The sequence below is a fragment of the Duganella rhizosphaerae genome (assembly GCF_040364205.1).
GTDB lineage: Bacteria > Pseudomonadota > Gammaproteobacteria > Burkholderiales > Burkholderiaceae_D > Rugamonas > Rugamonas rhizosphaerae.
This window is the reverse complement of record NZ_BPWK01000005.1, coordinates 282218-397560: the sequence shown is the minus strand read 5'-3', so window position 1 is coordinate 397560 and position 115343 is coordinate 282218. Positions and strand designations below refer to the sequence as shown.

Sequence of the window (115343 nt, the reverse complement as noted above, 5' to 3'; positions counted from 1 at the left end):
TCGGTGCATGTGCTGTCCAGCCCGCGCATCGCGACCATGAACAACCAGAAGGCCGTGCTCAAGATCGGCACCGACGAGTTCTATGTGACCGGGGTCAGCACCACCACCAACTCCAACGTCAGCGGCAACACCACCAGCCCGAACGTGACCTTGCAGCCGTTCTTTTCCGGCGTGGTGCTGGACGTGACGCCGCAGATCGACGACGAAGGCAACATCATGCTGCACGTGCATCCGTCGGTCAGCCAGGTGTCGACCGTGAACAAGATCGTCAACCTGGGCAGCGCCGGTTCGCTGCAACTGCCGCTCGCGGCGTCGAGCACGTCGGAGATGGACAGCATGGTGCGCGGCCAGGACGGGCGCATCGTCGCCATCGGCGGCCTGATGCGCCAGTCCAGCGTCGACGACAACAGCCAGGCGCCCGGCATCGGCAGCCTGCCGGTGCTCGGCGCCCTGTTCCGCAACACCGAACGCAGCACGCAGAAGCGCGAGCTGGTGGTGTTGATCAAGCCCACCATCGTCGATGGCGCGGCCAGTTACGCGCAGGATCTGGACGACGCCAGCCGCCGGGTCCAGCAACTGGCGCCGCCTGCGGGAGGAGGCAAATAAATGTACCAGGCCCATTTCGGCTTGGGCGAGATGCCGTTCGGGATCACGCCTGACACCAGCTTCTTCTTCACCAGCCCGCATTCGCAGCAGGCGCTCAACACGCTGCTGGTGGCGGCGCGCAGCGGCGAGGGCTTCATCAAGATCACCGGCGAGGTCGGCACCGGCAAGACGCTGCTGTGCCGCAAATTCATGGCGACCCTGGGGCCGGGTTTCGTCACGGCCTACATCCCCAATCCCTACCTGGAGCCGCGCACGCTGATGCTGGCGCTGGCCGATGAACTGGAACTGCCCTTGCAGCGCGACGTCGACCAGCACCAGTTGCTGAAGTCGCTGACCTTGCGCCTGATGGACCTGGCGCGCGAAGACAAGCAGGTGGTGATGTGCCTGGACGAGGCGCAGGCGATCCCGCTGCAGAGCCTGGAAGCCTTGCGCCTGCTGACCAACCTGGAAACCGAGAAGCGCAAGCTGCTGCAGATCGTGCTGTTCGGGCAGCCGGAGCTGAACCAGCATTTGCAGACCAACTCGATCCGCCAGCTGGCGCAGCGCATCACTTTTCACTACCACCTGGGGCCGCTCAGCCGCGACGATCTGGAATATTATCTGGCCCATCGGCTGCGCGTGGCGGGCTATACCGGCAGCCGTTTGTTCAGCCGCAGCGCCATCGGCCGCCTGTTCAAGGCCAGCGGCGGCATACCGCGCCTGGTGAACATTATGGCAAACAAGTCGTTAATGCTATGCTTCGGCGAAGGCAAGCAGCAGGTGACGCGGCGTCATGTGGACATGGCGGCGCTCGATACCGTGCCGTCGAGGGCGGGCTTGCGGTGGCAATGGCTGATGGCCGGCGTCAGTTTGCTGATCGCCGCATGCGGTCTGACTTGGGCGTTGACGAAATGAGTTTGATTAATAAAATGTTGCAGGACCTGGATGCGCGCGGCGGGGCGGGCGATGGCGCTTTGCGCCAGCAGCAATTGCAGGCGGTGAGCGGACAGGTGCGCGACAAGCGGCCGCTGCTGATCGGCGGCGCGCTGGTGCTGGTGCTGGTGGCGGTGGTGGTGGGCGGCGGCTGGTATGGCTGGGAATATTGGCGGGCCCATCGCGCGGCCGCGCAGCCGGTTGTCGTTGCTGCCGCGCCCGCCAAGGTGGCAGAACGCGCGCCGACTCCTGCGACCTCGGCGGTCCAGGCAAGCGCGCCAGCGCCGGCTGATGTGCCGAATCCAGCGCCAGTGCAAGCGTCGGCGCAGGCTGCGACGGCGCCTGCCGTCGAGCGCGCGTCGTCAACTGCAGCTGCGGCGGCCAAGGCCAAAGTCGCGGCGATGCCGGAAGCGGCGCCGGCCGAACCCGCGCCGCGCAAGCCCGCCGCCGCGCCCGCCGAACGCAAGCCGGCCCGCCAGGCAGCCACGCACAGCGCTGACGACACGGCCGGGGTGGGCACGATCACGCACGACATCAGCCCGCAGCAGATGGCGGAAAACACCTATCGCCGCGCGCTGGTGGCCTTGCAGGAAGGCCGCATCAGCGCCGCGCTGGCCGATCTCGACCGCGCGCTGGAAATCGACCCGCGCAACGAAGCCGCGCGCCAGACCAACATCAGCCTGCTGCTGGAACAAAAGCGCAACGACGACGCCGTGCGCCAGTTGCGCCTGGCGTTGGGCATCGATCCGCGCCAGCCGGGGCTGGCGATGGTGCTGGCGCGCTTGCAGTTGGAGAAGGGCGGTCCGGCGCTGGAAACCTTGATGACGAGCTTGCCGTACGCCGGCAGCAGCGCCGAGTACCAGGCCTTCCTGGCCGGCGTGCTGCAACGCGAGCAGCGCCACACCGAAGCGGCGCAGTATTATCGCGAGGCGCTGAAGCTGGCGCCGCGCAACGGCGTCTGGTGGATGGGGCTGGGCATCTCGCTGCAAGCCGACATGCATTTGCCGGAAGCGCGCGAAGCCTATCGCCGCGCGCGCGCATCGAACGGCCTGACGCCGGAGCTGCAAGCCTTCATCGACCGCAAGATCGATTCCCTGTCGCGCTAGTGAGCTAGAGGCTGGCCTGCTGGCCCCAGATCTGCTTCATGCTGAAGCGGATCGAGGCCTCGTCCTCGCTCAAGGCCTCGGCAATAGTGCCGGCCTCGTCGGTTCCGTTGCGCAGCGGAGCCGGCGTCAGCACCGCCCCCGACGGATCGCGCAGGCAATGGATCAGCACGCCCCCGGCGCCGCCCGGACGGCGGCAGATCACGCCGATCTCCCCGCTCTGCAAACGCACCAGCGAACCCGGCGGGAAGTCGCCCAGCTCGCGCCGGAACACCTGCGCCAGCATCGGGTCGACCGGCGCCACCTTGTCTTCGATCAGGTTGCGCAGGGCCAGGTTGGGCAGGATGGAGCGGCGGTAATTGCGCGCCGACACCTGCGCGCAATAGCGGTCGGCCAGGCTCAGCAGCTTGGCGTTCTGCGTCACCTCGGGACTGGCGACGCCGGCCGGATAACCGCTGCCTTCGTCATTCTCGTGGTGCAGCAGCACGCAGGAAATCCACTCGTCGTCCTCGATGCCGGCGCACTTGAGCATGTCCACGCTTTCCTCCGGATGGCGGCGGACGATGGAGATTTCCTCGCTGGTCAGCGGCGTGTTCTTGTTCTGGAAGGTGTCGTTGTGGCGCAGCATGCCGACGTTCATCGTCAGCGCGGCCGCCGTCACGGTCAGCGTGTCGGCCGCGTTCTTGTCGAGGCTGCGGGCGATCACCACCACCACCACGGCCGTCTCGATGCAATGGCGCACCGCGTAGCTGCCGGCGATCTGGCACAGGAAGATGCAGGCCAGCGCGATATCGGGATTGAGGTCGACCGCGTGGATCACATCGCGCGCGATGTCGCGCAATTCGCTTTCGGCATTGTGTTCGTTGCGCAGGTTTTGCAGCAGCCGCTCCAGCCGGCGGTTGGACTGGTTGAGCAGATGCAGCACCGATGGCGGCGGTTCTTGTTCAGCGAACTCGCCCGCCATGAGCGGCGCGTCCGCCTGGTTGGTATCGGCCATGATTCTTGTCCCTGAATTAAACTTTGCCCAGTCGCTCCAACGCGAGTGCCAGGGTCTCATCTTTCTTGGCAAAGCAGAAGCGGACGATGCCCGATTCCTTGCCTTGCTGGTAAAACGCCGATACCGGTATCGCCGCCACCTTGATCTCGGTGGTCAGCCATTCCGCAAACTCCGCTTCCGTTTGCGTTGAAATTTTGTCGTAGCGCACGCACTGGAAATAGGTGCCGTCGGCCGGCAACAGTTCGAAGCGCGAGCCCTTCAGGCCGGCGCGGAACAGGTCGCGCTTGCGCTGGTAGAAGGCCGGCAGTTCCAGGTAGGGCGCGGGATCGTCCATGTAGCTGGCGATGCCGTGCTGCATCGGCGTGTTGACGCTGAAGACGTTGTACTGATGCACCTTGCGGAACTCTGCCGACAGCGCCGGCGGCGCGGCCACGTAGCCGATCTTCCAGCCCGTGACGTGATAGGTCTTGCCGAAGCTGGAGACGACGAAGGCGCGCGCCGCCAGTTCCGGATGGCGGCACACCGATTCGTGGCGCTGGCCGTCGTAGACCATGTGTTCGTAGACTTCGTCCGACAGGATCAGCACGTCCGTGCCGCGCACGATGTCGGCCAGCGCCTCCAGGTCGGCGGCGCGCAGCACGCTGCCGGTGGGGTTGTGCGGGGTGTTGATGACGATCAGGCGCGTCTTGCCGTTGACGGCGGCCGCCACGGCGGACCATGGCACGCTGTAGCCGTCGGCGCCGGCCTGCATCTGCACCAGCACCGGCACGCCGCCGGCCAGCGTAATCGCCGGCACGTAGCTGTCGTAGCTCGGTTCGATGACGACGACCTCGTCGCCCGGATGCACGCAGCACAGGATGGCGGTGGTCAGCGCCTGGGTGGCGCCGGCGGTGACGGTGATGTCGGTGTTGACGTCATACTGGTGGCCGTAGATGGCCTCGATCTTGGCGACGATGGCGTGGCGCAGCGCCGGCGCGCCGATCATCATCGGGTACTGGTTGAAATCGGCCTGCATGGCGTCGTTGACGGCTTGCAGCAGGCTGCGCTCGCAGGAGAAATCGGGGAAGCCCTGGCCCAGGTTGACGGCGTTCGCCTGCGCGGCCAGCGTCGACATGCGGGTGAACACGGTGGTGCCGACGGCCGGCAGGCGGCTGCTCAGGATGGGCGTGATCGGCGTGCTGCTCGGCAGATTATTGCGGCTATTCATGGCGGCTGTGTAGTGGACAGATAGCCTATTCTAGCTCAGCGCGCCGGGTTTGGTGTGGTGAAAAAACCTTAAGCTTCCGGGCTCCACGCCTCTGGCACCATGACCTTGAACATGCCGGCCTTGGCCAGCCGGCGCGCCAGTTTCAGCAGCGCCTTGTCCTTGGTGATGAGGATGGCGGCGTTGGCGTCGCGCGCCACTTCGAGGAACTTCTGGTCGTCCTTGTCGGTGCAGACCGGCAGGCGGATGCCGGACTCGGGCGGGGCGACCACGGTGATCAGCTCGTCAAAGCGGGCGGCGGCCAGCGGACGGGACTCGTCGTCCAGCGGCAGGTGCTTGTAGTGCAGCACGATGTTGTACTCGTCGCGGCAGTCGGAGCGGGTGATGGCTTCGACCGTGCCGTCTTCCAGCGCGGCCAGCAGCGCGGCCCAGCGCGGGTCCTTGAACACGAACAGGTCGAGGCAGACGTTGGTATCGATAACGATGCGCGTCGGTGTGAGTTTCTCTGGAACAGGTATCATGTGCTTAGTTCGTAAAAATATTTATCTGGAATCTTATGCTGATAGTGCTTTCGCCTGCAAAAAGTCTCGACCTGGAGACCCCTCCGACCACCAAGTTGCACTCCCAACCTGATTTTCTCGACCACTCGGCCCAGCTGATTACCCGCCTGCGCGAGTTTTCGCCGGTGCAGATCGGCGAGCTGATGGACCTGTCCGACAATCTGTCGGCGCTCAACGTTGCGCGCTACGCATCGTGGACCCCGGACACCACCGAAGGCCGCCAGGCCGTGATGGCCTTCAACGGCGACGTCTACGGCGGCCTGGACGCGCGCAGCCTCAAGCCGGGCCAACTCGATTATGCGCAATCGCGCATCCGCATCCTGTCCGGCCTGTACGGCATGTTGCGGCCGCTGGACCTGATCCATCCGCACCGGCTGGAAATGGGCACCCGCCTGGCCAACCCGCGCGGCAAGGACCTGTACGCCTTCTGGGGCGAGACCATCACCCAGGCGTTGAATAAAACCGCGGCCGAGCAGGGCGCCGAGACGCTGGTCAACCTGGCGTCCGAGGAATACTTCAAGTCGGTCAAGCCCAAGCTGCTGGACGTGCCGGTGATCACGCCGCAGTTCGAAGACTGGAAAAACGGCAAATATAAGGTCATTTCGTTCTACGCCAAGCGCGCGCGCGGCCTGATGGCCCGTTTCGCCGCCGTCAAGGGCATCACCGATCCGCAGAAACTGAAGAAATTCAACGTCGACGGTTATGCGTTCGACAAGAAAGACTCCGACGACAAGACCTGGATTTTCCGCCGCCGGGTCGAATAAACCGCCGGGGTCAGATCTGACATTCGGACACGAGCTCTGCCGTAAGCACTCTTACAGCAGAGCTCGTGTCCGAATGTCAGATCTGACCCCACTGTAAAACGGGGTAAATAATAAAAAACCGGGACCTGGGTCCCGGTTTTTGTCAGCTTTTAACTTAATTCCAGAGTTTCCACCAGTGACGTTCGGCTTTTTTGCCTTCGTCCAGGAACTTGCTGGCAGGGTAGTTCAGCTTGAACACGCGCATGGTGTCGTCGCGCAGTTCGGTCATGCCCAGCTTGTCGTAGCTGCGGATCATGATGAACAGCGCTTCTTCGATCGCCGGCGAGTCGCGGTAGTCGTTCATGATGCCCATGGCGCGGTTGGCCGCTGCCAGGTAGGCGCCGCGACGGTAGTAGTAGCGCGCCACGTGCACTTCATACGAAGCCATCGCATTGATCAGATAACGCATACGATCCAGCGAATCCGGCGTATACTTGCTGTTTGGGAACTTGTCCACCAGCTGTTTGAAGGCCGCGTAAGCTTCGCGCGTGGCTTTCGGGTCGCGTTCGGTGGCGTCCTGCTCGTAGATGAAGTTCAGGAAACCGATCTGGTCGTTGAAGTTGATCAGGCCGCGCAGGTAGTACATGTAGTCGACGTTGGCGTGGTTCGGGTGCAGCTTGATGAAGCGCTCCACGGCTGCCAGCGCCTGGGCCTGGTCCTGCGATTTGTAGTAGGCGTAAGCGATCTGCATCTGCGCCTGTTGGGCGTAAGTGCCGAACGGATAGCTCGATTCCAGCTTCTCGTACAACTGAATTGCGCGTTCGTAGTGCTGGCCATCCAGCTCTTCGCTCGCCTCCGAGTATAATTTCGTAGCGCTCCAACCTTTAGTCTCGTCGATTTTCTCCGAGAACAAACCGCAAGCGGACAAACTAAGCAGAACCAACGTTGCTGCGACTACTTTCAATTTTTTTTGCATATGTTTTGCAAGAAGCTGTTTAACCAAAGTTTTACAATAGGCTGATTATAGCCGATGGGAATGCTGTGATATTAACTCCAAAGCCGAATTTGGCCGAATCTTCCTCCGATCATGAATCCGACGCCGACCTGCTGCACATCGAGGACGCGCAAGACGGCGATTTTGGCGAAGACGACGGCCTGGCTCCGATCCAACTGGAACTGACCCCCGAAGTCTGCGGCCAACGCCTGGACAAGGTGATTTCCCACATGGTCCCGCAATTCTCGCGCGGCCGCCTGCAAATGTGGATCACCGACGGCTTCGTCACTGTCGATGGCAAACCGGCCAAAAGCACCAAGGACACCGTCTACGGCGACGAGAAGATCGTCATTCTGCCCCAACCGGCGCCGGAAGACGAGGCTTTTAAACCGGAAGCGATGGAACTTAACATCGTTTACGAAGATGAGCACCTGATGGTCATCAACAAGCCGGCCGGCCTGGTGGTCCATCCGGGCGCCGGCAACTGGTCCGGCACGCTGCTGAACGGTCTGCTGCACCACTGCCCGCAGCTGTCGGGCGTGCCGCGCGCCGGCATCGTCCACCGCCTGGACAAGGATACCAGCGGCCTGATGGTGGTCGGCAAGACGCTGCCGGCCCAGACCGACCTGGTGCGCCAGCTGGCCGCGCGCACCGTCAAGCGCGAGTATTTCGCAATCGTGTGGGGCATGCCGCGCATTAGCGGTACGATCGACTCGTCGATGGGGCGTCACCCGAAAGACCGCATCAAGATGGCGGTGTCGACCGGCATGGGCTCCAAGCCGGCCATCACCCACTACCAGGTGCTGGGCGGCGGCAAGCTGGGCGAAGGCCGTCCCGTGACCTTGGTGCAGTGCCGCCTGGAAACTGGCCGCACCCACCAGATTCGGGTGCACATGATGTCGATCGGCTTCCCGCTGGTGGGCGACACCACCTACGGCAAGCAGCACCTGGCCGATTACTTCCCGCGCCAGGCACTGCAGGCGCGCCGCCTGGGGCTGGTTCACCCGGCCACCGGCGAGCAATGCGAATGGACCGTGCCGCTGGCCGACGATTTTGCCGAGTTGCTGGCCCGCGCCGGCATCGAGGTACCGGAAGGTATTTGATGTCCACCCCGTCACATTGGCTGATCCCGCATTGGCCCGGCTTGCCGGACAATGTGGGCGCGCTGTCGACCACGCGGCGCGGCGGCGTCAGCCCGGCGCCGTATGACGACGGCATGGGCGGCGGCGGCCTGAACCTGGGTACCCATGTCGGCGACCAGCCGCACCATGTGGCCCGTAACCGCGACATCCTGCGCGCCTTGCTGCCGGGAACGCCGGCCTGGCTGTCGCAGGTGCACGGCACCACGGTGGTCGATGTGGCCCGGATCGGGCCGCAGGACGTGCCGGAGGCGGACGCCAGCTTCTCGGCCACGCCGGGCAAAGTGTGCGTGGTCATGACCGCCGACTGCCTGCCGGTGCTGTTTTGCGACGTCGAAGGCAAGATCGTGGCGGCGGCGCATGCCGGCTGGCGCGGACTGGCCGGAGGCGTGCTGGAAAACACCGTGGAATCGATGCGCGCGGCCGGCGCCGGCGAGCTGATGGCCTGGATGGGGCCGGCGATCGGCGCCTACCAGTTCGAGGTGGGGCCGGAGGTCAAGCAGGCTTTCCTGAGTGGTGTGGTCGATGCCTCGGGCGCGCGCCACGTGGAAGCGGCGTTTACGCCCATCGAGGGCAAGCCCGGCAAGCATCTGGCCGATATTTACGCGCTGGCGCGCTACGTGCTGCATCGGGCCGGCGTGAAGCAGGTGCACGGCGGCGAGTTCTGCACCGTGTCCAATTCCGGCCGCTTTTACTCTTATCGGCGCGACGGCGTCACCGGACGGCAGGCGGCCTTGATCTGGCTCAAATGAATCACACCGGCGCTGGCTTAGTCTTCCGCTTCGGTTTGGGCTGCGGCCTGGCGGGCCTCGTGTGCCGCCAGTTCGGCTGCGCGGCGCCGGGCTTTACGCTTGCCGGTGCCCGCGATATAGATCAAAGTGCCTAATGGCAGCACGCAGTAGAACAAAAACGTTACAATTCCCGCAACGACGGTGGGCTCGGTCAGAGCCATCAGTCCGACCACGTAGATCCAAGCAATAGCAACAATCAGCATCAGCAGCCCAAGTAAAGATATTTAAACTATTTTTAGGGAATCAAACATGAATTTGCCAGATCCTCAAGCCATTGCCAACGCCTGGATGTCGCAGATGAGCGACCCCGGACAGTGGCAATCCTGGTTCAATATGGCGCCCACCACGGACGCCAATCCGCTGGCCGCCATGATGCAGGATGTGGGTGCCTCGGTAAAGCCGGAGGCCATGGAGCAGCTGAAAAACCAGTACATGCAAGATTTTGGCGATTTGTGGCAGGAGTTTTTGTCCGGCAAGTCGCCCGATGTGGCCGACCGCCGCTTCACTTCGTCCGCCTGGCAGGGCAATCCCATGTCGTCGTTCAACGCGGCATCATACCTGCTCAACGCCAAATTCCTGAACGCCATGGTCGACACGGTGGAAACCTCCGGCCAGCAAAAGCAGAAAATCCGCTTTGCGGTGCAGCAGATCATCGACGCCATGTCGCCGGCCAACTTCCTGGCCACCAATCCCGAGGCGCAGCAAAAGCTGATCGAAACCAAGGGCGAGAGCCTGACCAAGGGCCTGGCCAATATGCTGGCCGACATGAACAAGGGCCATATCTCGCTGTCCGACGAATCGGCGTTCGAGGTGGGCCGCAACCTGGCCACGACCGAAGGCACGGTGGTGTATGAAAACCCGCTGTTCCAGCTGATCCAGTACAAGCCGGTCACGGCCACGGTGCACCAGCGCCCGCTGCTGATGGTGCCGCCGTGCATCAACAAGTTCTACATCCTTGATTTGCAGCCCGAAAATTCGCTGGTGCGCTATGCGGTGGAGCAGGGCAACAGCGTGTTCCTGATCTCGTGGAGCAATCCCGACCAGTCGCTGGCCGGCACCACCTGGGACGATTATGTCGACCAGGGCGTGATCGAAGCGATCCACGTGGTGCAGGACATCAGCGGCCAGGACCAGATGAACATGCTGGGCTTCTGCGTCGGCGGCACGCTGGTGTCGACCGCGCTGGCGGTGCTGGCGGCGCGCGGCGAAAAGCCGGCCTCCAGCCTGACCCTGCTGACCACCTTCCTCGACTTCAGCGATACCGGCGTGCTGGACGTGTTCGTCGACGAAGCCCAGGTATCGATGCGCGAGCAGCAACTGAAGGGCGGCGGCCTGATGCCCGGCCGCGACCTGGCCAGCACCTTCTCCAGCCTGCGTCCGAACGACCTGGTGTGGAACTACGTGCAGTCCAACTACCTGAAGGGCAACGAACCGCCGCCGTTCGATCTGCTGTACTGGAATTCGGACAGCACCAATCTGCCGGGCCCGATGTTCTGCTGGTACCTGCGCAATACCTACCTGGAAAACAAGCTCAAGACCGGCAAGCTGAAGGTGGCGGGCCAGAAGGTCGACCTGAGCAGCATCGACGCGCCGGCCTTCATCTACGGCTCGCGGGAAGACCACATCGTGCCGTGGATGTCGGCGTTCAGCTCGATGAACATCCTCAATCCGGGCAAGGTCAAGGCCAACCGCTTCGTGCTGGGCGCCTCCGGCCACATCGCGGGCGTGATCAACTCGCCGGCGAAGAACAAGCGCAGCTACTGGACCAACGACAAGCCGCTGGGCCGCGCCGTCGCCAAGCCGCAGGATGGCGAAGCATGGATGGCCGGCGCCACCGAGAATCCCGGCAGCTGGTGGCCGGAGTGGGCCGCCTTCCTGGCCGAGCACGGCGGCAAGGACGTCAAGCCCAAAGCCAAGCCCGGCAATGCCCGCTACCATGCCATCGAACCCGCCCCTGGCCGCTACGTGAAGGTACGTGCAGATTAATTTCAGCAGGGAAAAAGCATACTATTGTCGATCTGTAAATTTGGTTGCGTTGCAATAAAACCTAAAAGTTATATCAGATTGTGCAAGACATGCTTTTTCCCCTCTATAATAGAAAAAGTAGGCTAGTGGGAAAGCGGACCGAAGTTCGCTTTTTTTTCGAATTGTTAAAGTACGCGCTGCGGCGCAATAAGTGGACTTGTGATGAGTAGTGCGAAAAAAAATGCTGAACGTCTGATTAAGAAATACCCGAATCGCCGTCTGTACGATACGCAGACCAGTTCCTACATCACGCTGACGGACGTCAAGCAGCTGGTGCTGGACAACGAAGAATTCACCGTGGTCGACGCCAAGAGCAATGAAGATCTGAGCCGCAGCATCTTGCTGCAGATCATCCTGGAAGAAGAGGCCAGCGGCGCGCCGATGTTCTCCAGCGACGTGCTGGCGCAGATCATCCGCTTCTACGGCCATGCCATGCAGGGCATGATGGGCTCGTACCTGGAAAAGAACGTCCAGGCCTTTACCGACATCCAGCGCAAGTTCACCGGCACCACGGCCGGCGGCCTGGAAGGCAAGCCCTTCAGCCCGGAAATGTGGACCCAGTTCATGAACGTCCAGGGCCCGATGATGCAGGGCATGATGAACAACTACATCGACCAGAGCAAGAGCCTGTTCGTGCAGATGCAAGAACAGATGCAAAGCCAGAGCAAGAACATCTTCGGCACCTTCCCCTTCGTTCCGGGCGTGCCGCCGACCGATAAGAAGTAATCCTTCACGGTCCGCAGCATTCAAGACGGCACAGCCACTTCGGTCGCTGTGCCGTTTTTGTAGCCAAGTTACAAAAACTCCCAGAATTTCGTTGACACCAGAATTTCTTCAGTAGTACTATCGACAACATCAGTGGAAGCGCTTCCACTTCACGATCAGACGAAGGAGTTGCTGTGGTTGTTGATGCATCAGTTGCACTGGAACAGACGTTCTCGCCGCCGGCCGATTCGGTCCTGTGGAACAAGGATTTCCTGCTGGGCGCCGCCACCGCGGCCTATCAAATTGAAGGCGCCGTCGCCGAAGACGGCCGCATCCCCTCGATCTGGGACACCTTCTCGGCCACGCCGGGCAATACGCTGGCCGGTGACACCGGCGCCGTCGCCTGCGACCATTACCACCGCTGGCCGGAGGATATCGAACTGCTGGCCAGCCTGAACGTCGGCGCCTACCGCCTGTCGATCTCCTGGCCGCGCGTGATGACCGAAGGCGGCCAGCCGAATCAAAAGGGCATCGCCTTCTACCGCAAGCTGCTGACGGCGCTGCGCGCCCAAGGGTTGAAGACCTACGTCACGCTGTACCACTGGGACCTGCCACAACACCTGGAAGACAAGGGCGGCTGGGTCAACCGCGACACCGCCTACCGCTTCGCCGAATACGCGGACATGATCAGCAAGGAGCTGGCCGGCCTGGTGGACGCCTGGGCCACGCTGAACGAGCCGTGGTGCTCGGCGATGCACGGCTACGGCACCGGCCACCACGCGCCGGGCAAGCAGGACGTGGTCTTCGCCACGCAGGCCATGCACCATCTGCTGCTGGGCCATGGCTTGGCGGTGGCGCACCTGCGCGCCAACGATCCGGCGGCGCAAGTGGGCATCGTCGCCAACGTCGGCCGCGGTACCAGCACCGGCAGCAGCGACGCCGACCAGCGCGCGGCCTGGCTGTTCGAGCTTCAGCACAATAACTGGGTCCTCGATCCGCTGCTGAAGAAGTCCTATCCGTCCGCGCTGTGGGAACTGTGGCCGGGCGCCGAGCCGCTGGTGCTGGCCGGCGACATGGATATCATCGGCAGCAAGCTCGATTTCCTCGGCATCAATTACTACTTCCGCACCAACGTCGTCAGCGACGGCAAGCACGGTTATCACGAGGTGGACCTGGAAGGCGTGGAACGCACCCAGATGGGATGGGAAGTTTACCCGGACGGCCTGCGCCACTTGCTGGTCGGCTTCCACCGCGACTATCCGAACCTGCCGCCGATCTACATTACCGAGAACGGCATGGCCACCGACGACGAGGTGATCGACGGCGAAGTCGACGACCGCCAGCGCATCTCGTTCCTGAACCGCCACTTGGAGGCGGTCAATCAGGCGGTGAAGGCGGGCGTCGATATACGCGGCTACTTTATCTGGTCGCTGATGGACAACTTTGAATGGGCCTTCGGATACGAGCGCCGTTTCGGTATCATCCATGTGGATTATGCGACCCAGAAGCGCACCTTGAAGCGCAGCGCCAGGCTGGTGGCGGATTTCCTCGCTAAACGGGACTTCAAATAATTGAACTTCCGTCAGCCATCCGAATAAAATGGGCGCTCGACGCCCACAGGAGACAGAATGATTAAGGCTACAAAACTGGGAAGCGCCATGGCGCTAGCCCTGGCCGCATGCGCAGGCTTGTCCACCGCTGCGCAGGCGCAGGCGCCGGCATCGGCGCCGCTGAAGGCGACCGTGATCCACTGGTGGACGTCGGGCGGCGAATCCCAGGCGGTCAAGCAGTTCGCGGATGCGTACAACAAGGCCGGCGGCCTGTGGATCGACAACGCCATCGCCGGCGCCGATCAGTCGCGCGCCACCACCATCAACCGCATCGTCGGCGGCAATGCGCCGACGGCCGCGCAGTTCAACACCTCCAAGCAGTTCCGCGATTTCGTCGAGCAGGGCTTGCTGAACAACGTCGACGACGTGGCTATCGCCGGCAAGTGGGACCAGATCATGCCGCCGTCGATCCTGGCCGCGATCAAGATCAACGGCCACTTCTATGCCGCGCCGGTGGACATCCATATGCCGGCCTGGTTCTTCTATTCGAAGGCCGCGTATAAAAAAGCCGGCATCACCAACGAGCCGCAGACCTGGGACGAATTCCTGGCGCAGCTGGCCAAGCTGAAGGCCGCAGGCCTGGTGCCGCTGGCCTTCGGCGGCCAGGTATGGCAGGAGAAGATCACCTTCGACGCCATCTTCGCCATGGTGGGCGGCGCCGACCTGTACCTGAAGGTGTACCGCGACCGCGACCAGAAAGCCGTGATGTCGCCGGCCTTCAAGCAGGTGCTGGTCGACTTCAAGAAACTCAAAGCCTTTGTGGATGCTGGCTCGCCGGGCCGCAACTGGAACGACGCGACGGCGATGGTCGTCAGCGGCAAGGCCGGCGTGCAGATCATGGGCGACTGGGCCAAGGGCGAGTTCTCGTCGGCCAAGCAGGTGGCGGGCAAGGACTTCGGCTGCTTCCCCGGTTTCGGTCCGAAAGCGCCGTACATCGTCGCCGGTGACGCCTTCGTGTTCCCCAAAACCACGGACGCCAACGCCATCAAGGCGCAGAAGCTGCTGGCGACGGTGGTCACTTCGCCGGCCGCGCAGGTAGCCTTCAACTCGCGCAAGGGGGCGATCCCGATCCGCGGCGATGTCGATGAATCGACGCTGGACATCTGCGCGAAGCAGGGCCTGGCCATCATCAAGGACAAGAGCCGCCAGTTGCCGAACGCCGAAATGCTGGCGACCCCGGACACCACCGGCGCCTTGCAGGACGTGCTGACCAGCTACTGGAACAAGAACCAGTCGCCGGACGACGCGCAAAAAGCCTTTGCCCGCGCGCTGAAGGACCAATAAGCCATGGCCAAGAAGCGTCAGAGCGTTTCCATCGCCGCCTACGTCGCCATGATCCCGATGGCATTGACGGTGCTGCTGGCCTACCTGGGCACGATGCTGTGGACGGCCCGCGTGTCGGTCAGCAGCTCACGCACCTTCCCGGCCAGCGACTTTGTCGGCGCCGCGCAGTACATCCGCCTGTTTAACAACGAGCGCTGGCTGCTGTCGCTGCAAAACGTCGCCGTCTACGGCGTGCTGTTCATCGCCGCCTGCCTGGTCATCGGCTTCCTGCTGGCGGTGTTCATCGACCAGAAGGTGATGGCCGAAGGCGCGCTGCGCACCATCTTCCTGTATCCGTATGCGATGTCGTTCGTGGCCACGGGCCTGATCTGGCAGTGGATCTTGAATCCGGAGCTGGGCATCCAGGAAGTGCTGCACAAGCTGGGCTTTGCCGACGCCAAGTTCGACTGGATCGTCGACCAGGACATGGCGATCTACACCATCGTCATCGCCACCGTGTGGCAGGCTTCTGGCCTGGTGATGGCGCTGATGCTGTCCGGCCTGCGCGGCGTGGACGAGGAATTGTGGAAGGCCGCCCGCATCGACGGCATCCCGCGCTGGCGCGTCTACGTCAGCATCGTGCTGCCGATGCTGGGAGCGTCCGTGTCCACCGCCTTCGTGCTGCTGTTCGTCATGGTCGTCAAAGTATTCGACTCGGTGGTGGCGATGACGCAGGGCGGCCCTGGCACTGCCAGCGAAGTGCCGGCCAAGTTCATCATGGATTACCTGTTCGGCCGCGCCAACATCGGCCTCGCGTCGGCCGCGTCGATCGTGCTGCTGTCCACGGTGCTGGCTATTGTCGCGCCGCTGTACTATGTGCGTAACCGCCGCGCGGCCAAGGGGGCATGATGGGACAGGTCGTCAAACTCGATAAGGCAGGAATGGAAAAAGCAGCAGGGCTGGCGCCAGGCGCCGCCGCCAACGACAGCACCGTCGCCAGCGTGGCTCCGCCGGCCATCAAGCCGCGCCGCAAGCTGGCGTGGACTCCGGCCCGCATCGGCGTCTATGGCTTCCTGATCGTGGCGGCGCTGTTCTTCCTGCTGCCGCTGTACGTGATGCTGGTGACGTCGGTCAAGCCGATGGAAGAGATCCGTCTCGGCACGCTGTTCGCGCTGCCGATGCATGCGACCTTGGAGCCGTGGCTGCAGGCGTGGCAGTCCGCCTGCACGGGACTGGAATGCAACGGCATACGCGGCGGTTTCTGGAACTCGGTGTCCATCGTGGTGCCGAGCACCATCCTGTCGATCGCCATCGGCGCGGTGAACGGCTATGCGCTGTCGTTCTGGCGGCCGCGCGGCGCGGGGCTGCTGTTCGCGATCCTGATGATGGGCGCCTTCATACCGGTGCAGGTGATGGTGTATCCGCTGGTGCGCGTGCTGGCTGCGGTGAATTTGTTCAGCTCCTTGCCCGGCATTGTGCTGATCCATACCATCTTCGGCATGCCGGTGATGACGCTGCTGTTCCGTAACTACTACGCGGCGTTGCCGATGGAGCTGTTCAAGGCCGCCCGTATCGACGGCGGCGGTTTCTGGCGCATCTTCCTGCAGCTGATGTTGCCGATGTCGACGCCGGTGATCGTGGTCGCTGTCATCATGCAGGTCACGGGCATCTGGAACGACTTCCTGCTTGGCCTGGTGTTCGCTGGTTCCGAGCATCTGCCGATGACGGTCCAGCTGAACAACATCATCAACACCACCACCGGCGAGCGCCTGTACAACGTCAACATGGCTGCGACCATCCTGACGTCGGTCGTGCCGCTGGCTCTCTATTTCATCTCCGGCCGCTGGTTTGTGCGCGGCATCGCCTCCGGCGCGGTTAAAGGTTAACTTAGGGTTAAACATGTCTAACGTAGCTATTCGTAATCTGCAAATCCAGTTGGGCGGCAACAAGGTCATCGAGTCCCTGAACCTTGACGTGAAGGCAGGGGAGTTCGTGGTGCTGCTGGGCCCATCGGGTTGCGGCAAATCGACGCTGCTGCATTCCATCGCGGGCCTGATCGACACCACCTCCGGCCAGATCGAAATCGGCGGCAAGGACATGACCTGGGCCGACCCGAAGGATCGCGGCATCGCGCTGGTGTTCCAGTCGTATGCGCTGTATCCGACCATGAACGTGGAGGCCAATATGTCCTTCGGCCTGCGCATCAACGGCACGCCGAAAGCGGAAATCGCCCGCCGCGTCGCGCGCGCTTCGGACATGCTGCAACTGGGGCCGCTGTTGAAGCGCAAGCCGGCCAACCTGTCCGGCGGCCAGCGTCAGCGCGTGGCGATCGGCCGCGCCATCGTGCGCGAGGCGGACGTGATGCTGTTCGACGAGCCGCTCTCCAACCTGGACGCCAAGCTGCGCACCGAACTGCGGCGCGAACTGAAGCAGCTACACAAGCAGCTCGGCGCCACCATGATCTACGTGACCCACGACCAGGTCGAGGCGATGACGCTGGCGCAGCGCATGGCGGTGATGAAGGGCGGCGTGGTGCAGCAGTTCGACACCCCGGCCAACATCTACAACGAGCCGGCCAATCTGTTCGTGGCGACCTTCCTCGGTTCGCCGGGCATGAACCTGTTCAAGGGCTGGCTGGAACAGCAGGGCGGGCGCACCTTGTTCCGCAACGACCACGTGTCCGTCGACGTGACGGATTATCCATTCAAGCAGCAGCCGGCCACACAGCACGCCCGGCACGAATGTGTACTGGGCGTGCGGCCTGAAGACATCGACGTCGGCAATTGCGACGGCGCTGAAAACGTGGTGTGCGCATCGGTCTCGCTGATCGAGGCGATGGGCGCGCACCGCGTGTTATGGCTGGACTTCCACGGCACCCAGGTCGCGGGCATCGTGCAGGACCAGCAGCATCTCGAAACCGAGAAGGACATCAGCTTCTCGATCCGCACCAAGCGCATTTCTCTTTTCGACGGGGCCAGCGAACAGCGGCTCTGACACCGTAGTAGCAGCTGTGTTGTAAGACCGGGCCGCCACGGCATGGCCCGCCGCATCGGTGCGCCTTGCGGTGGCACCGGTTCCACACGTGCATAAGCCGTCACACAGAACGGGGCACGCAAACTAAACTGATGGAAGAAGCGAGGACAGACAAAATGAAGAAAACGATTTTAGCCTTGAGTATTGCGCAGATCGCGCAGTTCGCATTCGCCGGCGGCGCCCTGGCGCAGCAGGCCGCGCCGGTGGCGCAAGCGGGCGGCGAAGTGGAAAAGATCATCGTCACCGCCACCCGGCGCGACACGCTGGTGCAGGACACGCCGCTGGCGATCACCGCCTATACGCAGGACACACTGGCCAACAACCAGGTCAAGGACCTGGCGACGATGACCGCCATGGTGCCTAGCCTGGTGGTGGAACCGCACAGCGACTCGGGCGGCGTGCATGTCTACATGCGCGGCGTCGGCTCGGCCAACCACACCGAATTGGGCGACCCGGCCGTGGCGTTCTATGTCGACGGCATCTACGTGCCGCGTCCCCAGGGCGCAACGGCGCTGATGTATGACCTGAACCACGTCGAAGTCGCGCGCGGCCCGCAAGGTACGCTGAACGGCCGTAACTCCACCGCCGGCGCGGTCAACCTGGTCTCCGGCGCGCCCAGCACCGCCAAGACTTTCGGCTCCGCCAGCATCACGCTGGGCGACTACCATCATATCCAGGCCCAGGCCATGATGAACATCCCGCTCAGCGATGACATCGCGCTGCGCATCGCCGCCATCAAGGACCAGCACGACGGTTACGTCGACTTCCTCAAAGGCTCGAACGTCCAGCCGGGCACCAAGAAATACGGCGCCGGCGACCAGCAGGGCGCGCGCGCCTCACTGCTGTGGAAGTTTACGCCCGACCTGAAGGCGACTTTCATCGGCGATTACTACAGCGACACCGGCGCCGGCAACATCTACCTGTCGGCCGAACCGAAGCCGGGCCAGGACCTGCGCTCGGCGCTGATCGACACGCCGGGCACGCTGGACCAGTCCATCATCACCGCAAAGGCCAAGGTTGAATGGCGTCCGATGGACGGCCTGGCGACGCAGTACCTGGGCGCGTGGAGCCGCTTGAAACGCACCAACGGCAGCGATGCCGACGCCGGTTTCTACCCCGGCTTCAAGGCCGAGAACCGCACCGAGTGGAGCCAGTTCGACAGCGTCTCCAACGAAATCCAGCTGCGTTCGGACTCGGAAGCGCCGCTGCAATGGGTGGGCGGCCTGTTCTTCTTCCGCGAGAAGAACAAGATCCGCTTCGATATCGACCGCAGCCAGATTTCGCAGGCCATGCTGGACCAGGATATCGCCAGCGGCAGCGTGATCTTCGTCCAGCCTACCGTGGGCCAGTATGCGTCGGCGATGTCCTTCATCCAGGGCGACCGCGAGCTGCATTCGAAAGCCGTGTTCGCGCAGGCCAGCTACGACATCGATCCGCTGTGGAAGGTCACCGGCGGCGCGCGCTACACCAAGGACCACAAGTTCGATATCGGCGGCCAGAACTGGGCCTGTCCGAACTGGCCGGACAACGCGCCGCGCGGCACCGTCAACCTGACCCCGAACCAGATCGCGCAACTGGTGACGCCGGGCGTCGGCACCATCAACACCCACAACATCGGCCCCGGCGGTGTGGTGAACCAGCAAACCTGCGGCAACACCTACGGCGACAACACCGCCGACCTGAAATACGGCCAGTCCACCTGGCTGGGCCGCGTCGAGTACAAGCCCACCAAGGACATCCTGACCTTTGCCTCGGTGACCACAGGCTTCCACTCGCCGGCCATCGGCGACGGCGGCGCCACCACCAAGCCGGAAAAGCTGACCAGCTACGAAGTCGGCTTCAAGTCGGACCTGTTCGACCGCAAGCTGTCGCTGAACCTGGACGCGTTCTGGATGAAGTACAAGGACAAGCTGGAATCGCAGGTGGTGAACAACACGCTGCAAAACTTCAACGCGGCCGGCGCCTCGGTCAAGGGCGTCGAAGCGGAATGGAGTTATCGTCCGACCAGCGCCGACCGCTTCAGCGGCAACGCCACCTGGCTGAAGGCGCGCTATGACGACTTCCTGTCCTGCGACGTGGATGCGGCGCGCGCCAACAACCAGGCCTGCGGCACCACCGCGCCGACCGTCAATGTCGGCGGCGCCGTGTTGAAGCACGCGCCGACGTTCGCGGCGACGCTGATGTACGAGCATGACTTCGACACCGGCAAGGGCCGCATCACGCCGCGCGCTTCGGCGCACTACGAGTCGGAATCGTTTGTCGGTTCGGGAGCGTTCAACACCGATGTGCCGGGCCATCCGGGCGTGAAGCAGCAGAAGGCCTACACCACGCTGGACCTGAGCGTGCGCTACGAACCGCTGAACAAGGCTTACACGGCGGAGCTGTTCGTCAACAACGCCACCGACAAGGCGGTGAAGTATGACGCCATCGAAGTCTGCACGCAGGTCGGCGCGCCATGCCAGCCGACGCAGCAGATCTGGGCGGCGTACTACAACAATCCGCGCACTTTCGGCGGCCGCGTGTCGATGAAGTTCTAAGAAGCAGGCCGGCAGCGATGCCGGCTTTTTTTAACCCGGAAACCTGGGGTCTGACCCCGTACGGGGTCAGACCCCTTTGCGGTGGGGGTTAAGCGCGCTGGGCGACCGAGCCGCGCATCGTCACTGTGACGGGGAAGTCGCGGACGATTTCGTGCTGGGTGCCGTAGCACAGGTTGAGCAGCCAGCGTACGGCGTTCTGCGTCAACTGCTGCATCGGGATATGCACCGACGTCAAACCCGGCGACGAATACTCGGCCGAGTAGTCATCGTCATAGCCGATCACGGACACCTCGTTCGGCACGCTGATGCCGGCGCGGTGGAAACAGGACAGGGCGCCGACCGCCATTTCATCGTTGGCGCAGAACAGGCCCGTGAACTTGCGGCCCTCGTTGATTAACTGCTGCGTGGCGCTGAAGCCACCCTCGCGCGAAAAGTCCGACTCGATCAGCCGCACCGCCGAACGCTCGATGCCATTGCGTTGCAGCTCGGCGAAGAAGCCATCCAGGCGCTCCTTGTTGTCCGACGTGGTGGCCGGGCCGGAGATCACCGCCAGTTCGCGATGGCCCGCTTGCAGCAAGGTCTGCGCCGCCAGTTCGCCGCCGTGATAATGATCGGGGCAGAACGACGCATCGGGCAGCTGCGGGCTGCGGCGGTTGAGGAAGGCCATCTTCGGATGCATTTTTTGCAGCGAGATCAGGTCCTCGTCGTACAGGTCATGACCCAGCACCACGATGCCGTCGCAATCGCGGCCGATCAGGAACTTGACCGCTTCCACCGCCTCGTCGCGCGGCGAGCTGTCGCCGCAGCCGGTGGCCACGACCACGTGCCGGCGCATGGCGCGCAGCTCGACGTCGGTCTGTTTGAGGATGGTGCCATAGTAGGCGCCGAAGAAGGAGGGCGTGAATATCCCGATCATGCCCAGCGACTGCGCCGACAGCGAGCGGCCGATGGACGAGGGGCGGAAATTGAGTTGTTCGATCGCGGCCTGGACCTTTTTCATCGCCTCGGCCGATACCGGACCGGCGCCGGAAATGGCGCGCGATGCTGTCGACATGCCTACACCGGCGAGCACTGCGACGTCTTTCAGCGTTGCCACGAATTCTCCTGAACTGGGTGATGGAAGCCGCGCCGATGCGGGCCACTGGGTTAGCCTCTATCCTATCATGATCTCCCTATGGCGAATGGGGTATAATGTTCGATTGCTCGTAATTTTCATGGCGTATAAAGCAACCTATCATGCAATCGCAACCACTCAATCGTCTCCCCAAGCCCGCAACCGGCGCACCTGCGCCTAAAGTCGGCTTCGTCTCGCTCGGCTGCCCTAAAGCGCTGGTCGACTCCGAACAGATCCTGACCCAGCTGCGTGCCGAAGGCTACGAGACGGCCAAGTCCTACGACGGCGCCGATCTGGTCATCGTCAACACCTGCGGCTTCATCGACGCCGCGGTGCAGGAATCGCTGGACGCCATCGGCGAAGCGCTGGCCGAAAACGGCCGCGTGATCGTGACCGGTTGCCTGGGCGCGAAAAAAGACGCCGCCGGCGACGACATCATCATGAAGGTGCACCCGAAGGTGCTGGCCGTGACCGGCCCGCACGCGCTGGCCGAAGTGATGGACTCGGTCCACCTGCACCTGCCCAAGCCGCACGAGCCTTTCCTCGACCTGATCCCGGCGCAGGGCATCAAGCTGACGCCTAAGCACTACGCCTACCTGAAGATCTCCGAAGGCTGCAACCACCGCTGCTCGTTCTGCATCATTCCTTCGATGCGCGGCGACCTGGTCTCGCGTCCGATCGGTGAGCTGATGCTGGAAGCGGAGAACCTGTTCAAGTCCGGCGTCAAGGAACTGCTGGTGATTTCGCAGGACACCTCGGCCTACGGCGTCGACGTCAAGTTCCGCACCGGCTTCTGGAACGGCCGTCCGATCAAGACCCACATGACGCAGCTGATGGAAGCGCTGGGCGAGCTGGCCAAGTCGTATGGCGCCTGGGTGCGCATGCACTACGTGTACCCATACCCGCACGTCGACCAGGTCATCCCGATGATGGGCGAGCATATCCTCCCGTACCTGGACATCCCGATGCAGCACGCGCATCCCGATGTGCTGAAGCGCATGAAGCGTCCGGCCAGCGGCGAGAAAAACCTGGACCGCATCCTGGCCTGGCGCGCGATGAATCCGAACCTGACCATCCGTTCGACCTTCATCGCCGGCTTCCCCGGCGAGACCGAGGCCGAATTCGAATACCTGCTGGACTTCCTGAGGGAAGCGCAGATCGACCGCCTGGGTTGCTTCGCTTACTCGCCGGTCGAAGGCGCCACCGCCAACGAACTGGCGAACCCGGTGCCGGAAGAGCTGCGCGAAGAGCGCCGCGGCCGCGTGATGCTGCTGCAGGAAGAAATCTCGAAAGCGCGCCTGAAGGCCAAGGTCGGCACCACCGTGCGCGTGCTGATCGATGAAGTCAACCGCAGCGGCGGCGTGGGCCGCTCCAGCGCCGACGCGCCGGAAATCGACGGCGTGGTGTACGTCAAGCCGCCGTATGAGCCGCACAAGAAGCTGGCCGTCGGCCAGTTCTTCGACGTCAAGATCACCACCTCCGACGCCCACGATCTGTGGGGCGAAGCGCAATAAGCGAATCGAACCTATAATGAAGGCGGACCAGCAATGGACCGCCTTTTTTTTTCGTCCGTCTATTTTCATCATGACCATCAAAAAATCCCCGCAGACCGCACTCGTACATACCGACTATCAGGCGCCGGAAGGCTTTGCCGCTTTCCCCGGCGCCATCCACCATGCCTCGACAGTACTGTTCAAGAACGTGGCGGCCATGCGCTCGGGCGACTGGAAAGAGAAGAACGCCTATACCTACGGCCTGCACGGCACGCCGACCACCTTCACGCTGGAGGCGCGCCTGGCCGAGATCGAGGACGGCAAGTACTGCCTGCTGGCGCCCAGCGGCCTGGCGGCCATCGCCATGGTCGATTTCGCGCTGCTCAAATCCGGCGACGACGTGCTGTTGCCCGACAACGTCTACAACCCCAATCGCGAGCTGGGACGCTGGCTGTCGGCCGACTACGGCATCACCGCGCGCTACTACGATCCGCTGATCGGCGAGGGCATCGCCGCGCTGATCCGGCCGAACACAAAGCTGATCTGGACCGAGGCGCCGGGTTCGGTGTCGATGGAAGTGCCCGACCTGCCGGCCATCTGCAAGGCGGCGCATGAGCGCGGCGTGGTGGTCGCGCTGGACAACACCTGGTCCGCCGGCCTGGCGCTGCGCGGCTTCGAGCTTGGCGTCGACATCATCATGCAGGCGCTGACCAAGTACCAGTCCGGCGGATCGGATGTGCTGATGGGCGCCGTCATCACGCGCGACGCGGCGCTGCACGAAAAGCTCAGCCTTTCGCACATGCGGCTCGGCATGGGCGTCGGCGCGGACGACGCCTACCTGGTCTCGCGCGGCCTGCCGACCATGCGTTTGCGCTTCGACGCGCACGACGCGGCGGCGCGCAAGCTGGCCGCGTGGTTGCAGGCGCGCCCGGAAATCACCAAGGTGCTGCATCCGGCCTTTACCGATTGCCCCGGCCACGAAATCTGGAAGCGCGACTTTAGCGGCGCCGGCGGCTTGTTCTCCGTGCTGTTCGACGAGCGCTATACCGAGGAGCAGACCGACCGCTTCGTCGACGCGCTCAAGTTCTTCAAGATCGGCTACAGCTGGGGTGGCGCCAACAGCCTGGTGATGCCTTACCGGATACAGCACATGCGCAAGGATTGGCGGGACAAGGGCATACTGGTGCGCTTCAACGTGGGCCTGGAGGACGTCAACGATTTGATCGCGGATATCGAGCGCGCGCTGGGAGAACTGGCATGAGCCGCTTCTGGAGCGATGTAGTCCACGGCCTGACGCCGTACACGCCGGGCGAGCAGGTGCAGATGCCCGGCCTCGTCAAACTCAACACCAACGAGAATCCCTACGGGCCTTCGCCCAAGGCGGTGGCGGCGATGCAGGCCGCCGTCGGCGACCAGTTGCGCAAGTACTCCGATCCGGGCAACGCCGTCGTGAAGGACGCGGTGGCGCGCCGCTTCGGCCTGGTGCGCGAGCAGGTCTTCATCGGCAACAGCTCGGATGAGGTGCTGGCACATACCTTCCACGCCTTGCTCAAGCACGAGCTGCCGCTGCTTTGCCCGGACATCAGCTACAGTTTTTATCCGACCTATTGCAGCTTGTATGGCATCACGGCGGTGCAGCTGCCGTTGAACCAGCGCTTCGAGATCGACGTTGAGGATTATCGCCAGCCGTGCGGCGCCATCATCATCGCCAATCCGAACGCGCCGACCGGCATCGCGCTGCCGCTGGAGCGGATCGAAGCGCTGGTGGCCGACCATCCCGAGCAGGTGGTGGTGGTCGACGAAGCCTATGTCGATTTCGGCGGACAAAGCGCGATCGCGCTGCTGGGCCGCTACGACAATCTGCTGGTGATCCAGACGTTGTCCAAATCGCGTTCGCTGGCCGGACTGCGGGTCGGTTATGCCGTCGGCCATCCCGACCTGATCGCGGGCCTGGAGCGCGTGAAGAACAGCTTCAACTGCTATCCCCTGGGGCAGGTGGCGCAGGCCGGCGCGGTGGCTGCGTTGGACGATCTGGCCCACATGGAGCAGACCTCGCAAGCGATCATCGCCACGCGCGCGTGGCTGACCGCGCAGATGCGGGCGCTGGGCTTCGAGGTGCTGCCGTCGGCGGCCAACTTCATCTTCGCCCGCCATCCCGGCTACGACGCGGTGCAGTTGGCGGCGGGCTTGCGCGAGCGGTCGATCCTGGTGCGCCACTTCAAGCAGGCGCGTATCGACCAGTTCCTGCGCATCTCCATCGGCACGGATGAAGAATGTGCGAAGCTGGTCGAGGCGCTGAAAGCGATACTTTAGCAAGTCCTTCTGATATACTGTATAAAAACACAGTATATCAGGGGCTGCGATGGAATTGACGGACAAGCTGGAAATCCTGGCGGATGCGGCCAAATATGACGCCTCCTGCGCCAGCAGCGGCGCGCCCAAGCGCAGTTCCATCGGCAAGGACGGATTCGGCGCCACCACCGGCATGGGCATCTGCCACAGCTATACGCCGGATGGGCGCTGCGTCTCGCTGCTGAAGGTCCTGCTGACCAACTACTGCCTGTACGACTGCCAGTACTGCGTCAATCGGCGCAGCTCCAACGTGCCGCGCGCCCGCTTTTCGGTGGCGGAGGTGGTCAAGCTGACCACCGATTTCTACCTCCGCAATTACATCGATGGCCTGTTCCTCAGCTCAGGCATCATCCGCTCGGCCGACTACACGATGGAGCAGCTGGTGCAGGTGGCGCGCGAACTGCGAGAGGTGCACCAGTTCCGCGGCTACATCCACCTGAAGACCATCCCGGACGCCGATCCGGCGCTGATCGCGGCGGCCGGCCGGTATGCCGACCGCCTCAGCGTCAACATCGAACTGCCGACCCAGGACAGCGTGCAGAAGCTGGCGCCGGAAAAGAGCGTCCAGACCATCAAGCTGGCGATGGGCGCGATACGCCGCAAGCTCGATGAAAAGGCCGGGGAGCCGAAGGCGCCGCGCTTCGCGCCGGCCGGGCAGAGCACGCAGATGATAGTCGGCGCCGACGCCAGCGACGACCAGCAGATCCTGTCCACAGCCGAAACGCTGTACGGCAGCTACAAGCTCAAACGCGTGTACTACTCGGCCTTCAGCCCGATTCCGCAAAGTCCGAAAAGCGTGCCGCTGGCGCCGCCGCCGATGCTGCGCGAGCACCGCCTGTACCAGGCCGACTTCCTGCTGCGCAGCTACGGCTTCCAGGTCGGCGAACTGCTGCCGGCCAGCGGCAACCTGGCGCTCGATATCGATCCCAAGCTGGCCTGGGCGCTGGCGCACCGCGAGCATTTTCCGATGGACCTGAACCGCGCCGAGCCGCACATGATCGCGCGCGTGCCCGGCATCGGCCTGCGCAACGCGCAGCGGCTGGCGGACCTGCGGCGGCTGCGGCAAATCCGCTATGCCGACCTGTCGCGGCTGCGTTGCAGCATGAAGAAGATCGCGCCGTTCATCATCACGGCCGACTACATGCCGGCGCGCGACACCACGCCGTCCGAGCATCTGCGGCGGGCGATGGCCGATGCGCCGCAACAGATGAACCTGTGGCCGGAACTGCAGGCCGCATGACCGCGCTTGCCGCGCCGGTGGTCCGGTCATTCGACGAGTGGCGGCAGGCGGCGCGCGGCCTAATCGCGCGCCGCGTCGCGCCGGAATACATAGAATGGTTGGCGGGCGACGGCGCGGGCGACTTGCTGTCGGACGCGTCGGCGGCCCCCGCATTGGCCCAGCCGGCGGGCTGCGCCGGCGACGGCGCGGAGCAGCCGGCAATTCGCCTGCCGCGCCAGCTGATGGCGTTGCTGGAGGCCGCGTCCTGCCACAATGCCGGCGACCGCTGGGCCTTTCTGTACAAGGTGGTGTGGCGCTGGCAGCGCGGCGAGCATGACGTCATGTCGCCAGCCGATGCCGACGGCGCCCGGCTGCATGGCATGGTCAAGGCGGTCCATCGGGAGGAGCACGATATGCACGCCTATCTGCGTTTCAGGGAGCGCAAGGAGGAGGACGGCGCGCCGCGCTTTGTCGCCTGGTTCGAGCCGACGCACCATGTGTTGCCGCAGGTCGCCGGCCATTTCGCGCGGCGCATGGGCAACGTCACGTGGATGATCGCCACGCCGCAGGCGGCCGTGCTGTGGGACGGCGCAGCGCTGCACGAAGCGCCGTCCCTGCTGCGCAGCGCTGCCGACATCGAGGACGCCGGCGAAGCCTTATGGCTGACCTACTACCGCAGCATCTTCAATCCGGCGCGCCTGAACGCGGATCTGCTGCGCAGCCATATTCCGTCGCGCTTCTGGAAGAACCTGCCGGAGGGCGCCGTCGTGCCGGCGATGATCAGCGCCGCCGCCAACGGCGAGCGGCGCACCGGCCAGGCGGTGGCCGTCGGCCGGCGCGGCGGCAGCGCCATCGCCGTCGACGCGGCGCATGCCCAGCCGCAGCGCGCGCATCCGTCCACGCTGGACCAGTGCCGCCGCTGCGAATTGTGGAAGAACGCGACCCAGGCCGTGCCGGGCGTCGGTCCGCTGCGCGCCCGCATCATGCTGGTGGGCGAACAGCCCGGCGACCAGGAAGATCTGGAGGGCTTGCCGTTCGTCGGCCCGGCCGGCGCGGTGCTGGAGCGGGCCATGGAGGAAGCGGGCATGAACCGCAGCAGCATTTACCTGACCAACGCCGTCAAGCATTTCAAGTGGGAGCTGCGCGGCAAGCGCCGCTTGCACAAGACGCCGGCGCAAAAGGAAATCAGCGCCTGCCATCTGTGGCTGGAGGAAGAGCTGGCGCGGGTGCGGCCGGAGGTGGTGGTGGCACTGGGCAGCACCGCGCTGAAGTCGGTGATGCAAGACGGCAGCGCCACGATGAAGTCGTTCATGGATGCGCCGTTCCGGCACGACGAGCGATGGGTGGTGACGGTGTACCACCCATCCTATGTGCTGCGGGCGCCGGACGAGACCAGCCGGCGCGAGGCATACCAGGTCATCGTCGATGGCTTGCGCCGGGCGCTGGCTTTGCTGGACAATTAAATCGCGGCGGCCTCGTTGCGGTTCAGGCGCATCAAGCCGCTGATCAGGCGATACGCCTTCCACAGCCATGCGCCCAGCCAGACCAGGTAGGCCAATGGAATGCCGATGATGGTGACGAACAACAGCGCGCCCACAGCCACGAACACCACGTACCACCAGAACGAACGGATCATCCAGCTGTGATGACTGTGGACGAAAGTGCCTTCGGTACTGGGACGCTGCAGATAGTTGATGGCCAGCGGGATCACCGAAAACAGTCCGAGCGAAAAGACGAAGCTGACCGCGTGGACGATATACAGCCACCAGGCGGTGCTCTTGGCGGAATCGAGGCGGCCGTCCAGTACCAGTTCTTGCGACATGATCGTTCCTTTCATTATGGGTTGATGCATTCAGTATAACGACGGCGTATTTTATACGGCGCACGGTGCCGTCGGACGCAGCGTCCGCCGTAAAAATTCCGTAACGTCGGCGAACAGCTCCGGCTGGACGGTGTCGCGGTCGAAGCCCGGCGGGTCCTGCGAAGGCTTGAAGTTCGGCCGCGTCATCTCCGGCGGGAACTTGCTCATGAAGGCGAAGTGGCCGGCGCCCGCTATCTCGCGCTGCTCGACCAGCGATGCATCGGCCACGCCGTCGATGATTTTCTGCGCATGTTCGGCTGGCGTAATGTCGTCCTTCTCGCCGGTGCGCATCAGTATCGGCGCGCGCACCGCTTGCAGCGAGCCGTCGACGAACCAGAAGGTGGCGGGATTGAGCAGCACCAGCGCCCGCACGCGCGCGTCGGCCTGCACTGGTACCGGCTGCGGCAGGCCATCCTTGCTTTCGCGCGGGCCGGACCAGGGCTGGCCGCCGGCCGCCGCCAGCGCCGTATAGCCGCCGATCGAATGGCCGATGACGGCGATGCCGTCGCCGGCGACATGGTGTCTGAGCACAGGGTCGGCCAGCGCCGCGTCGATGGCCAGCGTGATATGGCGCGGCCGGTTGGCCAGGTTGGCGGCGGTGCCGGCCAGGCTGTTGTCGTGGCGCGTGTTGCCGGTATGCGCGGGCAGCGCCACCACAAAGCCGGCCTGCACCAGATGCCTGGCCATCTGCCGGTAGGCCCACGGCGTGCCGGCATTGCCGTGCGAGATCAGCACCAGCGGATACGCGCCGGCGGCCGGCGGCGCATCCCTGGCGAGGTTCACGGTGTAGGGACCGAAGTGTTCGGCCGCTTCGACGCCGTCGGCGGGATAGAGCAGCGCCAGCGGCACCACCGCACCCTGTACCGCGTCATCGATGTCGACCAGGCGACAACCGCATACCTGAACCATAGTTTGCTCCTTACAGCGGTCGAACGGGAATGCAGATGTCCAGCGTCATCGCACAGCTCTTCGGGTCCATCGCCAGATCGGGCCTGAACATTTCGAAGCAAGGGCGGTCGTCGCACTGCAAGCCGCTGGAGGGCAGCCAGTTGCGCGTCAACCAGGTCCAGGCGTCGCTGATCTCCGCGGGCTGGCCTTCGAAGTGGGCGACGGCGTAACGGCCGCCGGGCAGGGTGGCGATGTCGGCCGAGCCGGTGGCGGTGAAGCTTTCCGGCACGGTGATGCAGGCATCGTAGCGGCACTTGTCGGGCGGCGTGATGCTCGGGTCGTCGTAGCTGACGCCGTAGCACAGTTGCTGGTCCAGGCCGTGCGACTGTATCCACGGCGACACCGTGGCGCGCCAGAAGGCGCCGATGCCGGGGCCGTAGGGGCCGAAGTGGCGATGATAGGCGACACGTGCGGCGGGCAAATCGATCACTTTAACGTCCATGTTGAAATCTCCTGATTCGTGGTTGGAGATGTCATCGTCGCCGATGCCGGTTTGCGGCGTCTGATCGTAGTTGCTCAACACCTGATCCAGATTGCTCTCGGCGCGGCGGTTGCCGCCCAGCGCTTGCGAGGCCAGCCGCTCCAGGGTGTCGCGCCGCCACTCGGTCGGCGTGCAGCCGAACCTGAGTTTAAAGGCGCGCGCAAATGCTTCGCCAGAACCGAAGCCGGTGGCCAGCGCCGTTGCCAGCACCGATTCGGGCGGCGTGCAGCTCAGGCGGAACGCGGCTTTTTCCAGCCGGCGGCGGCGCGCGTAGTCGCCCAGGGTTTCGCCCATCCACGACTGGAAGATGCGATGAAAGTGGAAGCGCGAGAAGTTGGCGATGTCGGCCAGCTGTGCCAGTTCCAACGGCTGGTCCAGATGGGCGTCGATGTAGTTCAGCACACGGTTCATGCGCCGCGCATACTCGGCGCGCGGGGACTGGTCGTTGGGAAGGCTCATTTGTATTAAAATCTATAAAATACAACAGTGTTGATTATATAAGGAGCGGGTGTGGCTGTGAAAACTTCAGTGCTGTTTGTCTGCATGGGGAATATCTGCCGTTCGCCGACGGCGGAGGGCGTGTTCCGTCGCCGCGTCGAGGCGGCCGGCCTGGCGGACCGCTTCCTCATCGATTCCGCCGGCACCCACGGCTACCATGTCGGCGAACCGCCCGATGCGCGGTCGATGGAGCATGCCGCCAACCGCGGCTACGATTTGTCGGCGCAGCGCGCGCGCAAGGTGGCGGCCAACGACTTCGAAACCTTCGATCATGTGCTGGCGATGGACCACGACAATCTGCGCCTGCTGGAGGCGGCGTGTCCACCGCAGCACCGGCATAAACTGGGCTTGTTCATGGCGCACGCGCGCCACACCGCATCGGATGTGGTGCCCGACCCCTACTATGGCGGCGGCCGCGGCTTCGACATGGTGCTGGACTATATCGAAGACGCATCCGATGGCCTGATCGCCGCACTGACGGTGAAATAAAGCGATTGCGAAAAAGATAAGTTGGTGGCAGCATACGGCGGTTGATCGCCAATCGAGAGCGATCCGCATCGGGAGAAAAATATGTCGCAACATCGCAAGTGGATGCTGTCCATGGGCTTGGCCACGGCCATGCTGGTGGGTGGCGCTGTGCAGGCGCAGGATCAGAAACGTCTTGAAACGCTGGTCGACAAGGCCGTCGCCCGCGATCATTTTTCCGGCGCGGTGCTGGTGGCCAAAGGCGACCAGGTCTTGCTGGACAAGGGCTACGGCTCCGCCAACCTGGAATGGAATATCCCCAATTCGCCGAGCACCAAGTTCCGCCTCGGCTCCGTGACCAAGCAATTCACGGCCGCCAGCGTGCTGCTGTTGCAGGAGCGCGGCAAGCTCGCCGTTTCCGATCCGGTCAGCAAATACCTCGGCGGCCTGCCTGCCGCGTGGAGCAAGGTCACGATCTTCCAGTTGCTGAACCATACCTCCGGCATCGCCAACTTCACCTCGACTAAGGAATACCAGGCGATCGAGCCGTTCACCAAGAAGCCGGAGGAATCGGTGGCGCTGGTGCGCGACAAGCCGCTGGAGTTTGAATCGGGCTCCCGCTTCAGCTACAGCAATACCGGCTATGTGCTGCTGGGCGCATTGATCGAGAAGGTCAGCGGCCAGACCTACGACGCCTTCGTGCGCCAGAATATCTTCGAACCGCTGGGGATGAAGGACAGCGGCTACGACTGGAACGCCAACGTGCTGCCGAACCGCGCCGCCGGTTATGCGCGCGGCAAGAACGGCATGACCAACGCCGGTTTTATCAACATGAGCATCCCGCACGCCGCCGGCGCGTTGTACTCCACCACCGGCGACCTGCTGCGCTGGCAGCGCGGCCTGTACGAGGGCAAGCTGCTGTCGCCGGCGTCGCTGGAGGCGATGACCACCCCTTACCACTCGGGCTACGGTTTCGGCCTGGGCATACAGCAGAAGGACGGCGGCAAGGAAGTGGGCCACGGCGGCGGCATCGAAGGCTTCGCCACCGAGGTGCATTACCGCATGGCCGACAAGATCAGCGTGATCGTGCTCAGTAACGTCGAGGGCAGCGAGCTGGAATCGCTGACCGCCGGCCTGACCGCCACCGCGCGCGGCGTCACCTATGTGATGCCGACGGAGCGCAAGGATATCGCCTTGTCGGCCGAGCAGATGGCCGCCATCGCCGGCACTTACACGATGCCGGACGGCCGCCGCCTGTGGCTGCGCACCAGCAACGGCGGCATGACGACCCAGCTGCAAGGCCAGGCGTCGCTGCCGATTTATGCCGAGTCGGCCGACAAGCTATTCCTGCGCAAGGTCGACGCGCAGCTCGAGCTGCATCGCGACGCGGCCGGCAAGGTGGAGGCGGTAACGCTGCTGCAAGGCGGCCGCAATATGCGCATGCCGCGCGTGGACGAAGCGCCGCCGGCCGATGACAGCCCGGCTGCGGGTCAATAAGGGGGACACATGAACATCAAATCTGTTTTGCTGGCGACGATCGTGCTGGCGGCGGCGCAGCTGCACGCGCAGGAAACCGCGCCGCAGCAGCTGCTCAAACTGGTGCAAAGCTATACCGAGGCGCAGCGCGATTTCGAACCGTCGAAGATCGACGCCATCGTCACCCGCGACTTCTACGAGGTGTCGCCGCTCGGCGAGGTGGACCCGCGCGAGAAGGTGCTGGGCTTCTACCTGCCTGCCAACAAGCGCGAGGCGCCGACGATGGAGGTGTCCGAGCCGGCGATCCAAATGTTCGGCAACACTGGCACGGTGGTCGTCAAGCTGTCCGGCACCGTGACCGTGAATGCGGAGAAGCGAAACTTCGCGCTGCGCGCCGGCTATGTCGCGGTGAACGAGGGCGGCAAGTGGAAGCTGGCGTCGGCGCAGTACACCGGCATCCGTCCCACCAAACCTTAGTGTTGAGGCCATGAGCGCACATATCGTCAAACTGGAAGAGGCGCCCGATGGCGGCGACATGCAGGAGCTGGTCAAAGGCCTGACCGCCTACAACGCCGCGCAGGCCAACGGCGAAACGCCGAACTACCTGGTCGCCACCGTCAAGGACGACGGCGGCAAGCTGGTTGGCGGCCTGCTGGGCGCCACCTACCTTGGATGGCTGCAGATCCAGGTGGTGTGGCTGGACGACAGTGTGCGCGGCCTGGGCTACGGCAGCGAGTTGATGGCGATCGCGGAGCGCGAGGGCTTGCGGCGCGGCGTACAGAAGGCCTTCGTCGAGACGCTCAGCTTCCAGGCCTTGCCGTTCTACGAAAAGCTGGGCTACACCGTGTTCAGCCGCCTGGCCGATTTTCCTCCTGGCGGGGCGCGCTATGCGCTGACCAAGAAACTGGCAGCCTGACCAACGCGGCAGGCCTTCATGGCTGCCTCGTTCCGTGTGAGGCGGCAAACACCGGGCCGCCCAGGTAGGTGTAATAGAAGCGCCGCTGGGCGGTAGACAACAGCACGCGGTGGGCGCGCAGGAAGTCGCGCCCCAATATCATCTGATAGGCCCTGGTGTTGAGATCGCCGTCGACCGTCTCCACGACGGTGATGCGCGGCTGGTCGATTTTTTCCTCGCCGATGGCGAAGCTGTCGAACGTGGCGATCGACGATTGCCGGCTGTTGCCGTTGAGGCCTTGCAGCCTGCTGCCTTTGCGGACGTCGGCGGACGCGGGATTGTAGCCCAGGCGCTCGGCGGTACGCTGGTCGACTATCGAAATGGAGGCGCCGGTGTCGATCAGGGCCATCAGCTTGCTGCCATTGAGCATCACCGACACCATGGCGCGGCTGTCGCCGCGGGGGATTTCCAGCGGCACGTCCAGCGCGTTGACGTCCCAGTAGGCCAGCGCCTTGTCGTCGCAGCCTGCGCCGCGGAAGAACTTGAGTTTCTTGTCCGCCAGCGCAATTTCCAGGTCCGCTTGCAACAGGTAGTCGGCGCCGATGATGCCGCCATAGCCGGGCAAGTCGTAGCCCTCGACCACCGGGAACCAGGTCTGGCGCACCCGCGCCGGCCCGATGATCACTTCTTTCGGACGAGCTGTAAATATCGCCGCACGGCCACCCAAGCCTTGCACAATCTCGCGAGAGCGGGTGAGGGTGATTTGCTGGCGGTCGAGTTCGGCGCGCGTCAACAGGGTTTTGAAGGCGCCGGTGTCGACCAGCATCTGCACGGTCTTGCCGTTGATTTGCGCATCGAGGTAAGGCGTATTGGAAAAACGCTCGTCCACACTGAGGTCCAGCGCGGCCAATTCGGTGTAGCGGCACTCGGGGGCGGCGACGCTGGAGACGGCGGCCAGCAGCAGTGGCACGCAAAGCAGGAAACGGGTCATGGATATGTGGAGCTATAGGTAGACGCCGATGTTATCATTTTATTTAACTTTCGTCTTTGACATCGCGCGAAAAACGCCGCCGGTACATTCACACCTTCATAACAACCGTTCGTCCGGCGGCAATCGCCGTCTGTCGGATGTCCCGTGCAAACGGTGGTTTTTTTGTCTAGAGTGTAGCCATTGCCATCCACATTGAGAGCGATGGCGATATCTACCTGGATGGGAAATATCATGCGTACTTTTGTGTGGGCATTGCTGCTGGGCTGCTGCATTCCCGGCGCGGCGGGCGCGGCCGAGAAGCCGTTGCAGGAGGCTGACTTGCAGGAGTTTAAGGGACAGTACGATCTGGCCGACGGCCGGACGTTGACGGTCAGCCAGCATCGCAAGAAACTGTTTGTGCAGATGAACAACGGCCCGGCGGTCGAGCTTGAGCCTGCGGGCAAGGGCGCGTTCATCACGCGCTGGGGCGGGTTGCGCGTGGAGTTCGACCAGCGCGACAACGGCAACGTGGCCGGCGTCCGCCTGCTGGGACCGGAACAGGTGGCGCGCCGGCAGGACTGAGCCGGCGCCTGCGTTCTAGGTCAGCAGCGGAAGGATGCCGTCCAGGCCGACGAAGTTCAGCGCCACGTTGGCCTGCTCGCGCACCACCGGCTTGGCGCGGAACGCCACCGACATGCCGGAGATGCTCATCATCTTCAGGTCGTTGGCGCCGTCGCCCATGACGATGGCCTGCGATGGCTCGATGCCGAGCTCCGCGCAGACGCGCTCCACGGTGCGCTTCTTTTCCTCGGCATCGACGATGCCGCCCACCACGCGGCCGGTCAGGCGTCCGTCGACGATTTCCAGCTCGTTGGCGTGGGCGTAGTCCAGGCCCAGGCGCTCTTTCAAACGCGAGGTGAAGAAGGTGAAGCCGCCCGACACCAGCAGCGTTTTCAGGCCGGCCTGCTGCACCGCCTTGAGCATGGTTTCCGCGCCAGGCGACAGTTGCAGGCGCTCGTTATACACGCGCTCCAGCGCCGACGCCTCCAGGCCTTCGAGCAGCGCCACGCGGCGCTTCAGGCTCTCGGCGAAATCGAGCTCGCCGCGCATCGCCGCCTCGGTGATCTCGGACACTTGCGGCTTGAGCCCCTGCATGTCGGCGATTTCGTCGATGCATTCGATGGTGATCAGCGTCGAATCCATGTCCATGGCGACGAGCTTGAATTCGCTCATCTTGTGCATGCCGATGGAGTAGGTGGCGTCCAGCTGGGCCGCCTGGGCCGCCACTTCGATGGTCTGGCGCAGCGCCGGCGAGAACGTGATGCCTTCGCAGCGCAGCGCGCGTTCGTTCAACCAGGTGATGTTCTTTGGCGCCGTCAGCGCCGCGATGCGTTCCAGTCTGGCCTTGCAGTCGTCCAACCCTTGCAGCACGAGATTCATAGTATTTTTTGCAGTCTTCATAAATGCGTATAGCGTTTTTTGGGCTAAGCGCCCAAGTTACTGGTTAAGGCTCATGCGGTCAACTGTTTGATCGCACCTTTGATCTGGGCGACACGCGCCGCCAGGTCGGGCATGGCGGCGGTGATCTTCAGTTTGTCCTGGCCATTGAGCTTGATCTGGCGGTTCTTCTGGATCAGCTCGATGATGCGCATCGGGTCGATCGGCGGCTTGGCCATGAACTGCAAGGTGGCGGCTTCGCCATGGGCGTCGATCTTGACGATGCCCACGGTCTTGGCGGCGATGCGCAGGCGGTGGGTCTCGATCAGGGCCTTGACGGGGTCGGGCAGTTTGCCGAAACGGTCGATCATCTCTTCCTGCATGTCGTCGATCTTGTCCTGGACGTTGCAGTTGGCCATGCGCTTGTAAATAGATAGCCGTTCGTGCACATCGCCGCAGAAATCGGCCGGCAGCAGCGCCGGCACGTGCAGGTTGATCTCGGTGGTGGTGGCCAGCGGCGCCGCCAGGTCCGGCTCCTTGCCGGCCTTGAGCGAGCGCACCGCCTCGTTGAGCATGTCCGAGTACAGCTGGAAGCCGATCTCCGTCATCTCGCCGGACTGGTTGTCGCCCAGGACTTCGCCGGCGCCGCGGATCTCCAGGTCGTGCATCGCCAGGTAGAAGCCGCTGCCCAGTTCTTCCATCTGCTGGATCGCGTCCAGGCGGCGCTGCGCCTGCTTGGTCAGCGACTGCACGTCGGTCACCAGCAGATAGGCGTAGGCCTGGTGGTGCGAACGGCCGACGCGCCCGCGCAGCTGGTGCAGCTGCGCCAGGCCGAACTTGTCGGCGCGGTGCATGATGATGGTGTTCGCGGTCGGCACGTCGATGCCGGTTTCGATGATCGTGGTGCACAGCAGGATGTTGTAGCGCTGCGCCACGAAGTCGCGCATCACTTTTTCCAGGTCGCGCTCGTGCATCTGGCCGTGGGCGACGGCGATGCGCGCCTCCGGCAGCAGCTCGGTCAGCATCGCCATGCGGTTCTGGATGGTCTCGACCTCGTTGTGCAGGAAGTAGACCTGGCCGCCGCGCTTCAATTCGCGCAGACAGGCTTCGCGGATGATCGATTCGCCCTCGCTGCGCACGAAGGTCTTGATCGCCAGGCGCTTTTGCGGCGCGGTGGCGATCACCGAGAAGTCGCGCAGGCCTTCCAGCGCCATGCCCAGCGTGCGCGGGATGGGCGTGGCGGTCAGCGTCAGCACGTCGACTTCGGCGCGCAGCGATTTCAGGGTTTCCTTCTGGCGCACGCCGAAACGGTGTTCCTCGTCGATGATGACCAGGCCGAGGCGGGTGAACTTGACGTCGTCCGATAGCAGCTTGTGGGTGCCGATGACGATGTCCAGCGTGCCGTCGGCCATGCCCTTGATCGCCTGCGTGATCTCCTTGCCGGTGCGGAAGCGCGACATTTCGGCGATGCGCACCGGCCAGTCGGCGAAGCGGTCGGCGAAGGTCTGCGCGTGCTGCTCGGCCAGCAGCGTGGTCGGCGCCAGGATCGCCACCTGCTTGCCGCCCATGACGGCGATGAAGGCCGCGCGCAGCGCCACTTCGGTCTTGCCGAAGCCGACGTCGCCGCACACCAGCCGGTCCATCGGCTTGCCCGAGGTCATGTCCTTGATGACGTTGTTGATCGCTTCCTGCTGGTCCGGCGTTTCGTCGAAGCCGAAGCTGTCGGCGAAGCGTTCGTAGTCGTGCGCCGAGTATTCGAACGCGTGGCCCTGGCGCAGCGCGCGGCGGGCGTACAGGTTCAATAGTTCGGCGGCGGTGTCGCGCACCTGTTCGGCGGCGCGGCGCTTGGCTTTCTCCCAGGCGCCGGAACCCAGCGCATGCAGCGGCGCGTCTTCCGGCGAGGCGCCGGAGTAGCGCGAGATCACGTGCAGCTGCGATACCGGCACATACAGCTTGGTGTCCTTGGCGTATTCCAGGTGCAGGAATTCGGTTTCGCCTTCGCCCAGGTCCATGCTGGTCAGGCCCATGTAGCGCCCGATGCCGTGGTTGATGTGCACTACCGGATCGCCGATCTTCAGCTCCGACAGGTCGCGCACCATCGATTCGACCTGGGTGACGGCTTCCTGTTTCTTCTTGCCGACGCGGCGGCCGGAGCCCGCATACAGCTCGGTCTCGGTGATGAAGATGAGATTTTCATCGGGCGTCGACAGCTCGAAGCCGGCGTGCAGCGGCGCCACGCCCAGCATCAGCTTGGCGTCGGAGGTGGCGAAGCCTTCGTAGCCTTCGACCGGCGTCAGCGCCAGGTCGTATTCGGTGAAGTACTGCTGCAGTGTTTCGCGGCGGCCGTTGGTCTCGGCGCAGATCATCACGCGGCGGCCGGCCGGCAGCAGGTAGGCGCGCAGATTGGTCAGCGGGTCGTCGCTGTGGCGGTTGACGGCGATGTTGGGCACCGGCGCCGACAGCTCGGAGGCGCCGTTGCCATCATCCTTCGCGTCTTTCGAGATGACCAGCCTGCCGTAGGGCTTGGCCAGCGTGAAGAACTGTTCGTCCGACAGGAACAGGGCTTCCGGCGCCATGATCGGGCGGTCGCGGTCGGACTTCAGGAAGCGGTAGCGCGAGCCGGTGTCGGTCCAGAAGCGCTTGATGGCGGCGTCGATGTCGCCCACCAGGGCCAGCGCGGCCCCTTGCGGCAGGTAGTCGAACAGCGTGGCCGTCTCTTCGAAGAACAGCGGCAGGTAGTACTCGATGCCGGCCGAGGCGATGCCGCTCTTGATGTCCTTGTACACCACCGAGCGCGAAGGATCGCCTTCGAACTGCTCGCGCCAGCGGTTGCGGAAGGTGGTGCGCGCCGCTTCGTCCATCGGGAACTCGCGGCCGGGCAGCAGCCGCACCTCGTTGACCGGGTACAGCGAGCGCTGGGTGTCGGCGTCGAAGGTGCGGATGGTTTCGATGGTGTCGCCGAACAGGTCGAGCCGGTAGGGCAGGGCGGAACCCATCGGGAACAGGTCGATCAGGCCGCCGCGCACCGAGTATTCGCCGGGCGACATCACCTGCGCCACGTGGGTGTAGCCGGCCAGCGTCAGCTGCGCTTTCAGGCGCGCTTCATCGAGCGACTCGCCCTTTTTGAAGAAGAAGGTGTAGGCCGCCAGGAAGGACGGCGGCGCCATGCGCACCAGCGCCGTGGTGGCCGGCACCAGCATCACGTCGCACTGGCCGCTGGAGATTTCGTGCAGCGTGGCCAGGCGCTCGGACACCAGGTCCTGGTGCGGCGAGAAGGCGTCGTAGGGCAGGGTCTCCCAGTCCGGCAGCAAATGGCAGCGCAGCTGGTCGCCGCCGAACCATGGGATCTCGTCCAGCAGGCGTTGGCCGTCGCTGGCGTTGGCGACGATCACGGCCAGCATCTGGCCCTGGGATTTGAGTTCGAGCGCGGTGAGCGCCAATGCATAGGCGTCCGACGAGCCGTGCAGCGCAGGCAGGGCGAAGCGGGTGCCGGGTTTTGGTAGGGAGTTTTTTAAGACCAGGGACACAACACACATTCACTGTTAAAGGCGCGTCGCCAGAGTGGCAATGCCGCTGCCGACATTATAGACGAAGCCTAGTGTTCGAGTGAGCGCGGTGCCACCCCGGTGAGGCTGGGGTCTGACCCCGGACGGGGTCAGACCCCTTCGGCCCGCCGTGCGGGGTCAGCGCACCCGGTTGGCGATGCCGAAGGGTACATGGACCATTGGTATGTTGCCGCCGGCCGACTTCAGGTGGCTGAGCTGGTCGTCGAAGAAGATATGCGGCTTGAAGATGCCCAGCACCCGCGCCTTTTCCATGCCGCCGAGGAAAAACGTCTCGTTGGCGGACACGCCCCAGCTCTTCAGCGTGGTGACCACGCGCTCGTGCGACGGCGCGCTGCGGGCGGTGATGATGGCGATCCGCAGGATGCGCTTGTACGACGGGTCGCGGCGCTGGGCGCGCTCCTCGAGCCGCTGCATCAGCGACAGCTTCTGGAACAGGTCGGCCAGCGGGCCGGGCTGGTGGGGGATGGCGACCCGTTCGCGCTCGTGCGCATGGAACTCGTCGACATCGTTGTTGCGCTTGAAGACGGTTTCCGATTCGTCGTCGGCGATCACACCGTCGAAGTCGAAGGCGACCCGCAATTCCTCGTCGTCATCGTCCTCGGTGCGCGAGGGCAGCACCAGGCCGGCCGGATAATTGGCCTCCAGCGCGTTGCGGACATCCTCTTCGTTGGCGCTCAGGAACAAGGAGGTATTGAAGGCCGGCAGGTAGCTGTACGGCGATTTGCCCGTGACGAAGCAGGCGCGCGAGATGTCCAGCCCGTAGTGGGCGATGGAATTCATCACCCGCAGCCCGGTTTCCGGCGAATTGCGCGACATCAGCACCACTTCCACCGGCGCCGACTGCGCGTAGTGCTTGTTGATGTTGAGGAAGCGGCGGATGAAGGGGAAGGCCACGCCCTTGCCGAGGATGACGTCGATATGCTGCTCCTGGTACTTGCGGTATTCCTCGGCGCCGCCCTCCAGGTAGATCTTGTGCGATTCGGTCAGGTCAAACAGCGCGCTGGAGGCGATGCCGATCACCAGTTTGTGCTCGATAGGATAGGCCATGGTTTAGTCGGTGGATTGCTATAAGCATCACTTTACCCGATACGCCGGCATAGCGTGCGGCATATTATTGGTATGCAATTGGTCATATAGCACGGATATTTTTCTTATCAATAATGTTATTCTTGTTGTTAATGAGATATAATCCAGCCCTTGCTTGAGGGTTTTTCCTGTTTCCTAACGAACATACCAATTACATACCATGACCATTTCCACTCTGATGCACCGTATTTTGCCGCTGGTGCTGGGCGCGGCCGCCCTGTGCAGCGCCCAGGCCGCGGCGCCTAGTTTCAACCTGGGTCCGGCGTCGGACTACAGCGCCTATTTCTACGGCAACGCCAGCAATTTCACCGATATCGAAGGCCGCCTGGCCGTCGGCGGCAACGTCAACACTTCGGGCGCATCGATCGGCTACCGCACCCCGTTCGGCGTCACCGCGCCGAGCGTGGTGGTTGGTGGCAACGTCAAACTGAGCGGCGGCGACATCTACGCCGCGCCGCTGGCCAATGTGAACACCAATGCCTCGATCGGCCCGATCACCGAATACACCAAGAATTACAACGGGTATGGCGTGTATGGCGGCTCGAACAGCTCGTCGTCCTACCTGACGCTGAACAAAGCCAATATCTCGGCCTACGCCGACTTCGGCGCGGCCAAGACCCAGCTGACCGGCCTGTCGAACACGCTGAACAGCCAGGCGGGCAACGGCACGGTCAACTTCGCCAACGGCGGCATCGAGCTGGTGGGCAACAACACCGCCGGTCTGCAAGTGTTCAACGTCAACACCCGTAACCTGAGCAATTTGACGCTGAGCAACGTGAAAGACGGCGCCACCGTGGTCATCAACGTCACCGGGACCGGCGACGTGGTGTTCGGCGGCGGCCAGGACGGCCTGCTGGAGCACCTGCGCGCCAATGTGCTGTTCAACCTGAACGACGCCAGCGCGGTCAAGGTCAGTACCTTCGTCTGGGGCTCGGTGCTGGCCAACGACGCCGTGCTGTCCGGCACCGGCCACCTGGAAGGCAGCATCGTCGCCAAATCCATCATCAGCGCCGTCGAGATCGGCTACGAGCCGTTCAAAGGCTACGTCGCCACCCCGGTGCCCGAGCCGGAAACCTATGCCATGCTGCTGGGCGGCCTGGCGCTGATGGGCGTGCTGGCGCGCCGCCGCAAGGCCTGATACCGGCCGGCGTCGCGAAAAAAGCTGCCTCGGCAGCTTTTTTTGTTTCTTTCTTGCATGGACGATTGCCACTGGCCGTGCGCTGGGATACATTGAGGCATCCACAAGGCGGAATCCGGCGTGCTCAATCTCGACACTCTATTGTTGGTACAGGTCTGCGTCACACTGTTGACGACGGCGCTGCTGGTCGCTTCCGCCTGCTACTCCGGCAGCCCGCCCGAATTGCGCTGGTGGGCGCTGGGCAACCTGGTAGTGTCGGTCGGCCTGGCGATGGTCAACCTCGACGCCCTGCCGGTCATCCTGAATATGGTCGCCGGCTACGGCGTGATGGCTTTCGGCCTGGCGCTGGTGCTGCGCGGCCTGCGCGTGCATTGCTCCGATACGCTGAGCTGGCGCCACGTGGCCGTCATCACCGTGCTGGCGCTGCTGGTCTCCGGTTACTTCAGCCTGATCATGCCCAGCCTGCGGGCGCGGCTGTGCTTCAGCGGTTTCTATTTTGCGCTGCTGAACTGGCTGTGCGCCGCCACCATCGCGCGCCACGGCGGCTGGCGCGGCATCATCATCAGCGTGGTCGGCTTCTCGGTGCTGGGCCTGGCCCTGTTCGTGCGCGGCATGCACATGCTGTTCCATGGCGATCCGGCCGATGTACCGAGCTCGCTGGTGATGGGGGCGAGCATGCTGGTGATACCGCTGGCCCAGGTCTGCATCGCTTTCGGCCTGATCCTGATGGTGATGTGGCGCTACGCCGAACGGCTGCGGCGCCTGTCGACGCTCGATGCGCTGACCGGGGCGCTGAACCGGGCCGGCCTGGAAATCCACGGCAAGCGGGTTGCGCTGCGCGCGCAGCGCGGGCGCCGCAGCCTGGCCGTGATCATGATCGACGTCGACTTCTTCAAGGTCATCAACGATACCTACGGCCATCCGGTCGGCGACGAGGTGCTGCGCCATCTGGCGGGGATACTGAAGCTGGAGCTGCGGCCCTACGATTTGCTGGCGCGCTTCGGCGGCGAGGAGTTCGTGCTGGTGCTGGACGGCTCGGATCTGCCTGCCGCGACCAAGGTGGCCGAGCGTCTGCGCGCGCGCATCGAGCTGGAACTGGTGGAGATCGATGCGCTGTCGGTGCGCTATACCGCCAGTGTCGGCGTGGTCTCGTCGGACCAGCACGGCTATGACCTGATCGGCCTGATCTCCGCCGGCGACGTCGCCATGTACGAAGCCAAGCGCGCCGGCCGCAACCGCGTGATCGGCGGCTGAACACCGGCCGCCGGCCTCAGGTCTCAGGACAGCAGGGCGATCAGCGAGTCCGGGTGCAGACCCCAGCCGGCCAGGCCGGACAGGCCCATCAGCACGCCGAACGCGGTCGGCACCAGCGCCGCAAAGTACAGCGCCCACAACTGGGTCAGCGCGGTGATGGCCAGCAGCGAGATGGCAATCGCCAGCAACGCGTCCGACAGGTCGAACTGATCGTCCTTGAAGTTGGCGGCGTCGTAGGTTTTCTGGTCTTGCTCGGCCTGAGCCTTGGCTTCGGCCTTCTTGCTGTCCTGGTCCTGGACCACCTTCTCGTACTGCTTGATCGCTTCCTGATACGCCGCCTGCTCGGCCGCCGGCTTGCCCGCCGCGGTGAGGCGCAGCTGCACCACGGTCGATTTGGCGACTTCCTCGCGCACGTTGCGGGCCTGGTAGAAGGCCCAGTGGTCGACCCGGTTGGCCTGCGCCTGCTGCATGCTCTGGTTGATGTTGTCGTCCTTGACCTTGCAGATGCCCATGAAGGTGGCCAGCAGCGCGACGGTGATGGCGACGGTGGCGTTGAGTTTGCGGCCGGCGGCGGGGGTGTCGTTCTGGGTGTCGACGATGTCTAGTGGTTCCATGTTCGGTGGGGAGGTGTAAAAACCGCAAGCTTAACCTACAACTGTGCGCACCGCACCACAGACTTAAAGAATCTGGTTGACGCTGCCATGCAGCCGGCAGCATATTTGGCCTTGTGGGAATTGTCACAGATTCTCTCACCGATTTCACCACTTCAAGGGGACGGGATGTTCAGGAATTTACTCATCAAGTGGAAGCTCGCCGTGCTGGTGGCGATCATGATGGTCACGCTGCTGGTGGTGGGTGCGGCAGGCTACACGGGCATCGTCAAGGTGGGCGGCGCCGTCAACGAAATCGGCGTGGTGCGGCTGCCGTCGATCCAGGGTTTGCTGGCGATGAGCGAAGGCCAGACGGCGGTGGCGGCGGCCACGCTGTACACGGCGGTCTACGAAAACGACTATCACTCGCAGGACAAGTTCGGCGAAGCGCAGGAGCTGCGCAAGAAGGCCTGGGCCAATATCGATCGCGGCTGGAAGCGCTACGAGCCGCTGCCGCAAACGGCCGAGGAAGAGGTGCTGTGGAAGCAGTTCACCGGCGAATGGGCGGCGTGGAAAGCGGTGGACGACAAGATCGGCGTCATCGTCGGCGCCATGGCCGGCAACAAGGACGAGCAAAAGCAGAAGGATTTGTTTGTCGATTTCTATGCGCAGTACCAGCTGTCGCGGCCCCTGTTCCTGAAGGCCGAGGCGACGCTGATGAAAATCGAAAAACTCAACGAGGATATCGCGGCCACCAGCGTGCAAGAGGGCGCGGCGGCGATCTCGCGCGCCGAATGGGCGATGGTGGCGTCAGGCGTGATCGCGGCGCTGGTGGCGATCGGCTGCGCGGCCTACATCACGGGGGCGATCACCACGCCGATCAACGAGGCGGTGCGCGTGGCGCAGACGGTGGCCTCGGGTGACCTGACCAGCCGCATCGAAGTCGGGACCACCGAGGAAACCGGCCAGCTGCTGCAGGCGCTCAAGGACATGAACACCAGCCTGATACGCATCGTCGGCCAGGTGCGCGGCGGGACGGAGACCATAGCGGCGGCGTCGACGCAGATCGCCAGCGGCAACCTGGATCTGTCCTCGCGCACCGAGGAGCAGGCCAGTTCGCTGGAGGAGACCGCGTCGTCGATGGAGGAGCTGACGTCGACGGTGCGGCAGAACGCGGACAACGCGCGCCAGGCCAACCAGCTGGCGGCGTCGGCGTCCGGCGTGGCGGTGCGCGGTGGCGACGTGGTGTCGCGCGTGGTGGATACGATGGAGTCGATCAACGCGTCGTCGTCCAAGATCGTCGACATCATCAGCGTGATCGATGGGATCGCGTTCCAGACCAACATCCTGGCGTTGAACGCGGCGGTGGAAGCGGCGCGGGCGGGCGAGCAGGGACGCGGCTTTGCGGTGGTGGCCTCGGAAGTGCGCAATCTGGCGCAGCGTTCGGCCACGGCGGCCAAGGAGATCAAGGAATTGATCGGCGATTCGGTCGACAAGGTCGGCGCCGGCAGCAAGCTGGTGGCGGAAGCCGGAGCGACGATGGGCGAAATCGTCTCCAGCGTCCAGCGCGTGACCGACATCATGGGCGAGATCACGCTGGCGACGCAGGAGCAGAGCGTGGGCATCGACCAGATCAACATGGCGGTGGGCCAGATGGACACGGTGACGCAGCAGAATGCGGCGCTGGTGGAAGAAGCGGCTGCGGCGGCTGCCTCGTTGCAGGAGCAGGCGGCGGCGCTGGCGGAAGTGGTCAGCGTGTTCAGGTTGGACCAGGTCGCGGCGCCACGTCCGCAGGCGATGGCGCGGCGGCAGACCCACGTGACGGCAGCGCCTGCGCGGGTTGCCGTCGCGGCGCCGGCCGCGCGCCCGGCGTTGAAGGCCGCAGCGGCCAAGGCCCCGGCGCGCCAGACGGCCACTGTGGCGGGCGATGACTGGGAAGAGTTCTAACAATAAAGTAAGCCACTATCTGGCGCAGCAGCAAAGTCAAGCGGCCTTCGGGCCGCTTTTTTTTGCTTTGACATGGCTCAATCGTGGCGACGCTTGCCGGTGCTACGGTGGCAGCTCGACTATGCTGCCGCGAGGAGCGAACATGCCTGCCAACGATGATCCCAACCGCATTGAAAATGCCTCACGTGCCGCCTATGATGGAAGAGCAGAAGTGCGCTTCGCCGCGATAGAAACACGCCTCGCGGCGCTGGAGGTCGATGTGGCTGTGATACGGACAAGTTTTGCAACCAAAGATGATGTGCAATCATTGCGCGAGGAAATCCACGCCGCTACCGAGCGCATCATGAAAGTGCTGTACGAGCACAAACTGGAATTCAACAATGCACTAGCCGCGCAACGTGAAGATTTCCATGTCGCGCTGGTCAGGCAACGTGAGGAATTCGGCGCCGCCCTGTCTCGGCAGCATGAAGAATTCAGCGCCGCACTGGCTCGGCAGCATGAAGAATTCAACATGGCCCTGATGGAGCATCGCGTCGAACTTCATAAGACGTTGATGAGTCACACTTGGAGGGTGTACGGCCTCGCCATCATGCTACTTGGTGGCGTCTATTACATAGCGCGTTACGTCCACTGAATTTACTCGTAAGCCGCGAGGCGCTTCTGTTCGTCGGCGGAGAAAATAGCGTCGCGCAGCTTTTGGAGCGAGGCCGGATCCGCACCCGGAGTCAGTTGCCGGCGTTGTGCCAGGTAGCTGGCGATGCGGCTGTGCCAGTCCGCTTCTTCGCGGTCGACGTCGGCCAGGCGGGCCGCCGCTTCGGGCGATAGCGCGGCGGCGCGCATGCGGTAGATCTCGTTGTCGCCCATGCCTTGCTCGCGGGCCTTCGTCACCGCTTCCTCAAGCCTCAGCACCCTGGCCGGCGCATCGCGCTCGTCGCGCACTTGCTGCGGCAGGCGCGCATCGAGCGCCGCAATACGCTCCTTGCGCTGCGCATCGGTCAAGCTCTTGTCGGCGTTGATCTCCAGCCGCGCCACCGCGTCCAGATCGTAAGCGTCGCTGGCGCTGAACAGCCCTTCGGCTTCGGCGTCGCTGAAATACGAGCGGCGCAGGCGCTGCATGGCCTCCAGCCGCCGACGCGCACCCAGAGCCGGATCCGGCGTGGCCGGCAGACCGCGTTCCACATCGACCAGCGCGCGCTTGTAGGCCAGGTAGGCGTCCAGCAGGCGCTTGGCCTCGGCCGCCGGCGCGGGGCTCAGGCGGCGATCCAGCTCGCGGCCTATCTCCACGCGTATCGCCTCCAGCGGCTTCTCGCCGAGTCCCGCCAGATAGTAGTCGAACAGGTAGGCCAGCTCCGCGTTGACGGTCAGCTTGTCCGCCGCGGTCTGTCGCACGTCGCCGTCGGGCCGCGTGCCTGTCATCGACGGCACAAACGCAAAATAGTTTGGATCGGCGGCGCTGGCCCGCGGCGCCTCGCTGCGCGGCAGCGCCAGATACAGGCCGACGCCGACCACGGCGGCCAGCGCGCCGAAGCGCAGCAGTTTTGCGTTTGTGCTCATCATGCGCTCCTTACAGTCCCAGTCCCTGCAGGCGATTGGCCTGCTGGCGGAAGATGGTCACCGGGCTGGTCTCGAACAGGTTGGTGATGCCCACCAGCTGATTGACTTCGTCCAGATGGTTCATTGCGTAATCGTCGCGGATCACGCGGCCCAGGTGGCTCGAGCAGCTGCTGACCAGTCCATCGTTCTTGGCGCCGTTGAAGGCGATCGCCGTCAGCGCCAGCACCGGATCGCTGGCGTCCAGCAGATTGGTGTAGGGCTGCGCGCCGCTCCACGAGAAGTAGTACACGCCGCGCACCTGGTAGTCGCCTTCGCCGCAGGCCGACGTCGGCACGCCTTCAGGATGGCTGCCGTTGAAGGCCAGCGTGCCGGCGGTGCTCAGCGAGGTGGCCGCCGCGCGCGCGTTCTGCGGCAAGGTCGGGCTGCCCGACAGGAAGCTGATGAAGCCGGACACCGCGTTCGCCAGGCTGTAGGTCACGTCCGGCACCGCGCCGATCAGCACATCGGCCACCCTGGAGCCCTTGTTGACGCCGCCGACGCTGCTGACCGAAGCCACCAGGTCCGGCCGCACCGACGCCACATAACGCGCCGTGGGACCGCCGTGGCTATGGCCGATCAGGTTGACCTTGGAGGCGCCGGTGGCGGCCAGGATTTGCTTGACCTGCACCAGCAACTGCTCGCCGCGCACCTCGGTGCTGTTGGCGGCCGACACCGACGTCACGTACACATTGGCGCCGCCGCTGCGCAGCCCGGAGGCGATGCCATAGAAGTAGTCGACCGGGCCGATGTTGTCGAAGCCGAACAGGCCGTGCACCAGCACGATCGGGTATTTGGTTTGCGTGTAGCCGGCCGCCCAGGATGGCGCGGGCAGGGAGGTGAGGGCGATCAGGCAGACCGCGAGGTACTTCCAGAAGCGTTTTGTCATTGAAGTCTCCGATTATATTTTGAGGTCCGGGTATTTCCCCGGTCATCAAAATGTAGCACCGAGCCGCTGGCCTTGCAGTCCGCACGCTAGGCCCTGGGAGCCAATCTGATGGGCCTCTGATCCCAGTTGTTTTCCTGGGCTATAATCGACACCAAAACTCAAATAAAGAGACTACCTTGCCGTCGCGATTCGACTTCCAACAATTTCAGGCGATGACGCCGCTGGACGGCGTCAATATCTGGGCGTATCTGCTCGACCACAACGCTGAACGCATCACCGTCAAGCGCCGCAAGCCGGCGCTGGAAAACCTGGAGAGGATTTTTCGGGCCACTTTCAAGCTGGCCAACGACGTTGGCTTTCGCGCCATGAACCTGCGTGACCTGTGCCAGGAGACCGGCCTGTCGATGGGCGGCTTGTACGGCTACATCAGCAACAAGGATCAACTGGCGGAGATGATCGAGGACGTGGTGCGCCACGCCACCCAGGAGATGCCGCGCCTGTTCGACGACGTCACCGAGCCGCTCGACAAGCTGGAAGCGCTGATGCGCGCCTCGATCTACGTGTCCGAGATCTTGCAGCCGTGGTTTTATTTCGTCTTCATGGATTCGCGCGTGCTGCAATCGGCGCAGCGCACCACAGCCAAGGAATCGGAGCTGCATGTGCAGGCCTTGTTCGCCGGCGTGATCGCGCAGCTGCCGCAGCGTCCCGCCGGCAGCCCGGAGCTGCTGGCCGCGCACATCATGGCGATGTTCCAGGACTGGTATGTGAAGCGCTGGAAGTACCGGGCCGCCGATGTCGGCCCGGACCAGTTTGCAGATAGCGCCGTGCGCATGATGCGCGGCTACCTGTCGCAGTGAGTTAGTTGTCGTTGCTCGCTGTTTGCGGCTGTGCCTTGACCCATGCCACCAATTGACGCATGGCTGGCGCCGGGTCCTGCGCATAGCGTTGAATGATCGTGCGGTAAATCGCCTGGACTTCCGTCGTCAATCCCTGGCCCGCCAGTATCTTGGCGCGCGTGACACTGCTGTCGGCGACCATGTTCCGTATTTGCTCTACGTTGTCGTGCGCGAAGCGCTGTTCAAGATCGGCATACGCTTGCATGGCTTGGTCATTCCGGTTCAGGTAGCCGCAGAGCTGGCCCTTTTTGAACACGCTTGCGGCGACATGCACGCGCAGCTTGGGGTCTTCATCCTGCCCGTAGCGCTGGTCTATTTCTGCAAAGACGGAAAGGGCCTGCTCTGCTTGTCCCAGCTTGAGCAGATTGGCGGTTCTATTCAACAGATCCATGGCGACGATTTCGCGCAGCGCAGGTGAGGGATCGTCAACAAAGCGGCGGTCCAGATCATCGTTGGATGCGATTGCCTCCGCGGCACGGTCCAGTTGAGAAAACAATAATCCGCGGTTGAACAGCGTTCGTGCTATTTTTTCCCGCACTGCCGGCGCCGGGTCGTCGCCAAATCGCCTGACGATTTCATCATAGACGGCGAGTCCGTCGGCAGTCTGGCCCACGGCCGCCAGTTTGCTGCCTTTGCCGATCAGGCCGCTCGCTATTTTTACTCGCAATCCGATGGCGGCCTGTGGACTGGCATAGCGCGCAATGTCTTCCGAAGCGGTTGTCGCTTCATCGAATTTCTCCGCCTTGACAAACAATAGCCCCTGTTGGTGCAGCGCGTGGGCGACCAGTTCGCGCAATACCGCTTCTTCACTTGCGCCGAAGCGCCGCGCGATTTCACCCAGGACGGCAATGGCGGCGTCCATTTGCAGCAGCGCCTGCAGGCTTTGCGCTTTTCTAAGCAGGCTGTATGCCAGCAGTTCTTTCTCCAGCGCAGATGCTTCGCTCCGGTAGCGCCGTTCTATTTCATCGCAATGGGCGATCTGCGCCTCCGGCCTCGCCAGGGCCTCCAAACGCAGGCTCTTATTGTTGAGCGCATTGCACAATAATTTACGCATCTCCAGCGCCGGATCTTGCCCATAGCGCTCGATCAATTCGCCGTAAACGGCCAACTCGTCTTCAAACTGGCTCAGGCGACCCAAGGCGATGGCCTTGTCCATCAGGCAGGCGGCCACCATGTGGCGTACGACTGGGAAGGACTCCCGGCCATACCGCTGGTCAAATTCGGAAAGTACCGCGACTTCTTGCTGGAAGCGGCCCAATTGCCTGAGAGTCTGGCATTTCCTCAGAAAATTCTTTGCCACGATTTCGCCGAAGGGCGACGATACCGGAAAGCGCGCGAAGCGCCGCTCGATTTCTTCGAACACTGCTAATTGCTCGTCGAACCGTCCCAGGCTCCCCAACAACGCTTCTTTATTGCACAATCCTCGCGCCAGCACGCCGATCAAACCATGTTCCGAGCTTTGACCGAAACGTTGAACCAGGTCGTCGTAGATGGAAATCTCGTCGTCTATCTTCCCGGCCTGCCCCAGTTTGACTGCCTGGCTAAATAGGTTTTGGGCGACCTGCAGATCCACGCCGGCGTCGGCGCGTGCTGACGCGGTTTTCGGGTTCAATAGGGAGCGTGCCAAATCGCCTATTTTTTTCCAATCGGGAATGGGCATGTTTAATTAAATTTAGTTGGTTGGCGGCGTAGTGCCGGTCGGCTGCGGCGCCACGTTCTCCGCGCCCGGCGTGGGGTTGGCGTCGTCCATGTCCAGCGTATGGCGTGCGGCGTCGCCGGTGAACTCGTCGTACAGCCACTCGCCGTCCACCTGCGTCAGTCCGGCCGGAACCTGGCGTTCCTGCGCCGGACGGTTTTGCAGCGCCACCTTCATGTAGTCGATCCAGATCGGCAGCGCCACGCTGGAGCCGAACTCCTTGCCGCCCAGCGATTTCGAATCGTCATAGCCCATCCACGATACCGCCACGATGCCGCCGCCGTAACCGGCGAACCAGCCGTCGACCGCGTCGCTGGAGGTGCCGGTCTTGCCGGCCAGGTCAGGGCGGCCCAGGCGGGCCACGGCGGCGCCGGTGCCGGTGCGCGTGACTTGGCGCAGCATGCCGTCGGTGACGAAGGCGTTGCGCGGATCGATGACGCGGGCGTCGTCCGGCAGCGTGGTGCGCGGCTTGGCTTCGGAGATGATCTTGCCGCTGCCGTCGACGATCTTGGCGATCAGATAGGGCTCGACCGTGTAGCCGCCGTTGGCGAACACCGAGTACGCGCCCACCAGCTGCGCCGGCGTGACCGAGCCGGTGCCCAGCGCCATGGTCAGGTTCTTCGGATGCTTGGCCAGGTCGAAGCCGAACTTGCCCAGGTAGTTGTGCGCGTACGGCACCGTGATCGAGCGCAGGATGCGCACCGAGGCCACGTTCTTCGATTCGGCCAGCGCGGTGCGCATGGTGATCGGGCCGTCGAACTTGCCGTCGTCGTTTTTAGGACTCCAGGCCTCGTTGCCGGTTTCGGCGCCGGTCAGGTCCAGCGGCACGTCGTTGATCAGGGTCGCCGGCGAGAAGCCTTTTTCCAGCGCCGCCGAATACACGAACGGCTTGATCGAGGAACCCGGCTGGCGCCAGGCCTGCGTCACGTGGTTGAACTTCTGCAGGTTGTAGTCGAAGCCGCCGACCATGGCGTGATAAGCGCCGCTGACCGAATCGATGGACACGAACGCCGCCGCCACCTGCGGCACCTGCGTGATGCTCCAGCCGTGCTTCTCCTGCATGATGCGGATCACCGCGCCGGGGCGCAGGCGCACCGCGTCCTTGGCTTTGTCGGTCAACGCGTTGGCGGCCAGGCGCAGGCCGTCGCCGCTGATGACGATCTCTTCGCCGAACGGATTCTGCACCTTGACCGACTTGGCGCCGGCTTCCAGCACCACGGCCGGGATCAGGCGGTCGCTGCCCGGGCGGCGTTGCAGCGCCTCCTCGATGGCGTCGTCGCGCTCTTCCTCGCCGGCCGGCAGCGTGATGAAGGCTTCCGGGCCGCGGTAGCCGTGGCGCTGGTCGTAGTTCAGCACATTGCGGCGCACCGATTCGTAGGCCGCGTTCTGGTCGGCCTTGAGGATGGTGGTGTAGACGCTGATGCCCTTGGTGTACGAGTCCTCTTTGAATTGGGCGTACACCACCTGGCGGGCCAGTTCGGCCACGTACTCGGCGTGGGTGTCGAACTCCTGGCCGCGATGGCTCACGTGCAGCGTTTCGTGCAGCGCCTTCTGGTACTGGTCTTCGGTGATGTAGTTCAGGTCGCGCATCGACTTCAGCACCACGTGCTGGCGTTGCTTGGCGCGCTTGGGGTTGACGGCCGGGTTGTGGCGGGCCGGGTTTTGCGGCAGGCCGGCCAGCATCGCCATCTCGGCGATGTCCAGGTTCTTCAATGACTTGCCGAAGTAGACCTGCGAGGCCGCGCCGAAACCGAAGGAGCGCTGGCCGAGGTAGATCTGGTTCATATACAGTTCGAGGATCTGCTCCTTGCTGAGCGCCGCCTCGATCTTAAACGCCAGCATGACTTCATTGAGTTTGCGGCCGTAGAATTTTTCGCGGGTGAGGAAGAAGTTGCGCGCCACCTGCATGGTGATGGTGGAGCCGCCCTGGCGCATGGCGCCGCCCAGGTTGGCGCGCGCCGCGCCCAGCGCGCGGCGCCAGTCGATGCCGTTATGCTCGTAGAAGCGCTTGTCCTCGATCGCCAGCACGGACTTCTTCATCATCTCCGGGATGTCCTTGATCGGCACGAAGTCGCGGTGCTCCTCGCCGAATTCGCCGATCAGGGCGTTGTCGGCGGTGTAGATGCGCAGCGGGATCTTGGGCCGGTAATCGGTGATCACTTCCAGCGACGGCAGGTTGGGCGCCACGTACAGCAGCATGTAGGCCAGCAGCAGGCCGCCGGCGATCAGCGCGGCGACGCCGGCCACAATAAAGCCGCGGATGGCGTTGCGGCGGGTCAGCCATTTGGACAGGTTGATGGGGGAAGCAGTCAAGGCGTAGTCTCACGGTAGCAGCGGTAGGCGCGATTATAGACCAACAAAATTTGGGTACACTTAAATGAAAAGTGGCTTTTTATGCAAATACGGTCACTCAACCCTATGACTATTGGTGATTTTGTCGTAACGTAACAGATATCTGACTAAAATCGCTTTACAACCGGGGAAGACATGGCGGAACCGCAGCACACTCTCGATTGCGACATCCTGATCGTAGGAGGCGGCATCAATGGCGCCGGCATTGCGCGCGATGCGGCGGGGCGGGGCTTATCGGTGGTGTTGTGCGAAAAGGACGACCTGGCCTCGCACACCTCGTCGGCCTCCACCAAGCTGATCCACGGCGGCCTGCGTTATCTGGAGTATTACGAGTTCAATCTGGTGCGCAAGGCCTTGATCGAGCGCGAGGTGCTGCTGCGCGCCGCGCCGCACATCATGTGGCCGCTGCGCTTCGTGATGCCGCATGCGCCCGGCCAGCGCCCGGCGCTGATGATACGGGCCGGCCTGATGCTGTACGACCTGCTGGCCAAGCGCGAGCTGCTGCCCGCATCGGCCGGCATCAACCTGCGCACGCACGCGGCGGGCAAGCCGCTCAAGCCCGAGTTCCAGCGCGGCTTTATCTATTCCGACGGCTGGGTGGACGACGCCCGGCTGGTGGTGCTGAACGCCATCGACGCCTGCGAAAAAGGCGCCACCATCCTGACCCGGACCGTGTGCAACGCATTGACGCGCAAGGCGGACGGTTGGCAAGCGGATCTGCACAAGAGCGGTTGCGGCGATGTCCGCGTCAATGCGCGCTATGTGGTCAACGCGGCCGGGCCGTGGACCGCCAGCCTGCTGCACGCCACGTTGCCGAAAGAGGGCGGCGGCAATCTGCGGCTGATCAAGGGCAGCCATATCATCGTCAAGCGCATCTTCGAGCATGACAATGCCTACATCTTCCAGCACCCGGACGGCCGCATCGTGTTCGCGATTCCCTATGAGCGCGACTTCACGCTGATCGGCACCACCGACCTCGATTACCGCGGCGACGCCAACCAGGTCGCCATCAGCGACGACGAAATCGGCTACCTGTGCGAGCTGGCCAGCCAGTACTTCGTCAAGCCTATCGTGCCGGCCGATGTGGTGTGGACCTATTCGGGCGTGCGGCCGCTGGTGGAGGACGGCGCCGACGCCAAGGCCGTCACGCGCGACTACCGGCTGGAGGTCGACAGCGACGGCCCGCCGATGTTGAGCGTCTTCGGCGGCAAGATCACCACCTTCCGCAAACTGGCGGAGGAGGCGGTCGACCTGATCGCCAAAGCGCTGAACAACCGCCACGGCGCCTGGACCCACAACGCCTGCCTGCCGGGCGGCGACCCGTATGGCGCCGAGCCGCAGAATCGCTCGGTGCTGGAATTCGACACCTGGGTGCGCAATATACAGGGCCGATACAGCTGGCTGCCGCCGCTGCTGGTGGCGCGCTACGCCCGCGCCTACGGCACCCGCATCCACACGCTGCTCGGCCAGAAGGAAGGCGTCGCCGAGATGGGCGAGGAGATCGCGCCGGGCCTGTACGCGGCGGAAGTGGAGTACCTGCGCCGCTACGAATGGGCGCGCACCGCGCAGGACATCCTGTGGCGGCGCTCCAAGCTTGGCCTGCACCTGCCGCAGGACACCGGCGACAAGCTGCAAGCATGGCTGGCTGAGCACCCGTTCCAGTACAAGCAAGCGGCATGAAATAAAAAAACCACCGGCCAGAGCGCGCTCAAGATCGCGCTCCGTGCCGGTGGTTTTTTATTGGAGCTGGAGCGCTTACTTCACGCCGTGCATCAGCTTCTGGATCAGCGGTGCGATCAGGAACAGCAGTACGCCGGCGGCGGCCAGGGCATAGAAGCCGTAGCTGTAGCCGACCAGCGCGGACGACACCGACATGCCGGTTTCGCCGCTGACCGCCGAAGCGAAGATGCCCGACAGGTTGTTGCCGATGCCGGTGGACAGGAACCAGCCGCCCATGCCCAGGCCCACCAGGCGGGTAGGCGCCAGCTTGGTCACCATCGACAGGCCGATAGGCGACAGGCACAGCTCACCGATCGATTGCAGCGTGTAGACCATGACCAAAGGCCAGAACGGGATCTTGTTGTCGGCATTGACCAGCATCGACAGCGCGAACATCAGCAGCGCGAAGGCGGCGCCGTTGAACAGCAGGCCCAGGCCGAATTTACGCGGAATCGATGGGTTTTTACTGCGCATGGCGACCCAGATGAAGGCGATGATCGGCGCGAAGCCGATGATGGCCAGCGAGTTAAAGATCTGGAACCAGGCCACAGGGAAGGTCCAGTTGAACATCTGGCGGTCGACGATCTTATCGGCCAGGAAGGTGAACGAGCTGCCTGCCTGTTCGAAGAACATCCAGAACATGATATTGAAGAAGAAGATCAGCAGCATGGCGATGACCTTGTCGCGGGCGACCTTGCCGTTCTTGACGCCTTCGATCAGCAGCATCACCGACAGCAGAACGAACAGCACGGACAGCACTATTTGCAGGTTCTGCGCGCCGGCGGCCAGCAGGAAGTACACGACCGGGATCACGCACAGCGAGCCCAGTGCCACGTAGATCATGCGCTTCGGATCGGTGTTCGATGCGTCTGGTGCGCCGATGCCTTTCAGGTTGCGGCGGCCGATGAAGAACCACACCAGGGAGATCAGCATGCCGAAGCCGGCGGACATGAACACCACTTTGTAAGCAGGCATGCCGTGGGCGCCGAAGATGGTGGTGGCCAGCCATTCGGTCAGCACCGGTGCGACCAGCGCGCCGGAGTTGATACCCATGTAGAAGATGGTGAAGCCGGAATCGCGGCGGGTGTCGGCGGCGCCATACAGCTTGCCGACCATGGTCGAGATGTTCGGTTTGAACATGCCGTTGCCGACGATGATGGTGGCCAGGCCAAGCTGGAATACCGTCTGGTCGGGGAAGGCGATCATGAACAGGCCGGCCGCCATGAAGGTCGCGCCGATCAGGATCGAGCGCTGGTAGCCGAGGACACGATCGGCCACGTAGCCGCCGAACAGCGCGGCGGCATAGACCAGCGCCAGGTAGGAGCCGTATATCAGGTTCGCTGGGGCCTCACCGGTAGCGTCGCCGTTGTAGAACTGGGCCACGACGTAGAGCACCAGGGCCCAACGTATGCCGTAGAACGCGAAACGTTCCCAGAACTCGGTCATGAACAACATCCACAGCGGAGCAGGGTGACCCATGATCTGCTTGAATTCGGGAATAACGACTTCCGTATTGGTGGTGGTAGCACCGCTCATGCGGCTTCTCCTAATTTTATGATCTATGAAAAGTGTCTCAGGTTCCCTTGTGGGGAGCCAAATTGGGCGCCATTTTAATCTACAAATCGCTCCGCTCGTACATTTTGATGGTCCGCCTGCAAAGTTATGTCTTTTGTGCTAATAAATATGCACAATCCTGCTATGCCATTCTCCGCCCCATAAAGTGCCGGTTTGTCGTATATTGGCACTGCAGGCTTACCTGTAATGCATCGAAATGCATCGAATTTGAATAAGGATTTTCGCATCATGGAACATGACGTTGTCGATACCCTGATTTCGCCCGAAGGCCAGTTGGAAGTGCTTTCGAAGGCGGAAGTAAACAAGCTGCTCGACACTAGCCAGGGCGGTCTCTATAACATCTTCCGCAATTGCGCACTGGCCGTGCTCAATTGCGGCAGCACTATCGACGATGGAAAGGAACTGCTGGAACGATACAAGTCATTTGAGATCAGCATTGTGCAGCGCGAACGCGGCATCAAGCTCGATATCAAGGGAGCGCCGGCGATCGCCTTCGTCGACGGCAAAATGATCAAGGGCATCCACGAGCACCTGTTCGCGGTGCTGCGCGATATCGTCTTCGTCAGCAACGAGGTGACGGACAATCCGAAGTTCGACATGGGCAGCACCGAAGGCATCACCGATTCGGTGTTCCACATCCTGCGCAACGCCGGGGTGCTCAAACCTATGTTGAATCCCAACCTGGTGGTGTGCTGGGGAGGGCATTCGATCAACCGCGCCGAGTACAACTACTCGAAGGAAGTCGGTTATCAAATGGGCTTGCGCGACCTGGATATCTGCACCGGCTGCGGGCCCGGCGCGATGAAGGGCCCGATGAAGGGCGCCACCATCGGCCACGCCAAGCAGCGTTTGCACAAGGGGCGCTACCTGGGCATCTCGGAGCCGGGCATCATCGCGGCCGAGTCGCCTAACCCGATCGTCAATGAACTGGTGATCATGCCGGATATCGAGAAGCGCCTGGAAGCGTTCGTGCGCTCGGGGCATGGCATCGTCGTGTTCCCCGGCGGCGCCGGGACGGCCGAGGAGATCCTCTATATATTGGGCATCCTGCTGCATCCGGATAATGCCGACATTCCGTTCCCGCTGGTGTTCACCGGACCGGAGACGTCGCGCGAGTACTTCGTGCAGATCAACCAGTTCATCCACGATACGCTGGGTCCCGAGGCGCAGCAGCGCTACAAGATCATCATCGACGATCCTGAGCTGGTGGCGCGCGAGATGCAGGCGGGGATCAAGCAGGTGCGCGAGTTCCGCAAATCCCGCAGCGATGCCTACTACTACAATTGGGGCCTGAAGATCGACCCTGAGTTCCAGCATCCATTCGCGCCGACGCACGAGAACATGCGCAACCTGAGCCTGCACAAGAACCAGGAAGTGCACCTGCTGGCGGCCAATCTGCGCCGGGCGTTTTCGGGTGTGGTGGCGGGGAACGTCAAGGACGAAGGCATCCGCGCTATCGAGAAGTTCGGCCACTTTGAAATCCACGGCGACAAGGAGATCATGGGACCGATGGATGCGCTGCTGGCGTCGTTCGTCGCGCAGCATCGCATGAAATTGGCGGGCAAGCAGTACACGCCTTGCTATCGCGTGATCCAGTAACACCAGCCGGCGTCCGCGCGCAGCTGGCGCGGACGCCGGACAATTTCAAGTGACGATGCAAGTCCGCACATTACTTTGAGCAACTTCATAGCGCGACTTTTACCTGCGGTTACCTTGGACCTTCCAACTTATCATCTGCTCCGATTGTGTGGGGTGGGTGGTGTTTATGATGAGGAGGCTCTATGTGGGACAAGAAAGTTGCGGTGACCTATCTCGATAAGCACGCACGGTCAGCCAGTATCGCAAATTGAAACCCGCATTTGCGATCTACCGTCACCCATGAAAACGCCATTCTGCTATTTTAGGAAATTCCAGGCCATTGCATTCTCGGTGCTTGTGGCATTGTTCATCTGTTGGAATCATGCGCTGGCGAACACTTCACAGCCAGCCGAGCAGACGGTATCCGCGTTTTACGAATGGTACTTGCGTTCGCTGGCCGCTGGTCGCGAACCGCTGTCTGACGACCGAAAGGAGATATCGAAGTATGTCTCTCGTTCGCTGGTGCGCGAACTCGAAAAGCGGATGCGCAGCGATGAGGGAATGGAAGAGGACTACTTTATCAAAGCGCAGGACTATCTCGATGATTGGGAGCGGAGCGTAGTCGTTGACAAAGCTACAGTCGACGGCGAAAAGGCGCGAGCGGCGCTACAGCTTGGGGCGACCGGTGAAAGCCGTCGTAGGTTTTCCATTGCCCTGGTCAGGGAAGGTGGGATTTGGAAAATTCGAAGTGTCCAACTTTTAAACGTCGTTAGATGAAGGGGCGGGGGCAGTACCTAAAGCAACAAAAGATTTAGATGGCCCGAAAAAAGTGCCGTGGCTGATATCGCCGCCCCACCAAACACGACGACAAGTGCAAATGGGAACCCAGGCCATGGCGCTGCGCGGAGGGACTCACTTCGCGACTTGTTCGGCGCGGGGCGCGAAGTTGTCGAAGCCGTAGCTGCCGTAGATGCGCTTGACCGTGCCGTCGCGGTACATGGCGCGCAGCAGTGTGTTCAGACGGGCCACCTCGTTGGAGTCCATGCCTTTGTTACAGGCCAGGTACATATCGTAGTGGGCGAACGTCAGCACCGCTTCCATGCCGGTGATGCCCATTTCATTCATGATGTATAGCCCTGGCAGACGTCCTTCCGACCACAATTGGATGCGCTGCATCTTCAGCTTGGGCGCGTTGGTGCGGTTGTAGGGGACCATGCTGAGATTGAGCTGGTTCGCGCGCAGCAGCGGCACCATCGCGTCGCCGATGATGGTGCCGACGGTGTAGGGCCGGGCGTCCTCCAGGCTGTTGAGATGAATATGGTCCTCGGCGCGCGCGTACATCACCCATTCATTGCGGCCCACTGGGCCCACCCAGGTGAAGCTGGTCTCGCGCTCCGGCGTGCGCGCCATCGAGAACAGGCAGCTGTTGGCGTTCTTGGTGGTCAGCGCCATGGCGCGTGCCCACGGCATCAGGGCTGGCGCGGTGACGGGCAATTCGGCTCGCCGCATCAGCTCCAGGATAATGTCGGTGGACAGCCCGGTGGCGGCGCGGCTGGTCTTGTCGGCCCAATTGAAGGGCGGGTATTCCTCAGTGTAAAGCGTGATGGTGTCGGTCGCCCGCGCAGCTGCGCACGCGGCAAAAAGCAGCGCTGCATGCAGATAGCGCAGCGAGTTGCGACAAGCCATGTCGCTTCCTTTCCATGAAATAGTGACTTCTTCGGAGATTACTCGCTTTCCTGGGGCCGGTCGAGAATTACCGGCAAAGAGTCGCCCTAACACCGTCTTGAGCCGCTCGGCAATTCAAGCGATGCTGGCATCACACAAAATGCCGGGACAAATCGGCACTAAGTGTAAGAGTCAGCGACGCTGCCGAGATCAATAAAGAGTTGTTGATAAACGCCCGGGCAAATCGGCATCATATTTTGAGCCGTCAATTTCGTCATTACTCAAATCCCCCAAGATTGTCCCAGGGCTCGGCAAATCCCCACGATCCCGATGCTTGGACGGGTCCCAGAGATGTGAACGAAGTATCGCGCGTGAGCACTGGAAAAACACCGCGTTGACTTTCACGACCAATACGGAAAGCGGCGATTTGCCGTCGATACTGAAGGTTGACAGCAAACCCGGATCGACTTGAATCGATGCAGCACCGTTGACCCGCAACGTTTCTCCAATCCCTGGTATCAAAAAGATGAGAGAGACCCGGGAATCGTGCAGGACATTCCGCAGACTGTCTATGCGATTGTTCCCGCGCCGATCGGGAAGGAGCAAGGTAAATTCGTCGTGGACCCGGACAAAACCAGCGGGGTCACCTCGGGGAGACACATCGAGGCCGTCCGATCCGCTTGTTGCCAGGAGGGCAAACGGCGCCGCCTCGATGAATTTTCGATAGTGCGGATGAATGTATCCCACTTCTTTTTTTATCGACGCTGCGGCTGGCATTCCGTAAATCCCTTCAAGCGCAGCGATATCCGAAACGATTTGTCTGTCAAGCTGGATCAAGCTCTACTCCCTATGCTGATTGATGGGCTCTTGCGGTCACAAGAGACCTCCGGCGATCGCTACTGACGGCTGCCTGGATGTCGATTTTACCCGAGCACATCAGGCTTCGGGGTCCACACCGTTGAGCTTGGCCGTCCCGATCAGGGTGTAAATGGCGGCCGCGCTGTGGCCGAAAAGAATGCCCGAACCTCAGGTCCCGGCGCTTTCTTCAATCCCGGTGAAAAAAAAGCCGCTCAACGAGCGGCTTTTGCTTGATTACTCTTCGCGGCGCAAGTGCGGGAACAGCAACACGTCGCGGATGTTCGGCGAGTCGGTGATGATCATCATCAGGCGATCGATGCCGATGCCGCAACCGCCGGCTGGCGGCATGCCGTATTCCAGCGCGCGGATGTAGTCGGCGTCGTAGAACATCGCCTCTTCATCGCCTGCATCCTTGGCCGCCACCTGCGACAGGAAGCGGGCCGACTGGTCTTCCGCATCGTTCAACTCGGAGAAGCCGTTGGCGATCTCGCGGCCGACCATGAACAGCTCGAAGCGCTCGGTGATGCCTTCGCGGTCGTCCGACGCGCGCGCCAGCGGCGACACTTCGACTGGATAGTCGATGATGAAGGTCGGTTCCCACAGCTGCGCCTCGGCGGTTTCCTCGAACAGCGCCAGTTGCAGCGCGCCCAGGCCGGCGGTGGCGAACGGCTTGACGCCGAACTTCAGCAGTTCCTTCTTGATGAATTCCACATCCGTCAGCTGCTCCGGCGTGTAGCCCGGCGCGTACTTGTTGATCGCATCGACGATGGTCAGGCGGTGGAACGGCTTGGCCAGATCCAGCTCGCGGCCGCCGTAGGTCAGCGTCGCGGTGCCGTGCGCATCGACGGCGGCCTGGCGGATGATCTCCTCGGTGAAGTTCATGATCCAGGTGTAGTCGGTGTAGGCCGCGTAGAACTCCATCATCGTGAATTCAGGGTTGTGACGGATCGACACGCCCTCGTTGCGGAAGTTGCGGTTGATCTCGAACACGCGGTCGAAGCCGCCGACCACCAGGCGCTTCAGGTACAGCTCGGGCGCGATACGCAGGAACATCTGCATGTCCAGCGCGTTGTGGTGGGTGATGAAAGGCTTGGCCGCGGCGCCGCCCGGAATGGCGTGCAGCATCGGCGTTTCCACTTCCATGAACTCGTTCTTTTCCATGAAGCGGCGCATCGACGAAATCGCTGCGGTACGCGCCTTGAAGGTGCGGCGCGTCTCTTCGTTCATGATCAGGTCCACGTAGCGCTGGCGGTACTTGGTTTCCTGGTCTGCCAGGCCGTGGAATTTGTCCGGCAGCGGGCGCAGCGACTTGGTGATCAGGCGCAGTTCCGTGACCTTGATGGTCAGTTCGTCGGTCTTGGTCTTGAACAGCGTGCCGACCACGCCCAGGATGTCGCCTAGGTCGTAGTGGTGCAGCGCGGCCATGGCGGCTTCGCCGGTCAGGTCCAGCGTGGCGTAGATCTGGATGCGGCCGTCGGCCTTGGGCCCCGACGAATCCTGCAAGGTGGCGAAAGCGGCTTTCTTGCCGGCTTCGCGCTTGAGCATCATGCGGCCGGCCAGCACCACGGTCACGGGGGCGGCTTCCAGCTCTTCGCGCGACTTCTCGCCGTACTGCACGTGCAGGTCGGCGGCTTTATGCTGAGGCTTGAAGTCGTTCGGGAAGGCGATGCCTTGTTCGCGGATGGCGGCCAGCTTGGCGCGGCGCTCGGCGATGATCTTGTTTTCGTCGGGCGGGGTGGCGTTGCCTGCTTGTTCTTGAAGATCCGTAGTCATGGTCTGTTCTTTTGTTGAGGTGATGATTAGTTAATTGCGGCGGCGAAGAGTTCTTCGACATCCAGTTCGCTGAAGTTGCGCACGACGGCGATGACGTTGTCGAATTCGGCGAACGCTTCGGCCGGCAGGGTGGTGGTCAGCACCACCGCGCGCATGCCGGCGCGGCGCGCCGCTTCCACGCCCAGCGGCGCGTCTTCGAACACGATGCTGTTGACGGGCAGAGCGCCGCTGCGCTCGGCCGCCAGCAGGAACACGTCCGGTTCGGGCTTGCCGCGTGCGACGTCGGCGGCGCCGGCGATGGCGTCGAACTGCTTGCGCAGGTCCAGGCCGTCGAGCGTGAAGTCGATGTTTTCGGTCGGCGCGGCGGTGGCCACGGCCAGCTTGACGCCAGCACTTTTGGCGCGGGCGATGAAGGCCTCGAAGCCGTCGACCGTCGCCAGGTGCGGCGCGTACAGCTCGCGGTACAGCGACTCTTTCTCGAAATCGAGCGCGGCGCTTTCTTCCTTGGTCATTTGCTGGTCAAGGTAGGTGTTCATGATTTCATGACTCTGGCGGCCGGCCGTGGCGCGGAAGAAGTCTTCCGCGTCGACCTCGTGGCCGCGACGGGCGAAGAAGGCCAGCCACGATTTGGTGTGGAAGGCCATGTTGTCGACGATGGTGCCGTCCATGTCGAAGATGAACGCGCGCTGCGAATGCGAGGAGCTCATTAAACGCCTTGTTTCAGGGATGCCGAGATGAAGTCGTCCAGGTCGCCGTCCAGCACGCCCTTGGTGTTGCCGGTCTCGAAGTTGGTGCGCAGGTCCTTGATGCGGGACTGGTCCAGCACATAGGAGCGGATCTGGTGGCCCCAGCCGACGTCGGTCTTGGAGTCTTCCAGCTTCTGCTGCTCGCTCATGCGCTTGCGCAGTTCCATCTCGTACAGCTTCGCCTTCAGCATTTCCATCGCCTCGGCCTTGTTGCGGTGCTGCGAGCGGTCGTTCTGGCACTGGACGACGATGCCGGACGGGCCGTGCGTCAGGCGCACCGCGGAGTCGGTTTTGTTAATGTGCTGACCACCGGCGCCGGACGCGCGGTAGGTATCGATGCGCAGGTCGGCAGGGTTGATCTCGATGTCGATCGAGTCATCCACTTCCGGGTACACGAACAGCGACGTGAACGAGGTATGGCGGCCGTTGGCCGAGTCGAACGGCGACTTGCGCACCAGGCGGTGCACGCCGGTCTCGGTACGCAGGTAGCCGTAGGCGTAGTCGCCTTCGACCTTGATGGTGGCGGTCTTGATGCCGGCCACCTCGCCGTCGGATTGTTCCATGACTTCGACCTTGAAGCCCTTGCGTTCCGCGTAGCGCACGTACTGGCGCAGCAGCATCGACGCCCAGTCCTGGGCCTCGGTGCCGCCGGCGCCGGCCTGGATGTCGATGAAGCAGTTGTTCGGGTCCATCGGATTGTTGAACATCCGGCGGAACTCCATGCCTTCGATGACCTTGCGGACTTCCTCGGCGTCGACGATCAGCGCTTCGAGCGTGTCGTCGTCGCCTTCTTCCTTGGCCATGGCGAACAGGTCGCCCATGTCTTTGAGGTCGGTGTCGGCCTTGGTCAGCGCGAAGACGATGGCTTCGAGCGATTTCTTTTCCTTGCCGAGATCCTGGGCCTTTTTCGGGTCGTTCCAGACCGTCGGGTCTTCCAGTTCTTCGTTTACTTGTTCGAGTTTCTCTGACTTTTTATCGAAGTCAAAGATACCTCCGTAGTTCGGCTTCGCGCGAGGTCATATCGGCGAGCAGGGCGGAGAGGGCGTTGATGCGTTCGGCTTCCATGTTTTCTTCTTTTCTAAGGCTGAAATGTAGGGTAGGAGAGACCCGTTACCGGACTCTCTCCCCCCTAAGAACCGTGCATGCGACTTTCACCGCACACGGCTCAAGCATAATAAAAGCCTCTATTCAGAGGCCGGTTTCACAACTTTCAACTTCAGGCTGTGAACCTGGGTATGGCAGTTTGGATGCAATAGAACGCGATTTCCAAGAACATCGGAGCCGCCGTCCACACGGTGTACTATGTGGTGGTCATGCCATCCGGTGTCCATATCCATCGCGCACCCGCATAGCGCGCACATACCTCGTTGGGAAACGTATAGTTTAACCCATTCAGTGCGGTACCGCATCTTATTGAGCATGCGTTCCTGCTGAAGAAGCTCGCCGTACATCTCCCAATTTGGGTCATAAGGGTGATAAGCGCCCTTAATTTTCTTGTGGCGTTCAATGGGCGTACTTGATAAAGAGTACAGTTCCATCCAGCCGCGACTGCCATCTTTTCTGCTTACTCCTGCGGCAAACACCCAAGCCCGGTCACCGATTGATCGCCAATATTTCCAGCGTATCCACTCCGTGCTCTTGTTTGGATGCCTGCGTTTGGCCCAGCGCACCAACCGCCAGTACAACAGCGTGTCGATGCGCGAAAACGTCTCCTTGGCGACGACCGGGCTGTGATATTGCGCCCAGCCCCGCAGCATCGGATTGAGCAGGTTGATCAAATCCTCCTGTTTTTCACTGATGCTGCTGCCGATGACCGTCCTCAGCTTTTCATAGAACGTCTTCACGTTCTTTTTACTAGGCTTGATGAGTAGGGTTCCGGAGTATTTTCGGAAATTCCACCCGAGGAAGTCAAAGCCCTCGTCAATGTGCACAACTTTGGTTTTGGCCAGGGCAAGTCGCAGTCCCCGCTCCGCAAGGAATGCCTCTACCCATGGCCTTACCTCGTTTTCAAGGAGCTCTTTTGAAGCACCCGTAATAACAAAGTCGTCCGCGTACCTGATAACACCGACTTTGAGCTTCTGAACCTTGGCCGGGCCCCATTTCGCACCGAGGTGTTTGATGAGTCCAGTTTCCAGTCCATTCAGCGTCCAGTTCGCCGCCGCAGGGGAAATGATGCCTCCCTGTGGCGTTCCCGCCGTCGTTGCAAGCATATGCGCGCGGTCCACAACCCCGCACTTCAACCACTTCCGAAGGACCGACCTGTCCATCCGGACATGGCCGAGCATCCAGTCGTGATTGATGTTGTCGAAGAAGCCTTCGATATCGGCATCCAATACCCATTGAGCCGAAGCTTTCTGGGATAGTCTGACAAATATCTGCGACATCGCATCGGCCGTTGAGCGGTTTTTCCTGAATCCGTATGAATTTGGATCGCTCACCGATTCCAAAACCGGATCGAGTCCCAGCAAATGCAGCGCCTGCTGGGCGCGGTCGATCATGCAGGGGATGCCCAGCGGGCGCATCTTCCCGTTCGATTTTGGAATATAGACCCTGCGTAATGCACAGGGTCGATAACCGCGCGTCTTCAACCGCGCAACCGCAGCAAACTTCTGCTGCGGTGTTTCCCAAAGTTCGCGGTCGACTCCCGCCGTCCGTTTGCCTTGATTTTCGGTCACTCGTTTGACTGCCAGCGCCTTCGCGCAAAACGAGCGGGTCAGCCACCGTTGTAAGGCTTTCACCTTGCGCCAGTTGCCTTCCTGCGTTGCCTTCGTTAATCGAATCTGCATGGCTCTCACGTTCTGTTGGACCAGCCTCCAGTTGATGGCAGACCATTCCAATGGGGCGTGCGAGGGCGCAGAACCGATCTGATGATCAGTTACTCTCATGCTGAACCTCGGGTAGTGATGCCCACCGAGGACGCAATTCTTCCCCGAAGGGAAGACAGCGACCCTTCGGGGCGGTTGAAAATAACTACTAAAGTTGATGCAGCCGTTGAACGACTATTACACCAGATGGAAGTGGGCGTCCTTTCGGACTGGGACAAATCTTGAATCCCTATCCGGGCCATTACAGTCCGGCATTCGCTTTCTCCATCATCCTCTATCCGCTCCTCCGACAGCTCCCCTTGCGGATCGCCTGCCATCCTCCAGATTCCGGATGCGATGGCGGAAAATCGGACTTACCACGTTCCCTGCAATGCCGACGCGACCAGTGAGTGCATCGCGACTAGCCGTTTAGGGCCTGTCTATTCCCCGATGGTTTATGACGACGTATCCCTAAGTTTGAAAGGGATAACCAACCACGCACCATTTTTGGTTAAGGCCAACAGCAGCTTGGGCCTTTCAATCGTTACGAGGATTCAAGCGACAGTTCACTTACGTTGCCCATGCGGCATTCACCTAGCCCCTCGACCGCCTTGCTGCTGGCAGTGTCCACCGACTTGCTCGCGCAAATCCAGTGCCAAGAAAACTGGGGGTACATTTTTTCTCAAGGCTTCACACCCTGCCGTTACCAGCAACGCATGCTTGAGTAGGTGACGAATGGTCGTACACTCGGTTGTGGCGGCATCCAATCGTAACGTCGGGATTGAATGGAGCACAACAAGGCATCACAGAGCTTTGCGCTCTGAGTCTAAGATTGCGGCAAGTAGACGCCGCAACCTATCCTTGAAAGGAGGCTGGCTATAAAGAAATTGTAAGCAGATGTGAAAATGCCTACTTTTGCATGCCTCTGAACACGATTTAAGTCTCGTAAGACAGGAATCGGCAAAATCCATTCCTAACTGCAAACACACTTGCAATTGGAGAATTTCTGCATGGATTCCTAAAGAATCGTGTTCAACAAAGAGCTTCCGTTTTTGACAGAAGTTCCCGTCTCTAAATCCCTGATAAATCAGAGACATATCACGCATTTGCGTGATGTTTCAAGGGCTGGGAATGTTTCTAGAGTCCTAGCATGCTCTGAACGCGACACGATGTCGCACCAAACCTTCGATTATACCCTAGCCGGGGCGCTCCCTCCCAGCTAAATAGCCAGCGAGGCGCCGGGCGCGCGTCGTACGGTTTGCCGGACAGTTCGTCAGACGCGAAATGCTGACTTTTTTACCACAAAAGGCATAAAATATGGCGCCTATGTCCTAAGTAGCTTGATGCAAGGAAATTCGCTGCGTATGATGTTGCGCATCGGTCCGTTGCCAAAAAGTTGCAACTTTAGATAGTTAATTCATGCGTTCAGCGGTTTGCTGCTTTTCCATTGCGTTGCCCACCATGTTGCTCGGCTGTGCCGGTCTGCCGCAGGGTGTCCGGCCGCCTGTGGGCGCCGAGGCCACGCTGGCGCTGCTGGAAACCACCGACCTGCACGCGACCGTGCTCAGTTACGACTACTACAAGCTGAAGGCCGATCCGTCGATCGGCTTTGAGCGCACGGCGACGCTGATCAAACAGGCGCGCGCCGAATTCCCCAACAATCTGCTGCTCGATAACGGCGACGCCATCCAGGGCACGGCGCTGGCCGATTACCAGGCGCTGGTCGCGCCGGTCGCCTGCGGCCAGCCGCTGGCCATCTACAAGGCCATGAACCTGTTGGGCGTGGACGGCGGCGGCATCGGCAATCACGAATTCAATTACGGCCTGGCCTACCTGAACCAGGTCACCGCCAGCCATTTCGATGTGGACGGCGTGCCCGCCAACGCGCCGCGCTGCGCCGGGCCCGACTTCCCCATCGTGCTGGCCAACATCTACAGCGTCAAAACCAAACAGCCCTTGTTCGAGCCATACCGCATCCTGACGCGCCAGATCAGCGCCACGGGACCGGATGGCAAGCCGGTGACGGCGACGATCAAGGTCGGCATCATCGGCTTCGCGCCGACGGTGGTCATGTCCTGGGACCAGCACTGGCTGGAAGGTAAAGTCTACGCCGAAGGCGTGCGCGAAACGGCGCAGAAGTACATTCCGCAGATGCGCGCGCAGGGCGCGGACCTGGTGGTGGCCATCTCGCACGGCGGCCTCGACGGCGCGCCGTACTCGCCGGAGATGGAGAACGCCAACTACTACCTGGCGCAGGTGCCGGGCGTGGACGCGATGATGATCGGCCATTCGCACCAGCCGTTCCCGGATGCGGCCAGCAAGGTGCCCGAATTCGGCCTGCCCAACGTGGACAAGGCCAAGGGCACCGTCTACGGCGTGCCCGCCGTGATGGCCAACCTGTGGGGCAAGCACCTGGGTGTGATCGGCCTGCGCCTGAAGTACGACGGCAAGGCCTGGGTGGTGGACAAGAGCCGCACCACGGTCGAAGTACGCTCGACCCGCAACGCCGACGGCAGCTACGTCGCCGGCGATCCGGCCATCGCCCCGCTGGTGGCGGCCGAGCACGAGGCCACCATCCGCTACGTGAAAACCCCGGTCGGCACCAGCGACTTCCGCATGACGACCTATTTCGCCGACGTCGGCGACATCAGCGCCATCGAGGTGGTCAACCAGGCGCAGACCGCCTACGTGCAGAACTACGTCAAGGCCAACCTGCCGCAGTACGCGGCGCTGCCGGTGCTGTCGATGGCGTCGCCGTTCAAGGCCGGCGCTGCCGGCGCTGGCGACTACACCGACGTCAAGGCCGGCGGCCTGGCCCTGAACAACGTGGCCGACCTGTACCTGTACCCGAACGCGCTGCACGTGGTGAAAGTGGACGGCGCCGGCCTGAAAGCCTGGCTGGAAAAGGCGGCGGAACGCTTCAACCGCATCGATCCGGCCAATAGCGCGCAGCAGGAGCTGGTCAACACGGCCACCCCGGGATTCAACTTCGACATGCTGAGCAGCGCCGATGTCAGCTACCGGATCGACGTCACCAAACCGGTCGGCCAGCGCATCGCGGCCTTGCAGTACAAGGGCGCGGCGATGGCGCCGGCGCAGGAATTCCTGGTCGCGACCAATAACTACCGCGCCAGCGGTGGCGGCGCCTTCCCTGGTCTGGACGGCAGCAAGACCATCCTGGCCTCGCCGGACGCCAGCCGGGATGTGCTGATCGCCTATATCCAGCAGCGGAAAAACGTCACCCGCGCCGTCAACGGCTCGACGCGCAGCTGGCGTTTCGCGCCGGTGGCGACCAAGGGCGCAGTGGTGTTTCACTCCGCCCCCAACATGATGGAACTGGCGAAGGAGGCGGGCCTGAAGGCCGTCTCGCAGATTAAAACGGATGATGGCGGCGGCAAGGGCCTGGCCCTGTACACCATCGATTTGTCGTTATGAGTGGAGGGCGCATGAAGCAAGTGCTGGCGGTGAGATTGATGGCGATGGTGTTGGCCGCGGGCGCCGCAGGCCTCGTCGCGGCCGGACCGGTCGATGAAGCGCGCCTGTACCTGCGCGGCGGCGTTGGCGTCCCCTCCAACCTGCCGAAAGCATTCTCGATCTTCAGCGCCGCCGCCAAGGCTGGCGATCCGCTGGCCGCCTACTATCTGGGCATGATGTACCGGAACGGCATGGCGGTCGGGCGCGACACCAAGGCCGCGGCGCACTGGCTGCAGTTCGCGGCCAGCCGCCAGATGCCGGCCGCGATGTTCGCGCTGGCGAACCTCTACCTGAGCGGCGACGGCGTCAAGCGCGATGAGCAGGCCGCGCGCCGACTGATAGAAAAAGCCGCCGATCTGGAGTATCCTGAAGCGGTGATGGCGATGGCCATCGGCCTGCGCGACGGCTCCATGGGCTTCGACCGCAACGAAGCGCTGTCCGAGACGCAGATGCGTTTCGCCAATCGCGCCCTGGCGCAGCGCACGTCCGGCATGTAATTCCGGCGCTTCCGCGCACACCTTCCTTACTGATTGCTTACACGTGGCGGCCATGTTTTTGGCTTGCTGCGACGCCGCACATCTATCTGTTGCTGCTGCCGATCTACTAACCTACAATGTTCCATCGATGGTGCGGCTATCCAGCGTGTACAAGTACATAAAAACGTTGTAAACAGGAGATCACAGATGAATTTCAAGTTGAAAATGCTCGTTGCAGGCATGGCGCTCGGTTTCTCGGCTTCCTCGATGGCGGCTGAACCCATCAAGATCGGCGTGGCCGGTCCTTTCACCGGCGGTTCCGCGCCGATGGGCGTGTCGATGCGCGACGGCGTCAAGCTGGCCGTGGCGGAGATCAACGCCAAGGGCGGCCTGCTGGGCCGCCAGATCCAGTTGGTCGAACGCGACGACGAAGCCAAGAACGAACGCGGCGTGCAGATCGCCCAGGAACTGATCAACAAAGAGAAGGTAACCGCCACCGTCGGCTACATCAACACCGGCGTGGCCCTGGCCTCGCAGCGCTTCTACCAGGAAGCCAAGATCCCGGTCATGAACAACGTCGCCACCGGCTCCATCGTCACCAAGCAGTTCGCCGACCAGCCTGAGAACTACATCTTCCGCAACTCGGCCAACGATACGATCCAGTCGCACATGATCGTGCAGGAAGCGATCGACACGCGCAAATTCAAGAAGGTCGCAATCCTGGCCGACTCCACCAACTACGGCCAGCTCGGTCGCGAGGACCTGGAAAAAGCGCTGGATAAAAAAGGCATCAAGGCCGTCGCCATCGAAAAATACAATCTGAAGGACGTCGACATGACGGCCCAGCTGCTCAAGGCCAAGCAGGCCGGCGCCGACGTGGTGCTGACCTACGGCATCGGCCCGGAGCTGGCGCAGATCGCCAACGGCATGGAAAAACTGGGCTGGAAAGTGCCGCTGATCGGCAGCTGGACGCTGTCGATGGCCAACTTCATCGACAACGCCGGCAAGAACGGCAACGGCACCCGCATGCCGCAGACCTTCATCCAGGACCCGACCACGCCCAAGCGCAAAGCGTTCATCGACGCTTACGTGAAGGCCTACCATCCGCCAGGCGACCGCATGCCTTCGGCGGTGTCGGCGGCACAGGGCTACGATTCGATCTACCTGCTGGCGGCCGCCATCAAGCAGGCCGGTTCCACCGAAGGCCCCAAGGTCAAGGCCGCGCTGGAGAGCCTGAACGAGAAGGTTGACGGCGTCGTCACCACCTACAGCAAGCCATTCAGCAAAGACAACCACGAGGCGATCACCGCCGACATCACGGTCTTCGGCGAAGTCAAGGACGGCAAAGTAGTGCCGGTCAAGTAAGCTCGCGCCGCATTGGTACCGGCCAGTCTTGAGGATTCAAGCCTGGCCTTTTTCTTGTCGTCCTACAGTGGTGGTCATCATGGAAATCTTCCTGCAACTGGCATTCAGCGGTATCGCGCTCGGCATGATCTATGCCGTCATCGCGTTCGGCTATCAGCTCACCTTCGCCACCTCCGGCACGCTTAATTTCGGCCAGGGGGAGTCGCTGATGCTGGGCGCATTGGTCGGGCTTAGCCTGGTCGGCACCATCCACGGCGGGCCTTACATGAGCTACCTGCTGATGATCCCCCTGGTGATCGTGTTCGGCGCGCTGCAAGGCATGTTCGTCGAATGGATAGGCGTGCGGCCGGCGATCAAGATCAAGTCGGAATTCGGCTGGATCATGTCGACCATCGCGCTGGCCATCATCTTCAAGAACGTGGCCGAGAATATCTGGGGCAAGGACGACCTGACGTTCCCGTCGCCGCTGAGCTCCACGCCGTTCCAGGTGCTGGGTGCGAACGTGCAGCCGATGCAGGTGGCGGTGATCGTCGGCGCGCTGGCGATCATGGCGGCGGTGGAGATCTTCAACCGCAAATCGATCTACGGCAAGGCCGTGGTGGCCACCGCCAACGACCGCGACGCGGCCGGCCTGATGGGCATAAACACCCGCATGGTGATCACCTTCTCGTATGCGCTGTCGTCGGCCACGGCGGCATTCGCCGGCGTGCTGGTGGCGCCATTAACGCTGACCGGCGCCACCATGGGCGCCTCGCTGGGCCTGAAGGCGTTCGCGGTGGCGATTATCGGCGGCCTGACCTCCGGTGTCGGCGCCATCGTCGGCGGCCTGATACTGGGCATCGCCGAGACCACGACCGGCTACTACATCTCGACCGGTTACAAGGAAGTACCGGGATTGCTGCTGCTCTTGCTGGTACTGGCGATCAAGCCGTCCGGCCTGTTCGGCAAAGCCGCCATCAAAAAGGTCTGACCCATGAATAAGAAACTCCTCGCGGCGAGCGTATTGGGCCTGGCGGTGCTGGTGCTGTATCCGGTGCTGATCCCCAATCCGTACTACATCCATTTGTTTGAAACGATTTTGATCTACGCGATCCTGCTGTTCGGCCTGGACATCGTGGTCGGCTACACGGGGCAGGTATCGCTGGGCCATGCGGGCCTGTTCGGCATCGGCTCCTACGCCACCGGCGTGATGGTGTTCAAGCTTGGCGCACCGTTCTGGATCGCGATCCCGGCCAGCGTGGCCGGCGCCGCGGTGTTCGGCGCCATCCTCGCGCTGCCGGCCTTGCGCGTCACCGGTCCTTACCTGGCGATGGTGACGCTGGCCTTCGGCACCATCATCCAGATCCTGATCAACGAGATGACCTTCCTCACCGAAGGCCCGATGGGCATCAAGATCGGCAAGCCCACCATCATCGGCCAGAAGCTCGGCGAAGTCGGCTACTACTACATGGTGGCGGCGCTGATGGTGGTGTCGCTGATCGTCGTGCACCGCATCTTGAAATCGAACCTGGGGCGCGCCTTCGAGGCGCTGCGCGACAGCCCGATCGCCTCCGACTGCATGGGCGTTTCGGTGTATCGCTACAAGGTCTATGCCTTCATCATCAGCGCCGGCTTTGCCGGTCTGGCCGGCAGCCTGTATGCATATTCGGAAGAGTACATCTCGCCAAACACCTACAACTTCGAGCTGACCATCCTGTTCCTGCTGGCGGTGATCATGGGCGGCCGCAAGACCCGTTCCGGTTCGCTGATCGGCGCGATGATTGTGGTGATGCTGCCTAGCCTGCTGGCCGATATTGAACTGTTCCGCAAGATCGCCACCGCCGCCGCCGTGCTGGGTGTGGTTGGCGCGGGGTTCATGCTGGCGAAAAAACGTTCGACTCTGCGCGGCGTGATGGTGCCGCTGGCCGCCACCATCGGCATGGCGGCGTTCTCGTACAAGCTGGAAAACATCGTCGACTGGCGCCTGACCGTGTTCGGTTTGATGACGCTGTTCGTGGTCTACTATCTGCAGGACGGCATCGTTGGATTCCTGTTCAGCCTTGTGGGCAAAGGCGCCGTGCACGCCAAAGGGGTGCAAGCCGGCGGCGCCGAGCCGTTCGCGCGCGCCAAAGGCGGCGCGGCCGGCGAAACGCTGCTCAGCGTCGACCAGATCCTGATGCAGTTCGGCGGCCTGAAGGCGCTCAACCAGGTCGACCTGGACGTGGTGCAGGGATCGGTGCACGGCCTGATCGGCCCTAACGGCTCCGGCAAGAGCACCATGATGAACGTGCTGACCGGGATCTACAAACCCACCGCCGGCAAGGTGTCGTTCGCGGGCGCGGTGATCTCCGGCCGCACGCCGTCCGAGATCGCGCTGGGTGGTGTCGCGCGCACTTTCCAGAACGTGCAGCTGTTCGGCGAGATGACGGCGACCGAGAATGTGCTGGTCGGCCTGCACAACACCTTCGAATCGAATGTGCTGGACGTGATGCTGCAAACGCCGCGCTACAAGCGCGAGGAGCGCGCCGCGCGCGAGCGGGCCGCCAGCATCCTGGAGTTCGTCGGCCTGACCGCCATGGCCGACGAAGAGGCGCGCAATCTCCCGTACGGCAAACAGCGCCTGCTGGAGATAGGCCGCGCGCTGGGCCTCAGTCCGCGCCTGCTGCTGCTCGATGAACCGGCGGCCGGCCTGACCGCGCCCGACATCAAGGAGCTGATGGCGATCATCCGCAAGATCCGCGACCACGGCATCACCATCATCCTGATCGAGCACCACATGGACGTGGTGATGGCCTTGTCGGACACGGTGACGGTGCTGGACTTCGGCCAGAAGATCGCCGAAGGCAAGCCGGCCGCGGTCCAGAGCGATCCCAAGGTGATCGAGGCTTACCTGGGCGGCAGCGGCGAAGAACACGGTGGCACCAAAGCGCCTGCGGCGCATTAACGAGGACAGCACATGCTATCGATCACCAATCTGCAAGCGTCGTACGGCAAAGTCGAAGTCCTGCACGGCATCTCGCTGGAGGTCCCGAAGGGCAAGCTGGTCACGTTGATCGGCTCCAACGGCGCCGGCAAGACCACCACCATGCGCGCCATCTCCGGCATGATCAAACCCAAGGGCGGCAAGGTCACGCTGGGCGGCAAGGATATCACCGGCGCCGATTCGCACATGATCGCGCGCGCCGGCCTGGCGCATTCGCCGGAAGGGAGGCGCGTGTTCGCCTCGATGACGGTCACCGACAACCTGCTGCTGGGCGCCTTCCCGCGCTTCACGCGCGCGCGGCCCAAGGGCGACATCAAGCGCGACCTGGAAAAGTCGCTGGAGCTGTTCCCTCGCCTGAAGGAACGCCAACACCAGCTGGCCGGCACGCTGTCCGGTGGCGAGCAGCAGATGCTGGCGATGGCGCGCGCCGTCATGCTCAACCCGGAAGTGATCCTGCTCGACGAACCGTCGATGGGCCTGGCGCCTATCCTGGTGGAGGAGGTGTTCCGCATCATCCAGCGCCTGAAATCCGAAGGCGTGACGATGCTGTTGGTGGAGCAGTTCGCCGCCGCCGCGCTGAACGTGGCCGATTACGGCTATGTGCTGGAAAATGGCACGATCTCGGTCCACGGCCCGGCGGAGAGCCTGAAAACCGATCCGAAAGTGATCGCGGCCTACCTCGGCGGCGGGCATTGATGAAAACCGTGCGCTTTCCATCGGGAGCCACCGTGCCGGTGCTGGGGCAGGGCACGTGGAATATGGGCGAGGAGTTCGTCCGCAAGAACGATGAAATCCGCGCCCTGCAACTGGGCCTGGACCTCGGCATGACGCTGATCGACACCGCCGAGATGTACGGCGAGGGCGGGGCGGAGGAAGTGGTGGGCGCCGCCATCGCCGGCCGCCGCGACGAAGTCTACCTGGTCAGCAAAGTCTATCCGCACAACGCCAGCTTCGAAGGCACACAGGCCGCGTGCGAGCGCAGCCTGCGCCGGCTGAAGGTCGACTGCATCGATCTCTACCTGCTGCACTGGCAAGGCCACTACTCGCTGGACGAAACCGTCGCCGGTTTCGAGGCGCTCAAGATGGCCGGCAAAATCAAGTCCTACGGCGTCAGCAACTTCGACCTCGAAAGCATGCAGGACGCCGTCGGTTGCGGCGCCGTCGCCACAGATCAGGTGCTGTACAACCTGTGCAAACGCGGCGTCGAATTCGATCTGCTGCCGTGGTGCCGCCAGCAGGGCATGCCGCTGATGGCTTACTCGCCGCTGGAGTCGCATGGCCGCGAACAGGCCGCGCTGCTGGGCAACCCCGGCCTGCGCGCCGTCGCCGATGCCTACGGCGTGACGCCGGCGCAGATTGCACTGGCGTGGGTGCTGCATCAGGACGGCGTGATCGCCATCCCCAAGGCCACCGACCCTGTACACGTGCGCGCCAACCGCGCCGCGGCGGATATCAAACTCTCCCCACAGGATCTGGCCGCGCTGGATCAGGCATTCCCTCCACCACGTCGGGCCCGCGTGCTCGACATGCGTTAAAACAGGATTTATGAAACACGAATTGCTTTGTTTAAGCCTGCTGCTGGCCTGCGCCGGCGCCGGTGCTCAGGACGTCCCCGATGCCGACACGCCGCAAGTGGTTGAAGTGGGCGGCGTGAAGAATCCCGAACTGAAATCTTACAAGGTGATGCTGAAGGGCGTGGACGCATTCGAACAGCATCGTAAATACGCACCTGCCGCACCGATGAAATTCATGTTGGTGTCCGCCACGCCCGGCGGATCGGTGGACGGCGTGACGCTGCGCATCGCCGGCGACAATACGTCGGAAAACATCCCCATCGCGGCGGACGGCACCTTCGTCCTGCCGCGCATCCAGGCGGCGATCGATGACAAGGCGGATCTGGTCACCAACAAGAAGAAAAGTATGGTTCGCTGGCGTGGTGATATCCATACGCCCGGCGTGCCCGCCAACGCGCGCCGCTTGGGCGACCTGCGTGTGGAATGCGAAATCGCCTGGGCCGTCAACAGGGAAGACATATCCTTCGTGATTCGTAATGGACTCGCGCTGGCCGGCGGCCCTTGTCATATCAAAAGCTTGCATCTGAACTACCAGGCGCCGTTGAACGCGACCGGTGTGACCTTGGTTTCTGGAGACCGGCGTCAATCGCTGCCGTTCATCGGTAGTAAGAAAAACGTGTTCTCGCCGCCCTTGGCCGACACCAGCTGGGACGACGATGCGCTGATCGAATACGATATCCCGGCGGCCCCCATGTGACAGGTCGCCGCTCTGCTACACTGCTGGACAGCCCAAACTGTCCAGCAAATTATGCTAAACCGAATCAAACAGCTGTTCTCCCCCCAAGACACCAGTCAGCACATTCCGATCAACGCCTACTGCACGGTTGCCGAGGTTCCCAAACCTGGCTTCCCGCATGTGCTCAATGCCCGGCGTGATCTGTCCGATCCCGAATTACAGCCCCATCTCAACGGCTTCATGAACCACCTGGCGCAAGCCGGCGAAGGCCGCATGACGCAGGTCCGCTACCACGTGATCCGCCATGTGCAGCGCGTGCGTCAGCACGTCAGCCTGTCCATCGAGGCAGGCGCGATGGACAGCTTCGCCGCCTGGGCGCAGGGCGCCAACGCGGTCGTCTTCATGGCCGACGGCAGCGTGCGCGATCCGCAAGGGCGCATCCTGCTGCCTGCGACCGGCGACGACGGCGATCCGCAAGCCGTGGTTCCTTACCCACCGCAGGCCTGGCAACGCAAGGCGCGCTCGGACGAGCTGCTCGCCGCCCGCAAGATAGCGGTGCCGGCGACGTTGCCGCCGCTGGTGGCCGAACCGGAGCTGCGCTTGCGCACGCCCGAGGACGTGTTGCGCAGGATGCTGGCGCTGTTCGTGGTCGCGATCCGCGCGGAGTCGCTGGCCGGCGTCCGAGCCATTGCGGTCGACGACCTGAAAAAACGCTTTCCACCGGCCTTTGCCGGTCTGACCGACGCGGAACGGGCTTTCCTTGCCCAGGAAACGCCCACCGAGCTGGAAACCACCCAGTTCCTGTGGCGGTATGAAGCCATCCTGGTGCTGCAATGGGTGCTTGGTATGCAGGAGGCGCTGCCCTTCGCCGACGCGATCTGCGACGTGGCCGCGATCTCGCGCACCGTCATCGAACGCGGCACCGAAGGCTTGCGCAAGCAGCTGGCCATGCGCCCGGCGGCGGAGATCCTCGATGCGCTGGATCTGCAGTACCGCCTGCACTGGGCCACGCGCCAGGCGATATTGAAGAAGACCGCCGCCCCCGCGGGATTGAACGACGGCGTTCTGCAAGAGCGCCACCATGCCCTGAATTGGCTGGTGCATTTCGAAGACCGCGACTGGGACGAAGTCGATACCCCAACCTGACCTGCAAACATCTATGAGCCTCCAATCCGTTCGTGAGTTTTTCCTCGCCAGAGACCTTCATCTTCCCATCGTGGAGCTGGAAGTTAGTACCGCCACCGTGGCGTTGGCGGCCGAAGCGCATGGCGTCGAACCGGGACGCATTGCCAAGACGCTGGCCTTCCGCGTCCGCGATGGCCGCGTGATCCTGCTGGTCGCCAGCGGCGTCGCGCGCATCGACAATCGCAAATTCCGCGAGGCCTTCGGCAAGGGCAAGATGCTGCCGGCCGAAGAGGTGGCCGAGACTACCGGCCACCCGGTTGGCGGGGTTTGTCCTTTCGGCCTGGCGCAGGCGCTGCCGGTGTACGTCGACGAATCGCTGCGCAATTTTGATGAGGTACTGCCGGCCGCAGGTTCGGTCAATAGTGTAGTGCGGATGGCGCCGGACATGCTGGTGACGATCACGCAAGGACAATGGGTGGACGTATGCTGATCAAACGGAAGTTGGCGTTGCTGGCGATGGCGGGGATTTCGGCGTCGGCGCTTGCTGCCGTCGAGCGTATCGAGATCAAGGAGCGTACCGCGTTTGCGCCCGGGGTGACTTACGGCGAAGCCGGCGCCTATGAAAAGATACGCGGCATCGCCTATTTTGCACTGGACCCGAAAGCGCCGGCCAATGCCGCCATCGTCGATTTGAAGCGCGCGCCGCGCGATGCGCGTGGACGTGTGCTGTTCTCCAGCGAGTTCATTTTGCTGCGGCCGACGGGCGGCCAACCATCCAGTCTGATTTACGACGTCAATAACCGGGGCGGCATTGCCATGCTGGGCCAGATCAACGGCCGCAGCCCGGCCAACAACGATCCGTCTACCGCCGCCGATGCGGGGGACGGCTTCCTGATGCGCCACGGTTTCTCGATGCTGTTCTCCGCATGGACCTGGGACGTGGCGCCGCCTGCGCCTGGCGCGCGGCCGCTGGTGTTTGCGCCGCCTGTCGCCAAGGGCATCAGGGGCAGGGTGCAGAACGAGTTCACCGTCAACGCGCCGGTGGACGTTGCCACTTACGCCGGCATGCGCGGCCTGACTTACGAACCGGCCACGCCCAACGATCCACGCGCCCAGCTGACCGTGCGCGCGCGTCCCGGCGACAAACGACGCCCCGTCCCGCGCAGCAGTTGGCATTTCGTCGCGCCCGAACAAGCGGGCGGCCCTGGCCGTGTGCAGCTGGACGAAGGCTTCAAGCCGGATACGATCTACGAATTGACCTACGTCGCAAAAGACCCATACGTGACCGGCGCAGGCCTGGCCGGCATCCGCGATCTGCTGGCCTACTTCCGCGACCGGCCGTTTGAAGGCGCGCCTGTGCCGAAGAACGTGCTGATGTTCGGCATCAGCCAGTCCGGCCGCGTGATCGGCCGCATGCTGCACGACGGCTTGAACGTGGACGAATCCGGCCAACTGGCGTTCAGCGGCGCCTATCTCCATGTGCCGGGCGCCGGCGGTTCGGCGGGCTTCAACAGCCGCTTCGCGCAGCCCACGCGCCATCCGTCGATGTTGGAGGAGCACGACTATCCGGCGGACGCTTTCCCGTTCACCACCGCGCCGTCGCGCGACCCTGTCAGCGGCCAAACCGCATCCTATCTCGACCACGCGCGCGACAAACAGGGCCGGCTGCCCAAACTCATCATCTCGAACACATCGACGGAGTTCTGGAACCGCGGCGCGTCGCTGATCGCCACCACGCCGGACGGCATGCAGGACGTGGCGCCGGCGGACAACGTGCGCATCTACGGCTTCATGGGCGCGCAGCATTACGTCGGCCGCTCGCGCACGCGGGCGCCGTTCACAGCCTGCGTATCGACCAGCGACCATTACCTGCCGATGCGCGCGCTGGTCCTGGCGCTGGACGACTGGACCGGCAAAGGCAAGCAACCGCCGGCCAGCGCCTATCCGCAACTGGCGGATCGCACGCTGACCACGGTGGCGGATTACCGCGCCACCTTCCCGAAAGGTTTCGGCCTGACGCCGCCGGAGCAGAATCTGCGCGAGCCGCGCCTGGACTTCGGCAGGCGGTTTGCGCAGCAGGGCATAGCGGACAAGGTGCCGCCAAAACCCGGCGACGAGTATGAAACCCGCGTGCCGGTGCCGGACGCGGACGGCAACGACAAGGGCGGCGTGCGTTTGGTTGAAGTGCAGGCGCCGCTCGGCACGCACACCGGCTGGAACTTGCGCGCGCCGGAGACCGGATTTGCCTGGGCCACGTCGCGTTTCGACGGCAGCTTTGTTCCGTTCGCCCGCACCGAGGCCGAACGGGCCGCCGCCGGCGATCCACGTCCAAGCCTGGAGGTGCGCTATCCGACCCGTGACGATTTTGTCGCCGCCGTGCGCGCCGCCGCGGAGCGCCAGATCACAGCAGGGCTGCTGCTGCCAGAGGATATGGAGCGCACACTGGCCGGCAACACCGGCCTGTATGACCGCATCATGCAGCACGAACCCGCAGACAAGGGCTGTGCTTACCTGTACGCCGCCCCGTAGGCGAATACTATAGATCCAACGTGAGGGCCGGCCCTGCCGCGCGCGAGACGCAGATGCAAATACTGCCTTGCGCCCGCTGTTCTGCCGTGAGAATGTTATCGCGGTGGTCTGGCACACCTTCCAATGTGCGGGTAGCGCAGACGCCGCAGTTGCCGATGCGGCATGAGGCGGGCGCCGTCACGCCTGCCGCCTGTACCGCATCCAAAATGCTGCGGTCCGCCGCCACTTCAATCACCTTGCCGCTGCGGCGGAGCGTGACGGTCAGAGGTGCGTCGCCGGTGCGACCGGCGCCGCCTGCAAATGCAAAGCGCTCCACGCGCACCCGGTCGCCGGAGATGCCTTGCTTGACCGCTACGGCGCGCACCGCATCGATCATACGCTGGGGCCCGCAGGCGTAGACCACCGTGTCCGGCCGTGTGTCGGCGAGCAGGTGATCGAGGTTCATGCGCGAGCCTTCGTCTGCGGGATACACCACCAGGCGCTCGCCGAATTCGGCCGCCAGCAGATCGAGAAACGGCGCCTCATTGCGGGAGCGTACTGCGTAATGCAGCATGAAGGGGCGGCCTTGCCGCATCAGCGTGTGAGCCATCGCTTTGAGCGGTGTGATGCCGATGCCGCTGGCGATCAGCAGCGCGGGCGAGGGATCCTGCAACAGCGCGAAGTCGTTGCCGGGCATGGCGCAGTGAAGATCCAGCCCGAGCCTGTATTCGGCGTGCACCGCCTGCGAACCGCCGCTGCCGCCTTCTTCACGCAGGACTGCGATCTCGTAGCTGTCCGCCATCGCCGGATTGGATGCGATTGAGTAGCGCCGGGTGGCGCCGGCGCCACCCGGCAGCGTCACCGGAACGTCGATATGCGCGCCTGCCGTCACTGGCGGCAGCGTCCCGCCCTCGGCGCTACGGAGCTCATAAGCGCGCACGCGCGGCGTCAGTTGACGCACACCGGTGATGGTCAGCGCCAGCGGTCCGCTACCTAATGCCGCGACCTGCACGACGGGCGACGCGGCTTGCGCGGTGGCGAGCGCCGCCAGTTGTTCTTTCAGGCGTTTGAGTTGGGCATGCAGCGGAGCTGTCATCGCGCCGATTTCCTGTTCGGTATAGCGCGGTGTGATGTGTTGTGGGCAGTTCCAGTCGTAGCCTTCCACGCTGATGATAAAGGCGCGCTCGATGCGGGCCGTGTAACCCGGCATGCGCAGGCGTTCCATCAGTGCCGGATCGTCCGCAGCTTCAATCGTGTGCGCCCGGCCGATAACCTTCAACCGCACCTGCTCCGCGTAGTCGACCAGGATGATCGAAATACGGTCGTCCGTCTTGAGGTTGCCGACGCTGAGATACTGCACATTGCCGCTAAAGTCGGCAAAAGCCAGCGTTTTTGCGTCGAGCGCTTGCAGAAAGCCTGCCGGCCCGCCGCGATGCTGCACGTACGGCCATCCTGTCTGATTGACGGTCGCCTGGAAAAAGTGGTCCCGCTGTTCGATGAAGGCGATTTCCCTTCTTCCCAGGCTGTCCTGCCGGTTCTCCATCTGGTCGAGGAACGCATACTGGGCGCGGCTTCCCATGCTTTCCTGTACATCACGCACCGTCGGCGTGAAGGTGATATCGGAATATGCGCGTCCCATGATGTGCTCCTCGATCAGTGTGAAATCAGGCTGCGATTTTCAGTTCGACTTTCGGGAAGTCGATCTCTACGCGGCTGGCCTTGCCCAGGATGTTGGTCAGGAAGTTCATGCCGACGTGGGTGATGATCTCGACGATGTCCGACTCGCTGTAGCCTGCGCTGCGGATTTCCGCCAGCTCGATGGCGCTTACTGCGCCCTTGTTCTCCATCAGGCTTTGTGCGAATTTCACGGCGACGGCGGCTTGTGCATCCGCGCTGGTGCCGTTGCGGGCGGCGCTCATTTCATCGGCGCTCAGGCCAGTCTTGCGGCCGATGGCGGTATGCGCGGAGACGCAGTATTCGCAGCTGTTCTGCTGCGCCAGCGCCAGGGCGATGCGTTCGCGGGTCAAGGCGTCGAGCGTGCCGCCGTTGGCCACGCCGTGCAGGCCGAGGAAGGCGCGCAATGCGACCGGCGAGTTGGCGAACACCTTCAGGAAGTTGGGCACCATGCCGAGTTGACCCTGGATGGCGTCCAGCAGGGCTTTTTGTTCGGCATTGGCGGTGGCGGTTTCGATGGTGGCGATGCGGTTCATGGTGAGTTCCTTTGGGTTGGGTTGTTTGTTCAGCGAACACTTGCAGTTTCATCGATAAAGGAGATAATGAGAATCCGTTGAATTTACAATAAACTATTTCTAATTCAGGAATAATATGGACAAGCTTTCCGCCATGGGGATCTTTGTGGCAGTCGTCGACGAAGGCGGCTTTGCCGCCGCCGCCCGCAAGCTGAAGATTTCGCCGCCGGTGGTCACGCGCGCCGTCACGGAGCTGGAGGAGGGCATGGGCGTGCGTCTGCTGTTGCGCACCACGCGGGTGGTGCGGCTGACCGAAACCGGCGCGCGCTATGCCGCCGATTGCCGTCGCATCCTGGCCGACGTGGCCGAAACCGAGACCTCGGCCGCCGGCGCGCACGGTGCGCCGCGCGGGCGGCTGGTGATCACGGCCTCGGTGATGTTCGGCGCGATGTACGTCACGCCCATCGTCACCGATTACCTGCGGCGCTACCCGGAAACCGATGTCGAATGCCGCTTCCTCGACCGCGTGGTCAACATGATGGACGAGGGCGTGGACGCCGCCATTCGGATCGGCGCCTTGCCCGATTCCAGCTACCAGGCGGTGCGCGTGGGACAGGTAAGGCAGGTGGTGTGCGCGGCGCCGGCCTACCTGGCCGAGCGTGGCGTTCCCGCTACGCCGCAGGAGCTGGCCGGACATGACCTGATCGCCGCCACCGCTGTCACGGCGACCAACGATTGGCGCTTTGAGCACGATGGCAAGCCGCAAACGGTGAAGGTGCATCCGCGCCTGAGCAGCACCAGCAACGACGCCGCCTTGCGCGCGGCGTTGGACGGCTTCGGCATCACCCGCGTGCTGTCCTATATGGCCGCGCCCTACCTGGCCGACGGCCGTTTGAACGCGATCCTGTCCCCCTACGAGGCCACGGCGGTGCCGGTCAGCGTGGTGCACCACGAAGGCCGGAATTCGTCCCGCAAGCTGCGCGCCTTCCTCGATCTGGCGATTGCCACGCTGCGCCAGGACGGCGCGCTTCGATAGAAAAAATTGTATACAAAATTCGTTGACAATGTATCCGACGAGGCGCAATATCGTTATCAATTAAACGCGTCGGTCACGAGCTGTTGCGTTGCTAGGCATCATTTCTACGCACGGTTAAGGGCAGCCCGTGTGGGTAGTAGTTGCAAAGTAACGCCCAATAAAAAAGACAGACGGAGACGCGTTTATGAATCACTTGTTATTTCAGGTCGAGGATCGACCACCCCTATTCACAACCGTACTGCTGGCGGCCCAGCACATGCTTGCCGCTTTGGGCGGCATCATCGCCGTGCCGCTGGTGGTGGGCGCCGCGCTCAAACTGCCGGCGGACCAGATCATCACCCTGATCAATGCCGCCTTGCTCGGTTCGGGCATCGTCACGATTATTCAATGCAAAGGCGTAGGCCCAGTCGGCATCAGGCTTCCTTGCGTGATGGGCACCAGCTTCGCCTTCGTCGGCGCGGCCATCAGCATCGGTCTTGAGCACGGCGTTCCGGCGATCCTCGGTTCGTCGCTGGCGGCTTCGGTAGTGATGATAGTCGGCAGCTGCTTCATGCCGAAGATCCGCAAGCTGTTTCCGCACGCCGTCACCGGCGTAGTGGTGACGATGATCGGCCTGTCGCTGGTCCCGGTGGCGGTGGACTGGGCGGCGGGCGGACATGCGCCGGGCGCTGTTTATGGTTCGCCGCTCAACCTGGGCATCGCTGCGTTCGTGCTGGTCACGGTCATCATGCTGGTCCAATTCGGCAAGGGGATTGTATCCGCCGCTGCCGTGGTGATCGGCATGTTCATCGGCTACCTGCTGTGCGCTTCGCTGGGCATGATCGATTTTGCGCAGGTGCAGAGTGCGCCGGTCTTCGCGCTGCCGCAGCCTCTCCATTACGGCATGACCTTCCCGGTGGCCGGCGTCGTCGCCATGGCGATCGCCTACCTGGTGACAATGGTGGAAACCACCGGCACCTTCATGGCGCTGGGCGCCGCCACTAACACCAAGATGCGCGGCAAGACGCTGGCGCGCGGCATCCTGTGCGATGGTGTCGGTTCGGCCTTCGCCGCGCTGATGTCCAGCCCTCCGGTATCGACCTTTGCGCAGAACGTGGGCGTGGTGTCGCTGACCGGCGTGGCCAGCCGCCATGTGGTGGCGCTGACCGGCGTGATGCTGCTGCTGGCAGGCCTGTTCCCGGTGCTGGGCGCGGTGGTGGTGACGATCCCGCAACCGGTGCTGGGTGGAGCGGGCTTGATGATGTTCGCGATGATTATCTCGGCCGGCGTGCAGTTGCTGAGCCATGTGGAGCACACCAAGCGTAACGGCATCATCATGGCGGTGGCCATCGGCTGCGGCCTGGCGGTGACGGTGCGTCCGGAACTGCTGTCCAAGCTGCCGGCCTTCGTCAAGGAAGTCTTCGGCTCGGGCATCACGGTTGGCGCGCTGGTCGCTGTGGCCCTGAACCTGGTGCTGCCAGAACGTCCGGTAGAATTGACCGACGACGATGAAGAAGAGGAAGTACCGCAAGCTTTTTTAACCTCCGAGCGTGAAGCAGCTTAAAATACGCTCGATATCAACCTGACTGTTTCCGCAGTGCCCGCGCATTGTTTCCGCAGTGTTTAACCATCATAGAAATTATGACTAAAACCCTACTGATCAAAAATGCACGCGTGCTGGTGACGATGGATGACGAGCGCCGTGAAATCGCCGACGGCGCCGTCTACATCCGGGACAACGTGATCGAACAGGTCGGCCGTAGCGCCGACCTGCCGCAGCAGGCCGACGAGATTATCGACGCGGCCAACCACGTGGTGATGCCCGGCCTGGTCAACACCCACCACCATATGTACCAGAGTCTGACGCGCGTGATTCCCGCCGCGCAGAACGGCGAACTGTTTAACTGGTTGACCAACCTCTATCCGATCTGGGCCAACCTGACACCGGAGATGGTCAACGTATCGACGCTGGCGGCGATGTCGGAACTGATGATGTCCGGCTGCACGACCAGCAGCGATCACCTGTACATCTACCCCAACGGCTGCAAGCTCGATGACAGCATCGAGGCGGCCGGCAAGATCGGCATGCGCTTCCACGCCGCGCGCGGTTCGATGAGCGTGGGCCAGTCCAAGGGCGGCCTGCCGCCGGACCGCGTGGTGGAGGAGGAGGGCGCCATCCTCAAGGATACGCAGCGCCTCATCGAGACCTATCACGACGCCGGCCGGTACGCGATGCAGCGCATCGTGGTGGCGCCATGCTCGCCGTTCTCGGTCTCGCGCGATCTGATGAAGGAAGCCGCGACGATGGCGCGCAGCTTCGGCGTGTCGCTGCACACGCACCTGGCTGAAAACGCGAACGACATCGCCTACAGCCGCGAAAAATTCAATATGACGCCCGCCGAATACGCCGAGGATTGCGGTTGGGTGGGCCACGATGTCTGGCACGCCCACTGCGTGCAGCTGGACGACGACGGCATCTACATGTTCGGCCGCACCGGCACCGGCATCGCGCACTGTCCTTGTTCGAATATGCGGCTGGCGTCGGGTATTGCGCCGATACGCAAGATGCTCGACAGCGGCGTCTCGGTCGGCTTGGGCGTGGACGGTTGTGCTTCCAACGATTCCGGCCACATGATGGGCGAAGTGCGACAGGCGATGCTGCTGCAGCGCGTGGGCTTCGGCCCGGACGCGATGACTGCGCGGCAGGCGCTGGAGGTGGCCACGCTGGGCGGCGCCAAGGTGCTGAACCGCGACGACATCGGCGCGCTCAAGCCGGGCATGGCGGCGGACATCGTGATGTTCAAGCTCGATACGATAGGCTTCGCCGGCGCGCTGCACGACCCTGTCGCGGCGCTGGTGTTCTGCACGCCGCCGAATGTCTCGTACAGCATCATCAACGGCAAGGTGGTGGTGCGCGAAGGTGTGCTGTGCACCATCGACCTGCCGGTGGTGATCGAGCGCCACAACGCGCTGGCGCATCAATTGGCTTTGGCCGCTCGCTGATAACCGGTGATGGCCTGGCTCAGGGCCTGCTGCATGTGTTGCTCGTGCGCCGCCTGGTCTTCGGGCGCAACGTCGGCGGTGGCGGGCGCCTGGCCTTCGCTACGCTGGCGCCATTCGTTTAGCGCTTGCTCCAGATAAGCGTCCTCGTTACCAAACCATTCCAGCGTGATGCGCTCGCCGAGCGTGCGGATGCGCAGTTGCCGGCGTTGCTGCCGCCAGCTGCTGATGCGGTTCAGGTCTTGCGACGCCGCGTCATTTGAGGTGAAGCGCTGGGCTGCCAGCAGTTCGTCGTGTGCGATCAGGTAGTTTTGATAGCGCGAGGCGATCTGGATCGCTTCGCCGGCCGCGGTGGCGGGCAGTGTGCGGCGCAGGTGGGCTTCCAGCGCTTGCAGCCTGCCGACTTCACTGCGGTTTAGCAGAAAACCATCCATCAACTGATGCAGCGCGAAGTCGGGTATGAGTTCCTGATTGTCGGTGAGCGATAGTTCGGTCGAGGAGTCGATGCCGTTGCGGTCCGGCGCGGCCAGCGGAAGGTTTGTCGCGCGGGGCGGGAAGGCCGGTCCCTCGCGGGCCACGGCCTTGGCTGCGGCATCGCTTTCGACACGCCTCCGGTCGGGCGCTGGCGTGGCCTGCCATGCCCACATCGCGAGCAGGGCGGCCGCAGCCAGCGCCGTGAATACCGCCGCCGCCTTCATCAATACGTCGGCCAGCCGCCGCTGAAGGTCAGGTCGTTGATGAACAGGACGCCGTTGTAGTTGTTCTGGCTATCCAGCTCATGCCGCACCATCACTCCGTTGGCCACCGATTCTCCACCCGGCGCGATGAAACGTCCGCCGCCGGCATCGAGCGTGGTACCGCCGCCGTTGACCATGTCGACGCCGTTCTTGTCGAGGTACGGGCCGGTCACGCTGGTCGAGCGGCCGTACGAAATGTGATAGGTGCTGTTGGCGCCGGCGCAGCACTTGCCCTTGGAGACGAACAGGTAGTAATACGAGCCGTTCGACATGATGAACGAGTTCTCGATGCCGGTGCTGTCGGCGGCCAGGTGGTACCAGCTGCCGGTGGGCTTGAGTGTGTTTGCATCGACGCGCGTGGTGTAGATGCCGGTCCAGAAGGACCCGAAGGACAACCAGGGCTGGCCTGCCTTGTCGACGAAGAAGTTGGGATCGATGGCGTTGTAGTTATTGCCCGGCGCGGACGTCAGCACGGCGCCTTTGTCGGTCCAGTTTCCGGTCGCGATGCTGCTGGCCGTCGCCAGGCCGATCGCCGATTTCTGCGAGCCGAACGTGGACACCGCGTAGTACAGGATCGCCTTGCCGTTCCAGACGTGGATGTCCGGCGCCCAGACGGTCTTGGAGTTGTTGTTGTATTGGCTCCACCACGACAGGCCGCCGCCGAAGATGCTGACTCCTTGCGTCCATGCGTGGCCGTCCGGCGAGTACTTCACGCCGATGCCGGTGTCGCTGGTCTCGGTGATCCACCAGGTGCTGTTTTCCTTGTAGACGCTGGGATCATGCGTAATGAGGGAGCCGGTGAGCGTCCAGGTGGCGGCATGCGCGCCTGCCGCGCAGAAGGCGATAGCTGTCGCCGCCGCCCATTGCTTGAGTAGCTGTTGATTCATTTGTCGTCTCGCTTTATAGGTTTTGTGTCTGCCGGATGCAGGAATTCATGCTGCGGCAGCTGCGAGGGCGCGTCTAATGAATTTTTGTGGCGAAGCGATACCGCGATCCGTATCGCTACATCAGCAGTGCGGAGATCAAATCCTTCTTGGCCGGGCTGGCGTTGACGTCGAAATTGAGCGCCGCTTCCACGTGGCTCAGATGATGCAGCATCAGCTCCGCCGCCTTGTCCGCATCGCCCGAGCGGGCGGCGGCAAGGAAGGCGCTGTGCTCGTCCGACGAGCAGGCCGCATCGCGTTCGGACTGATACAGCATGGTGATCAGCGAACTGCGGCCCACCAGCTCGCGCACGATTTCCTTCAGCACTTCGTTGCCCACCACGTCCGCCAGCAGTACGTGGAAGTCGCCCAGCAGTTGCTGCCGCATCTTCGACGGCACTTGCGACAGCGCGTTGCGCTCTTCCTTCAAATGCTTCTCCAGCATTTTGTAATCGGCCGGCTTGGCCTTGGCGGTGAACTCGCGCGCCAGCGCCGCTTCGATGATGCGGCGCGTTGCGAAGATCTCGCGCGACTCCCGTTCGCTGGGCTGGCTGACCACGGCGCCCTTGTCGGGAACCATGTTAATCAGCTTGTCCTTCGACAGGATCAGCAGCGCCGCGCGGATCTTGGTGCGGCTGACCGAGTACAAACGGCACAACGCTTCCTCCCGCAGCTTGGTCCCGGGCGGCAGCTTGCGCGCCGCGATGGCTTCGGCGAGGTTGTTGGCGATATCGTTGGCGCTTTCGGCGGGGAGTGTGCTGGACATGAGGTGGCTATGAATCTCGTAGTGTCGTTTTTTTGCCCCATCATACATGGGCCGCCGGGGATTGACTATCTGGCAGTGTTCACTGCGTAATCGCATTACATCTGTGTCATATGGGAATGGTGTGGAAGCGATTCCTCTGGCTGATTGTGAAAAACTCTTATGAATTCCGCTTGTTGTTTACTGTAGTTCTGCTACATTTTATCTGGGCTGCAGTATTTCCCAAAACACAAAATATAACGACACGGAGATAAAAATGATGAAAACCTTATTGGCCGCCGGCCTGCTGGGCGGCTGCGCCCTCGCGCCTGCGCACGCCGCCTTCAACCCCGCCGACACGTCGGTACAGATGTTCCGCTGGAAGTGGAACGACATCGCCAAGGAGTGCACCAACTGGCTCGGCCCGCAGGGCTTTGGCGCGGTGCAGGTATCGCCGCCGCAGGCCTCGGCCAGCCTGGGCGCCTGGTGGGACGTGTACCAGCCGGTGAACTTCGCCTCGCTGAAGAGCAATATGGGCACCGAGGCCGAATTCCAGGCCATGATCAACACCTGCCACACCGCCAAGGTGCGCGTGTATGCGGACGTGGTGGTCAACCATCTGGCGGCCGGTTCCGGCACCGCCACCGACGGCTCGACGTGGAATTCGTCGACGCTGGCCTATCCCTTCTTCAGTTCCAGCGATTTCCATCCCGCCTGCGACATCGCCGGCGGCGACTACGGCTCGCCGGGCAACCGCTACAACGTGATGTTCTGCCGCCTGAGCGGCCTGCCGGACCTGAAGACCGACGGCGCCTACGTGCAGGGCCAGGTCAAGACCTACCTGACCAAGTTGATCAACATGGGCGTGGATGGCGTGCGCTTCGACGCCGCCAAGCATATGCAGCCTGGCGATCTGCAGGCGATCATGAGCGGCGTCACGCACACCACCACGGCCGGCGAGGCGCTGTGGATCACGCAGGAGGTGATCCCGGATAGTAACGTGGTGCGCTCCGACTACTACAGCGTCGGCACGCTGAACGAGTTCCAGTACACCTTCGCCATCAAGGCCATGTTCCGCAACGAGAACGGCGCCAGCCTGTCGCAGGTGCGCGCCATCATGGGCACGCCGGGCAACTGGGGTGGCACCTGGGGCTTTGTGCCGAGCGAGAAGGCGACCGTCTTCGTCAACAACTGGGATACGGAGCGTAACGGCAGCTCGCTGGTGGCCAGCAATTTCGTCTCCGGCGCCACCAACGACACGCAAGGCACCAAGCGCTACGACCTGGCGAACATCTTCATGCTGGCCTGGCCGTATGGTTCGGCGCAGCTGCACTCGGGCTTCCGCTTCACCAATTACGACCAGGCTCCGCCGAGCGCCAGCCCGTTCGACGCTAGCGGCAATCCGCTGATCAACCAGCAGTGGGACTTCATCCACCGCTGGGGCGATATCTCCAACATGGTCGCCTTCCGCGCGGCGACGTCGGGGCAGGGCGTGGACTACTTCACCAACGGCACCGCCAACCAGATCGCGTTCGGGCGCGGTGCCAAGGGCTTCGTGGCGATCAACAATGAATACGCGGCCTGGAACGCCTCGCTGCAAACGCTGCTGCCTGCCGGTACTTACTGCAACGTGGTGCACGGCCAGCTGAATGCTGCCGGTACCGCCTGCACCAGCGACAGTGTCACCGTCGGCAGCAACGGCATGATCAGCGTGAGCATCCCGGCCAACGGCGGCGCGACGGTGCCTGCGGTGGCGCTGCACATCAACCAGAAGGTCGGCGGTGGTGGCGGCGGTACCTGCACCACGGTGCCGGTGACCTTCCGCGTGGCGAATGCCAATACGGTGGTGGGGCAGAACGTGTACGTGGTGGGTAATCGCGCGGAGCTGGGCAACTGGGTGCAGGGCGCCAGCGATCAGCTGAACATCGAGGGCAGCGGCGCCAATGTGCCATGGTCGCGCACCTTCCAGCTGCCGCCGTCGACGGCGATCCAGTACAAGTTCATGAAGTACGGCGTGAGCACCGTGTGGGAGAGTAACCAGTCCACCGCCAGCGGCAATCGCGAAGCGACCACGCCGGCTTGCGGCGGATCGGTGACGCTCGACGCGGGCAGCTTCAAGTTTTAATGCACGCTGGCTGGAACGGCCTTTTCCTGTTGGACGAGGATGAAGGGACTGACGACGACTGCCCATAGTTCGGCGTTGGTCTCCAGCCAGTTCGCAGCCTGCTCGTCGCTGACTTTGGCGAGCAGGCCGGCGTTCATCCACTGGCCGATGTGGGCCTTGTCGTCGTGCGAGATGCGCACGGCCACGTCGACCAGGTCCAGCGAATTGGCGATCCACACCACATTGCCTGCGGCGAAATGCTTGAGCAGTTCGGTCCATGGCAGGCGCGCGGTCTCGCGGTTCACTTTGAGGCGCAGGTCGGTGTCGTTTTCAGGTTTGGTTTGCATGATTCAGATAATTTCGATGATCGGTACGGGGCTACCCCGCCATGTTAACCGATAGGCCGCGCCTTTGCGAACATTGCCCACCAGCGCAGGACGGAAACAGGCCAGATTGGTGCCGCCGTCCAGCCGCACGCTTGGGTAGATGATGCCCAGCGACCCGCCATCCAGCAGGCGCTCGGCCAGGATCTGCGATTCGATGTAGCTGTCCGGCGCCAGGCAGCCCAGGTAGCGTGCCTGGCCGCGCAGGTCGTGGAAGGGCGCGGTGAAATCTGCCAGCATGGTCTGGTATTGGACGCTGTCGTCGAAGCGGTTGATCTCGGCGTATTCGACGGCCTTGTGGAAGCTTACTTCGGCCAGCGCGGTCTGGACGTCGAAGGCGCAGTACCACGCGCCGCGATCGCCGCCGTTGAAGCGGCTGCCTTCAGGGCGGGCGTAGGTAAAGGCGGCGTTCACGATGCGGAAGTTCGGCACGCCGAACACCAGTTCATCCATCGTGATGCCGGCGGCGCCGCCGTTCTGCGCTTGCAGGCGGGCGTTGGTGGCGTTATCCAGTTCGAACAGGTCGTGCAGATCCTGTTCGTTGTCGGCCAGTGGCGACAGCACCGAGTCTTCGAGATCGGCGAAGCGCGAGGGCAGCAGACGGCAGGTGTCGAACTGGCGCAGCGTGGTGAGGGGCGGTATCAGGCTGACCGGCACTTACAGTCCTCCGCGGCGCGCGTCCAGCAACTGGCGCACGATCTGCATGGCGGGCAGGCCGCCGGCCGCGATATAGGTCAGCGGCGTGCGGCCGCCGAAGATCAGGTTGGTGTTGGCAAGGCCCATCCATTCGTCGGCGAGTTTGTCGCCGTAGAGGATGTGCAGTCCTTTGTAGATGCCCAGCAGGTAGGAGATGCGCGTGATGCAGTCCACCTCCAGCGTGCGTTCGGGGTTCTTTTTCCACTCGTAGTAGGCGCTGCTGGAGATGCCGCCCAGCAGTTCGCGGGCGTCGTCGTCGCGCAGCTTCCAGGCGGCGGCCAGTTTGAAAAAACCCTTGAGGGCGGCCTTGGATAGCCGTTCGCGCTCGGACTTGGCGTTCAGGTCGACCAAGATGGTCGGTTCGAAGCGGCTGCGGGGGTAAGCGTAGGTAAGATGCATAAATCCTCCGTTGATGGACTAGTTATACTCCTTTTCCGGACGAATGGCAATCCGGGACCAACTGGATTAGTATCGTCTTGTCTATTAAACAGGGGAGTGCGGGCATGAAATGGGCGAATTTGGCGGTGGCGGGGGTGTTGGCTTTGGCGACGGCTGCGGCGGGCGCAGCGCCGGTTTTTACGGGAGTGCAGGAACAGGTGGCCAATGTCGAGCGGGCCTTTGCTGCGACCATGAAGGCGCGCGATCATGCGGCTTTCATGGCTTTCCTGTCCGATGAGGCGGTATTTAGCGGCAGCACGCGGTCCTTGCATGGGAAGCAAGCCGTGGCCGATGAATGGAAGAAGTTCTTCGACAAGCCGAATGCGCCATTTTCCTGGGAACCGGATGAGGTCGAGGTGCTGGCATCGGGGACGCTGGCCAAGACATCCGGTCCGGTTCATGGACCGGATGGCAAGCTGATCGCGCGATTCAGCTCGGTCTGGCGGCTGGAGGCGCCGAACACCTGGCGCATTGTGTTCGACGGTGGTGTCGAAGTTTGCGGCAACAAATAAGGGTGCCGTACCTCATTCAGGCCACATTACGTTTTCCCTGCCGATAAGGTAATCCAGGTGATTAGCATGAGAGGCACGCTGCTTTGCGGCTTGCATAAATTGCCGAGCCGCTCGGTCCTGTTTGAGAAGAATAGCTATTCCAGCTTTTTCAAACGAATACTGCTCAGTGTTGTCTAAAGAGGAGAGGTAGGACAATATGCCGCTGTGATCCCGACACTGTTCAAAAATCGGAAGTGCATGCGCCCGCAGCGCCGTTGCCAGCGTTTCCTTCAGCGCAGCCAAATCAGTCGACGCATCAATTTCGCAAGTGCCCAGCGGCGGTGTACATAAACGGGCAAGTTCGTAATTTACCGGACTCATGATGCCCTCGAGGGGGCCCTTGAATTTGGTCGGAGCCAGAATTAATTCATACCATTCACTACTAAAAACCTGAATGTCCAAGTGGAAAATCGCATTGGAACGGTTTCCCCACCGGCTCGCTCTTAAATAAACGGTGTGAAATATAGGTGAAATATCCAATATCGACCAATGACCGCGCTTGCGAAACCCAAGAGGTTTGAGAATCGAATTATGCAAGTCGGAGAACAGGCTGTCTCGGTCTTTAAGGGCATCCATGGAACTCATCATTCTGCAGTAACAGGGCTCACGGGACTCAGGCTGAACAGTTCAGCATCCACTGCACGCCAAACTGGTCGGTCAATTTGCCGTAGTAGTCGCCCCAAACCTGCGTGTCCAGAGGAGTAGTGACCACGCCTCCATCCGCCAGTTTGTCAAAAAGCTGTTTCGTCAGCTGCCGGTCGGTCATCTGCAAAATATGTGCGGACCCTCGCATCGGCTCCGCATCGTCGTTGTCTGAGGCGAAGAACAAAACGCCCGGCCCCTCAAATCGTGCATGCATGATTTTGCCGCGCATGGCTTCATTGCGAACCGGCATGCCATCTACGCCGAATCGCAGCACGTCGGTCATCCGACCCAGCCCGCACTGGGTGTAAAACTCCAGTGCTTGTTCGCAAGTCGTTGTAAAGAAAAGGTAATTGGATAATTGCATCAAACCATCCTGATAGATAGGCGAGGATGCTTAGAATATCATATTGCCAATATGGAAAGTGCGATCATCTGTTTATGCCGGCTCGGCGTGCTCCACCATCAGCTGCACCTTGGTGACGCCGTTGTATTCGTTGGCGTCGAGCCGGAACGCGACCTTGGCACGCTCGCCCAGCGAGTCGACGTGGCCGAACCAGATGGCGTCATAACGCGCGCCGTTCTTCTCCAGCAGCAGCTTGAGGTGGCGTTCCTTCAAAATGCGCTGGCTCACCACGCGGAACTCGTCGCAGAACACCGGCGGCGCGAAGCCCTGGCCCCATACCTGGCCATCCATCAGCTCAATGAAAGCGGTGGTGTAGTAGGCGTCTTCCAGCGGGCCGTCGGTTTCGATCACGCGTTCCAGCTGCTGCTTGCTCAGCCACGCCCGGCCCACTTCCTCGAAGGCGGCGGCGAAGGCGTCGAAGGCGTCGGCGCGCAGCGTCAGGCCGGCCGCCATCGCGTGGCCGCCGAATTTGTCGATCAGCGACGGCGCCTTCTTGTACACCAGGTCCAACGCGTCGCGCAGATGGAAGCCGGGGATGGAACGGCCGGAGCCCTTGATCCAGCCGTCGGCGCCGGGCGCGAAGGTGATGGTCGGGCGGAAGAACTTTTCCTTCAGGCGCGAGGCGACGATGCCGATCACGCCCTGGTGCCACGATTCGTCGAACACGCAGATGGTGCTGCTGTTGGCCGGCTCGAACGCGTCCAGGTGCAGCAAGGCCGCATCCTGCATCTCGGCTTCGATCTCGCGGCGTTTCAGGTTGATTTCATTGAGCTGCTGCGCCAGCTGCCATGCGCGGCCCTCGTCGTCGGTGATCAGGCATTCGATCCCCAGCGACATGTCCTCCAGCCGTCCGGCCGCGTTCAGGCGCGGGCCCAGCGCGAAACCGAGGTCGAAGGGATTGGCGGTGCGCGGTTCGCGCCCGGCCACGCGGAACAGCGCGGCCACGCCGGCGTGCATGCGGCCGGCGCGCATGCGCTTCAGGCCTTGCGCCACCAGGATGCGGTTGTTCGGATCGAGCCGCACCACGTCGGCCACGGTGCCCAGCGCGACCAGGTCGAGCAGGTTGTCCAGCTTGGGCTGGGTCTGGGCGTCGAACACGCCGCGCTTGCGCAGTTCCGCGCGCAGCGCCAGCAGCACGTAGAACACCACGCCGACGCCGGCGATATGCTTGCTCGGGAAGCCGCATTCCGGCTGATTGGGATTGACGATCACACGCGCGGCCGGCAGCGTGTCGGCCGGCAGGTGGTGGTCGGTGACGACGACTTCGATGCCGCGCCGGTTGGCCTCGGCCACGCCGTCGATGCTGGCGATGCCGTTATCGACGGTGATGATGATGTCCGGCTGCTTCTCGCGCGCCGTCAGTTCGACGATCTCCGGCGTCAGGCCGTAGCCGTACTCGAAGCGGTTGGGCACGATGAAGTCGATGTTGGCGCCCATCGCGCGCAGGCCGCGCAGCGCGACCGCGCAGGCGGTGGCGCCGTCGCAGTCGTAGTCGGCCACGATCACCATGCGCTTGCCGGCGGCGATGGAATCGGCCAGGAACACGGCGGCGGCGCCGATGTGCAGCAGGCCCGAAGGCGGAATCATGGCCGCCAGTTCGCTCGACAGCTCCTTGACGTCGGTCAGGCCGCGCGACGCGTACAGCCGCGCCAGTACTGGATGGATGCCGCCCTGGCGCAGCATTTCGGATTCGCGGAACGGGCAGGGACGGGTGGCGATACGGGTCATGTCAGGCTTGCTTCAATAAGAGGTTCAGGTTCGGCTTGCGCCAGAATTTGCGCAGCGCCAGTTTATTGGCGCTGACGGTGCTCCAGCCATTGCGATGGCTGAGCAGCAGCGTGATGCGGCCGATGCGACCGTCCTGCAAGGCCGCCAGCAACGGCGCCAGCCATTCCTGCTCGATGCGCTGCATGCGCGTAATCCAGTCGGACCAGTCGCCGGTCTGCGCCGACGGTATCAATTCGGCCAGCATCACGGCGCCCGGCTGGGCGATCAGTTGCGCGGCGGTTGGCGCGCGCAGCGCGGGCGCGGCCAGCGCCTGCATCCACTCCGGGCCGCCGGCGATCGCCAGCGGCTGCGGCGCGGCCTTCAGCGGACCGGCGCCGCCCCACAGCCAGAACGAGTTCACCGCCTGCAGGCCGCGCGTCTGGCGCGCTTCGTTGACCGGGTGTTCATGCCACTGCATCTGGATCTCGTTTTGCAGCTTGCGATAGGCGCGCGCGTGTTCGCCTTCGGGCATCCAGTCGCTCAGGTTTTGCGTGGTGGCGGCGTCGGGCGAGGCGGTGGCCAGGCCGGACCACTCGTCGGCCCGTGCAAACCACAGGCCGGGCGCGCCGTGCAGCAGCGTCTTGCCTTGCTCCTCGAAGCAGGGGCGGGCCAGCTCGTAGAGCGCGCGCGATTCTGCCTCGCTCAAATGCAGCGCGCGCGGATCGGACAGCAGCAGATGGGTGCGCGACAGCTGGATATGCGCCGGCTGTACGATGAACCAGTGGCCTTGCTCGGCTGCGGCCTCCGCCTGCAAACCGCAGCCGTGCATGACGGCGGTGGCCACCGGCGCGCCGGTGTCGGGACGGTCGGGCGCAGCCGCAAGGCCCAGTGCGTGGGCCAGCCAGGCTTCGTGCGGCAGCACCCGGCTGTCGTTGTCGTAGATGTTGTATTGAAAGTGTTTGTGGCGAGACAACAACGTTGCCAAAGCAGGGGTTTTCAGGACCCGCAACAGGTCGGACGCCATCTCCGGCGGAGGCAAAGCGTAAGGCAGGGCAAGGGTGATTTCAGTCATGGCGAGATTGTAGGGCATAGCGGCTGGCGATGGGGTATTGCGTTGTGGAACTAAAAAATGACAAAAAGAATCATAAAAGTTAAAAATAACAATTATCAAAAGAAAAGTTTTGCTATAATTGCGACAACTTACATGCATCTCCAGCATCACTTCAGCCTGGTGATGTCAGTTTTCCCGTTTTTCCCAGCCGCCTTTGACCTCATCCCCGTCAGCAGCCGCGCCGGTCAGCAATCCACTCCAAAACGACTTTTTGAAGGCCTATAACAATGATTAAGTTCAAATACAGCGGTGTGACGGTTGAGGTAACGAAATGAGTGATATCACCGTCAATACCACCATTCATGTTTGTGAAGATACGAATACCAACTTTGATTTGCGCGATGTGCTGGCAGCGGCCAATCTGAACACAACGGCTGTATTGAGCATCACCAAGATGATCGTGAAGTTGCCGGATGGCACCACGGTGAGTGGCGACACGGCGCTGTTCGGCAAGGTTGATAACGACACCGTCTACGTCCACCCGGGCGCCTGGAAGCCCAACTATAACGGCCAGTTCGCGACGATTGAATTCGTCACGCAGAACGGCACCGATGGCACCCGCATTTCGATCAACCTGCAGGTGGTGGTCGATCCCGTCAATGACGCGCCCACCGGCGCCGACAAGGTCTTCGCGCTGACCAACGGCGCGGCCGTCACGCTGGCGCAGGGCGACTTCGGCTTCGTCGATGCGGTCGAGCACGACGCCTTCCAGTCCGTCATCATCACCTCGCTGCCGACCGCCGGCAAGCTGATGCTCAACGGCGTGGCCGTGGCCATCAATGCCGAAATCTCGGCCGCCGACATCGCCGCCGGCCACCTGTCGTTCGAACCCAGCCAGACTGCCGCCGGCAGCTTCGACATCGGCTTCAAGGTGCGCGACGCCGGCGGCCTGGTCGGCTGCGGCGCGGCCGACACCAGCGTCACGCCCAACTACCTGACCTTCAAGGTGCCGATGTCGCACCTGGGCGACTTCGTCTGGGAAGACAGCAACGGCAACGGCGTGCAGGACGGCGGCGAAGCCGGCCTGGCCAACGTCACCGTGCAGCTGAAGGACGTCGACGGCCACGTGGTCTCGACCACCACCACCGACGCCAGCGGCAAATACCACTTCGACGTCAATCCCGGCACCTACTCGGTGTCCGTGCAGGCGCCGGCCGGCTATGCGGCCACCGTCAAGGGCCAGGGCGGCGACGCCGTCGACAGCGACATCGACGCCAGCGGCAACACCGGCGCGATCACGCTGGCGCCGGGCGAGACCAACAACAAGGCCGACGCCGGCCTGGTGCGCCTGGCCTCGCTGGGCGACACGGTCTGGTACGACGCCAACCGCGACGGCGTGCAGAACAACGGCGAGGCGGGCGTGGCCGGCGTCAAGGTCACGCTGCTGGACGCGGCCGGCCATGCGACCGGCGCCACCGTCACCACCGACGCCAGCGGCCACTACCAGTTCAGCGGCCTGCAGCCGGGCAGCTACAGCGTGCAGTTCGACAAGACCACCTTGCCGGCTGGCTACCTGTTCACCACCCAGGCCCAGGGCGGCGACGCCACCACCGATTCCGACGCCGACGTCGGCACCGGCCAGACCGCGCAAGTGACGCTGGCCTCCGGCGACAGCTACCAGCACCTGGATGCGGGCATCGTCGTCAAGCAAGCCACCGTGGGCGACCGCGTGTGGGAAGACGGCAACGGCAACGGCGTGCAGGACGCGGGCGAGCAGGGCGTGGACGGCGCGGTCGTCACGCTCAAGGACACCAGCGGCCACGTGGTCGGCTCGGTCACCAGCCACGACGGCGGCCAGTACAGCTTCACCGTCGATCCGGGCACCTACACTGTGTCGGTGGCGCCGCCTGCGGGCTACGCGTTCACCGCCGCCGGCAAGGGCGGCGATGGCGCGCTGGACAGCGACGTCGGCAGCGACGGCAATGCCAGCGTCACGGTCGGCGCGGGCGACGTCAAGCTGGACGTCGACGCCGGCATCTACCGCCCGGCCTCGCTGAGCGAAATAGTGTGGATCGACGCCAACCGCGACGGCCGCCTGAACAACGGCGAAGTCGGCGCGGCCGGCGTCAAGGTCACCCTGCTGGATGCCAGCGGCAACGCTGTGGCGGGCGCCTCCGCCGTCACCGACGCCAACGGCCACTACCAGTTCAACGACCTGGTGCCCGGCGTCTACAGCGTGCAGTTCGACAAGAGCACGCTGCCAGCCGGCTACAACTTCACTTCCGCCGCACAGGGCGGCCCTGGCGGCGCGGGCTCCGACGCCGACACCGGCACCGGCAAGACCGCGCAGGTCACGCTGGCCTCGGGCGACAACCTGACCCTGCGCGCCGGCCTGATGGTGCAGCAAGCCACGCTGGGCGACCGTGTATGGGAAGACAGCAATGCCAACGGCGTGCAGGATAGCGGCGAAAGCGGCATCGACGGCGTCACCGTCGATCTGAAGGACAGCCTGGGCAACGTGGTCAACAGCACCGTCACCCACGACGGCGGCCAGTACAGCTTCACCGTCGATCCCGGCACTTACTCGATCGCCGTGACCGCGCCTGCGGGCTACGTCAGCAGCGCGAGCAACCAGGGCGGCAACGCCGCCACCGACAGCGACATCAACGCAGCGGGCCAGAGCGGCAACGTGACGCTGACGGCCGGCCAGAGCAACACCACGGTCGATGCCGGCCTGTACAAGCTCGCCGAACTGGGCGACAGCGTCTGGAACGACGCCAACCGCAACGGCGTGCAGGACGCCAATGAAACCGGCCGTGCCGGTGTCAAGGTCACGCTGCTCGACGCCAGCGGCGCCGCAGTGGCCACCGCCACCACCGACGTTGACGGCCACTACCTGTTCAACAACCTGAAGCCGGGCGCCTACAGCGTGCAGTTCGACAAGACCACGCTGGGCACCGGCTATGTATTCAGCGGCGCGCACGCCGGCAGCGACGGCGCCGTCGATTCCGACGCCAGCGTCACCACCGGCCAGACCCAGCAAGTCACGCTGGCCTCGGGCGCGGTCAACCACGACCTGGATGCCGGCGTCTCCGCCTTGCAGGCCACCATCGGCGACCGCGTGTGGGAAGACAAGAACGGCAACGGCGTGCAGGATGCGGGCGAAGCCGGCATCGTCGGCGTCAAGGTCGACCTGAAGGACGAGCAGGGCAACGTCGTCCAGACCACCACCAGCGGCGCCGACGGCAAGTACAGCTTCACCGTGGACGCCGGCAAATACGCGATCTCGGTCACCGCGCCGACCGGCATGACCGCCACCGGCGAACACGCCGGCGGCAACGGCGCGCTGGACAGCGATGTCGACGCCGCCGGCCAGGGCGACCTGATCACCGTGACGCCGGGCCAGACCAACAATGACGTCGACGCCGGCTTCTACAAGGGCGCGAGCCTGGGCGACCGCGTCTGGTACGACGTCAACAAGAACGGTGTGCAGGACAGCGGCGAAACCGGCGTGGCCGGCGTCAAGGTGATCCTGCTGGACCAGGCCGGCAATCCGACCGGCACCACCGCGACCACCGACGCCAACGGCAACTACAGCTTCACCAACCTGAAGCCGGGCACCTACAGCGTGCAGTTCGACAAGGGTACGCTGCCGGCCAACTACAGCTTCACGGCGGCCGACCAGGGCGCCAGCGACGTCAAGGATTCCGACGCCAACATCACCACCGGCAAGACCGCGCAAGTGGTGCTGACCTCGGGCGCCGTCAACAACGACCTGGACGCCGGCCTGGTGGCGGCTCCGGCCAAGCTGGGCGACACCGTCTGGGAAGACAAGAACGGCAACGGCCTGCAGGACAGCGGCGAAGCGGGCCTGTGCGGCGTCACCGTGCAGCTGAAGGACACCAGCGGCAAAGTGGTGGCCACCACCACCACCGACACCGCCGGCCACTACAGCTTCACCGCCGACCCAGGCAGCTACACGGTGTCGGTCACGGCGCCGTCGGGCTTTAGCTTCACCGGCAAGGATGTCGGCAGCGACGACGCCAGGGACAGCGACTTCGCCAGCAACGGCGTCAGCAATGTCGTCAAGCTGGCCGCCGGCGAAGTCAACAACACCGTCGACGCCGGCCTGTACAAGGCAGCCTCGATCGGCGACCGCGTCTGGCTGGACAGCAACAAGAACGGCATCCAGGACAGCGGCGAATGCGGCGTGTCCGATGTCAAGGTGATCCTGGTCGACGCCGACGGCAACCAGGTCGGCAAGGCCGTCACCACCGATTGCGACGGCAACTACATGTTCACCGGCCTCAAGCCGGGCAGCTACACCGTGCAGTTCGACAAGGCCACGCTGCCGGAAGGCATGGTCTTCACCAAGGCCAACCAGGGCAGCAACGACGGCGTCGATTCCGATGTCGACGCCAACGGTCTGTCGCACGTCGTCACCGTCGCCTCGGGCCAGGTCGACAAGAGCGTCGACGCCGGCGTGCTGGCGGCCGCCACCATCGGCGACAAGGTCTGGATCGACAAGAACGGCAACGGCCTGCAGGACGACGGCAGCGACAGCGGCAAGTCCGGCGTGACCGTCAACCTGCGCGACGCCGGCGGCAACATCGTCAAGACCACCACCACCGACAGCAACGGCAACTACAAGTTCTCGGTGGCGGCGGGCACCTACTCGGTCGACATCAAGGCGCCGAGCGGCTACCTGGTCACCGCCAAGGACGTGGGCAGCGACGGCAACCTCGACAGCGACGCCGACGCCAGCGGCAACCTCGGCTCGATCACCGTGACCGCCGGCCAGCACGCCACCAATATGGACGCCGGCCTGTATCAGAAGGGCTCGATCGGCGACAAGGTCTGGTACGACACCAACGGCGACGGCATCCAGCAGTCGGGCGAGGCGGTCGCCAAGAATGTCGTGGTAACGCTGCTCAACGAAAAAGGCGTGGCCATCGCCACCGACACCACCGACGCCAGCGGCCTGTACTCGTTCACCGACGTCGGCCCCGGCAAGTACTCGGTCAAGTTTAGCGCGCCGGAAGGCTACATCTTCACCAAGGCCAACCAAGGCAGCAACAGCGGCGCCGATTCGGACGCCGACAGCAGCGGCCAGACCGCGCAGTTCTCGCTGGCCTCCGGCGTGAAGGACACCAGCCGCGACGCCGGCCTGGTCAAGGCCGCCAGCATCGGCGACACCGTCTGGGAAGACGTCAACTACAACGGCGTCAAGGACAGCGGCGAGAAGGGCGTCGACGGCGTCACCGTCAAGCTGTACGACACGGCCGGCGTGCTCAAGGGCACCACCGTCACCCACGACGGCGGCCAGTACCTGTTCGACGGCCTTGCCGCCGGTTCGTACAAGGTCGCGGTCACCAACGGCAGCGGCTGGTACTTCACCAAGACCGGCATGGGCACCGACGCCACCGATTCCGACATCACCAACGTCAGCGGCAGCACCGGCAGCACCGGCGCCATCACGCTGGCGGCCGGCCAGAACATCACCACCGAAGATGCCGGCATCTATCGCAAGGCCACCATCGGCGACAAAGTGTGGCGCGACGCCAACCACAACGGCATCCAGGACAGCGGCGAGGAAGGCATCGGCGGCATCAGCGTTGCGCTGTACGACGCCGCCACCAACAAGCAGCTGGGCTCGACGATCAAGACCGATGCGAACGGCAACTACAAGTTCAGCGACCTGACTCCGGGCAATTACTACCTGGTGTTCGACAAGACCAACGTCAGCGCCTACTTCTCGTCGGACCACAAGACCTACAACATGAGCAACTGGAAGTGGGGCGTGAAGAACGTCGGCAGCAACGACGCCATCGATTCGGACGTGACCGGCGACGGCAAGGCTTATACCGACGTCACCCATACCGACACGATCTCGCTGACCTCGGGCAAGAACGACATGAGCTGGGATGCCACCATCACGCCGATCGCGATCGACTTGAACGGCGACGGCATCCACACCATCGCCCGCAGCGCGATGCAGGGCAGCTTCGATCTGCTGGGCACCGGCAAGGCGATCCAGTCCGGCTGGCTGTCGGGCAGCGACGGCTTCCTGGCCGTCGACAGCAACGGCAACGGCAAGATCGACAGCATCAACGAGCTGTTCGGCGGCGCCAGCAAGGGTTCGGGCTTCGCCAAGCTGGAAACCTATGACAGCAACCACGACGGCGTGGTCGATGCAAGGGATGCGCAGTTCGCAAGCCTGCTGGTCTGGCAGGATAAGAACAGCGACGGCAAGACCGATGCCGGCGAGTTGATGTCGTTGAAGGACGCCGGCGTGGCCAGCCTGAAGGTGGCCTACACCGAACTGCCGTTCGTCGACGCCAACAACAATCTGCACTTGGAGCGCAGCAGTGTGGTCATGAGCGACGGCAAAACGGCCGACATGACCGACGTGTATTTCGACGTCGCCAGGGCAGACGCGGCCGCGGCCGGCGTGGTCGCTCCGACCATCGCTGACCTGATCGGCGCAGAGCCGGCGGCGACGCTGGTGGGCCAATGCCCGGTAGCGCACGTTTAAAGATTTTTTAAAACAACTTCTAAATAAGAGAATTCATCATGACCATCAAATTCAACACCGCCATCAAAGCCGCCGCCGTCGCCGCAGCACTGCTGTTCTCCACCGCCAGCCACGCCGCCCTGACGGAAGTATCGAACGTCGACTATTTCAACTTTGATGCAAACATCTACAGCCACGGCGGCAGCACCAGCCTCACCACCTGGTCGCTGACCGGCGTCAACGCACTGGCCTTCTGCATCGAGCCTGATGTCGACGCCAACAAGGCCGCCAGCTATGGCGTCAACGGCAGCTACGTGGCATCCGACTATGTCAAGGCGTTGTATGAAACCTCGTACCGCGACGTGATCAGCGCCGGCGGCGTCTACAACGCCAATAACGCCGCCGCTTTTCAGCTGGCGCTGTGGGAAGCGCTGGATGACCACAATTTCAACAATGTCAACGGCAAGATGTACCTGCCGAACGTCGTGACCGGCTTTGATGCCGACGTGGACGCCGTCACCGCCGCCGCCCACGTGATGATGGACAAGACCGTCGCTTTCGTGGACAACCACGGCGCGGCCAACACCTTCGCCTACACCGCCTACAGCGCCGCCGATTCGCAGGGCATGCTGACCGTTTCGGCCGTGCCGGAAGCCGATACCTGGGCCATGATGGTGGTCGGCCTGGGCCTGCTGGGTCTGGTCAGCCGCCGCAAATCGGACAAGAGCGAAACCTTCGCCTGATTTGTAGGGGGCAGGGTGCGGTGTTTCACCCATGAAATCCCATTTATATGGCACACTGCGGGCTCACCAATGTTGATTTCCTTTGGAGCCCATGAGCCTTATCCAGAACCTGCCCTTTGAATGGCTGGTCGGCCTGCGTTACACGCGGGCCGGCAAGCGCAGCGGACGCAATAGTTTTATCTCCTTTATCTCGCTCATTTCCATGGCCGGCATCGGCCTGGGCGTGGCCGCGCTGATCGTCGTGCTGTCCGTGATGAACGGCTTCCAGAAAGAAGTGACCGACCGCATGCTGTCGGTGCTGGCCCACGTCGAAATCTTCGATGCCCGCGGCTCGATGCCGGACTGGCACGCCGCCGCCGCCGAGGCGCGCAAGAATCCCGAAGTGATCGGCGCCGCGCCGTTCGCCGAAACGCAGGGCATGCTGGTGCGTGACGACGTGCTGCGCCCGGCCATCATCCGCGGCGTGCTGCCGGAGCAGGAACCCAACGTCTCCGACGTCGCCAAGCAGACCAAACGCGGCAGCTTCAACGCGCTGCAGCCGGGCAGCTACAACATCGTGCTCGGCATCGAACTGGCGCGCGCGCTGCGCGTCAACCTCGGCGAAAAGGTCACGCTGGCGCTGGCCCAGGGCCAGCCGACACCGGCCGGCGTGCTGCCGCGCCTGCGTTCGTTCACCGTGGTCGGCATCTTTGAGGCCGGCCACAACGAGTTCGACTCTGCATTGGCCTTCGTCCACCTGACCGACGCCGAAAAACTGCTGCGCATGGACGCGCCGGCCGGCCTGCGCCTGCGCCTGTCGGACATGCACCGCGCGCCGCAAGTGGCGCAGGACCTGAAAGCGAGCATGTCGGGCGACCTGATCATGCGCGACTGGTCCAAGCTCAACGCCAACTGGTTCGCCGCCGTACAGACCGAGAAGCGCATGATGTTCATCATCCTGACCCTGATCATCGCGGTGGCCGCCTTCAACCTGGTGTCGACGCTGGTGATGACCGTGACCGAGAAACAGGCCGACATCGCCATCCTGCGCACGCTGGGCGCTTCGCCGCGTTCGATCATGAAGATCTTCATGATCCAGGGCGCACTGGTCGGCATCCTCGGCACCGCGATCGGCGTGGGCCTGGGCGTGCTGGTGGCGCTCAACATCGACGTCATCGTGCCGTTTATCGAACATATATTGGGAGTGCAGTTCTTGTCGAAGGATATCTACTACATCAGCAGCGTGCCGTCCGACCTGCGTTGGCCGGACGTGTCCAAGATCGGCGGCGTGGCCGTGGTGCTGGCCTTCGTGGCCACGTTGTACCCGAGCTGGTGGGCCGCCCGCGTGAAACCTGCGGAGGCGCTGCGCTATGAGTAATCTTGAACCCGTCGTCCTGTCCTGCCGCAGCCTGGGCAAGACCTTTACGCAAGGCGCCTACTCGGTGCAGGTGCTCAACGGCATCGACATCGACGTGCGGCGCGGCGAGCGCGTGGCCATCGTCGGCGCCTCCGGCTCCGGCAAGTCGACCCTGCTGCACCTGCTGGGCGGCCTCGATACGCCGAGCAAGGGCAGCGTCACCCTGCTGGGCAAGGACTTCGCCAGCCTGAGCGAGACGGCGCGCGGCGACCTGCGCAACAGTTCGCTGGGCTTCGTCTATCAGTTCCACCATCTGCTGCCGGAATTCAGCGCGCTGGACAACGTGGCGATGCCGCTGATGATACGCCGCGTCAAGCGCAGCGAGGCGAGCAGCGTGGCGCAGCAGATCCTCACCCGCGTCAACCTGGCCAAGCGCGTCACGCACGTGCCGGGCGAGCTGTCCGGCGGCGAGCGTCAGCGCGTGGCGCTGGCGCGGGCGCTGGTCACGCAGCCGGCCTGCGTGCTGGCCGACGAACCGACCGGCAACCTCGATCACGCCACTGCGCAGCAGATCTTCGATTTGATGCTGGAACTGTCGCGCACCCTGGGCACGGCCTTCATCATCGTCACCCACGATATCGAGCTGGCGCGCCGCTGCGACCGCGTGCTGCGCCTGACCGACGAAGGCCTGCACCCTTACCAGGACTGACGTCATGTGGATCGACACCCACTGCCATCTCGACGCCCACGAATTCGGCGGCGAGTCGGCCGCGCAGGCGGCGCTGGCGCGGCGGCAGGGCGTGTCGATGATCGTCATCCCGGCGGTGGAGACGGCCAATTTCCCGGTGGTGGCGCAGCTGGCCGCCAGCGTGGACAACGCCTGCTACGCGCTGGGCATCCATCCGATCTACGTGCCGCACGCCGCAGAGGATGACCTGCGCGTGCTGCGCGAACAGGTCGCCGTCGCCATGGCCGACCGCCGCTTCGTCGCGCTCGGCGAGATCGGCCTGGACTTTTTCATCCCCATGCTGACCGAGCCGGCGATGCGCGAAAAGCAAATATTCTTCTTCCGCGAACAGCTCAAGATTGCCCGCGATTTCGAACTGCCGGTGCTGATGCACGTGCGCCGTTCGCAGGATGTGGTGCTCAAGCACGTGCGCCAGATCCGTCCCGCCGGCGGCATCGCCCATGCGTTCAACGGCAGCTTCCAGCAGGCGCAGGGCTATATCGAGCTGGGCTTCAAGCTGGGCTTCGGCGGCGCCATGACCTTTACGCGCGCGCTGCAGATCCGCAGGCTGGCGGCCGAGCTGCCGCTGGCATCGATCGTGCTGGAAACGGACGCGCCGGATATCGCTCCCAGCTGGGTGCACCCCGGCCGTAACAGTCCCGACCAAATTCCCCGCATCGGCGCCGTGCTGGCCGAACTGCGCGGTATGAGCGTGGAGGAGGTCGCGCTTGCGACCACGGCAAATGCCAAACAAACCCTGACCCGCATGTAAAGACGTCGATGACGATGAAATTGATCCGATGGTTGACCGTCGTGGCGTCGATCGCCATGTTGAGCGGGTGCGCCTACCCCAGCTTTAATCGCAACTCCGTCGATATCAGAATTCGCACTGTGACACTGGACCAGCGTTTCCCGCTGCTCAAGGCATATCAGGAATGCGCCGTCGATTGCGCCGATCCAGCGAGCTATACGTTCGCCCACTTCGACGTGGCATCCAGCAACCTGACACCGATCATCACTTCGCGCTTAGGGGAGCCAGACCGCAGCTTTACGGGCGTCGCCAATCTGATTCCTTCGTACAGCTTCAAGCCGGGCGTGCGGGTGCTGGATACCGTTGCTTTCGATAGTTACTCATCCGACTACCGCCAGGAGGTCGTTTTTTATCGGAATGCCGGCAGCGAGGACGGTCACCAGCTGATAGTTCAATTGCCGCGTGAGCGCTGCCCGGTTTATAAAGAGGTCCCGCGTTCCCGCCGCACGGCCGAGCTGTGGCAGCCGGTCAAGTTCGTCGTCGTCGTCGAATCCCGTGCCACCATCTTCGTTGAGATGAAAGCGCCAACGGCGCAGTGCCCAGGCTTGCGTGTGCGGGATGCATTGGCGAATGTCGCCGGAATTCCTGCGGAGCTCACGGCGCATGTCTACCGCGTCTATGCCGTGGATTTCGCCAAGGTCGCCGGTAAATGGGTCACAGCCGATCTGGTCACCGCGCCGTCTTGTGGCGCCGTGTCCGAAGGGCAGCAATCATTGCCATGTCCCGGCCCGACGGGCGAGGTGATGGCCCAGTTGGATCCCATTCCAGATATCTCAATGAAATCTCAAGCCCAGCAGTTCGTGTGTCGCGTACACACGTCGTCCACCGATTGGCACATCTATAGTGGCATGGCGGCGACGTCGAATGGCGAGATCGCATATTCGAGGCGTTACAAGCCGGTCATGCAATAAGTTCGCCGCTCCGGGCCTCGAAGCAGGCTCAAGCATAAAATTTCGGAGAATGTGTTGTGTCAACTCAAAGTTTGTTGATTTGCCATGTCTTTGTGACATTCGGATAGAATTCATGATCAGATTGTGGTGCATAATTGTCAATATTTACCCGCCCACCTCACGATCCCTACGATGAAATCTCAAGCTAGCATTGCCGCCGCCCTCCTGTTCGTTCCCGTCCTGTGCCTTGCCGACTCGAGCGAGGTCTCCGAGCGCCAGATCGACGTCCCCAAGTGCAAAACGCCAGCGGCCAAGGTCGTCTTCACCGAATTCAAATGCAAATCGGCCGATTGCTCGTCGGGCGCAGGCCAGCAGGACCCGCGCCAGTACCGCTGGTGGGAGCGCCGCGGCGATGTCGCGCAGCCGAGCTACACCGGCGTCGGCACCGGCATGACCGAAATGCTGGCCACCGCGCTGACCCAGACCGGCTGCTTCGACGTGCAGGAACGCGCGGAAATGGAAGAAATCAACAAGGAACTGGCGCTGATCGGCAAGAAGGTCGAAGCCGAAGCGGCCGACTTCATGATCACCGGTTCGATCACGTCGCTGGGCTTCGAGCAAAGCTCCACCGGTCTCGGCGGCCTGGGCTTCCTCAAAGGCCCGCTGGGCTTGCTGGCCGGCTCGGTCGACTTCAAGAAATCCAAGGTCCACATGAACATGGACATCCGCGTGGTGGACGTCAAGCGCGCCAAGATCGTCGCCTCCAAGACCTTCCAGGCGAATAACGAAAAGAACGGCTTCGGCGTGTCGGCGCTGGGCTGGGGCGGCGGTGTCGGGCTGGGCGGCAGCCACGCCAGCATCAGCGGCTCGCCTCTGGAAGAAGTCGCGCGCGACTTGCTGGTCAAGTCGACGTCCTTCCTGGCCGAGACCATCGCCGCCAAGAACATCACCGACCACATCGCGGTCAAAGCGACCGACGTCTCGGTGAAATAGAGCGCGCGCGATAGTACCGCATGTGGACCGCAGGTACGATTGAATAAATGGCTCTGTTGTAATAATGCTTTATTTGACATGAAATATCGACAATGATATCTTCTTTGCACCACTACCCGTGGTCATCGTTTGAACTTTAACTATCTGAAAAAGGTTCTTAAAAATGAAAAAGCAAAATGAGACTAAGCTGTTCGCATTCAAACTGGCAGAGAAAAAAGTCGCCGCTGTAAAAGCCGCTCCGCAATGGAAAGCGCGCGAAGGCGTGGCGCTGGCCGGCTGCTCCGGTCCTGACGCCCGCGGTCCACGCAACGGCCGCGCCGACACCGGTATCTGGTGCTAAGCTGAGCTACTGCCCGCCTGTGCCCGGGACTCCAGGCGCATGCGGGTAGCCAGCCGACTCCATGAGCAAGACCATCCTGCTGATCACCCACAGCGACGACCTGCACGTCGACTTGCTGACTCCCATGCTGGCCGCCCGAGGCGGAACCTTCTTCCGGATCGACCTCGACGCCTTTCCCCGCGATTACGAACTGATTCAATCCTTCCAACCGCACGGCTGCCACGGCGAAATCCGCCATCTGCCGTCGGGCGCCAGCGTCGTTGTCGAGGAGGTGGGCGCTGTCTGGGCCCGCAAGTCGGCCGACTTTGCCTACCGCAGCGCCGAGCTGGGCGCACAGGAGTTGGCCTATGCCAAACTGGAAAGCGAGCAGGCCTTGTTCGGCCTGCTGTACGGCCTGGACTGCTACTGGATCGGCCACCCGCTGACGATGCGCGGCGCCATGTGGAAAGGCGAGCAATTGCAGCGCGCGCAGCGCATGGGCTTTCGCATACCGGCCACGCTGGTGACCAACTCCGCCGAGCAGGTGCGCCAATTCCAACGGCAACTGCCGGGCGAGATGATCTTCAAGGCCATGTCGACGCCGTCGCTGGCGGCGGAAGAGGTGGACGCCGCCGAGTGCGTCGTCGAAGGCTTGACCACCACCGTGGTCGACGAGGACATGATGGACGCCATCGACGCGGTGGCCGAGCTGCCGTGCCAGTTCCAGGGCTACATCGCCAAGCGGTACGAGCTGCGCGTGACCGTCATCGGCCAGCGGGTGTTCGCCGCAAAGATCCACAGCCAGGACGACAGCCGCACGGCGGTCGATTGCCGCGACATGTCAGCGCCGATCCGCTACGAGCCAACCTTGCTGCCGCCGCATATCGAACAGCGCTGCCTGGCGCTGGTGGCCAGCTACGGCTTGAATTTCAGCGCGCTGGACCTGATTGTCACGCCGGACGACGAATACGTTTTCCTCGAAAATAACCCCGCCGGCCAGTTCCTGTTCATCGAGCAGTTGATCCCCGAATTCAATCTGCTGGAAACGCTGGCCGGCCAGCTGTTGCAGGAGGCCGCATGCCGCACGCACTGAACGACCATCTGCCGGAAAAAATCAAGCAGCTCGAAGCGCTGCGCGGCGGCCGCGTGCTGGTGATGGCGGCTGCGCAGCTGGACATGGAAATGCTGCCCGCGCTATACCAGCAACTGCGCGCCATCGGCCGCGGCGAGCGGCTGGACGTCCTGCTGCAATGCCGTGGCGGCATGGTCAACGCCGCGCGCCGCATCGCGCTGCTGCTGCGCGAGTACACGCAGCGCCTGAGCTTTATCGTGCCGTACTACTGCCAGTCGTCGGCCACGCTGCTGACGCTCGCCGCCGATGAGATCATCGCCGGCGAGCTGGCGATTTTCTCGCCCGTCGATCCGCATTTGCAGGGCGACGCCGAGGGCGGCGAGTCGGGCGCCGTGTCGTCGCAGGACATCAGGCAGTTCGGCGAGATGTGCGCCGCCTGGTTTGGCGCGGACGCCGGGCAGGCGCGCGCGGAAGCGTTGTCGCTGCTGAGCGCCAGCGTGTTCCCGCCCACGCTGACGGCGTTCTACCGCACCACGCTGGAGTTGCGCCAGATCGGCGAGGAGTTGTTGCGGTATCAGCTGCCCCAGCGCGACGCCGATGCGCGCGGCAAGATCGTCGAGCATCTGATGTCCGCCTACCATTCGCACCATTACGCCATCACCGGCGCGGAATTGGCGTTGCTCGGCCTGCAAGTGCGGCGCGCACCCGAGGTCGAGGATCTGGCCTGGGAAATTTCGCTGTTGTTGCAAGCGCATATCGGCGGCGGCGCGCGCACTTCGGTCGAGGCGCCGGTGCAGGAAGCCTTGCTGGCCACGCGCGATGGCGTGACGGTACGCTACCGGCAAGCGGAAGGGCTGCTGCCGCGCTGGTCCGGCGTTGCATGAGCAATCCACATCTGCAACGGCTGGCGCTGCTGCGCGTGTTTGCGCCGCGCCTGGCCATGGGCCTGCTGTTCATGACCGTGACGGTGCTGGTGGAACTGAGCTATCCACGGGCGCTGTCGTATTTCATCGACCATATCGGCTTGAAGAACGACGGCAGCTGGTTCGGCCCCTTCGCCGCGACGGTGACGGCGGTGCTGGCGCTGCAAGCGGTGGCAACCACCATGCGCTACTACCTGTTCGAATCGACCGGGCACATGATCGTCGCGCGCATCCGCCGCCTGCTGTATGGCGCGCTGATACGGCAGCCGGTCGGCTTCTACGACAAGCACAACGTCGGTGAGCTGACCAGCCGCCTGTCGGCCGACGTCGAGATCCTGCACGACACGCTGACCATGGGCCTGGCCATTTCGCTGCGCTCCTTGTGCGTGCTGGCCGGCTGCGTCGTGATGCTGTTGTCGATCTCGCCGGTACTGAGCCTGATCCTGCTGGTCTACGTGCCCTTGACGCTGACCATGGGCGACTGGCTGGGCAAGCATGTGCGCCGGCGCTCGCGCGAGATCCAGCAGCGCCAGGCCGATTGCGGCAGCGTGGCGCACGAATACTTCACCAACATCCGGCTGGTGCATGCGTTCAACCAGCAGCGCGCCGCCGGCGCCAGGTATGCCGACGCCACCGCGCATGCGCTGACGGCGGCGATAGGCAATACGCGTTTGCTGGCTTCGTTTCGCGGCGTGTCGTCGTTCGCCATGTACCTGGCGTTGCTGGCCACCTTGTGGCTGGGCGCGACGCTGATCGGGCAGGGCAGGCTGTCGGCGGGCGAGCTGACCAGCTTTGTGATCTATGCGGGCATGGTCACCAGTTCGTCCGGCGCGGTCAGCGATTTCTGGAGCGACTGGATGCGCACCATCGGCGCCACCGAGCGGGTGTTCGAGATCATCGAGAGCGAAGGCGCAGCCGATGCCCGGCCCACCGGGGCTCTGGCGCTGCGCGGCGATCTGTCGTTCCGCGACGTCAGCTTCGTCTATCCCGAGCGGCCGGAAAAACTCGCGCTCGATGGTGTCAGTTTCACCATCGCGGCGGGGGAGAATGTCGCGCTGGTGGGGGCGTCGGGGGCGGGCAAGTCCACCATCGCCAGTTTGATGCTGGGCTTTTACGGGCCGCGCAGCGGGGCCATCGCCTTCGATGGCATGCCGTACGAGCGGCTTGACGTCGCCGGGGTGCGCGCGCATATCGCCATTGTGGAGCAGGAGCCGTCGCTGTTCTCGGGCAGCATTTTCGAGAACATCGCCTTCGCGGTGCCGGACCGGGAGGTGACGCGGGCGGAAGTGGCCGATGCCGCCCGGCTGGCCAATGCGCATGATTTTATCGACGGCTTCCCGCACGGTTACGACACCGTGGTCGGCGAGCGCGGCGTGCAGCTGTCCGGCGGGCAGAAGCAGCGCATCGCCATCGCCCGCGCCTTGCTGCGCAATCCGAAGATCCTGATCCTCGACGAAGCCACCAGCGCGCTCGATTCCGCCAGCGAACTGCAGGTGCAGCAGGCGCTGGACAAGCTGATGGAGGGACGCACCACCATCGTCATCGCTCATCGTTACTCGACCATCGTCAAGGCCGACCGCGCGCTGGTGCTGGAGCAGGGCGCCATCGTGCAGCAGGGCGCGCATGCGGAGTTGATCCAGCAGCGCGGCGGCTTGTACTTCCACCTGATGCAGAACCAGTTGTCGGCATATCGCACGGGATGATCTGTATCAATTTACGATAAGGTCGGCCGTGCCTCGGTGGCGGTTCTGCGTAGTATCGGACTGTTGCGATACTTGAGGAGCGGCCGCTTGGCCGGACAAGGCGATGAGGGCGGTGACGATCGGCTTCGCCACAGGGGCGGCGTGGCTGCAAACGCAGGCGGCGTTGCCGTCCGCGTCGGCTGGCTTGGTGGCGGGCCTTTTGATGGCGGCGTGGCTGCTGTCGCGGCACACCCGCTTGGGGCGGTGGATGTGGCGTCTTGGCGCGCGGTGGGACAACGCGCTGCGTTGTGGGGCATCGCTGCTGGCCGGCGGTGCGATTGGATTTTTCTGGGCCGCGTGGATGGCTCACCGCGTGTTGGCGCCGCAGTTGGCGGCAGCCGACGAAGGCCGCGACTTCACACTGGTCGGCACCATCGACAATTTGCCATACCGCTTCGATCAGGGCGTGCGTTTCAATTTCGCGGTCGAGCGTGTGCTGGGCCGGCCGCAGGACACCGTTCCGCCGCATATCTCGCTGGCATGGTATGCCGGATTTCGCGATCAGGTCAATGAAATCGGCGACGTGCAGCCGGGCGAGCGCTGGCAACTGACAGTGCGCCTGCAACGGCCGCACGGCAACGCCAATCCATATGGCTTCGACTACGAAGCGTGGCTGCTGGAACAAGGCCTGCGCGCGACCGGCTATGTGCGACCTGCACCGGACAACCGGCGACTCGACAGTTTCGTTTTCAGCGCCGGCGACGTGATCGAGCACTCGCGCGCGTTACTGCGGGCGCGCATACTGGCCGCGCTGCCAGGCAAGCCGTATGCTGGCGTGATCGTCGCGCTGGTGGTGGGTGACCAGCGCGGCATCGATCAATCGGACTGGAATGTCTTCAACCGGACCGGCATCGGCCACCTCATCTCCATTTCGGGCTTGCACATCACGATGGTGGCGGGGCTGTTCGCGCTGGCCGCCTTCAATCTGTGGCGCCACTCCTTCTTCACACGCGCGCAGTTGCCTTTGCTGCTGCCCGCGCAAAAAGTGGCGGCGCTGATCGGCGCGACGGTCGCGCTGTTCTATGTCCTGCTGGCCGGATTCGGCGTGCCCGCGCAGCGCACCTTGTACATGCTGATGGTAGTTGCCGCCGCGCTGTGGATGAACCGGATTGCAAGCGTGTCGCATGTGCTGTGCTGCGCACTGGGCGTGGTGGTGCTGATCGATCCCTGGGCGGTGTTGTGGCCGGGCTTCTGGCTGTCGTTTGGCGCCGTCGCCACCATTCTGTATGCGACCGTCGGTCGCACCACACGGCGGCCTGCGCCGCACAACAAAGATGTGCCTCGCCCTTCGCGCCGTGAGCAGCTATGGCAGGCCTTGCGCATCGGCGCCCACACGCAGTACGCGGTCACCTTTGGCCTGGTGCCGCTCACGATGCTGTTGTTCGCCCAGGTGTCGGTGGTTAGTCCGCTGGCGAACGCGGTGGCGATCCCTTTGATCAGCCTTGTGGTCACGCCGCTCGCGCTGGTCGGCAGCATGCTGCCAGCGTGGCTGGCGGCGCCGGTGCTGGGCCTTGCGCATCTGCTGGTGGAATGGCTGGCTGCTTGCCTGCAATGGTTCAGCGGCTTGCGCTACGCCGTATGGAATGCGCCGACGCCGCCGTTCTGGTTGTTCTGCTGGGCCATGGGCGGCACCATCTGGTTGCTCGCTCCGCGCGGCTGGCCGGTGCGCTGGCTAGGCCTGGCGAGCTGGATACCACTGCTCGCCGCCGAGCCATCGCATCCAGCGCCAGGCCGCATGACCGTCACCGCCTTCGACGTCGGGCAGGGCATGGCGCTGTTGATCGAGACCAGCGGGCACCGCCTGCTGTATGACACGGGCCCCGCGTACTCGCCCACCTCCAATGCCGGCAACCGCGTCATCCTGCCTTATCTGAAGGCGCGCGGCATCGCCGCCCTGGATGGCATGATCGTCACCCACAGCGACGCCGACCACTCCGGCGGCGCCTTATCCGTGCTGGATGGAGTGCAGGTGGATTGGGTGCTGTCCTCGCTGTCGCCCATGCATCCGATCGCCAGGGCAGCGCGGCAGCACCTGCATTGCGCGGCGGGCCAGCGCTGGGACTGGGACGGCGTGCGCTTCGAGCTGCTGCATCCGCCGGCGGCCAGCTACGCCGACGCCATGCTCAAACCCAATGCGCGCGGCTGCACGCTGAAGATCACGGCCGGCGGCCGGTCGATGCTGCTGGCCGCCGACATCGAAGCCGCGCAGGAGGCCGCGCTGGTGCAACGCGACGGCGCCGGTTTGCGAGCCGACGTGCTGCTGGCGCCGCACCACGGCAGCGGCACCTCGTCCACCCCAGCTTTCCTGCTGGCGGTTCACCCGCAGACCGCGCTGTTCCTGGTCGGTTATAGAAATCGCTACCACCATCCCAAGCCGGAAGTCTACGAGCGTTATGGTCAATTACACATCGAACGCCTGCGCACCGACCAGGCGGGCGCGCTGATACTGGATTTTGGCGATGCCGTCGCGATCAGCTCCTGGCGCCAGACCAACGCGCGCTACTGGTACGATCGCTAAATTAGAGCCTTTCCCCCAAGCCCGCCGGGGTAACTGCCATTACAATGGCCCGAAAACAATCACACGGAGACCGCTTGTGAACAAGCCCAAGCTGCATTTTGCCCACGCCAACAGTTATCCGGCGGGCGTGTACCGCCAGTACTTCGAGCTGCTGGCCGACGATTTCGATATCCAGGCGCTCGACATGCACGGCCACAGCGCGCGCTACCCGGTCAGCGACGGCTGGCCGGAGCTGGTCGACGAATACATCAACGAACTCACCAAGCGTTACGACGAGCCGGTGATCCTGGTCGGCCATTCACTGGGCGGCATGCTCAGCCTGATGGTGGCGCACGCCCGGCCGGACCTGGTGCGCTGCGTCGTCATGCTCGATGCGCCGGTGGTGGCCGGATGGCGTGCGCTGTTCTGGCGCCTGATCAAAATGAGCGGCAACGCCAACCGCGTGCCGCCGGCAAAATTCTCCATCCGCCGCCGCAACGTGTGGCCGGACGCGCGGGCCGCCTACCAGCACTTCGCCGGCAAGGACCTGTTCGCGGCGTGGGCGCCGGGCGTGCTGGCCGATTACATGGAAAGCGGACTCAAGCCGCATCCGGAAGGCGTGCAGCTGCGCTTTACCCGCGAAGTGGAAACCGCGATCTACGCCAGCCTGCCGCACCATCTGCCCAAACTGGTGCGGGGGCGCTTCCCGGCGCCGATCGGCTTCATCGGCGGCACCGACTCCTGGGAAACCAGCCAGTCCGGCCTCGGCCACACCCAGGCGCTGGTGGGCAAGCATTTCCGCATTGTGCCGGGCGGACATTTGTTCCCGATGGAGTCGCCGGCGCTGGCGGCGCAGGCGACCCGCGAGATGATCGCCGG

At 63.2% G+C, this 115343-nt stretch carries 99 protein-coding genes (2 of these 99 running past the window's edge); 62 read left to right on the top strand and 37 right to left on the bottom strand.

Going from position 1 to position 115343, the window contains the following annotated elements:
- The 3 genes in view from mshL to RUGAMON1_RS14100 are tightly spaced (each overlapping or abutting the next) and all read left to right on the top strand, a layout consistent with a single transcriptional unit that may run on beyond the window.
- Positions 1–606 carry the 3' portion of a pilus (MSHA type) biogenesis protein MshL gene (gene mshL, locus RUGAMON1_RS14110; RefSeq protein WP_445231103.1) on the top strand. 1200 nt of this gene lie to the left of the window's left edge, so 606 of the gene's 1806 nt are visible here — the last part of the coding sequence; its start codon lies off the left edge, out of view; its stop codon occupies positions 604–606.
- Entirely contained in the window at positions 607–1500 is an 894-nt protein-coding gene (locus RUGAMON1_RS14105; RefSeq protein WP_445231102.1) for an ExeA family protein, read from the top strand. It begins immediately after the preceding gene.
- Entirely contained in the window at positions 1497–2624 is a 1128-nt protein-coding gene (locus tag RUGAMON1_RS14100) for a tetratricopeptide repeat protein (RefSeq protein WP_445231101.1), read from the top strand. Before RUGAMON1_RS14105 ends, RUGAMON1_RS14100 begins: the two co-directional genes overlap by 4 nt.
- A 4-nt stretch (positions 2625–2628) precedes the next feature.
- Here RUGAMON1_RS14100 and RUGAMON1_RS14095 read toward each other — a convergent pair whose 3' ends face one another.
- From RUGAMON1_RS14095 to RUGAMON1_RS14085, 3 genes are all read right to left on the bottom strand, one after another.
- Positions 2629–3618, bottom strand: coding sequence for an HD-GYP domain-containing protein (locus RUGAMON1_RS14095; protein WP_445231100.1), 990 nt, complete (start codon positions 3616–3618; stop codon positions 2629–2631).
- Positions 3619–3634: 16 nt separating this feature from the next.
- Positions 3635–4825 (bottom strand): pyridoxal phosphate-dependent aminotransferase, encoded by a 1191-nt coding sequence (locus RUGAMON1_RS14090; RefSeq protein ID WP_445231099.1) that lies wholly within the window; start codon positions 4823–4825, stop codon positions 3635–3637.
- A gap of 68 nt (positions 4826–4893) precedes the next feature.
- On the bottom strand, positions 4894–5343 hold the full coding sequence (locus RUGAMON1_RS14085; RefSeq protein WP_445231098.1) for a putative toxin-antitoxin system toxin component, PIN family: 450 nt from the start codon (positions 5341–5343) through the stop codon (positions 4894–4896).
- A gap of 35 nt (positions 5344–5378) precedes the next feature.
- Between RUGAMON1_RS14085 and yaaA the strand changes: the two genes are divergently transcribed.
- Positions 5379–6146, top strand: a complete 768-nt coding sequence (gene yaaA, locus RUGAMON1_RS14080; protein ID WP_445231097.1) for a peroxide stress protein YaaA — start codon at positions 5379–5381, stop codon at positions 6144–6146.
- Positions 6147–6300: 154 nt separating this feature from the next.
- On the opposite strand, the gene RUGAMON1_RS14075 is transcribed toward yaaA, so the two are convergent.
- Positions 6301–7101, bottom strand: coding sequence for an outer membrane protein assembly factor BamD (locus RUGAMON1_RS14075; protein WP_332856112.1), 801 nt, complete (start codon positions 7099–7101; stop codon positions 6301–6303).
- A gap of 89 nt (positions 7102–7190) precedes the next feature.
- On the opposite strand from RUGAMON1_RS14075, the gene RUGAMON1_RS14070 reads away from it, so the two are divergent.
- A complete protein-coding gene (locus RUGAMON1_RS14070) occupies positions 7191–8222 on the top strand; it encodes an RluA family pseudouridine synthase (RefSeq protein ID WP_445231096.1) in 1032 nt (343 codons plus the stop codon).
- Entirely contained in the window at positions 8222–9010 is a 789-nt protein-coding gene (gene pgeF, locus RUGAMON1_RS14065) for a peptidoglycan editing factor PgeF (protein WP_445231095.1), read from the top strand. The genes RUGAMON1_RS14070 and pgeF overlap by 1 nt, the downstream gene beginning before the upstream one ends.
- A gap of 17 nt (positions 9011–9027) precedes the next feature.
- Here the strand turns inward: pgeF and RUGAMON1_RS14060 are convergent, their stop codons facing one another.
- Positions 9028–9252 (bottom strand): hypothetical protein, encoded by a 225-nt coding sequence (locus RUGAMON1_RS14060; RefSeq protein WP_445231094.1) that lies wholly within the window; start codon positions 9250–9252, stop codon positions 9028–9030.
- Positions 9253–9298: 46 nt separating this feature from the next.
- Here RUGAMON1_RS14060 and phaC point away from each other — a divergent pair, with 46 nt between their 5' ends.
- The 8 genes from phaC (at position 9299) to RUGAMON1_RS14020 (ending at position 20222) form a co-directional block, all read left to right on the top strand.
- On the top strand, positions 9299–11035 hold the full coding sequence (gene phaC, locus RUGAMON1_RS14055) for a class I poly(R)-hydroxyalkanoic acid synthase (RefSeq protein ID WP_445231093.1): 1737 nt from the start codon (positions 9299–9301) through the stop codon (positions 11033–11035).
- A 201-nt stretch (positions 11036–11236) separates the two neighbouring features.
- The gene (gene phaR, locus RUGAMON1_RS14050; protein WP_020706485.1) at positions 11237–11800 is read left to right on the top strand and encodes a polyhydroxyalkanoate synthesis repressor PhaR; all 564 of its coding nucleotides are present in this window, start codon (positions 11237–11239) and stop codon (positions 11798–11800) included.
- A 173-nt stretch (positions 11801–11973) separates the two neighbouring features.
- Complete coding sequence (locus RUGAMON1_RS14045) at positions 11974–13350, top strand: GH1 family beta-glucosidase (RefSeq protein ID WP_445231092.1); 1377 nt, start codon at positions 11974–11976, stop codon at positions 13348–13350.
- A 57-nt stretch (positions 13351–13407) separates the two neighbouring features.
- Positions 13408–14673: an ABC transporter substrate-binding protein gene (locus RUGAMON1_RS14040; protein ID WP_445231091.1), complete on the top strand. Its 1266-nt coding sequence runs from the start codon at positions 13408–13410 to the stop codon at positions 14671–14673.
- Between the two features lie 3 nt (positions 14674–14676).
- Positions 14677–15561 (top strand): carbohydrate ABC transporter permease, encoded by an 885-nt coding sequence (locus RUGAMON1_RS14035; protein WP_445231090.1) that lies wholly within the window; start codon positions 14677–14679, stop codon positions 15559–15561.
- Positions 15562–15593: 32 nt separating this feature from the next.
- A complete protein-coding gene (locus RUGAMON1_RS14030) occupies positions 15594–16538 on the top strand; it encodes a carbohydrate ABC transporter permease (protein WP_445231089.1) in 945 nt (314 codons plus the stop codon).
- A gap of 13 nt (positions 16539–16551) precedes the next feature.
- On the top strand, positions 16552–17646 hold the full coding sequence (locus RUGAMON1_RS14025) for an ABC transporter ATP-binding protein (protein ID WP_445231088.1): 1095 nt from the start codon (positions 16552–16554) through the stop codon (positions 17644–17646).
- 155 nt (positions 17647–17801) lie between these two features.
- Positions 17802–20222 carry a TonB-dependent receptor gene (locus tag RUGAMON1_RS14020; protein WP_445231087.1) on the top strand — a complete coding sequence of 807 codons (2421 nt, stop codon included), beginning with the start codon at positions 17802–17804 and terminating at the stop codon, positions 20220–20222.
- Positions 20223–20310: 88 nt separating this feature from the next.
- On the opposite strand, the gene RUGAMON1_RS14015 is transcribed toward RUGAMON1_RS14020, so the two are convergent.
- Positions 20311–21318: a LacI family DNA-binding transcriptional regulator gene (locus tag RUGAMON1_RS14015; protein WP_445231086.1), complete on the bottom strand. Its 1008-nt coding sequence runs from the start codon at positions 21316–21318 to the stop codon at positions 20311–20313.
- A 140-nt stretch (positions 21319–21458) separates the two neighbouring features.
- Between RUGAMON1_RS14015 and rimO the strand changes: the two genes are divergently transcribed.
- The 5 genes from rimO to RUGAMON1_RS13990 all read left to right on the top strand — a co-directional run bounded on the left by rimO (position 21459) and on the right by RUGAMON1_RS13990 (position 27863).
- The gene (rimO, locus tag RUGAMON1_RS14010; RefSeq protein ID WP_445231085.1) at positions 21459–22850 is read left to right on the top strand and encodes a 30S ribosomal protein S12 methylthiotransferase RimO; all 1392 of its coding nucleotides are present in this window, start codon (positions 21459–21461) and stop codon (positions 22848–22850) included.
- Positions 22851–22920: 70 nt separating this feature from the next.
- On the top strand, positions 22921–24090 hold the full coding sequence (locus RUGAMON1_RS14005; protein ID WP_445231084.1) for a cystathionine beta-lyase: 1170 nt from the start codon (positions 22921–22923) through the stop codon (positions 24088–24090).
- On the top strand, positions 24087–25142 hold the full coding sequence (gene hisC, locus RUGAMON1_RS14000; RefSeq protein WP_445231083.1) for a histidinol-phosphate transaminase: 1056 nt from the start codon (positions 24087–24089) through the stop codon (positions 25140–25142). The genes RUGAMON1_RS14005 and hisC overlap by 4 nt, the downstream gene beginning before the upstream one ends.
- A gap of 49 nt (positions 25143–25191) precedes the next feature.
- Positions 25192–26421, top strand: a complete 1230-nt coding sequence (locus tag RUGAMON1_RS13995) for a putative DNA modification/repair radical SAM protein (RefSeq protein WP_445231082.1) — start codon at positions 25192–25194, stop codon at positions 26419–26421.
- Entirely contained in the window at positions 26418–27863 is a 1446-nt protein-coding gene (locus RUGAMON1_RS13990) for a UdgX family uracil-DNA binding protein (protein ID WP_445231081.1), read from the top strand. Before RUGAMON1_RS13995 ends, RUGAMON1_RS13990 begins: the two co-directional genes overlap by 4 nt.
- On the opposite strand, the gene RUGAMON1_RS13985 is transcribed toward RUGAMON1_RS13990, so the two are convergent.
- From RUGAMON1_RS13985 to RUGAMON1_RS13975, 3 genes are read right to left on the bottom strand one after another with little or no spacing between them, the layout of a single operon-like run.
- Positions 27860–28222, bottom strand: a complete 363-nt coding sequence (locus RUGAMON1_RS13985; RefSeq protein ID WP_445231080.1) for a DUF4870 family protein — start codon at positions 28220–28222, stop codon at positions 27860–27862. The two genes, RUGAMON1_RS13990 and RUGAMON1_RS13985, sit on opposite strands and share 4 nt — an antisense overlap.
- Before the next feature lie 51 nt (positions 28223–28273).
- A complete protein-coding gene (locus RUGAMON1_RS13980; protein WP_445231079.1) occupies positions 28274–29170 on the bottom strand; it encodes an alpha/beta hydrolase family protein in 897 nt (298 codons plus the stop codon).
- A 10-nt stretch (positions 29171–29180) separates the two neighbouring features.
- Positions 29181–30149, bottom strand: a complete 969-nt coding sequence (locus RUGAMON1_RS13975) for an AraC family transcriptional regulator (RefSeq protein WP_445231078.1) — start codon at positions 30147–30149, stop codon at positions 29181–29183.
- 51 nt (positions 30150–30200) lie between these two features.
- Here RUGAMON1_RS13975 and RUGAMON1_RS13970 point away from each other — a divergent pair, with 51 nt between their 5' ends.
- From RUGAMON1_RS13970 to RUGAMON1_RS13955, 4 genes are all read left to right on the top strand, one after another.
- The gene (locus RUGAMON1_RS13970) at positions 30201–30677 is read left to right on the top strand and encodes a low molecular weight protein-tyrosine-phosphatase (protein ID WP_445231077.1); all 477 of its coding nucleotides are present in this window, start codon (positions 30201–30203) and stop codon (positions 30675–30677) included.
- A gap of 81 nt (positions 30678–30758) precedes the next feature.
- Positions 30759–32150: a serine hydrolase gene (locus tag RUGAMON1_RS13965; protein WP_445231076.1), complete on the top strand. Its 1392-nt coding sequence runs from the start codon at positions 30759–30761 to the stop codon at positions 32148–32150.
- Positions 32151–32159: 9 nt separating this feature from the next.
- Positions 32160–32606 (top strand): nuclear transport factor 2 family protein, encoded by a 447-nt coding sequence (locus RUGAMON1_RS13960; RefSeq protein ID WP_445231075.1) that lies wholly within the window; start codon positions 32160–32162, stop codon positions 32604–32606.
- Between the two features lie 10 nt (positions 32607–32616).
- Entirely contained in the window at positions 32617–33045 is a 429-nt protein-coding gene (locus RUGAMON1_RS13955; protein WP_445231074.1) for a GNAT family N-acetyltransferase, read from the top strand.
- Positions 33046–33061: 16 nt separating this feature from the next.
- Here the strand turns inward: RUGAMON1_RS13955 and RUGAMON1_RS13950 are convergent, their stop codons facing one another.
- A complete protein-coding gene (locus tag RUGAMON1_RS13950) occupies positions 33062–34015 on the bottom strand; it encodes an aspartyl protease family protein (protein WP_445231073.1) in 954 nt (317 codons plus the stop codon).
- Positions 34016–34246: 231 nt separating this feature from the next.
- Here RUGAMON1_RS13950 and RUGAMON1_RS13945 point away from each other — a divergent pair, with 231 nt between their 5' ends.
- Positions 34247–34576: a DUF3471 domain-containing protein gene (locus RUGAMON1_RS13945; protein ID WP_445231072.1), complete on the top strand. Its 330-nt coding sequence runs from the start codon at positions 34247–34249 to the stop codon at positions 34574–34576.
- A gap of 15 nt (positions 34577–34591) precedes the next feature.
- On the opposite strand, the gene serB is transcribed toward RUGAMON1_RS13945, so the two are convergent.
- The 3 genes from serB to RUGAMON1_RS13930 form a co-directional block, all read right to left on the bottom strand.
- Positions 34592–35434 (bottom strand): phosphoserine phosphatase SerB, encoded by an 843-nt coding sequence (gene serB, locus RUGAMON1_RS13940; RefSeq protein WP_445231071.1) that lies wholly within the window; start codon positions 35432–35434, stop codon positions 34592–34594.
- A gap of 71 nt (positions 35435–35505) precedes the next feature.
- Complete coding sequence (gene mfd, locus RUGAMON1_RS13935) at positions 35506–38967, bottom strand: transcription-repair coupling factor (protein ID WP_445231070.1); 3462 nt, start codon at positions 38965–38967, stop codon at positions 35506–35508.
- Between the two features lie 147 nt (positions 38968–39114).
- The gene (locus RUGAMON1_RS13930; RefSeq protein ID WP_445231069.1) at positions 39115–40044 is read right to left on the bottom strand and encodes a 5'-nucleotidase; all 930 of its coding nucleotides are present in this window, start codon (positions 40042–40044) and stop codon (positions 39115–39117) included.
- Between the two features lie 199 nt (positions 40045–40243).
- On the opposite strand from RUGAMON1_RS13930, the gene RUGAMON1_RS13925 reads away from it, so the two are divergent.
- Both RUGAMON1_RS13925 and RUGAMON1_RS13920 read left to right on the top strand, forming a co-directional pair.
- Complete coding sequence (locus tag RUGAMON1_RS13925) at positions 40244–41221, top strand: choice-of-anchor A family protein (protein WP_445231068.1); 978 nt, start codon at positions 40244–40246, stop codon at positions 41219–41221.
- Positions 41222–41341: 120 nt separating this feature from the next.
- The gene (locus RUGAMON1_RS13920; protein WP_445231067.1) at positions 41342–42475 is read left to right on the top strand and encodes a GGDEF domain-containing protein; all 1134 of its coding nucleotides are present in this window, start codon (positions 41342–41344) and stop codon (positions 42473–42475) included.
- A gap of 23 nt (positions 42476–42498) precedes the next feature.
- On the opposite strand, the gene RUGAMON1_RS13915 is transcribed toward RUGAMON1_RS13920, so the two are convergent.
- Positions 42499–43089, bottom strand: a complete 591-nt coding sequence (locus tag RUGAMON1_RS13915; RefSeq protein WP_445231066.1) for a DUF4337 domain-containing protein — start codon at positions 43087–43089, stop codon at positions 42499–42501.
- A 165-nt stretch (positions 43090–43254) separates the two neighbouring features.
- Between RUGAMON1_RS13915 and RUGAMON1_RS13910 the strand changes: the two genes are divergently transcribed.
- Positions 43255–45012: a methyl-accepting chemotaxis protein gene (locus tag RUGAMON1_RS13910; protein ID WP_445231065.1), complete on the top strand. Its 1758-nt coding sequence runs from the start codon at positions 43255–43257 to the stop codon at positions 45010–45012.
- A gap of 142 nt (positions 45013–45154) precedes the next feature.
- Entirely contained in the window at positions 45155–45646 is a 492-nt protein-coding gene (locus RUGAMON1_RS13905) for a hypothetical protein (RefSeq protein ID WP_445231064.1), read from the top strand.
- Positions 45647–45648: 2 nt separating this feature from the next.
- Here the strand turns inward: RUGAMON1_RS13905 and RUGAMON1_RS13900 are convergent, their stop codons facing one another.
- Positions 45649–46569 (bottom strand): lipase secretion chaperone, encoded by a 921-nt coding sequence (locus tag RUGAMON1_RS13900; RefSeq protein WP_445231063.1) that lies wholly within the window; start codon positions 46567–46569, stop codon positions 45649–45651.
- Between the two features lie 7 nt (positions 46570–46576).
- Positions 46577–47491, bottom strand: a complete 915-nt coding sequence (locus RUGAMON1_RS13895) for a lipase family alpha/beta hydrolase (protein WP_445231062.1) — start codon at positions 47489–47491, stop codon at positions 46577–46579.
- 176 nt (positions 47492–47667) lie between these two features.
- On the opposite strand from RUGAMON1_RS13895, the gene RUGAMON1_RS13890 reads away from it, so the two are divergent.
- Positions 47668–48348, top strand: a complete 681-nt coding sequence (locus tag RUGAMON1_RS13890; RefSeq protein ID WP_445231061.1) for a TetR/AcrR family transcriptional regulator — start codon at positions 47668–47670, stop codon at positions 48346–48348.
- A gap of 1 nt (position 48349) precedes the next feature.
- Here RUGAMON1_RS13890 and RUGAMON1_RS13885 read toward each other — a convergent pair whose 3' ends face one another.
- Together RUGAMON1_RS13885 and RUGAMON1_RS13880 are read right to left on the bottom strand one after the other, a co-directional pair.
- A complete protein-coding gene (locus RUGAMON1_RS13885; protein WP_445231060.1) occupies positions 48350–50047 on the bottom strand; it encodes a tetratricopeptide repeat protein in 1698 nt (565 codons plus the stop codon).
- A 12-nt stretch (positions 50048–50059) separates the two neighbouring features.
- Positions 50060–52396, bottom strand: coding sequence for a penicillin-binding protein 1A (locus RUGAMON1_RS13880; RefSeq protein WP_445231059.1), 2337 nt, complete (start codon positions 52394–52396; stop codon positions 50060–50062).
- Positions 52397–52570: 174 nt separating this feature from the next.
- On the opposite strand from RUGAMON1_RS13880, the gene glpD reads away from it, so the two are divergent.
- Entirely contained in the window at positions 52571–54115 is a 1545-nt protein-coding gene (gene glpD, locus RUGAMON1_RS13875) for a glycerol-3-phosphate dehydrogenase (protein ID WP_445231058.1), read from the top strand.
- Positions 54116–54190: 75 nt separating this feature from the next.
- Here the strand turns inward: glpD and RUGAMON1_RS13870 are convergent, their stop codons facing one another.
- The gene (locus tag RUGAMON1_RS13870; protein WP_445231057.1) at positions 54191–55690 is read right to left on the bottom strand and encodes a peptide MFS transporter; all 1500 of its coding nucleotides are present in this window, start codon (positions 55688–55690) and stop codon (positions 54191–54193) included.
- A gap of 267 nt (positions 55691–55957) precedes the next feature.
- Between RUGAMON1_RS13870 and ppnN the strand changes: the two genes are divergently transcribed.
- Positions 55958–57328 (top strand): nucleotide 5'-monophosphate nucleosidase PpnN, encoded by a 1371-nt coding sequence (ppnN, locus tag RUGAMON1_RS13865; RefSeq protein WP_332855835.1) that lies wholly within the window; start codon positions 55958–55960, stop codon positions 57326–57328.
- Between the two features lie 279 nt (positions 57329–57607).
- Entirely contained in the window at positions 57608–58084 is a 477-nt protein-coding gene (locus tag RUGAMON1_RS13860) for a DUF3828 domain-containing protein (protein ID WP_445231056.1), read from the top strand.
- A 135-nt stretch (positions 58085–58219) separates the two neighbouring features.
- Here RUGAMON1_RS13860 and RUGAMON1_RS13855 read toward each other — a convergent pair whose 3' ends face one another.
- The 6 genes from RUGAMON1_RS13855 to ltrA all read right to left on the bottom strand — a co-directional run bounded on the left by RUGAMON1_RS13855 (position 58220) and on the right by ltrA (position 65234).
- Positions 58220–58993 carry a substrate-binding periplasmic protein gene (locus tag RUGAMON1_RS13855; RefSeq protein ID WP_445231055.1) on the bottom strand — a complete coding sequence of 258 codons (774 nt, stop codon included), beginning with the start codon at positions 58991–58993 and terminating at the stop codon, positions 58220–58222.
- A gap of 189 nt (positions 58994–59182) precedes the next feature.
- Positions 59183–59806, bottom strand: coding sequence for a pyridoxamine 5'-phosphate oxidase family protein (locus tag RUGAMON1_RS13850; RefSeq protein WP_445231123.1), 624 nt, complete (start codon positions 59804–59806; stop codon positions 59183–59185).
- 258 nt (positions 59807–60064) lie between these two features.
- Complete coding sequence (lysS, locus tag RUGAMON1_RS13845; RefSeq protein WP_445231054.1) at positions 60065–61603, bottom strand: lysine--tRNA ligase; 1539 nt, start codon at positions 61601–61603, stop codon at positions 60065–60067.
- A gap of 26 nt (positions 61604–61629) precedes the next feature.
- A complete protein-coding gene (locus RUGAMON1_RS13840; protein ID WP_445231053.1) occupies positions 61630–62310 on the bottom strand; it encodes an HAD family hydrolase in 681 nt (226 codons plus the stop codon).
- Positions 62310–63414, bottom strand: a protein-coding gene (gene prfB, locus RUGAMON1_RS13835; protein ID WP_155980344.1) for a peptide chain release factor 2 whose coding sequence is annotated in 2 segments (ribosomal slippage) — positions 62310–63332 and positions 63334–63414 — 1104 coding nt in all. Because the reading frame shifts where the segments join, the coding sequence is not laid out codon by codon here. Before prfB ends, RUGAMON1_RS13840 begins: the two co-directional genes overlap by 1 nt.
- A gap of 119 nt (positions 63415–63533) precedes the next feature.
- The gene (gene ltrA, locus RUGAMON1_RS13830) at positions 63534–65234 is read right to left on the bottom strand and encodes a group II intron reverse transcriptase/maturase (RefSeq protein WP_445231052.1); all 1701 of its coding nucleotides are present in this window, start codon (positions 65232–65234) and stop codon (positions 63534–63536) included.
- A 1380-nt stretch (positions 65235–66614) separates the two neighbouring features.
- Between ltrA and RUGAMON1_RS13825 the strand changes: the two genes are divergently transcribed.
- From RUGAMON1_RS13825 to RUGAMON1_RS13775, 11 genes are all read left to right on the top strand, one after another.
- Positions 66615–68588 carry a bifunctional 2',3'-cyclic-nucleotide 2'-phosphodiesterase/3'-nucleotidase gene (locus RUGAMON1_RS13825; RefSeq protein WP_445231051.1) on the top strand — a complete coding sequence of 658 codons (1974 nt, stop codon included), beginning with the start codon at positions 66615–66617 and terminating at the stop codon, positions 68586–68588.
- A gap of 11 nt (positions 68589–68599) precedes the next feature.
- On the top strand, positions 68600–69124 hold the full coding sequence (locus tag RUGAMON1_RS13820; protein ID WP_445231050.1) for a tetratricopeptide repeat protein: 525 nt from the start codon (positions 68600–68602) through the stop codon (positions 69122–69124).
- Between the two features lie 186 nt (positions 69125–69310).
- Positions 69311–70468: an ABC transporter substrate-binding protein gene (locus RUGAMON1_RS13815; RefSeq protein ID WP_445231049.1), complete on the top strand. Its 1158-nt coding sequence runs from the start codon at positions 69311–69313 to the stop codon at positions 70466–70468.
- A 79-nt stretch (positions 70469–70547) separates the two neighbouring features.
- The gene (locus RUGAMON1_RS13810) at positions 70548–71438 is read left to right on the top strand and encodes a branched-chain amino acid ABC transporter permease (protein WP_008447933.1); all 891 of its coding nucleotides are present in this window, start codon (positions 70548–70550) and stop codon (positions 71436–71438) included.
- 3 nt (positions 71439–71441) lie between these two features.
- Complete coding sequence (locus tag RUGAMON1_RS13805; RefSeq protein ID WP_445231048.1) at positions 71442–73391, top strand: branched-chain amino acid ABC transporter ATP-binding protein/permease; 1950 nt, start codon at positions 71442–71444, stop codon at positions 73389–73391.
- A 12-nt stretch (positions 73392–73403) separates the two neighbouring features.
- Entirely contained in the window at positions 73404–74126 is a 723-nt protein-coding gene (locus tag RUGAMON1_RS13800; protein ID WP_332855823.1) for an ABC transporter ATP-binding protein, read from the top strand.
- On the top strand, positions 74126–74965 hold the full coding sequence (locus RUGAMON1_RS13795) for an aldo/keto reductase (protein WP_445231047.1): 840 nt from the start codon (positions 74126–74128) through the stop codon (positions 74963–74965). Before RUGAMON1_RS13800 ends, RUGAMON1_RS13795 begins: the two co-directional genes overlap by 1 nt.
- Before the next feature lie 10 nt (positions 74966–74975).
- A complete protein-coding gene (locus tag RUGAMON1_RS13790; protein WP_445231046.1) occupies positions 74976–75701 on the top strand; it encodes a hypothetical protein in 726 nt (241 codons plus the stop codon).
- Positions 75702–75752: 51 nt separating this feature from the next.
- Positions 75753–76826 (top strand): DUF4272 domain-containing protein, encoded by a 1074-nt coding sequence (locus RUGAMON1_RS13785; RefSeq protein ID WP_445231045.1) that lies wholly within the window; start codon positions 75753–75755, stop codon positions 76824–76826.
- A gap of 13 nt (positions 76827–76839) precedes the next feature.
- Positions 76840–77295, top strand: coding sequence for a YbaK/EbsC family protein (locus RUGAMON1_RS13780; protein WP_445231044.1), 456 nt, complete (start codon positions 76840–76842; stop codon positions 77293–77295).
- Complete coding sequence (locus tag RUGAMON1_RS13775) at positions 77289–79334, top strand: alpha/beta hydrolase domain-containing protein (RefSeq protein WP_445231043.1); 2046 nt, start codon at positions 77289–77291, stop codon at positions 79332–79334. The genes RUGAMON1_RS13780 and RUGAMON1_RS13775 overlap by 7 nt, the downstream gene beginning before the upstream one ends.
- Before the next feature lie 7 nt (positions 79335–79341).
- Here RUGAMON1_RS13775 and RUGAMON1_RS13770 read toward each other — a convergent pair whose 3' ends face one another.
- Entirely contained in the window at positions 79342–80952 is a 1611-nt protein-coding gene (locus tag RUGAMON1_RS13770) for a 2Fe-2S iron-sulfur cluster-binding protein (RefSeq protein ID WP_445231042.1), read from the bottom strand.
- Positions 80953–80977: 25 nt separating this feature from the next.
- Entirely contained in the window at positions 80978–81523 is a 546-nt protein-coding gene (locus RUGAMON1_RS13765) for a carboxymuconolactone decarboxylase family protein (RefSeq protein WP_445231041.1), read from the bottom strand.
- 115 nt (positions 81524–81638) lie between these two features.
- Between RUGAMON1_RS13765 and RUGAMON1_RS13760 the strand changes: the two genes are divergently transcribed.
- From RUGAMON1_RS13760 to RUGAMON1_RS13750, 3 genes are all read left to right on the top strand, one after another.
- Positions 81639–82538, top strand: coding sequence for a LysR family transcriptional regulator (locus tag RUGAMON1_RS13760; protein WP_445231040.1), 900 nt, complete (start codon positions 81639–81641; stop codon positions 82536–82538).
- Between the two features lie 184 nt (positions 82539–82722).
- Positions 82723–84081 (top strand): nucleobase:cation symporter-2 family protein, encoded by a 1359-nt coding sequence (locus RUGAMON1_RS13755; RefSeq protein ID WP_445231039.1) that lies wholly within the window; start codon positions 82723–82725, stop codon positions 84079–84081.
- Positions 84082–84158: 77 nt separating this feature from the next.
- Positions 84159–85520 (top strand): 8-oxoguanine deaminase, encoded by a 1362-nt coding sequence (locus RUGAMON1_RS13750; RefSeq protein WP_445231038.1) that lies wholly within the window; start codon positions 84159–84161, stop codon positions 85518–85520.
- Here RUGAMON1_RS13750 and RUGAMON1_RS13745 read toward each other — a convergent pair.
- The 3 genes from RUGAMON1_RS13745 to RUGAMON1_RS13735 all read right to left on the bottom strand — a co-directional run bounded on the left by RUGAMON1_RS13745 (position 85496) and on the right by RUGAMON1_RS13735 (position 87943).
- On the bottom strand, positions 85496–86215 hold the full coding sequence (locus tag RUGAMON1_RS13745) for a hypothetical protein (protein WP_445231037.1): 720 nt from the start codon (positions 86213–86215) through the stop codon (positions 85496–85498). The genes RUGAMON1_RS13750 and RUGAMON1_RS13745 overlap by 25 nt on opposite strands.
- Positions 86215–87141, bottom strand: coding sequence for a family 43 glycosylhydrolase (locus tag RUGAMON1_RS13740; protein ID WP_445231036.1), 927 nt, complete (start codon positions 87139–87141; stop codon positions 86215–86217). Before RUGAMON1_RS13740 ends, RUGAMON1_RS13745 begins: the two co-directional genes overlap by 1 nt.
- Positions 87142–87256: 115 nt before the next feature.
- The gene (locus tag RUGAMON1_RS13735) at positions 87257–87943 is read right to left on the bottom strand and encodes a GntR family transcriptional regulator (RefSeq protein ID WP_445231035.1); all 687 of its coding nucleotides are present in this window, start codon (positions 87941–87943) and stop codon (positions 87257–87259) included.
- A 253-nt stretch (positions 87944–88196) separates the two neighbouring features.
- Here RUGAMON1_RS13735 and RUGAMON1_RS13730 point away from each other — a divergent pair, with 253 nt between their 5' ends.
- A complete protein-coding gene (locus RUGAMON1_RS13730; protein WP_445231034.1) occupies positions 88197–90044 on the top strand; it encodes a carbohydrate-binding module family 20 domain-containing protein in 1848 nt (615 codons plus the stop codon).
- On the opposite strand, the gene RUGAMON1_RS13725 is transcribed toward RUGAMON1_RS13730, so the two are convergent.
- The 3 genes from RUGAMON1_RS13725 to RUGAMON1_RS13715 are packed head-to-tail and all read right to left on the bottom strand — an operon-like array spanning position 90041 to position 91501.
- Positions 90041–90370 (bottom strand): DUF2288 domain-containing protein, encoded by a 330-nt coding sequence (locus RUGAMON1_RS13725; RefSeq protein WP_116990895.1) that lies wholly within the window; start codon positions 90368–90370, stop codon positions 90041–90043. The two genes, RUGAMON1_RS13730 and RUGAMON1_RS13725, sit on opposite strands and share 4 nt — an antisense overlap.
- Before the next feature lie 3 nt (positions 90371–90373).
- Positions 90374–91063: an RES family NAD+ phosphorylase gene (locus RUGAMON1_RS13720; RefSeq protein ID WP_445231033.1), complete on the bottom strand. Its 690-nt coding sequence runs from the start codon at positions 91061–91063 to the stop codon at positions 90374–90376.
- Positions 91064–91501: an antitoxin Xre/MbcA/ParS toxin-binding domain-containing protein gene (locus RUGAMON1_RS13715; RefSeq protein WP_445231032.1), complete on the bottom strand. Its 438-nt coding sequence runs from the start codon at positions 91499–91501 to the stop codon at positions 91064–91066.
- A gap of 104 nt (positions 91502–91605) precedes the next feature.
- Here RUGAMON1_RS13715 and RUGAMON1_RS13710 point away from each other — a divergent pair, with 104 nt between their 5' ends.
- The gene (locus tag RUGAMON1_RS13710) at positions 91606–92052 is read left to right on the top strand and encodes a YybH family protein (RefSeq protein WP_445231031.1); all 447 of its coding nucleotides are present in this window, start codon (positions 91606–91608) and stop codon (positions 92050–92052) included.
- Positions 92053–92064: 12 nt separating this feature from the next.
- Here RUGAMON1_RS13710 and RUGAMON1_RS13705 read toward each other — a convergent pair whose 3' ends face one another.
- From RUGAMON1_RS13705 to RUGAMON1_RS13690, 4 genes are all read right to left on the bottom strand, one after another.
- Positions 92065–92667 (bottom strand): DUF4304 domain-containing protein, encoded by a 603-nt coding sequence (locus RUGAMON1_RS13705; protein WP_445231030.1) that lies wholly within the window; start codon positions 92665–92667, stop codon positions 92065–92067.
- 37 nt (positions 92668–92704) lie between these two features.
- Entirely contained in the window at positions 92705–93100 is a 396-nt protein-coding gene (locus RUGAMON1_RS13700; protein WP_445231029.1) for a VOC family protein, read from the bottom strand.
- Between the two features lie 72 nt (positions 93101–93172).
- Positions 93173–94867, bottom strand: coding sequence for a single-stranded-DNA-specific exonuclease RecJ (gene recJ / locus RUGAMON1_RS13695; RefSeq protein WP_445231028.1), 1695 nt, complete (start codon positions 94865–94867; stop codon positions 93173–93175).
- A gap of 1 nt (position 94868) precedes the next feature.
- Positions 94869–95918 carry a hypothetical protein gene (locus RUGAMON1_RS13690; protein ID WP_445231027.1) on the bottom strand — a complete coding sequence of 350 codons (1050 nt, stop codon included), beginning with the start codon at positions 95916–95918 and terminating at the stop codon, positions 94869–94871.
- A gap of 57 nt (positions 95919–95975) precedes the next feature.
- Here RUGAMON1_RS13690 and RUGAMON1_RS13685 point away from each other — a divergent pair, with 57 nt between their 5' ends.
- The 14 genes from RUGAMON1_RS13685 to RUGAMON1_RS13620 all read left to right on the top strand — a co-directional run.
- Positions 95976–96182, top strand: coding sequence for a hypothetical protein (locus RUGAMON1_RS13685; RefSeq protein ID WP_445231026.1), 207 nt, complete (start codon positions 95976–95978; stop codon positions 96180–96182).
- A 46-nt stretch (positions 96183–96228) separates the two neighbouring features.
- A complete protein-coding gene (locus RUGAMON1_RS13680) occupies positions 96229–102432 on the top strand; it encodes an SdrD B-like domain-containing protein (RefSeq protein ID WP_445231025.1) in 6204 nt (2067 codons plus the stop codon).
- Between the two features lie 38 nt (positions 102433–102470).
- A complete protein-coding gene (locus tag RUGAMON1_RS13675) occupies positions 102471–103154 on the top strand; it encodes a PEP-CTERM sorting domain-containing protein (protein ID WP_445231024.1) in 684 nt (227 codons plus the stop codon).
- 91 nt (positions 103155–103245) lie between these two features.
- Positions 103246–104511 carry a lipoprotein-releasing ABC transporter permease subunit gene (locus RUGAMON1_RS13670; RefSeq protein ID WP_445231023.1) on the top strand — a complete coding sequence of 422 codons (1266 nt, stop codon included), beginning with the start codon at positions 103246–103248 and terminating at the stop codon, positions 104509–104511.
- A complete protein-coding gene (lolD, locus tag RUGAMON1_RS13665; RefSeq protein ID WP_445231022.1) occupies positions 104504–105199 on the top strand; it encodes a lipoprotein-releasing ABC transporter ATP-binding protein LolD in 696 nt (231 codons plus the stop codon). Before RUGAMON1_RS13670 ends, lolD begins: the two co-directional genes overlap by 8 nt.
- Positions 105200–105203: 4 nt before the next feature.
- Positions 105204–105989 carry a TatD family hydrolase gene (locus RUGAMON1_RS13660; RefSeq protein WP_445231021.1) on the top strand — a complete coding sequence of 262 codons (786 nt, stop codon included), beginning with the start codon at positions 105204–105206 and terminating at the stop codon, positions 105987–105989.
- Positions 105990–105997: 8 nt separating this feature from the next.
- On the top strand, positions 105998–106939 hold the full coding sequence (locus RUGAMON1_RS13655) for a hypothetical protein (protein WP_445231020.1): 942 nt from the start codon (positions 105998–106000) through the stop codon (positions 106937–106939).
- Positions 106940–107110: 171 nt separating this feature from the next.
- Positions 107111–107911 (top strand): CsgG/HfaB family protein, encoded by an 801-nt coding sequence (locus tag RUGAMON1_RS13650; protein ID WP_445231019.1) that lies wholly within the window; start codon positions 107111–107113, stop codon positions 107909–107911.
- A 163-nt stretch (positions 107912–108074) separates the two neighbouring features.
- Positions 108075–108251, top strand: a complete 177-nt coding sequence (locus RUGAMON1_RS13645; RefSeq protein WP_199538494.1) for a hypothetical protein — start codon at positions 108075–108077, stop codon at positions 108249–108251.
- Positions 108252–108312: 61 nt separating this feature from the next.
- A complete protein-coding gene (locus tag RUGAMON1_RS13640; protein WP_445231018.1) occupies positions 108313–109323 on the top strand; it encodes an MvdC/MvdD family ATP grasp protein in 1011 nt (336 codons plus the stop codon).
- Positions 109308–110186, top strand: coding sequence for an SDH family Clp fold serine proteinase (locus RUGAMON1_RS13635; RefSeq protein ID WP_445231017.1), 879 nt, complete (start codon positions 109308–109310; stop codon positions 110184–110186). The genes RUGAMON1_RS13640 and RUGAMON1_RS13635 overlap by 16 nt, the downstream gene beginning before the upstream one ends.
- Complete coding sequence (locus RUGAMON1_RS13630; protein WP_445231016.1) at positions 110183–111928, top strand: ABC transporter ATP-binding protein; 1746 nt, start codon at positions 110183–110185, stop codon at positions 111926–111928. Before RUGAMON1_RS13635 ends, RUGAMON1_RS13630 begins: the two co-directional genes overlap by 4 nt.
- Before the next feature lie 103 nt (positions 111929–112031).
- Positions 112032–114485 carry a DNA internalization-related competence protein ComEC/Rec2 gene (locus RUGAMON1_RS13625; protein WP_445231015.1) on the top strand — a complete coding sequence of 818 codons (2454 nt, stop codon included), beginning with the start codon at positions 112032–112034 and terminating at the stop codon, positions 114483–114485.
- A gap of 76 nt (positions 114486–114561) precedes the next feature.
- On the top strand, positions 114562–115343 hold the 5' portion of the coding sequence (locus tag RUGAMON1_RS13620) for an alpha/beta hydrolase (protein ID WP_445231014.1). The gene runs 52 nt beyond the window's last position; only the first 782 of its 834 coding nucleotides appear in the window; the start codon lies at positions 114562–114564; the stop codon falls past the right edge of the window.

Bases quoted from the DNA above. Each gene is read 5' to 3' on its own strand.
- RUGAMON1_RS14105 (WP_445231102.1), top strand. From the start codon at position 607: ATGTACCAGGCCCATTTCGGCTTGGGCGAGATGCCGTTCGGGATCACG.
- RUGAMON1_RS14100 (WP_445231101.1), top strand. From the start codon at position 1,497: ATGAGTTTGATTAATAAAATGTTGCAGGACCTGGATGCGCGCGGCGGG.
- RUGAMON1_RS14095 (WP_445231100.1), bottom strand. From the start codon at position 3,618: ATGGCCGATACCAACCAGGCGGACGCGCCGCTCATGGCGGGCGAGTTC.
- RUGAMON1_RS14090 (WP_445231099.1), bottom strand. From the start codon at position 4,825: ATGAATAGCCGCAATAATCTGCCGAGCAGCACGCCGATCACGCCCATC.
- RUGAMON1_RS14085 (WP_445231098.1), bottom strand. From the start codon at position 5,343: ATGATACCTGTTCCAGAGAAACTCACACCGACGCGCATCGTTATCGAT.
- yaaA (WP_445231097.1), top strand. From the start codon at position 5,379: ATGCTGATAGTGCTTTCGCCTGCAAAAAGTCTCGACCTGGAGACCCCT.
- RUGAMON1_RS14075 (WP_332856112.1), bottom strand. From the start codon at position 7,101: ATGCAAAAAAAATTGAAAGTAGTCGCAGCAACGTTGGTTCTGCTTAGT.
- pgeF (WP_445231095.1), top strand. From the start codon at position 8,222: ATGTCCACCCCGTCACATTGGCTGATCCCGCATTGGCCCGGCTTGCCG.
- RUGAMON1_RS14060 (WP_445231094.1), bottom strand. From the start codon at position 9,252: ATGCTGATTGTTGCTATTGCTTGGATCTACGTGGTCGGACTGATGGCT.
- phaC (WP_445231093.1), top strand. From the start codon at position 9,299: ATGAATTTGCCAGATCCTCAAGCCATTGCCAACGCCTGGATGTCGCAG.
- phaR (WP_020706485.1), top strand. From the start codon at position 11,237: ATGAGTAGTGCGAAAAAAAATGCTGAACGTCTGATTAAGAAATACCCG.
- RUGAMON1_RS14040 (WP_445231091.1), top strand. From the start codon at position 13,408: ATGATTAAGGCTACAAAACTGGGAAGCGCCATGGCGCTAGCCCTGGCC.
- RUGAMON1_RS14035 (WP_445231090.1), top strand. From the start codon at position 14,677: ATGGCCAAGAAGCGTCAGAGCGTTTCCATCGCCGCCTACGTCGCCATG.
- RUGAMON1_RS14030 (WP_445231089.1), top strand. From the start codon at position 15,594: ATGGAAAAAGCAGCAGGGCTGGCGCCAGGCGCCGCCGCCAACGACAGC.
- RUGAMON1_RS14025 (WP_445231088.1), top strand. From the start codon at position 16,552: ATGTCTAACGTAGCTATTCGTAATCTGCAAATCCAGTTGGGCGGCAAC.
- RUGAMON1_RS14020 (WP_445231087.1), top strand. From the start codon at position 17,802: ATGAAGAAAACGATTTTAGCCTTGAGTATTGCGCAGATCGCGCAGTTC.
- rimO (WP_445231085.1), top strand. From the start codon at position 21,459: ATGCAATCGCAACCACTCAATCGTCTCCCCAAGCCCGCAACCGGCGCA.
- RUGAMON1_RS14005 (WP_445231084.1), top strand. From the start codon at position 22,921: ATGACCATCAAAAAATCCCCGCAGACCGCACTCGTACATACCGACTAT.
- hisC (WP_445231083.1), top strand. From the start codon at position 24,087: ATGAGCCGCTTCTGGAGCGATGTAGTCCACGGCCTGACGCCGTACACG.
- RUGAMON1_RS13995 (WP_445231082.1), top strand. From the start codon at position 25,192: ATGGAATTGACGGACAAGCTGGAAATCCTGGCGGATGCGGCCAAATAT.
- RUGAMON1_RS13990 (WP_445231081.1), top strand. From the start codon at position 26,418: ATGACCGCGCTTGCCGCGCCGGTGGTCCGGTCATTCGACGAGTGGCGG.
- RUGAMON1_RS13985 (WP_445231080.1), bottom strand. From the start codon at position 28,222: ATGTCGCAAGAACTGGTACTGGACGGCCGCCTCGATTCCGCCAAGAGC.
- RUGAMON1_RS13980 (WP_445231079.1), bottom strand. From the start codon at position 29,170: ATGGTTCAGGTATGCGGTTGTCGCCTGGTCGACATCGATGACGCGGTA.
- RUGAMON1_RS13975 (WP_445231078.1), bottom strand. From the start codon at position 30,149: ATGAGCCTTCCCAACGACCAGTCCCCGCGCGCCGAGTATGCGCGGCGC.
- RUGAMON1_RS13965 (WP_445231076.1), top strand. From the start codon at position 30,759: ATGTCGCAACATCGCAAGTGGATGCTGTCCATGGGCTTGGCCACGGCC.
- RUGAMON1_RS13960 (WP_445231075.1), top strand. From the start codon at position 32,160: ATGAACATCAAATCTGTTTTGCTGGCGACGATCGTGCTGGCGGCGGCG.
- RUGAMON1_RS13955 (WP_445231074.1), top strand. From the start codon at position 32,617: ATGAGCGCACATATCGTCAAACTGGAAGAGGCGCCCGATGGCGGCGAC.
- RUGAMON1_RS13950 (WP_445231073.1), bottom strand. From the start codon at position 34,015: ATGACCCGTTTCCTGCTTTGCGTGCCACTGCTGCTGGCCGCCGTCTCC.
- RUGAMON1_RS13945 (WP_445231072.1), top strand. From the start codon at position 34,247: ATGCGTACTTTTGTGTGGGCATTGCTGCTGGGCTGCTGCATTCCCGGC.
- serB (WP_445231071.1), bottom strand. From the start codon at position 35,434: ATGAATCTCGTGCTGCAAGGGTTGGACGACTGCAAGGCCAGACTGGAA.
- mfd (WP_445231070.1), bottom strand. From the start codon at position 38,967: ATGTGTGTTGTGTCCCTGGTCTTAAAAAACTCCCTACCAAAACCCGGC.
- RUGAMON1_RS13930 (WP_445231069.1), bottom strand. From the start codon at position 40,044: ATGGCCTATCCTATCGAGCACAAACTGGTGATCGGCATCGCCTCCAGC.
- RUGAMON1_RS13925 (WP_445231068.1), top strand. From the start codon at position 40,244: ATGACCATTTCCACTCTGATGCACCGTATTTTGCCGCTGGTGCTGGGC.
- RUGAMON1_RS13915 (WP_445231066.1), bottom strand. From the start codon at position 43,089: ATGGAACCACTAGACATCGTCGACACCCAGAACGACACCCCCGCCGCC.
- RUGAMON1_RS13910 (WP_445231065.1), top strand. From the start codon at position 43,255: ATGTTCAGGAATTTACTCATCAAGTGGAAGCTCGCCGTGCTGGTGGCG.
- RUGAMON1_RS13905 (WP_445231064.1), top strand. From the start codon at position 45,155: ATGCCTGCCAACGATGATCCCAACCGCATTGAAAATGCCTCACGTGCC.
- RUGAMON1_RS13900 (WP_445231063.1), bottom strand. From the start codon at position 46,569: ATGATGAGCACAAACGCAAAACTGCTGCGCTTCGGCGCGCTGGCCGCC.
- RUGAMON1_RS13895 (WP_445231062.1), bottom strand. From the start codon at position 47,491: ATGACAAAACGCTTCTGGAAGTACCTCGCGGTCTGCCTGATCGCCCTC.
- RUGAMON1_RS13885 (WP_445231060.1), bottom strand. From the start codon at position 50,047: ATGCCCATTCCCGATTGGAAAAAAATAGGCGATTTGGCACGCTCCCTA.
- glpD (WP_445231058.1), top strand. From the start codon at position 52,571: ATGGCGGAACCGCAGCACACTCTCGATTGCGACATCCTGATCGTAGGA.
- RUGAMON1_RS13870 (WP_445231057.1), bottom strand. From the start codon at position 55,690: ATGAGCGGTGCTACCACCACCAATACGGAAGTCGTTATTCCCGAATTC.
- ppnN (WP_332855835.1), top strand. From the start codon at position 55,958: ATGGAACATGACGTTGTCGATACCCTGATTTCGCCCGAAGGCCAGTTG.
- RUGAMON1_RS13860 (WP_445231056.1), top strand. From the start codon at position 57,608: ATGAAAACGCCATTCTGCTATTTTAGGAAATTCCAGGCCATTGCATTC.
- RUGAMON1_RS13855 (WP_445231055.1), bottom strand. From the start codon at position 58,993: ATGGCTTGTCGCAACTCGCTGCGCTATCTGCATGCAGCGCTGCTTTTT.
- lysS (WP_445231054.1), bottom strand. From the start codon at position 61,603: ATGACTACGGATCTTCAAGAACAAGCAGGCAACGCCACCCCGCCCGAC.
- RUGAMON1_RS13840 (WP_445231053.1), bottom strand. From the start codon at position 62,310: ATGAGCTCCTCGCATTCGCAGCGCGCGTTCATCTTCGACATGGACGGC.
- ltrA (WP_445231052.1), bottom strand. From the start codon at position 65,234: ATGAGAGTAACTGATCATCAGATCGGTTCTGCGCCCTCGCACGCCCCA.
- RUGAMON1_RS13825 (WP_445231051.1), top strand. From the start codon at position 66,615: ATGTTGCTCGGCTGTGCCGGTCTGCCGCAGGGTGTCCGGCCGCCTGTG.
- RUGAMON1_RS13820 (WP_445231050.1), top strand. From the start codon at position 68,600: ATGAAGCAAGTGCTGGCGGTGAGATTGATGGCGATGGTGTTGGCCGCG.
- RUGAMON1_RS13815 (WP_445231049.1), top strand. From the start codon at position 69,311: ATGAATTTCAAGTTGAAAATGCTCGTTGCAGGCATGGCGCTCGGTTTC.
- RUGAMON1_RS13810 (WP_008447933.1), top strand. From the start codon at position 70,548: ATGGAAATCTTCCTGCAACTGGCATTCAGCGGTATCGCGCTCGGCATG.
- RUGAMON1_RS13805 (WP_445231048.1), top strand. From the start codon at position 71,442: ATGAATAAGAAACTCCTCGCGGCGAGCGTATTGGGCCTGGCGGTGCTG.
- RUGAMON1_RS13800 (WP_332855823.1), top strand. From the start codon at position 73,404: ATGCTATCGATCACCAATCTGCAAGCGTCGTACGGCAAAGTCGAAGTC.
- RUGAMON1_RS13795 (WP_445231047.1), top strand. From the start codon at position 74,126: ATGAAAACCGTGCGCTTTCCATCGGGAGCCACCGTGCCGGTGCTGGGG.
- RUGAMON1_RS13790 (WP_445231046.1), top strand. From the start codon at position 74,976: ATGAAACACGAATTGCTTTGTTTAAGCCTGCTGCTGGCCTGCGCCGGC.
- RUGAMON1_RS13785 (WP_445231045.1), top strand. From the start codon at position 75,753: ATGCTAAACCGAATCAAACAGCTGTTCTCCCCCCAAGACACCAGTCAG.
- RUGAMON1_RS13780 (WP_445231044.1), top strand. From the start codon at position 76,840: ATGAGCCTCCAATCCGTTCGTGAGTTTTTCCTCGCCAGAGACCTTCAT.
- RUGAMON1_RS13775 (WP_445231043.1), top strand. From the start codon at position 77,289: ATGCTGATCAAACGGAAGTTGGCGTTGCTGGCGATGGCGGGGATTTCG.
- RUGAMON1_RS13770 (WP_445231042.1), bottom strand. From the start codon at position 80,952: ATGGGACGCGCATATTCCGATATCACCTTCACGCCGACGGTGCGTGAT.
- RUGAMON1_RS13765 (WP_445231041.1), bottom strand. From the start codon at position 81,523: ATGAACCGCATCGCCACCATCGAAACCGCCACCGCCAATGCCGAACAA.
- RUGAMON1_RS13760 (WP_445231040.1), top strand. From the start codon at position 81,639: ATGGACAAGCTTTCCGCCATGGGGATCTTTGTGGCAGTCGTCGACGAA.
- RUGAMON1_RS13755 (WP_445231039.1), top strand. From the start codon at position 82,723: ATGAATCACTTGTTATTTCAGGTCGAGGATCGACCACCCCTATTCACA.
- RUGAMON1_RS13750 (WP_445231038.1), top strand. From the start codon at position 84,159: ATGACTAAAACCCTACTGATCAAAAATGCACGCGTGCTGGTGACGATG.
- RUGAMON1_RS13745 (WP_445231037.1), bottom strand. From the start codon at position 86,215: ATGAAGGCGGCGGCGGTATTCACGGCGCTGGCTGCGGCCGCCCTGCTC.
- RUGAMON1_RS13740 (WP_445231036.1), bottom strand. From the start codon at position 87,141: ATGAATCAACAGCTACTCAAGCAATGGGCGGCGGCGACAGCTATCGCC.
- RUGAMON1_RS13735 (WP_445231035.1), bottom strand. From the start codon at position 87,943: ATGTCCAGCACACTCCCCGCCGAAAGCGCCAACGATATCGCCAACAAC.
- RUGAMON1_RS13730 (WP_445231034.1), top strand. From the start codon at position 88,197: ATGATGAAAACCTTATTGGCCGCCGGCCTGCTGGGCGGCTGCGCCCTC.
- RUGAMON1_RS13725 (WP_116990895.1), bottom strand. From the start codon at position 90,370: ATGCAAACCAAACCTGAAAACGACACCGACCTGCGCCTCAAAGTGAAC.
- RUGAMON1_RS13715 (WP_445231032.1), bottom strand. From the start codon at position 91,501: ATGCATCTTACCTACGCTTACCCCCGCAGCCGCTTCGAACCGACCATC.
- RUGAMON1_RS13710 (WP_445231031.1), top strand. From the start codon at position 91,606: ATGAAATGGGCGAATTTGGCGGTGGCGGGGGTGTTGGCTTTGGCGACG.
- RUGAMON1_RS13705 (WP_445231030.1), bottom strand. From the start codon at position 92,667: ATGGATGCCCTTAAAGACCGAGACAGCCTGTTCTCCGACTTGCATAAT.
- RUGAMON1_RS13700 (WP_445231029.1), bottom strand. From the start codon at position 93,100: ATGCAATTATCCAATTACCTTTTCTTTACAACGACTTGCGAACAAGCA.
- recJ (WP_445231028.1), bottom strand. From the start codon at position 94,867: ATGACCCGTATCGCCACCCGTCCCTGCCCGTTCCGCGAATCCGAAATG.
- RUGAMON1_RS13690 (WP_445231027.1), bottom strand. From the start codon at position 95,918: ATGACTGAAATCACCCTTGCCCTGCCTTACGCTTTGCCTCCGCCGGAG.
- RUGAMON1_RS13685 (WP_445231026.1), top strand. From the start codon at position 95,976: ATGACAAAAAGAATCATAAAAGTTAAAAATAACAATTATCAAAAGAAA.
- RUGAMON1_RS13680 (WP_445231025.1), top strand. From the start codon at position 96,229: ATGAGTGATATCACCGTCAATACCACCATTCATGTTTGTGAAGATACG.
- RUGAMON1_RS13675 (WP_445231024.1), top strand. From the start codon at position 102,471: ATGACCATCAAATTCAACACCGCCATCAAAGCCGCCGCCGTCGCCGCA.
- RUGAMON1_RS13670 (WP_445231023.1), top strand. From the start codon at position 103,246: ATGAGCCTTATCCAGAACCTGCCCTTTGAATGGCTGGTCGGCCTGCGT.
- lolD (WP_445231022.1), top strand. From the start codon at position 104,504: ATGAGTAATCTTGAACCCGTCGTCCTGTCCTGCCGCAGCCTGGGCAAG.
- RUGAMON1_RS13660 (WP_445231021.1), top strand. From the start codon at position 105,204: ATGTGGATCGACACCCACTGCCATCTCGACGCCCACGAATTCGGCGGC.
- RUGAMON1_RS13655 (WP_445231020.1), top strand. From the start codon at position 105,998: ATGACGATGAAATTGATCCGATGGTTGACCGTCGTGGCGTCGATCGCC.
- RUGAMON1_RS13650 (WP_445231019.1), top strand. From the start codon at position 107,111: ATGAAATCTCAAGCTAGCATTGCCGCCGCCCTCCTGTTCGTTCCCGTC.
- RUGAMON1_RS13645 (WP_199538494.1), top strand. From the start codon at position 108,075: ATGAAAAAGCAAAATGAGACTAAGCTGTTCGCATTCAAACTGGCAGAG.
- RUGAMON1_RS13640 (WP_445231018.1), top strand. From the start codon at position 108,313: ATGAGCAAGACCATCCTGCTGATCACCCACAGCGACGACCTGCACGTC.
- RUGAMON1_RS13635 (WP_445231017.1), top strand. From the start codon at position 109,308: ATGCCGCACGCACTGAACGACCATCTGCCGGAAAAAATCAAGCAGCTC.
- RUGAMON1_RS13630 (WP_445231016.1), top strand. From the start codon at position 110,183: ATGAGCAATCCACATCTGCAACGGCTGGCGCTGCTGCGCGTGTTTGCG.
- RUGAMON1_RS13625 (WP_445231015.1), top strand. From the start codon at position 112,032: ATGAGGGCGGTGACGATCGGCTTCGCCACAGGGGCGGCGTGGCTGCAA.